The following is a 115343-nucleotide window of genomic DNA, read 5'->3' on the forward strand; positions in this document are numbered from 1 at the left end:
CCTATCGATTGATTTCACTTTCCACGATCTGAAAGCAAAAGGCATTTCATATCTTGAGGGCACCCTTAAGAGAAATAAGCAATTTCCGGCCATAAAAACTCGCGACAAACGGCTATTTATGGCAGGAAAGTAAAAGTGGTACCAGTTGTTAGCGGTCAGAAAAACTGATTAGATATGCGTTCGACGGAAATTCATCTTCGGTCGCATCTTCGGAAAAGCAAATTTCAGACACAAAAAAACCACCTTTCGGTGGTTTCACGACACTGCTTATTGCTTTGATTATTCTTTGTTTCCCATGGTACCCGGAGTGGGACTTGAACCCACACAGCGCGAACGCCGAGGGATTTTAAATCCCTTGTGTCTACCGATTCCACCATCCGGGCTCGGGAAGAAAGTGGAGGCGCGTTCCGGAGTCGAACCGGACTAGACGGATTTGCAATCCGCTACATAACCGCTTTGCTAACGCGCCGTAAAACTTTTTCAAACTGACACCCGCTATCGCGCATGTCTTTAATCTGGAGCGGGAAACGAGACTCGAACTCGCGACCCCGACCTTGGCAAGGTCGTGCTCTACCAACTGAGCTATTCCCGCATGTCATCAAGTTAACTGCTAACCACTTGATTTCATTATCGTCCGGCTAACTGTGCCGCCGTTCGATGCGTTGCATTCTACTGATATGACGTGATGAGTCAACGTTATTTTTTGCATCCCCGGATCGTTTGCTGAAAATTACGGCGAAACGATCACTGTTCAAGCAAATCTCCGCGCGCCGCGTTCAAATATTGCAGCATTGACCACAGGGTCAGCACCGCGGCAACCCACAGCAGGCCGATTCCCGCCCACTCTACCCAGGCGTTCGGACGCCACAGCATCCAGACCAGCGCCGCCATTTGCGCGGTGGTTTTCACTTTACCGATCCAGGATACCGCCACGCTGCTGCGTTTACCCAGTTCAGCCATCCATTCACGCAGTGCAGAGATGATGATCTCGCGTCCAATCATGGTGGCGGCTGGCAGTGTCACCCACCAGGTATGGTAATGTTCAGCCACCAGCACCATGGCAATCGCCACCATCACTTTATCGGCCACCGGATCGAGGAAAGCACCAAAACGGGTGCTTTGGTTCCAGCGGCGCGCCAGATAACCATCAAACCAGTCGGTGACCGCGGCAACCAGGAAAATCAGCGCACAGGCAAAAGGGGCCCAGACAAACGGCAGATAAAACGCGAGTACAAAGAACGGGATAAGCACGACGCGAAAGAGAGTGAGCAACGTAGGGATGTTATATTGCATAATGACGGTAACTATTTGTTGTCAGTAAAATTTAGCTCTATGTTGCTACAGAGCCCTCAATGTTTCAACGAGTAGTAGATCTTTTCTGCCAGCCCTTGCGAAATACCCGGCACTTTTGCAATTTCCTCCATGCTGGCGTTGAGTAATCCTTGCAATCCGCCCATATACTTCAGCAGCATCTGGCGACGTTTTGGCCCAACGCCTTCAATGGTCTCCAGCGTGCTGGTGTTTTTCACCTTCGCCCGTTTTTTACGGTGACCGCTAATGGCGTGATCGTGTGACTCATCGCGAATATGCTGAATAACATGCAGCGCCGGGGAATCCGGCGGCAGGCTAAAGCCCTCACCTTCCGGCTCGAAGAACAACGTCTCCAGCCCGGCTTTACGATCGGCCCCTTTTGCCACCCCCAACAGCAGGGGATGGTTTTTATCCCAGCTGACGTCAAGGGATTCAAAGACCGCCTTCGCCTGGCCGAGTTGCCCTTTCCCGCCGTCAATCAGGATCACATCCGGGATCTTGCTCTCTTCAATAGCTTTACCATAGCGACGACGCAGCACCTGATTCATTGCCGCATAGTCATCCCCCGGGGTGATGCCGGTGATGTTGTAGCGACGATACTCAGCACGCAGCGGACCGTTCGCATCGAACACCACGCAGGAAGCAACGGTCTGCTCCCCCATGGTATGGCTGATGTCGAAACACTCCATGCGTTTCACTTCCGGCAATTTCAGAAGCGTCGCCAGAGCCGTTAAACGCTGGCTCACCGTCGACTGCTGGGAAAGTTTGGTGCTGAGCGCTGTCGCGGCATTGGTACGCGCCAGCTTCAGATAACGCGCACGGTCGCCGCGCGGTTTGGTCTGGACATTCACCCGACGTCCCGCCAGCTCGGATAAAGAATCGGCCAGCAGGGTTTTATCGGCAAGGTTAAAATCAAGCAGGATCTCCGACGGCAGCGTGCGCATCTGGCTCCCCTGCAGATAAAACTGGCCGACAAAAGTTTCAACCACTTCACCCAGCTCCGTACCGCCTGGCACTTTCGGGAAATAGCTGCGGCTGCCGAGCACTTTGCCCTGACGAATAAACAGCACATGCACACAGGCCAGACCGGCATCAAAGGCAACGCCGATCACGTCGAGATCGTCACCGGTGTTCGAAACAAACTGTTTCTCCGTCACCCGGCGCACCGCCTGAATCTGGTCACGTATGCGCGCGGCCTCTTCAAACTCCAGCGCGGCGCTGGCTTTCTCCATACGGGCAATCAGTTGGGTCAGGACCTGATCGTCTTTACCGGCTAAAAACAGGCGCACGTACTCAACCTGCTGCGCGTACTCTTCTTCACTCACCAGCCCGGCGACGCAGGGCCCCAGGCAGCGGCCAATCTGATACTGCAAGCACGGACGCGAGCGGTTACGGTAGACACTGTTTTCGCACTGACGAACAGGAAAGATTTTTTGCAGCAGCGCCAGCGTCTCACGCACGGCATAGCCGTTAGGAAACGGCCCAAAGTATTCACCCTTCGCATGTTTCGCACCACGGTGCATCGCGAGCCGGGGATGGGTATCGCCGCTCAGAAAAATAAACGGGTAGGATTTATCATCCCGCAGCAGAACGTTATAGCGCGGCTGATAGAGCTTAATATAGTTGTGCTCAAGCAGGAGTGCTTCTGTCTCCGTATGGGTGACGGTGACATCAATATTCTGGATAAGCGCGACCAGCGCTTCAGTCTTACGGGAGGCAAGGTTGCTGCGAAAATAGCTGGAGAGGCGTTTCTTGAGATCTTTCGCCTTCCCCACGTAGATAACCGTACCGCCAGCGTCATACATGCGATAAACGCCAGGCTGGCTGGTCACGGTTTTCAGAAATGCTTTTGAATCAAATACATCACTCACTGACTTAATAACGTCTCCGCATTACACAGACCATGACGGATGGCAAGATGAGTCAGTTCAACATCACCGTGGATGTTCAGTTTACTGAACATCCGATAACGATAGCTGTTCACCGTTTTCGGGCTGAGATTCAGTTGCTCCGAGATCTCATTTACCTTCTGGCCTTTGGTGATCATCAGCATAATCTGCAATTCACGCTCAGACAAACTGGCAAACGGAGATTCGGTTTTCTCCGGCTCAATCTGGCTCAGCGCCATTTGTTGCGCAATGTCGGAAGCAATGTAACGCTGGCCGGCAAAGACGGAACGAATCGCGTTCACCACTTCTTGCGGCGCGGCGCCTTTACTGAGGTAACCTGCCGCCCCTGCCTGCATCACCTTCGCAGGAAGCGGGTTTTCGGTATGTACGGTCAGCATGATGACTTTTGTGTCAACAAAGGTACGCGCGATTTTGCGTGTTGCTTCAAGCCCACCGATACCGGGCATGTTCATATCCATCAGCACCACATCGGCTGAATTGGTGCGGCACCATTTAACGGCATCTTCGCCACAGCACGCCTCACCGGCAACTTTAATACCTTTTATATCTTCAAGAATGCGTCGTATCCCTGCGCGCACCAGTTCGTGGTCATCAACAAGAAGGACGTTGATCAAAGGGAATGTCTCCAGAATAGGGATAACGCTACTGAGTGATAATTGGCTTTATATTAACGTTTTTCCTCACAAGATTAAAACGTTAAAAAACCGGCTATTCGATTTCGCTCGCGTTTTTGGAAATTAGCCTGTACAGATGCTGGAAAGAAAGCCCGCGCGTTGAGCGCTTGTACGGCTTTTTTTAAGCATCTGTATTCAAAAAGTTACAAAAATCGCTGCCCCGTCACGGTCAAAAAAACAGTTCTCAAATTTTTGTAACAATAATTAACGGCAAGCGAACCGGCCATAAACAATTAATAATCTTCGACCCTGTACAGTTTACTGGCACGCGGTGTTTATGCAAATAAACACCCTGCGGAAAAGTATGAAAAACAACCGCTGCATTTTTTGGAACAGCTTGTGGTATACTCCGCCGCCTTGACTTGCATCATCGCGCGCGAGCGCTGTTTTATAACGAGGAAAATAAATGAGCACACCTGAATTTGCAACTGCGGAGAATAGCCAGGAACTGGCCCAGGAAGTCAACTGCCTGAAAGCCCTGCTGACGCTGATGTTACAGGCAATGGGTCAGGCTGACGCCGGACGTGTGATCATTAAAATGGAAAAGCAAATCGCGCAGATGGAAAACCAGGCTGAGTCAGCGGTATTTGCCAATACCGTTAAGCAAATTAAACAAGCCTACCGTCAGTAAAAAAAAACGGCTGAATGTGTTGCATTCAGCCGTTATCTCGTCTGGCACGCAGAACGTTCTCTCTGCTCAGATTAACCCTGTCGCCGCCGCGTAACACGCAATCTGCGTCTTGTTTGGCGCGTTGAATTTCTTCTGCATATTCTTCTGATGGAAGTTAACGGTATTCTCCGAGATAGAGAGAATGATCGCTATTTCCGCTGATGTCTTCCCTTCCGCAGTCCATTTCAGAATTTCCCGCTCACGTTTGCTGAATTTCATTTCGGGTGGCATCACCATCTCATCTTCAAAACGCAGCAGGCTGGTTAACGCCATTTGCAGCAGCATCTGCAACCGCAGCTCTAATTCTTCGCTGGTGATCGCGCCCGCCTGAACGCTGGTACACGAAACGGACAGGAAACCGAGCGCGTGATTTGGCAGCATCAGGCACTGTGTTATTCCCTTACGCAAGCCATGGTCGCGTGCGCCATTCCATAATGCCTCAGCGTCCGCGAATAATTCATCCGTCCAGGGTAAATGGCCCTGAATGAAATTCTCCGGTTTGAGCACCGGATCAATGGCGAAATAATTCTCTGACTGATATTGCGCCATCCACCGTTGTGGATACGTGGCGTGTACAGATATCCTGGGGCGCGTAAATGGCACAGGATGGCGTACACAGAGTGCGTAATAATCAAATTCGAGCGCCTGAGTTTGTCGCTGTAGTTCCTGATATACCTCACTGGCACTGGTCAGTGCCTGAAACCGGAGGAAGCAATCCCGTCGCCAGGTGAAAAAGTCTGAATCCTTCATACTTACTAAATGAAGCCTCTGAAATGATATTCATTATTAAGGTGAATATAACCTAACACATAAAACTTATTTCTAACCACAAAATATCGGCAATAGCACAATTAACTTTAGTTTTGATAAGGTTTATCTGTACTGAGCGGAATAAAAAAACATGGCAGACGAAACCGCGAGAGAATAATTTGCTCCAGAAGAAAAATCTGGAGCAAATGCGTGCAAAAATGCTACTGCATAAGGAATTTTTCAAGGAATTGACGGGTTCGCGGCTGCTGCGGGTTGGCAAATAAACTTTTTGCCGGCCCCTGCTCCACAATCCGTCCTTGATCCATGAAAATAGCCCGGTCGGCGACGTCACGGGCAAAGCTCATTTCGTGAGTCACAATGACCATGGTGCGTTTTTCCTGTGCCAGCTGACGAATAGTGTTAAGCACCTCGCCCACCAGCTCAGGATCAAGCGCAGAAGTGGGTTCGTCAAAGAGGATCACATCCGGGCGCATTGCCAGCGCGCGGGCTATCGCCACACGCTGCTGTTGCCCGCCCGAAAGACGACGCGGATAGCTGGTCTCTTTCCCTGCCAGCCCCACTTTGGCAAGCAGTTCACGCGCGCGTGCCGTGGCTTCCTCTTTTGGTTCACCTTTCACAATCACCGGACCTTCAATAATGTTCTCCAGCACCGTCCGGTGCGGGAACAGATTGAAGCTCTGGAAAACAAACCCCACGTGCTGGCGCAGCTGGCGGATCAGGCCTTTTTGCTGGCTGATGGATTTACCGGTATCAATGGTGATCTCCCCAACCCGAATGGTGCCTCCCTCCGGCTGTTCAAGCAGGTTAATGCTGCGCAGCAGCGTGGTTTTTCCTGAGCCGCTCGGGCCGATAATCGCCACCACTTCACCCTGCTCCACCTCCAGATCGATCCCGTGGAGCACCGTTTGCCCGTGGAATTTCTTCACCAGGTTTTTAACGTCGATAGCACTCATTTTGGATCACGCTCCTGCCGGTTAAGCTGGTTTTCAAAATAGTTTTGCAGGGCAGACAGCACCGTTGCCATCACCCAGTAGATCAGCGAGGCAGCGAGATACATGGTAAACACTTCAAGCGTGCGCGAGGTGATAAGCTGCGCCTGACGGAACAACTCCGGCACCTGAATCGTCGCCGCCAGCGAGGTGTCTTTCACCAGGCTGATAAAGCTGTTGCTAAGCGGCGGCAACGCCACCCGCGCCGCCTGCGGCAGAATGGCCCGGCGCAAGGTTTGCCACGGTGTCATACCGATACTGGCTGCGGCTTCCCACTGCCCTTTATCAATCGACGAAATTGCCGCACGCAGGGTTTCCGAGGTATACGCCGCCGTATTAAGCGACAGACCAATCATCGCTGCCGGGATCGGGTCCAGTTCAATCCCGAACTGCGGTAAACCGTAGTAGATCATAAAGAGCTGCGCGATAAGCGGCGTGCCGCGAAACACAGAGATATAAAAACGAGCCAGCCAGCGCACCGGCCAGACGGGCGACATACGCATTAAGGCCAGCACAAACCCGAGGACCAGGCCGAAGAACATGCCACCAATACTGAGCTGTAAGGTGAACACCGCGCCTTTCAGCAGGAACGGCAGCGAATCGATAACCAGTTGAATACTTTCTTGCATTATTATTTTTCGACCTGATTTTTAGACATGAGGATGATAGGCAAACAGCGCGGGCGCGCCGCCGGTGTGCACAAATAAAATCGGCCCTTCATCCTTAAAGCGTTTCTGCGCAATGCCATCAATAAGCCCGGCCATCGCTTTGCCCGTATAGACCGGATCCAGCAGTATGCCTTCAAGGCGCGCCAGCAGTTTAACCGCTTCCATTCCCTCTTCGTTCGGTGTGCCGTAACCCGGCGCAAAATAGTCGTCCCACAGCAGAATATCGGCCTTTGCCTTCAGCTCCAGCTGGTCTGCCACCGCCTGCTGCAAGCTCACCACTTTGGGTTTCTGATCCGCAACGCTGCGCGATACCGTCACACCAATCAGCTCAACGTCCGGCAGCAGGTGCTCCAGCCCGACGGCCAGCCCCGCGTGCGTGCCCGCACTGCCAGAGGCAACCACCACTGACGAGAGGCTCACCGCCCCTTCGCACTGCTGAGCAATCTCCAGCGCGCTTTCCACATACCCCAGCGCACCCAGCGCATTCGAGCCGCCCACCGGAATGACATACGGACGAAAGCCCTGTGCTTCAAGGCGTGTGGCCAGCTCATCGAGCTGTGCGGTCGGGTCGGTCAACGCATCGACCATTTCAACCTGCACGTTAAAGAGATCTAGCAGCAAACGGTTGCCGTTGGTCAGGTAGTTCTCTGCCCGTGTACCGATTGGGTTTTCCAGCAACGCCACGCAGTGCAGCCCAAGTTTTGCCGCCACCGCCGCCGTCTGGCGAACGTGGTTGGACTGAATCGCCCCTGCGGTGACGAGCGTATCCGCCCCTTCACGCAGCGCATCAGCCGCCAGAAACTCCAGTTTGCGCAGCTTATTGCCCCCCATCGCCATTGGCGTCACGTCATCACGCTTAATAAAAATATCGCGTCCTAAATAGTCAGAAAATCGCGGCAGATACTCCAGCGGCGTCGGCGCGCCGATAAACTCCAGGCGGGGAAAGCGCGTTAAATTCTGTAGTGACATGGGTTCTCCGGTAACTCAGACAAAATGTGATATTTTTCATTATGCACGCAGACGCGTAAGAAATAAAAAAGGCGCTTTTAAAAGCGCCTTTTTTTAACGTCAAAGACTTATTTGGTGACGTCTGCCCCAAACCACTTCTCAGAAAGCGCTTTCAGGCTGCCGTCTTTTTGCATATCCGCAATGGCGGAGTCGATCGCCTTGACCAGGTCTTCGTTACCTTTACGGACAGCAACCCCGGATTCCTGACGAGAGAACGCATCACCGGCGACCGCCAGGGTGTTGTTGGTTTTCTTCACCAGATCCAGCGCCGCCAGACGGTCAACCAGGATGGCATCGATACGGCCAACGCGGAGATCCTGGTATTTTGTCGGGTCATCATCATAGGTGCGGATATCCACACCCTGAACGTTCTGGCGCAGCCACTCTTCGTAGTTGGTTCCGAGACCGACACCGACTTTCTTACCTTTCAGATCCGCGGCCGTTTTGATTGAGCCTTCGTTGCCTTTCTTCACCAGCGCCTGGATACCGGACACGGTGTACGGCGTGGAGAAGTCATACTTCTTCTTACGCTCGTCAGAAATGGTCACCTGGTTAATCACCACATCAATACGTTTGGAATCCAGCGACGCCAGCATACCGTCCCATTTGGTCGGTTTCAGGGACGCTTTCACCCCAAGGTGTTTCGCCAGTTCTTCTGCAAATTCCACTTCGAAACCGGTCAGTTTACCGTCATCACCCTGGAAGCTGAACGGAGGATAGGTTCCTTCCAGCCCGACCAACAGCGTACCGCGCTCTTTCACTTTGTTAAGCAGGTTCTCTGCGGCGAAGGTTTTCACGCTCATTCCCGCGACCAGCGCAACGACCATAACGCCCATCAGCGCCTGACGACCCAGAAGTGCTAATTTCATAAGTACCCCGATATAGTGGAATTTTTGTGTAGTGTAGAGAAATCGCCTGCAAGGTCAAAGGCGACTGCGCTACATCTTATTCTTTTTTAATATATATCAGAAGTTGTCCCGGCGTGGGCTTTCTGCTTTACCGCCGCCGGCATTTGGACCTTATATTGTACGTACTTGCGCAGCGCAATACGGTAGTTATTAGTACTGGTCGCAGGCAGCCACGGCTCCAGGTTTTCATCCAGATAGCCGGTCTTGAACAGATCGCGGGAAATGTTATTCACGGTCAGATGTTGCCCGAGGCGACGCAGGCGAACTACGTATTCGCGAACGGTCCCGTGGCTCATCTCGGTCTGTTCAAACAGGAACTGTTTGAAACCGATAATATCGAAGAAGTCGCTTTGCTCTTTGCAGTGGAGATCGCCACAGAAACGGCAAAGCGCCACCCACTCTTTCTGCTCTTCGAGCCACGCGGCTTCGTCCATCAACGTGTCGAGACGAGAAATCGCAATTTTATTGACGATTTCGCCACGACGAACCAGCGTGATACGATCGAGTAACTTGTTACAGTGGGCGCAATGCGTCTGGCTGTGTTTAAAGTCTTTCAGGTAGCGGCTTAAAGGCCGTCTTTTAGATTGCTGCACCGTCATGATAACTCCTGGTTGTCAATACGTTGTGCGGCATTTTTCAGGTGAATCAATCACCTATAACTTACCCAGCTTGGTTCGTAAGCGTTTGATGGCCTGGCTGTGCAGCTGGCTTACCCGCGACTCTCCCACTTCCAGAACAGCGCCAATCTCTTTGAGATTAAGCTCTTCCTGATAATAGAGGGTTAACACCAGCTGTTCGCGCTCTGGCAAAGCTTCAATGGCTTCCATCACGCGCTGGCGTAAATTACCTTCCATTAAATGGTGTAACGGGTTTTCTTGCTGATGCTCATCCGTCACCAGCTCGATGCTATCGCCATGCTCTTCGCGCCACTCGTCATAAGAGAAGAGTTGGCTATTATTGGTATCGAGCAACATCTGACGATACTCTTCAACAGGAATACCAAGCCGTTCCGCCACTTCCGTTTCCGTCGCGTTGCGTCCCAGTTCCTGTTCCAGCTGCCCCATCGCATGCGCCACTTCGCGCGCGTTGCGGCGAACACTGCGCGGCACCCAGTCCCGGCTGCGCAGCTCGTCCAGCATCGCACCACGAATACGCTGAACTGCGTAAGTGGTAAATGCCGTTCCTTGCAGAGCGTCGTATCGGTCAACTGCATTCAATAACCCGATACCGCCCGCCTGTAGCAGATCGTCCAGTTCCACGCTCGCCGGCAAACGCACCTGGAGGCGCAATGCTTCGTGACGCACCAGCGGGACATAACGCTGCCACAGCGAGTGTTTATCCATTACACCTTCAGCGGTATAGAGTGAATTCACGATAAACAGCCCTGCGTTAGTTGAGTTATCGGCATGATTATCCGATTCTGCAGGGCGTTCAATTGGATGAATAGTGGGTAAAATAAGGGGTTATTTGGGGGTTACCGATGCATGTCGGGATAACATGCATCCTGCAGCAGGAATAACGTCAGCCTTTTTTACACAGCAAGAATATGCTTGAACATAAATCAGGGTATTGATGGCCTAACTCGTAGCAGCCCTCAAGATATTGCGTCGAGATGATATCCGTCTGTAAAAGTTTATCCCACTGGAAATTAGCCAGCGCTTTGAAAAAAATACCTGTGCGATAAACCACATTCAGTCCGGCAAGACGGGCATCTCTCTCAAGCGTATCCAGAGAATAAGTGCAACGATGGCCATGGAGAAACTCGGCCTCCGTCACCGCACTATTATGCGAGATTAATCCCATTTTGACCGCAATCTGTCGGGAAGCGGCATGCGCATTGGGACACACCAGAAAAAGGTGTCCGTCATCCGTTAGCCATTCATCATTAATGCGTTTTAAGAGGTTAACGGGATCGTCAATATGCTCCAGTACATGAGTGAGAACAATATTGTCATAACGCTCAGAAAGTTGAACATCCTCAAAGCGGGAATGGACAAACGAGACATTTTTTCCCAGGCGCTCACGGGCGATGGCCATCGCCTCTTCGGAAGCTTCCACGCAGGTGATGGCGTTAAATTTTTCAGCCAGGCGTGCGGTGAAATCACCTTTAAAACTACCCAGTTCAAGTAAATTACCCGGCTTAAAGAACGGTGTGAACGCACGAATCATAAAAGGGTGCATCACATCAAAATCAAAGTTATAGGCGTACTGATGTTCGGCAGTATCCTTGATTTCCAGATTGTAATCACGAAGGGTCATGTTGTTTTCTCTCTCTGTAAAGTCATGGTTATCTTTGAACCGTTTGCTATTCCAAAGGTAAAACCATGCTTTAGATATAAACGTTGTGCCGACACGTTATTCTTATCGACTTCAAGATTAATTTCAGTCACACCCTGGGAGTGTAAATGTGCAATGCTTTGAATTAACAGCTGGCTACCCATGCCGCAATGCTGAGCGTCCGGCAAAACGGAAACATTGGTAATAAATCCCTGCTGACGCTGCGCGTTATAATAGGCAGCCACCAGTCCGCTGAGGGTGTTGTTTTGCCAGGCTTCGCTTCGCCATGCCCGCGCCACTATTTTTTGGGCATAGTCCTGTAACGCTATTCTTTCGCTGATTGACGCAATAAATAGCGGGTCACACCGGTTAAAATGTTCGACTATCTCCGCCCGAGAGGCGCGGTTTTGACAAAACACCCAGCGATTCATAACACCAGTTCCGCAAGGCCGAAGCCCGCTTTGCCAAACGCATTACCGTTATAAAGCAAATAGACTTTTTCATCGCAGCGGAAAAGATGGGGATAGCACTGCATTTCGCTGTCCCAGTCATCCACGGACGCGAGCGACGCCATCTGGCTATCATCACGATGCCAGTGGTGTAAATCATCAGACCAGGCATAGCCCAGACGATAACCGCGCCCCTGCCCAGTACGGAAATCGAAACACTCCCGGAAGCAAAAGACCATATGATACCGGCCATTGATTTCAATCACCGTCGGCAGCGCCTGACATTCGTCTTCCCCCAGCACCGAAGGAATGATTTGCTGGCTGTCACGCTGCCAGTTGATGCCATCGTCTGATTCCGCATGGGCAATTTTATAAATGCGGTCCGGCACCGATTCCGGCGTCCGCTTTTTCCAGCCCGTGCCAAAGATGTACCACATGTGGAAACGTTCACGGGTATGGATGACAAAGCCATCACCCACTAAGTGTGGCTCGTGCAATGAGGGGCCCATCACCGGCCCGGTACCGACACGGGTGAAGTGTTCGCCATTGTCTGTGCTTACTGCCAGACCAATGGCCGTATCAACCGAGACCGAAACGCGACGGTTCCACCCGGTTGTCCAGGCCATGATTTTGCCGTCGTGACGCAAAACGTTGCAGGGGAAAATACCGTGCTCGTCGAATGTGCCCAGTTCAGCAGGAGCAAGCACCGGCTCGGGACTGATGCGAAGCACCTCCCGCAGAGATTTATCCATATCCACATAGCAGACGCGGCTGATAAACTTTGCTGAGTGCTTTTCTTGCTCACGCGTGGAGAAGTAGATACGGACAAAGTCATCAAACACCAGCGCTTGCGGAGACTGGGCAAACCCTACCCCATTTGCCAGAGGAGGAAACTGCGACGGCGAATAGATTAGTCCGTGCTTACGCCAGTTCAGGGTTAGCATAATTTGCCCTCAAGTTGTGCCAGGCCAAAGCCATAGCGGCCCACCTGATCCCCCAGATAAGCCATGTAAATAGTGCCATCCAGTTCAAATACGTGGGGGTAGCTGATCATCTCGGCATCCCACCCGGAGGCAGACACATCAATGCCAGCTTTACTGTCATCCCGATGCCACGTGATCATATCCAGACTCCACGCGTAGCCGATGCGGTAACCGTTCTGCTTTCCGCGATAATGGGCGCTGTAGCGGTAGCAAAAGAACATATGGTATTTGCCGTTGGCGTAAAAGACATCCGGGCTGGCCTGCGCCTCGTCCTCTTCGATACGGCTGGGGATCAGATCTTTATTCAGCTTCGTCCAGTTGATGCCATCGTCTGAGGTCGCCATGCGGATCTTGTAGACCGGCTCTGCGCGGCCATCCACCCACTTCCATTTGCGCCCGGCGATATAAAAAAGCTGCCACTGGTTATTGAATCTGCGAATTTTTGGCCCACTCATCACAAACGGCTCATCCGGTGAGTAACCAATTGCCGGTCCCGGGCCCGCTTTAACAAAGGTTTCCCCCTGGTCATGGCTCACCGCCATGCCAATTGCCACGTTAAACGGCACCGATTCGCAGCGGGTCCAGCCTGCATACCAGGCTTTTACCACATCGTTATCGCGCATAACGGAGACGGGATAGGTTCCAAATTCGTCGAACTCTCCGTATCCGCCCAACGGGAGAATCGGTTCGCGGGCGACGCGCAACACGTGGAAGAGATCGTCACGTGCCAAATCGACCCAGGCGGAGTAGCTGACATATTTTCCCTGTTCATCGGCGGGTGGACGGCAGGAGAAATAGACGCGTACGAAATCATCAAAGATCAGCGTCGCAGGGGCCTGCGCAAACTCTTTAAGCCAGGGGAGATGGGTCACTTCCTGCGGGGTAAAGACCTTACCCAATTTTTTCCATGTAAACATATTAAATTAACTCATAACCATGCTGGAGGCGACGAACCACCTCATTGCGAGGGTTAAACATCATGACGTCAATAATCGACAGCCACGGAATAAACGCCGCGTCAGAATGCGGGTAGTGCCACGGCTGCGGCTGGATAAATTTCAGCTCAAGTCCGCGGTCGACAAAATCCTCCCGGGAATAGAGCGCCATGCCCCCCGGGGGATTAATATACGTACGGGCGTTCATCACCTGACAAATATCGATGACGCGATCCTGAGACTTTAACGCGTGATTCGCCGGTAATGAGGACGAGACAATCAGCTCGCAGGAGAAGCCAAAATAGTCCCGCAGCCGGTTCAAGCCCTGCCACAGATAATTAAACAGGTTTTCGTCCGGGTTCTGAATAATCTCCTCAACCACAGGCATTACCGCAGAAAATGAGGGGGCATGGCGATACGCCCCGATTATCTGATTGCACAGCTTATTGCGGTCAAACGCGGCTGAGAGCTGCCGCTCCCTGATATCCAGAAAGTCCGAGTCTTTTTTTAGCGGCAGCGAGATTAACGACTCCGCACCGCGAACCTGAATACGGTTACGGTTAATCCACCCTTTTTTCGTGTATTTGATGTTGTCATACACCACGAAAGCATCAACGGCCGCCATGAGCTGAAAATAGCCGCAATACGGGAAAAAATAGGGTTGCATGATCGCCAGCTTCATCGGTTTCCTTTCCTATCCATTGACCACCAGCGCAGGCTCTGCCGCATGAGTAGCATCGATAAACAAGCCCTGAATAATCTCAATAATACGACGCTGATCGGCCACCGGCAGTCCGGGATAGATAGGCAGGCAAAGCACCGCATGAGAAATTTCATCGGCAACCGGGAGATGTTGTACATTCGCCGTCGGGAAGTGGCGATACATCGGGAAGGCGCTGATAAGCGGGTAGAAATAACGGCGGGCATAGATATTATGCTTACGTAATTCCGCATAAATCGCATCCCGGCTGACCGCCGAATCTGCGCGAATAAGTACCGGGAAGTAAGAGTAATTCCATTCAATATTACTGGCCGGTTTAATGTATTCCAGCGCAGGAAGCGCGGCATCGAGCAGTTCAACGTAACGCTGATAAATCACCGCACGTTCCTGCAGCGCACCGTCAATATACTTTAATTGCAGCAGTCCCATGGCCGCCTGCACTTCATTCATCTTGGCGTTAATACCCGGCGCCATCACGATGGTTTCATCGGCAAAGCCAAAGTTTTTAAGATAATCGATGCGCTGTTTGGTTTTGGCGTCGTGGCAAATAATGGCGCCCCCTTCGAAGGTATTAAATACCTTCGTGGCGTGGAAGCTCAGCACGGAGAGATCGCCATAATTGAGAATGCTGGCGTTATCCTGTTTGACGCCGAAACAGTGGGCCGCATCGTAAATCACCTTCAGCCCATAGGTATCGGCAATCTTCTGGATGCGTTCCATATCGCACGGAATACCGTAGCAGTGGACCGGCATGATGGCCGTTGTTTTAGGCGTAATCAGTTCTTCAATGCGATCCGGATCGATATTAAACGTGACAGGGTCAATATCGGCAAACACCGGCGTTAAATCATTCCACAGCAGGCTGTGAGAGGTGGCGACAAAGGAGTATGGCGTGGTGATCACTTCGCCCGTAATACGCAATGTCTGCAGCGCCGTCAGCAGCGCGAGCGTGCCGTTAGAGAACAGGCAGACATGCTTTACGCCCAGATAGGCCGCCAGCGCCTCTTCCAGTTGCTGATGGAATTGCCCGCTGTTGGTCAAAATTTTACTTTCCCACAAGGTCTCCAGGTAAGGGATGAACTCCTCAAGTGGTGGAAGAAGTGGACTGGTAACGTAGACATTTTTCATAAGTTAATCCTCAGTACCTGTTACCCGGAAACTGTGAGGTGCTTCGTCAGCACACCATTTACGCCAGGCCTGACGTAGGGCCTGCTGGAAAGGAATCGCCACATTGCTCTGCCCCTGCGTCGGGATCGTGCTCCGCATGTTCTGGCGCAAGGCGTTAAGGGTTTCCAGTTGGGTTTGCCAGCGCACGGCTTTATCGAAATAGTCCTGCTGACTTTCCGCAACAAATTCATCCAGCCCGTAGATATGCATAATCTCGAGCCCCTGACGGGCAGGATAGGTCGCCCCTGCCAGGGTGAGCGTCGGGACGCCCATCCAGATGCCATGGCTGGTGGTGGTGCCTCCGTTGTACGGGAAGGAGTCAAGGAGCATGTCCACCTCGTGATGCATCTGCAGGTAGGCCTCCATTCCCGTAGTTTTACGGAAGATGAGCTGTTCATCCGCCACGCCCAGCGCATTGAGCTTTTTGCGGTAGCGGGCGATCATCGCGTCATCATCCATAAAACCAATCAGCAGCCGTGACGTGGCGTTATGCTGGAGAATGCGCGCCCACAGCGCGAAGACACGATCGTTCAATTTTTTAGGACGGTTAAAGCTACCGTAGGTAAACCAGCCGTTCGTCAGGGCTGGCAGCGTATTGACGTCAGGACTGGACGCATCCGGCTCGAAGAAGTTATCAAGCGGGATTGCAATCAGCTTCTCCGTGAACTGCGCGTCTATCGCCGCATTTCTGACAAACCCGGTACTGATAATGCGGTAATCCATCTGCGTCATCCCGGTTGTGCCCGGGTAGCCCAGCCAGGTGATTTGCACTGGCGCAGGCTTAAAGGCAAACGCAGGTAACCGCGTTCCGGTGGTATGGCCCGAGAGGTCAAAAAGAATATCGATCCCGTCACTGTGGATCTGTTTTGCCAGCTCAACGTTATTGAGATCGGTAACGGATAACCACTTCGTCGAGGTGTTACGGAAGTGCTCCGTGACGGCATCATCTTTATCGAGCGTGCTATAGCCGTAGAGGGAGAACTGTTCCCGGTCCATACCATCCCAGAACGGCCGCAGGAAACGGCTTACCGGGTGGTTGCGGAAATCGCCGGAGACAAAGCCGACGCGCAGCGGCCGCTCTGGATCCTTGCTACCCTGCCACGGCAGCGCCAGGTCGAATTTTTTCGCCCATGCGCTCACCAGCTCGCCATAAGCAAGATGGCGCTCGAAGAGCACCTCCGGCGAGACGGAAAAATCGTGGGTCAGAACAAACAGCAAGCTGGTGAAACAGTCAAAATCACCCGGCGCAAACTCGAGCGATTTCTCAAGGAAATAGCGTGCTTCCGTCAGTTTCTGGTTATCACTCAGAATGATGCCCATCATTGCGAGATGCAGCGGGTTCGTGGCGTTATAGCGCAAAGACTCTCTGGCACAGCGTTCAGCCATGGCCATGTTGCGGCGCGAGTGATACACCACCGCCAGCGTATTCCAGAATGACGCGTTGTTTTTATTCAACCGCAGCAGCGCCTGGAGGATGCGGGCTGAATAATGCAACTCACCCTTTTTCTGCAGCACGGTGGCCAGGTCGAACCAGATATCCTGCCCGGCAGAGTAGCGGCTCATCAGTTGACCGAGTGCCGATAAGGCCTCATCCCAGTCCCCCATCAGCAGGCTGGCGCGGGAATAGCAGCGAAGCATATGCAGGTTATGGGGGTCGTTTTCAATCTGTCCCCGGATATAATCACGCGCGTCTTTAGCCAGCCCCGCAGCAATCAGGGCATTGACGTTTTTGTAGATGAGATCGATAGCAGGATCCTGTTCATCCTTCTCCCCTGCCATTATCTGCCCGTCAGCCAGTAAACCGCCCTGCTGCGACCCGACGTTAAGCAGCAACAGCGTATCGATGCTACGTTTGAGATAGTCGACATCCCCCGGGCGTAAATAATGCTGCTGTGCTCTGCGCCACGCTTCAGGGGAGCCTTTCAACAGACCTTTCGCTTTCAGTGCCGAAAAAAGTTCGCTGCTTTTGGCCTGATTGACATCCATGCCTGCAAGTGCAAATTCACGCTCTTCCTGACTAAGCGTGACGCGCGCGCCCCACAGATTAAACGTGACATCGGCGTCATCGCCTGCCTGAAGAGGTGAAATGAAGGCAAGTTCACGTTCCGGTTGAACATTGTATGGCCCCGGTGAACCGGCCCAGTAGAGTCCCGGAATTTGATTGAGAAACAGATCTTTCAGTGACTCAAGTACCTGCTGGGCGACATCCTCCTCCTTTTCAGGAAGACGGGTGTTGAACACCAGCTGTTCAAACGACAGGCTCAGCGGCCATGCGCCGCCAAGCAGATCGAGAATGTGCAGGGTCGTAGTATTAAGCGTTGAGAAAAACTTCCCTTCCGCGTTGGTGTGAGCATTAACAATCTCACCCCGTTCGTTGCGGTAACGCCTGAAATCACCGGCCCAGTGCAGCGTGTTCAGGCGGGTAAAATCCAGCGCCGCCGCGTTGACGGCATCATCACGGGAAAGCAGGCTGACGCGCTCGCGACGGTTGACGGCAAAATCGAGATATTGCTGCGCGGCAATCGACGTCTGTCCGGATGAGACCAGAGCGTGCAGCTGATGAATTTGCTCGCTAACGCTTTCACCCGTTTCGTACTGCGGCAGCGCATCTCCCACGTAGCGTAACCCGCAGGCGGAAAGGCTATCGTTGAAGTGAATAAACTGCCCGGAGGTATGGGTGGCGCTTGCCAGCATCTCACTAAGGGTGGCGTCGTCAACGTGCTCCATCGCGAGCACATGGTGTTTGATCTCGCCTTCCGGCTGAGTCATGGCCAGATAGCTGAGCATGCCGCGAGCAAACGCCACCTGCTCTTCTGGGCGGCCCGCAAGACGTGCATGGAAAGCCAGCGCATCCTGGACATATTGCGCCGCGGATTCAGGCGGGGTAAAGGTTTGATGAATGGCAATCATGCCGCGCGCCGCCAAATGACGATGACACCACTGCAACAGCGCGTCACGCTCTGGCATGCCAGCAGGAATAAAGTCCCCGCGGATCAGAATGTAATCGAACTCACCCGGCGACACGCTCAACACATCGTTAAGACCCGCCGCAACCAGTTCGATATTGGCGATACCCAGACGCTGCGCCTGCCTCTGCCCCGCTGAAACAGCCTCTTCGTTACTATCAATCCCTATCCCGACACAATCCGGCCAGGCCAGCGCAGCGGATAACAACACATCTCCCTGTCCGCAGCCTAAATCCAGGACGCGCGCATTTTCAGGCGCCCCGGCAGGAAACTGATACAGAGCAGCGGCAGCCTGCAGACTGGATAGCGTGAATCGATTATCTGGATACAACATACAGAGAAAGTTCCATGAGTTCAGTGGTTAGCCAAAATAGGTTTGTTGCATCGCAGCTTTATAGTTCTGGTACGCTTCGCCGCCTGATTTTTGCGTGGTCACGGTCCAGCTGAACGTGTCGTCGGTGTAGCGAATGTCGATCAGTTTCTCCAGCGGCTCGCGATGAATGGCCATCTGTTCTATCGCCGGAAGGGCATCCAGTGAGACCGACAGCGCGACCTGATCAAGGAACCACTCCGCATTACCGCGGCGTAAGTTCCAGTCAATAAAGGTGGCGACAAGCGAAAGGTATTTACGCGAAAGCTTGCCAGGGACCGTATAGACAAAGCCCGCAGGCACCTGCTCCCACGGCGGCGCGCCGTTGCTGTAAGAGAGGACAATCTCACTCTTCGGGAGATGTGGCTCAATATCCGACCAGTTCTGACGCACCAGACAATCCGCATCAAGCACCATGATCGGTGACATGAATACGCTCAGCGCATAGCTAAGGAAGACAAAGCGTCTTGAGGCATACCAGACATTGATACCAAAAACAGGCGTAATGGTTTCGGCCGTCGCGGATATCACCATGCCCGGAAAACGCTGGTGCAGGGCATTAACGTGCGCCTTTGTCTCATCATCCGGGTTATAAAGATGCAGGTGAACGTTAAGTCCATCGCCGTTGGTGTGGTAGACAGACCCTAACAGCGTCAGGGCATGATCGAAGTAATAACGTTTGTCGCACGCCACCAGAACCGTGGTTTTTCCGTTTTCTTCCGCCGGAAGAAGCCACTCGTAGTGCGAAAAATCAGGCTCATAATCAGGCATTTTCAGGGCGGAAAAATCGATGAACGATTCGGGACAGCCACCCAGCTTATGAATGCCCGTGACGATCATCAGCATCGTTAACGCGTCTTCACCAATATGTTCAGGATTGGCGGTCAGCTGCTGGATAAGCGTCTGCATCTGATTAAAATCATCTTCCATCAGACAAACCAACAACAATATTTTCATCACGGTTGGGGATGGACTCACCACCGCGTAGTAGTTAGAAATCAGGAATAAGGCGGCGTCAATTTCGTTAATGCGGAAGAAGACCTGAATACCCGCCACCAGTAGATTAATGCTGTTGTCGTGTTGAAGCGCCTCTACCACCCAGCCGGTAATGGTGTCGCTCATCTCTTTTGAAAATGGCGTGGGCTTCCCTTCATTTTTAAAATCAAACGCGGCGTTTGCAGCAGCAATCGCGCACAGCATGCGCTTCACGGCGAGTTCTTTGTCTGCATCCAGATCGGTCATGGCTTCCATGATCTGGGGTTCGAGCGTGGCAATATCGGAATTTTTATAATGCAGGATTTCGGTAACGATATGCGCAGGCAATGCATCCGTTTCCGGCAGGAAAATTAACCGTGAAAATTCGTCACGGTAAAACTGATGCAGCGATCGTGTACGCTCGAACTTGTTCATCCCGATTCTCTTAGTAAGATTGCGATTCTTACCCATCGTACAAGGGAATATCCGGGATAATGGAAGGAACACCCCCGGGAATAATGGCTTATTTCGGAGATTGTCTGACGGGCAAAAAAAAAGGTTGCTGTTTCCAGCAACCTTTTGTGAAACAGGCGCGGCGATTAACGCAGCAGAGACAGCATTGCCTGTGGAACCTGGTTTGCCTGAGACAGTACAGAAGTACCAGCCTGCTGCAGGATCTGCGCGCGAGACATGTTGGAAACTTCGGTAGCGTAGTCAGCGTCCTGGATACGGGACTGAGCAGCAGACAGGTTGTTGATAGAGTTGTTCAGGTTGTTGATGGTAGATTCGAAACGGTTCTGAATCGCACCCATGTTAGAACGCGCGGTATCGATTTTCGCGATTGCAGCGTCAGCAGCAGAGATAACAGCCTGTGCAGAGGCGTTATCGGAGATTGCAGTGCTCAGGCCAGCGCTCAGGGTACCAGAGGTGGCGTTGATCAGCGCGTTGCTGTCGATGGAGATGGTGTCGTTAGAAGAAGTACCTGCACCAACCTGAATTTTCAGCGCGGTAGATACGGAACCGTCCAGCAGTTTCTTACCGTTGAAGTTAGCTGCGCCCGCGATACGGTCGATTTCAGCCAGACGCTGTTTGATTTCAGTGTTGATAGAAGTCAGGTCAGAAGAACCGTTAGTGTCGGTAGCAGCCTGAACAGACAGCTCACGAATACGCTGTAAGTTGGTGTTGATTTCGTTCAGGTTACCTTCAGCAGTCTGAACCAGGGAGATACCGTCGTTGGCGTTACGCGCCGCCTGGGTCATACCTTTAACCTGGGAGGTCATGCGGTTAGCAATCGCCTGGCCAGCAGCGTCATCTTTCGCGCTGTTGATACGCAGACCAGAGGACAGACGCTCGATAGCAGTGCCCAGAGAAGACTGAGATTTGTTCAGGTTGTTCTGAGTGGTCAGGGACAACAGGTTAGTATTGATAACTGCCATAATTTAATTCCTTCAAAAATGGTTTCTAGGGTCGGTGCCTTAACACTCACGGCGTCTCTCACCGTCATGAAAGTTATCGACGGGTCTGAATAAGACTTTAGAAATTTCGTCAAAAAATTATTAACACATTGATTTTAATGAATTTATAGTTATTAAAGTCTACTCAAAGCACCATCAGAAACGCTATTTTTCAGGAAACGTTTTCACATTTTATTCTTCCCGCGTTTTTCTTTTATACACAATATCATTCAAGTTGCATCAAGGCGGCAAGAGAGTGAATCCCCAGGAGCATAGATAACTATGTGACTGGGGTGAGCGAGCGCAGCCAACGCCGAGACAGCTTGAAGGATGACGTGTATATATGTCTCTCACGCGCCAATAGTGCTATATGGCCGTAAGGTTGAGCGCTATTCAGCCGATAATTTTTTTACCTGAAACGTAAACTATCTGCATAAGTCGCCGATAACTACCTGAAACTACCATTGGCTAAAGGAAATAAAAAAATGGCGAGTAGCTCAATCACTCTCTCTTCAGGCGCGACTATTACGAGTCTGGGCGTAGGTTCAGGTCTGGATCTGGCAACACTGTATAACAACCTCGAAACGGCTGAAAAAACCAAGCTGAACACCATCACCAATCAGCAGACGTCCTATAATGCCCAGCTGAGCGCGTTCAGTAAGCTGCAAAGTGCAATGACGTCGCTGAATACCGCCACTGCAGCCCTGGGAAAAACGGACACCTGGAACGCGGCGTCTATTGGCTCAACCAACACCGCCTTCAGCGCCACGACCACGGCCGGTGCAGCGGTTGGTTCCTATAGCGTACAGGTTAAATCGCTGGCGAAAGCTCAGGTATTAACCTCTGCCGTCCAGACCAGTGCCACCGCGCAGCTGGGAGCGACTACCGGTACCACGCGCACCATCACCATCAGTCAGCCAGGCACTACTAAACCGCTGACCGTCGATCTTGCTGACGGTGACACCAGCCTGAACGGTATTGCCAGCGCGATTAACAAGGCCAACGGCAACGTCACGGCAACGGTAGTGAAGTCGAAGGACAACGAGTACACCCTGATGCTGTCCTCGAAAACCACCGGCACGGCCAATGACATGACGGTGACAGTGACCGGTGACGACACCTTAAAAGGCATTATCAGCTACGACTCATCCACGAATACCGGCGCGATGAATCAGCAAACCGCGTCACAAAATGCGTTGGTTACCATCAACGACATCGACATTGAGCGTTCGACCAACACAATTAATGACGCGCTGCCGGGCGTAACCCTCACCCTGAAGGCAGAAAGCACCAAGAGCGAAAATTTAGATGTCACCCGCTCTACCGATGCCACCAAAAAAGCCGTCACGGATTGGGTTACCGCCTACAACTCCCTGCAGTCGACCATCGCCAGCATCACCAAGTATGTGAAGGTGGAAGCCGGTGCCGATCAGTCCGCCAGCAACGGTGCGCTGCTGGGTGACAACACCGTTCGTTCTGTACAGTCACAGCTGCGCGATATGTTGACCGTGGTCCAGTCTGGCTCCTACGCGATCATGGCCCAGCTCGGTATCACCCAGGATCCTACCGTGGGCGCTGACGGCTCAATGGGTAACCTGAAAATCGACGATGCCAAACTGACAAAAGCACTCACCGACAGCCCGGAAGCGGTGCAGGCCTACTTTATTGGCGATGGCAAAACAACCGGTCTGGCCACGCAGATGGGCAATACCCTGACCGCCATGCTGAGCACGACCACCGGTAAAGAAGGGATCATCAAAAGCGCGACTGACGGTATCAACAGCACGTTGAAAACCCTGGATAAGCGCTACGACGCAATGGAAGCGAGCATCGAAGCCACGATGGCCCGTTATAAAGCACAGTTCAACAGTCTTGATACCATGATGAGTAAACTGAATAACACGGCCACCTACCTGAAACAGCAGTTCAGTTCTTAGTCGTAAGGAACGTATATGTATGCACAAAATGGCGCCCGAGCTTATCAGCAGGTCGGGCTGGAAAGCGCGGTGCTGAGTGCCAGTCCGCATCAACTTGTCGTAATGCTGTTTGACGGGGCATTGAGTGCCCTTGTCCGCGCCCGTCTTTTCCTGGACGAAGGTAAAATCACCGAAAAAGGCGAAGCCTTATCGAAGGCGATCAATATTATCGATAACGGGTTAAAAGCCGGTCTGAATATGGAGATCGACAGTGAACTGCCGGGCAATCTTGCCGCGCTGTACGAGTACATGGTCAGACGTTTGTTGCATGCAAATCTGCGTAACGACGTGGAGGCGATTGTAGAGGTCGAAGCGCTGCTCAATAACATTGCGGATGCGTGGAAACAAATTGGTCCCAATGGTCCTTCTTCTCAGGATATCTATTGATGAATAATCCAGCGTCCGCTCTTGATAACTGGCAGGCCCTCTATAACCTCAGCCTTACCATGTTAAAACATGCTCGTTCCGGTCTCTGGGACGATCTCATTACCCTTGAGATATCTTATGTTCAACTGGTAGAGAATATCTCCAAAAACCCTATTTCGGAGGCACATCCGTCCCAGATTGAGCAGGCACGTTTTCTACTCGAGAAGGTTCTGCAAAACGAGACCGAGCTCAAAATGCTGCTTGCCACACGCATGGACGAACTGCGCAGCCTCATTGATCAAACCGGTAAACAGCAATCCATCACATCAACCTATGGAAAGCTGTCAGGGAATATTCTTTATCCAGAAAGTTTGACCCGCGACACACAATTATGATTTCTTCATCCATACTCCAGAAGTCAGCCAAACGGCTTCTGGAGCACGGACGATGAAAAACCCCACCCTGTTACAATGCTTTCACTGGTATTACCCTGCAGGCGGTGAATTGTGGCGAGAGGTCACGGCATTAGCCCCCAATCTTAACGAAATCGGCATCAATATGATCTGGCTGCCGCCAGCCTATAAAGGCGCATCGGGCGGTTACTCGGTCGGGTATGACTCTTACGATCTGTTTGATCTCGGCGAGTTTGACCAGAAAGGCAGTGTTGCCACCAAATACGGTGATAAAGCCCAGCTTCTGGAAGCCATTGATGCGCTCAAAAGCAATAACATCGCGGTGCTGCTGGATGTGGTGGTTAACCACAAAATGGGCGCCGATGAGAAAGAGCACGTTCGCGTTCAGCGTGTGAACGAACAGGACCGCACGCAAATCGATGATGAGATCATCGAGTGCGAAGCCTGGACCCGCTACACCTTCCCTGCCCGCGCCGGACAGTATTCGCAGTTCGTCTGGGATTACAAATGCTTTAGCGGCATCGACCACATCGAAAACCCCGATGAGGATGGCATCTTCAAAATCGTCAATGACTACACCGGCGAAGGCTGGAACGATCAAGTCGATGACGAAATGGGTAATTTCGACTATCTGATGGGCGAAAATATCGATTTCCGTAACCATGCCGTGACGGAGGAGATCAAGTACTGGGCGCGCTGGGTCATGGAACAAACCGGCTGCGACGGATTCCGCCTGGATGCGGTCAAACACATCCCCGCCTGGTTCTATAAGGAGTGGATTGAACACGTCCAGGAAGTGGCAACGCAACCGCTGTTTATCGTCGCGGAATACTGGTCGCACGAGGTGGATAAACTGCAGGCCTATATTAATCAGGTCGAGGGTAAAACAATGCTGTTTGATGCCCCCCTGCAGATGAAATTCCACGAGGCCTCGCGTCAGGGGCGGGACTACGACATGAGCCAGATTTTCACCGGCACGCTGGTGGAGGCCGATCCGTTCCATGCGGTGACGCTGGTTGCCAACCATGACACCCAGCCGTTGCAGGCGCTTGAAGCCCCGGTGGAAGCCTGGTTTAAACCGCTGGCTTACGCTCTGATCCTGCTGCGGGAAAATGGCGTGCCGAGCGTGTTTTATCCCGATCTCTTTGGCGCCAGCTATGACGATACCGGGGGAGACGGTGAAACTTACCACATTGATATGCCGGTGATTGAGCAACTGCACGAGCTGATCCTCGCCCGTCAGCGCTTTGCCCACGGCGTGCAGACGCTGTTTTTTGACCACCCTAACTGCATCGCATTCAGCCGCAGTGGCACGGAAGAGGATCCCGGTTGCGTGGTGGTGATGTCCAATGGGGATGATGGCGAGAAGGTGATCTGCCTTGGGGAAAACTACGGGAACAAAACCTGGCGTGATTTTCTCGGCAATCGTGAAGAAACGGTCACCACCGCAGCGGATGGCGAAGGGACATTTACCTGCAAAGGCGGAAGCGTGAGCGTGTGGGTGATTGAGGATGCATTGTAGTACTGGGAAAGTGCGGGCTGATGCCCTCACCCCGTCCCTCTCCCACAGGGAGAGGGCGCAAACACCAAAAACGGCAACGAGGTTGCCGTTTTGCGTTTACCTTCAGGGTAGCTTACTCTCCAGCGGATTTTTGCTTAGGTAATCGGCACACTCAACCGTTGGGCGATCGACCTTCTGCAGCTCCATGCCATCATACTCCAGCACCGCGCCATCGCGCTCCAGCGGGTAGATATCCAGCTTGCTGGTCACGTTGTAATAGCTGTCTGAACGCAGCATGATTTTACCCGGCACGGCAATCACGCGCTGCCATTGACGGCAGTCCAGCGTATCGCCCTCCTCCGTCACCACCAGCGTGGCAATCGCCTCCGGGCTAACCATTTTGCTCTGCGGCCCTTTTGACTGCCAGTATCCCGCCAGATGTGCCGGAACAGGATGTTTGATCACATCCTTGTAGCTATCAACCTGTACGCACCCGGTGAGTGCCAGCAGCGCGCCAGCAATTGCTATTTTTTTCATCATTTTTCCTGCATTCGAAGAAAAAAATATTGTGGCATTAAAGCGCTAAGGCTGCCAGCGAAGATCGTCCAGGTCTTAGACCTGCATCCCCATCACTTCCTGATACGCAGACACCAGCTTATTACGCACCTGGATCCCCATCTGCAGAGAGACCGAGGCTTTTTGCAAATCGGTCATCACATCGTTCAGCGCCACGCCAGGTTCACCGAGGGTGAACTTCTCGGCCTGGGTACGCGCGGCGGTCTGGGTATCGCTGATACGGTCGAGCGCAGCATGCAGTTGCCCGGCAAAGCTGATGGTCGGCTGCTGTTCTGCCACATTCTGATTACGGGCCGTCATCGCGGTTGCCTGCAGCTGACTGATAACCCCTTCAATACCCTGTATAGCCATGACTCTCCCCTGGATGGTTTTTTACGCGGTCAAGACTAACAGCTTGTCAATAAGATAATGGCGGTAAATAGCGATAAAAAACCAGGTTATTTGACCCATAGAAAATCACGAATCATCAAATAATGGCTGGGCCATCAATATGGAACTTTTGTCGTGTTTGCCGACCCGGGAGTCAGTTTTGTTTCTCTACACGAATAACGTAAACCACCAGGATTTAAGAGGTGCGCAATGAGTGCAGCAGCATCGACAGCGCCGCAGAATAAATCACTCGAGTGGATGAACCGCCTTCGCGCGAATCCTAAAATCCCGTTGATCGTGGCAGGCGCTGCCGCAATTGCGATCCTTGTAGCGATGGTGTTGTGGGCGAAAAGTCCTGATTACCGCACGCTTTACAGCAACCTTTCCGATCAGGATGGCGGCGCCATCGTCACCCAACTGACTCAAATGAACATCCCTTATCGCTTCGCCGATAACGGGGGTGCGCTTGAGGTACCGGCAGATAAAGTCCATGAACTCCGTCTGCGCCTGGCGCAGCAGGGCCTGCCGAAGGGCGGCGCGGTGGGTTTTGAACTGCTGGATCAGGAAAAGTTCGGTATCAGCCAGTTTAGCGAGCAGGTGAACTACCAGCGTGCGCTGGAAGGTGAGCTGGCCCGCACGATTGAAACATTAGGCCCGGTGAAGAGCGCCCGCGTGCATCTTGCCATGCCTAAACCGTCCCTGTTTGTCCGCGAACAGAAATCCCCGTCGGCTTCCGTCACCGTCAACCTTGAACCCGGCCGGGCGCTGGATGAAGGGCAAATCAGCGCGGTTACACATTTAGTTTCCAGCGCCGTCGCCGGTTTACCGCCGGGTAACGTCACGCTGGTTGACCAGAGTGGTCATCTGCTGACCCAAAGCAATACCGCCGGGCGCGATCTGAATGACGCGCAGCTGAAATATGCCGCCGATGTGGAAGCGCGCCTCCAGCGCCGCATCGAAGCGATCCTCGGCCCGGTTGTGGGTAACAGCAACGTCCATGCCCAGGTTACCGCGCAGATCGACTTCTCTAATAAAGAACAGACCGAAGAGCAGTACCGCCCGAACGGTGATCCGGCTCAGGCAGTGATGCGCTCTCGCCAGGTTAACGAAAACGAACAGGTTGGCGGTGCATACCCAGGCGGCGTGCCGGGCGCACTCTCTAACCAGCCTGCCCCGGCTAACGCGGCCCCTATTTCCACGCCGCCGGCTAATCAGCAGAACGGTCAGCAAAATCAGCAGACCACAACCTCGACGGCCAGCAATGCCGGTCCACGTACCAGCAGCCGTAACGAAACCACCAACTACGAAGTGGATCGGACTATCCGCCACACGAAACTGAACGTGGGTGATATTCAGCGTCTGTCGGTGGCCGTCGTGGTGAACTACAAAACGCTGCCGAATGGCAAACCGCTGCCTCTGACGGCAGAGCAGATGAAGCAGATCGAAGACCTGACCCGTGAAGCGATGGGTTACTCCGAGAAGCGTGGCGATAGCCTCAACGTGGTGAATTCACCGTTTAACCCGGTAGATGAGACCGGCGGTGAGCTGCCGTTCTGGCAACAGCAGGCGTTTATCGATCAGCTGATGTCTGCAGGACGCTGGCTGCTGGTGCTGATTGTCGCCTGGCTGCTGTGGCGTAAGGGCGTTCGTCCTCAGTTGCAGCGTCGTGCAGAAGCCGAGAAAGCGGCTCGCGAACAGATGAACGCGCGTCAGGAAGTGGAAGAAGCGGTTGAAGTCCGCCTCAGCAAAGACGAACAGATGCAGCAGCGTCGTGCTAATCAGCGCATGGGTGCTGAGGTCATGAGCCAGCGCATTCGCGAAATGTCAGATAACGATCCGCGCGTCGTGGCGCTGGTCATCCGCCAATGGATGGGTAACGAACATGAGTAATACGCTTACGGGCACCGATAAAAGCGTCATCCTGCTGATGACCATTGGCGAAGATCGTGCGGCAGAGGTGTTTAAACACCTCTCCCAGCGAGAAGTACAAATTCTGAGTGCGGCCATGGCCAACGTGCGTCAGATCTCCAACAAACAGCTGACCGAAGTGTTGTCGGAGTTTGAGCAGGAAGCCGAACAGTTTGCAGCGCTCAACGTCAACGCCAACGACTATCTGCGCTCCGTGCTTGTCAAGGCGCTGGGTGAAGAGCGTGCCGCCAGCCTGCTGGAAGACATTCTCGAAACGCGCGATACCGCCAGCGGGATCGAAACGCTCAACTTTATGGAGCCGCAGAGTGCCGCCGACCTTATTCGCGACGAGCACCCGCAGATTATCGCCACCATTCTGGTTCACCTCAAACGTGGTCAGGCGGCCGATATTCTGGCGCTGTTCGAAGAGCGCCTGCGTCACGATGTGATGCTGCGTATCGCCACCTTCGGCGGTGTCCAGCCAGCCGCGCTGGCGGAGCTGACCGAAGTGCTGAACAACCTGCTCGACGGCCAAAACCTCAAGCGCAGCAAAATGGGCGGCGTGAGAACGGCAGCGGAAATTATCAACCTGATGAAAACGCAGCAGGAAGAAGCCGTTATTACGGCGGTTCGCGAGTTCGACGGCGAGCTGGCGCAGAAAATTATCGACGAGATGTTCCTGTTCGAAAACCTGGTCGAAGTGGACGACCGCAGCATCCAGCGCCTGCTCCAGGAAGTGGACTCCGAGTCGCTGCTCATCGCCCTCAAAGGTGCCGAACAGCCGCTGCGCGAGAAGTTCCTGCGCAACATGTCCCAGCGTGCGGCAGATATCCTGCGCGACGACCTTGCCAACCGTGGCCCGGTGCGTCTGTCTCAGGTGGAAAACGAACAGAAAGCGATCCTGCTCATCGTTCGTCGTCTGGCAGAAACCGGCGAGATGGTAATTGGCAGCGGAGACGACACCTATGTCTAATGAGCTGCCGTGGAAGCGCTGGACGCCTGACGATCTGGCCCCTGCCCTCTCTGAGTTCACCCCGGCTGTCGTAGCGTCGCCCGAGGAGGGCGACACCGACGTCGAGGCGCCTGAACTGAGCGAAGAAGAACAGCGCACGCAGATGCTGGCGCAGTTACAAATGCAGGCGCATGAGCAAGGTTTTAATGCAGGTCTGAATGAAGGCCGACAGAAAGGCCATGACCAGGGTTATCAGGAAGGTCTGGCGAAAGGGTTAGAACAGGGTATTGAGCAGGCGCGCCAGCAGCAGGCGCCTCTCCATGCCCGTATGCAGCAGCTGGTCAGCGAGTTCCAGCACACCCTGGATGCGCTGGACAGCGTGATTGCTTCCCGGTTGATGCAGATGGCGCTGGAAGCGGCCCGTCAGGTAATTGGCCAGACACCGGCGGTCGATAATTCAGCGCTGATCAAACAAATTCAGGGCCTGCTGCAGCAAGAGCCGTTGTTCAGCGGAAAACCGCAACTGCGCGTTCATCCGGACGATCTCCAGCGTGTGGAAGAGAGTCTCGGTGCCACGCTGAGCCTGCACGGCTGGCGTCTGCGCGGTGACCCGTCGCTACATCACGGCGGATGCAAAGTCTCCGCCGATGAAGGCGATCTGGATGCCAGCGTCGCCACCCGCTGGCAGGAACTGTGCCGCCTGGCGGCTCCGGGAGTCGTCTGATGACCGCACGCCTCACTCGCTGGCTCAACACGCTCGATAACTTTGAAACGAAGATGGCGCAACTGCCATCTGTTCGTCGTTATGGGCGCCTGACCCGCGCCACCGGTCTGGTGCTGGAAGCCACCGGCCTGCAGCTGCCTTTGGGGGCCACCTGCGTGATCGAGCGTCAGGATGGGCAGGAAACGCGAGAAGTGGAAAGCGAAGTGGTGGGCTTTAACGGCCAGCGTCTTTTCCTGATGCCGCTTGAAGAGGTGGAAGGCATTCTGCCCGGCGCGCGCGTCTATGCGAAAAACATCATCGGCGATGGTCTGCAAAGCGGTAAGCAGCTCCCGCTCGGCCCTGCCCTGCTGGGCCGCGTGCTGGACGGCAGCGGTAAACCGCTCGACGGCCTTCCCGCCCCGGATACCACCGAAACCGGCGCGCTGATCACCCAACCGTTTAACCCCCTGCAGCGTACCCCGATCGAACATGTTCTTGATACCGGCGTGCGCCCGATCAACGCCCTGCTGACCGTCGGTCGCGGCCAGCGTATGGGTCTGTTCGCCGGTTCAGGGGTGGGTAAATCGGTCCTGCTCGGCATGATGGCCCGTTACACCCAGGCCGATGTGATCGTCGTGGGGCTAATCGGTGAACGTGGCCGCGAAGTTAAAGACTTCATTGAAAACATTCTGGGTGCGGAAGGCCGCGCCCGTTCGGTGGTCATCGCCGCCCCGGCGGATGTCTCCCCGCTGCTGCGTATGCAGGGTGCCGCGTATGCCACCCGCATCGCGGAAGATTTCCGTGACCGCGGCCAGCACGTGCTGCTGATCATGGACTCTCTGACCCGTTACGCGATGGCGCAGCGTGAAATCGCGCTGGCCATCGGTGAGCCACCGGCCACCAAAGGCTATCCGCCGTCGGTCTTTGCCAAACTCCCGGCGCTGGTTGAACGCGCAGGGAACGGCATTAGCGGCGGTGGCTCCATTACCGCGTTTTATACGGTGCTGACCGAAGGCGACGACCAGCAGGACCCGATTGCCGACTCTGCGCGTGCGATCCTCGACGGTCATATTGTGTTATCGCGTCGCCTGGCCGAAGCCGGACACTATCCGGCCATTGATATTGAAGCTTCCATCAGCCGCGCAATGACGGCACTGATTACCGAGAAGCACTACGCCCGCGTGCGTAACTTCAAACAACTGCTCTCCAGCTTCCAGCGCAACCGCGACCTGGTGAGCGTGGGAGCGTATGCCAAAGGTAGCGATCCCATGCTCGACAAAGCGATTAGCCTGTGGCCGCAGCTGGAGGCATTTTTGCAACAAGGCATATTTGAACGTGCCGACTGGGAAGATTCGATTCAGGCTCTGGAGCTGATTTTCCCGCAGGTGTAACACAGGTGGAGGGCGACGATCATGGCGCAAAACAGCGCGTTATCAACGCTGAAAGATCTGGCTGAAAAAGAAGTTGATGATGCCGCATTGCAGCTTGGCGCAATGCGACGCGGGTGCCAGCAGGCTGAAGAGCAATTGAAGATGTTAATCGACTATCAGCATGAGTATCGCACCAACCTCAATACCGATATGACACAGGGCATTGGAAGCCAGCGCTGGATTAACTATCAGCAGTTTATTCAGACGCTGGAGAAGGCGATAGAACAGCATCGCCAGCAGCTTCAGCAATGGACCCAAAAAGTCGACACCGCGCTGAATTTCTGGCGCGAGAAGAAGCAGCGACTGCAGGCCTGGCAGACCTTACAGGACCGGCAGATTGCCGCGGCGACGCTGGCGGAAAACCGCCAGGATCAGAAAAAAATGGATGAGTTTGCCCAGCGCGCATCAATGAGGAAACCGGAATGATCACACTGCAACAACTGCTGATGACCGACAGCGACCTGTCAGGGGGCATGCAAACGGGGAAAGGCACCGACGGTGCGCAAGACTTTCTTTCTCTGCTGGCGGGCGCGTTAACGGACGCCAGCGGTCAGGGCAAAGATGCGCCGCTGACGCTGGCCGACCTGAAGGCGGCTGGCAGCAAGCTGTCAAAGGTCGCGAAGGACGCCGGGGGAGAGTCCACCCTGCAGGCGAAAATTGCCGATCTGCTCGCGCGTCAATCCACGCAGGCTGGCGATGAAACGGCGCAGACGACGCCGCTACAAACGCTGGTCTCCGGGCTGATGCCTGCCGCTAAGGGCGATGCCCTGAAGACGTTGACCACGGCGAATAGTGCCGATAACAGCAAAACCGAACTGAGCGAAGAAGAGCTGGCGGGCTTAAGCGCGCTGATGGCCATGCTGCCGCACCAGCAGACCTCCACGCCGGTCACGGCGAAAGGCGCGGGCAGTGAGGGACTCAAAGCAACGTCAGCCCTGACCGCCACGACGCTTACGCAAAACGGCACGTCTGCACACGCACTGGGCAGCGCCCTGACGGGCAAGGATAACGCGCAGCCGTCTTTCGCCGGGCAGGCGCAAAACGTTGATCCGTCCCTGCCGGCCAACGCACCGGCGACGCCAGCGCTCGCCGTCGCGGCCGAGAAACAGGATCTTGCCAGCGCGTCTTCGTCTTCAACACCAACCGCCACCCTGGCGCCGATTGTCTCCAGCCACGCCACCGCGCAGCCTGCCGCAACCGTTGCCACCGCACCGGTGTTGAGTCAGCCGCTCGGTACCCACGAATGGCAACAGAACCTGAGCCAGCACATCACGCTGTTTGCGAAGCAAGGACAGCAAACCGCAGAGTTGCGCCTGAACCCGGAAGATCTGGGCCAGGTGCACATTTCGCTGAAGCTGGATAATGACCAGGCGCAGCTGCAGATGGTCTCTGCGCACGGCCACGTGCGTGCTGCACTGGAAGCCGCCCTGCCGGTACTGCGTACCTCACTGGCGGAAAACGGCATTCAGCTTACACAGAGTAGCGTCAGCAGCGAGAGCTTTGCCGGGCAGCAGCAGTCTTCGTCCCAGCAGCAACAGCAGGCGTCGCGTTCCGGCCAACACGGCGGATTTACTGAAGAGAGCGATGAGTTGCTGCCGACCCCGGCAGCCCTGCAATCCGCTGCGAGCGGCAACCGCGCCGTAGACATCTTCGCCTAAACGCCAGAGGTAGCGTGATTATCCCCGTCTTTTCCACGCTTTGACGTCAGCCGGACACGGGATAATCACCATATTAAGCTGTACCGAAACAGGAAGCTCGTATCAGATGACTGACTCCGCGATCACCAAAAAAAGTAAGCGTTCCATCTGGATCCCGCTGCTGGTGTTAATCACGCTCGCCGCCTGCGCTACCGCGGGCTATAGTTACTGGCGCATGCAGCAGAAACCTTCTACTGCTGCGGCCAAAGCCGAACTGCCACCTCCGCCGGCACCGGTGTTCTTCCCGCTGGATACCTTCACCGTCAACCTCGGTGATGCGGATCGTGTGCTGTATGTCGGCATCACGCTGCGCCTGAAAGATGAAGCCACCCGTTCCCGACTGAACGATTACCTTCCGGAAGTGCGCAGCCGTCTGCTGCTGCTGTTCTCTCGTCAGGACGCTTCAACGCTTGCCACCGATGAAGGCAAGCAAAAGCTGGTCGACGCTATTAAGCAAACGCTGGCGACCCCGCTGGTGAACGGCCAACCTAAGCAGGAAGTCACTGACGTTCTGTATACAGCCTTTATTCTGCGGTAACGACATGGGCGACAGTATTCTTTCTCAGGCAGAAATCGATGCGCTGCTCAACGGCGACAGCGATAAGAGTGATGATCCGCAACCGGGCATTGGCGGCGATAGCGATATTCGTCCCTATGACCCGAATACCCAGCGTCGCGTGGTACGTGAACGTCTGCAGGCGCTGGAGATCATTAACGAACGTTTTGCACGTCAGTTCCGTATGGGGCTGTTTAACCTGCTGCGTCGTAGCCCGGATATCACGGTCGGTGCGATCCGCATTCAGCCGTATCATGAGTTTGCCCGCAACCTGCCGGTGCCAACCAACCTTAACCTGATCCATCTGAAACCGCTGCGCGGCACAGGTCTGGTGGTGTTTTCCCCAAGCCTGGTGTTCATTGCGGTGGATAACCTGTTCGGCGGCGACGGGCGCTTCCCGACCAAAGTAGAAGGTCGTGAATTCACCCACACCGAACAGCGCGTCATTAACCGCATGCTGAAGCTGGCGCTGGAGTCATACAGCGACGCGTGGAAGGCCATTAACCCGCTGGAAGTGGAGTATGTGCGTTCTGAGATGCAGGTGAAATTTACCAACATCACCACCTCTCCGAACGACATCGTCGTCAACACGCCATTCCACGTGGAGATCGGTAACCTGACCGGCGAGTTCAACATCTGCCTGCCGTTCAGCATGATCGAACCGCTGCGCGAGCTGCTGGTCAACCCACCGCTGGAGAACTCACGTCATGAAGATCAGAACTGGCGTGAAAACCTGGTGCGCCAGGTCCAGCACTCACAGCTTGAGCTGGTGGCGAGCTTTGCCGATATTCCGCTGCGGTTATCCCAGATCCTGAAATTACAACCCGGTGACGTTTTGCCGATAGAAAAACCCGACCGCATTATTGCCCATGTGGATGGTGTCCCCGTGCTGACAAGTCAGTACGGCACAATTAACGGCCAGTATGCGTTACGCGTTGAGCACTTGATCAACCCGATTTTGAATTCGCTGAATGAGGAACAGCCCAAATGAGTGACATGAACAATCCGTCCGATGAAAACAGCGGAGCACTGGACGATCTGTGGGCTGACGCGTTAAACGAGCAAAAAGCGACCCCGGCCAAAAGTGCAGCGGATGCCGTCTTCCAACAGTTAGGCGGCGGTGATGTCAGCGGTACACTGCAGGACATCGACCTGATTATGGATATCCCGGTTAAGCTGACCGTTGAGCTGGGCCGCACCCGCATGACTATTAAAGAGCTGCTGCGTCTGACGCAGGGTTCCGTCGTGGCCCTCGACGGTCTGGCCGGTGAGCCGCTGGATATCCTGATCAACGGGTATCTGATTGCTCAGGGTGAAGTGGTGGTCGTGGCCGATAAATACGGCGTGCGTATCACCGACATCATTACCCCGTCTGAGCGCATGCGTCGTCTGAGCCGTTAAGAATGAAAACCCAGGCAACAGTATCACAACCTTCCGCCGTTCCCGGCTCACCGCTGCTCCAGGTGAGCGGCGCGTTGCTCGGTATTATTGCCTTTATTCTTATCGCCGCCTGGCTGGCGAAGCGTTTTGGCCTGGCGGGTAAAACCGCCGGGACGCGCGGTCTGAAGGTCAGCGCCAGTACAACACTGGGGCCACGCGAGCGCGTGGTCATCGTAGACGTTGAGGACGCACGGCTGGTGCTGGGCGTCACCGCGTCAAACGTCAACGTTTTACATAAACTGCCGCCCGCCCCTGCTATCAGTGATGAGCGTGCAGAAGCCCCTGCGGATTTCCAGTCCGTCATGAAGAGTATGCTTAAGCGTTCCGGGAGATCCTGATGCGCCGTTTGTTATCCCTGACGCTCGCGGGCGTTGGCCTGTTTGCTCCTGCGGTTTATGCGCAACTGCCCGGTCTGGTTTCAACCCCTCTGGCGGGCGGCGGACAAAGCTGGTCGCTCCCGGTTCAGACGCTGGTGTTCATCACCTCGCTGACCTTTATTCCGGCGATCCTGCTGATGATGACCAGCTTTACCCGCATCATCATTGTCTTTGGCCTGCTGCGAAACGCGCTGGGTACCCCTTCCGCGCCGCCAAACCAGGTGCTGCTGGGCCTGGCCCTGTTTTTGACCTTTTTTATTATGTCGCCGGTGATCGATAAGATTTATACCGACGCCTACCAGCCGTTCAGTGAAGATAAAATCTCCATGCAGGAGGCGCTGGAGAAAGGCGCGCAGCCGCTGCGTGAATTCATGCTGCGCCAGACGCGCGAAGCGGATCTGGCCCTCTTTGCCCGCCTTTCCAACACCGGTGAGCTGCAGGGCCCGGAAGCTGTGCCGATGCGCATACTGCTGCCTGCGTACGTCACCAGCGAGCTGAAAACCGCCTTCCAGATTGGCTTTACCATCTTTATCCCGTTCCTGATTATCGACCTGGTGATCGCCAGCGTACTGATGGCGCTCGGTATGATGATGGTACCGCCAGCCACCATTGCCCTGCCCTTTAAGATCATGCTCTTTGTGCTGGTCGACGGCTGGCAGCTGCTGGTCAGTTCGCTGGCGCAGAGTTTCTACAGTTGAGGAGCGCGCAATGACGCCAGAATCGGTCATGATGATGGGCACGGAAGCGATGAAAATCGCGATTGCCGTTGCCGCGCCTCTGCTGCTTGTCGCCCTGGTGACCGGTCTGATCATCAGTATTCTGCAGGCCGCCACGCAGATTAACGAAATGACGCTCTCGTTCATTCCGAAAATCATCGCCGTGTTCGTGGCAATCATTGTTGCCGGGCCGTGGATGCTCAATCTGCTGCTGGACTACATGCGTAACCTGTTTACCAATCTGCCGTACATCATCGGCTGACGCGACGATGCTCCATTTTACCAGCGACCAGTGGATTCAGTGGCTTGGGGTCTATTTCTGGCCCATGCTGCGCATCCTGGCGCTGATCACCACCGCCCCGATTCTGAGCGAGAAAGCGATCCCGAAGCGGGTCAAAGTGGGACTGGGCATCATCATCACCATCATCGTTGCCCCTTCCCTGCCGCCGGTGAATATTCCGATCTTCTCGGCCAATGCGGTATGGGTGGCGTTGCAGCAAATTCTGATTGGCGTCGCGGTTGGTTTTACCATGCAGCTGGCCTTTGCGGCCGTGCGCACCGCCGGGGAACTGATCGGCCTGCAGATGGGGCTATCGTTCGCCACGTTTGTCGACCCCGGCAGCCACCTCAACATGCCGGTGCTGGCGCGCATTATCGATATGCTGGCGATGCTGCTTTTCCTGTCGTTTAACGGCCATCTGTGGCTCATCTCCATGCTGGTGGACACCTTCCACACGTTGCCGATTGGGGAAAACCCGGTTAACAGCAATGCGTTCCTGGCACTCACCAGCGCCGCAGGGCTGGTGTTCCTCAACGGATTGATGCTGGCGCTGCCGATCATCACCCTGCTCCTGACCGTGAACCTGGCGTTGGGTTTACTCAACCGCATGGCCCCGCAGCTGTCGGTGTTCGTCATTGGTTTTCCGCTGACGCTGACGGTGGGAATTTTATTAATGTCATTGCTAATGCCACTTATCGCCCCCTTCTGTGAGCATTTATTCGGCGAGATATTCAACCTCTTAGCGGATATTGTCAGCGAGCTGCCACGTAAATAATAGTCCTCACAGTTGATATTGTCTTTCTGAGGATATTCCTAAAATAAAACACGAAAAACATCTTCCAGGATATATCTGACGCGGTTTAATTGTTTCTAACCACCTCACAATACTTAATATTTACTTTACTTTAAGATGATTCCTGGCAAATTATACGTAACTTTACGGGATAGTGAGTCCGCCTGAAAGTCTTTGTCATGCTCACAGGTTTATTAATTTTTTCCATCCCGTATGGCTGTTTATGAGCTCTCAGGCAGATGGTGAATTATCGTTACGCATTGAGTGAGGGTATGCCATGTCAACGATCATTATGGATTTATGCAGCTACACCCGGCTAGGGTTAACCGGGTATCTGGCAAGCAGAGGGGTAAGAAAGAGAGACATCAACGACGCACACACCGTTGAGGAGCTCGCAGCCGCTTGTGATGAACTCAAACCAGGCGTGGTGTTTATTAATGAGGACTGTTTCATTCACGATCCAGCCAACAGTCAGCACATTAAGCAAATCATTAATCAGCATCCTAAAACCCTGTTTATTGTTTTTATGGCGATCGCAAATATCCATTTCGATGAGTATTTGTTGGTCCGTAAAAATTTATTGATCAGTTCTAAATCGATAAAACCAGAGTCGCTGGATGACATTCTGGGGGATTATTTGAATAAGGAAGTTAAGAATGTAGGAGCGGTTAACTTACCCACCCTATCATTAAGCAGAACTGAATCAAGCATGCTGCGAATGTGGATGGCCGGGCAAGGAACGATTCAAATTTCAGACCAGATGAATATTAAAGCCAAAACCGTTTCGTCACATAAAGGAAATATTAAAAGGAAGATTAAAACCCATAATAAGCAAGTGATCTACCACGTTGTCCGCCTGACCGATAATGTGACGAACGGGATTTTCGTCAACATGCGTTAGTTGCATAAGACCTTGAGTACCCTACACGATCTCTGGCCTGGCCAGAGATTTTTGCTTTTACGGGCGCTGTCGGGCACCCGATGCCGTGTTACTCCGCTTTTTCCACAAAGATGCCATCCGGATGCCCCAGTTCGTTAAAGAACCAGATGCCGAGCGGGTAGTCTTCCAGTGATACCAGATACATTGTACCTTCACTAAACTCTTCAATTGCCAGTACCACCCCCGGGCGGCGCGGTCCACCGTCCGTTTTGACAGTAACCCGATCGTTAACCTTCATACGTTCCTCCTGTGGTTTTGAGCCAGTGTAGAACAAAACGCAAAATCGCACATCGCCACGGCGCGCGAATGGCGTTTTTGTGTTCAGTCTATAATCAATGTTGGACACGGTTGAATGAGGACCCCGAAATGAAGACCGATAAAGAGTACAGCGACACCATCAAACGCGAGGTCGAAGTGGATGTCGATGCCCTGTTGGCCGCCATCAATGAGATCAGTGAGTCAGAAGTTCGTCGTACGGATGACAACTCTGACCGGGTCATCGTCAACGGAAGGGATTATCACACCTACCGTGAACTGGCCGAGGCCTTCGAGCTTGATATCCATGACTTTAGCGTGTCTGAAGCGAATCGTTAGGGCGAAAAAAATCCCGGTCATGGGGATGGCCGGGATCAAACTTGCTTATGCAAGAAGCACTTGAAAATTCGTTACACCAGGAAATCTGATGTAGTCGAAACACTATCCTCAACGATTTTGCCTGACAAGCATATATTCTCGTGGCGAATATTATATTTTTTAAACGTGAATTTTTGTTATGAGCAGCAAGGTACGTCGAATGCGGGTTTGGCGGGATCGGTTCCGCACGTTTCCCTTCCGACAGTCCTATTTTTTTAGGAATATTCTTAGATGAAGCGCTATTCGCAATCGGGAGCTGCACGGCCTTCCCTGCAGGACACCCTGCTGGTTTTTTCCGACCTGGATGGTTCGTTGCTGGATATTCATACCTACGCCTGGCAGCCGGCAATGCCCTGGCTGGATAAGCTGCAGGATTTTCAGGTACCGCTCATTCTGTGCAGCAGCAAAACCGCAGCGGAGATGCAGGATATTCAGCAGGATCTGGGCCTCGAGGGGTTACCCTTTATTGCCGAAAACGGCGCGGTCATCCAGCCCGATGTCCGTTGGGAAAAGGCGCAGCGCCATACTATGGGAATGCTTCACCGCGACATTCGCCCGTTCATTGAGCAAATCCGCCTGCAGGCAGGGTATAAATTCACCACCTTTGACGATGTCGATGACCGGGTGATCGGCGAATGGACGGGGCTGAGCCGCTATCGTTCGACGCTTGCGCGTAAACATGAAGCCTCTGTCACGCTCATCTGGCGCGACACCGATGAGAAAATGGTGCAGTTTGAAGAGGAGCTGGCGCAGCGCGGTCTGAAATGCCTGCAGGGTGCCCGCTTCTGGCACATTCTGGACGCCCGCTGCGGAAAGGACGTGGCGGTGAACTGGCTCATTGCGCAGTATCGCGAACAGGAAGGCATCATGCCCACGACGCTCGGGCTGGGCGATGGTCCGAATGATGCGCCCCTGCTCGACAGCGTCGACTTCGCGGTGGTGATCAAGGGCATTAACCGCCAGGGCATCACGCTGCGCGACGATAACCCTGCCCGGGTGTATCACACGCAGCAAGCAGGACCGGCGGGCTGGCATGAAGGGCTGGATCACTTCTTGTCGTGATCGTCCCAGACCACCTGGTTGCGGCCGCGCTGTTTTGCCAGATACAGCCGGGCATCCGCTATCGACTGCAGTTGTTCGAAGTCGTAATTCCCCTTCTCCTGCGCGCAGCTGACCCCCATCGACGCGCTGATACGCAACGTCGTGCTCTTTTTCACCAGGATCTCTTTGCTGTCGATGCGTGAGCGAATACGTTCCGCCACCGCTCTCGCCTCCTCCAGCCCGATCCCCGGCAGGACCACGCAAAACTCTTCCCCGCCCACGCGCCCGGCAACGTCGTTCTTACGCAGGGCGCTGGCAATCAGCCCCGCCGCATGAGACAGCACCTTATCTCCGGCCTGATGGCCGAAGCGGTCATTGATGCTTTTAAAATTATCGAGATCGATCTGCACCACCGAGAACGGCAGCGACTGCGCCTGACATTGCCCGGCCAGCGCTTTTGCCTGCTCAAACAGCGCCCCACGGTTATGGAGGCGGGTGAGCGGATCGTGCCAGGCCTGCCACTGCAACGAGTGCTGGAGCGTGTACATGTTGCTGACCATCCGGCGGATCACCAGCCAGGAGATCAGCAGCATGGCGGTGAAGAGCGCCCACAGGAGCGCCAGCACGATACTGATGCTGCCGAAGTCGCCTTTTACGCCTTCATGCAGGGTATGGACCCGCAGGATAACCCCGTCAAAATGATCGAGCCGCTCCCAGCTGACAAAACGGCTGCCAAGCCGGATCCCGCCGCCGGTATCGCTCTCAATGGCATGGGCAATCTGCGCCGTTTCACGCTCATCAAAATGGTTGGCCTCGCTTGTGGATGCTTCAGAAGAGGCAATCATATTGAGTCGGGTATCATACAGCTGATATTCGCCCTCGGCGTGGTCATCCGTCGCGTCGGCCAGCAGACGTTTCATGGTATTGAGAGAAAAATCCATCGCCACCACGCCGTACCAGTAATGGTCAAAATAGATGGGTACGCTGGCGGTGATCATGCGCTCGTTGCCCGTCCAGGTTGACGGTGTGGAGATAAACCACAGTACCGCGCGCGCACGGTTATTACGTTCCGTTTGCTGCGTAAACCAGGGCTGGGTCACCAAATGGTAATAACGCGGGATGATATCGGCGCTCTGTGCCGGTGTATCCGTGGAGAGGTAAAACCCGGCGCGGGAGACATAGACCACCCGTTCTTCGCTGCGCATGACCGGTGAGGCCAGCCTGAGCAAATACCCCACTTCAAGCGCAGCAGACACTTCATTATCGAGAAGTTCATCGTCGCGATTAAGCAGCGTGGTCTTTTCAACAAAGGCATCCGATACGCCGTTGATGGGCAGCGTACGTTTTTTATCCACAGCCAGCTGCCAGAAAGGACGAGACCGGTCTGCATTGAAGCGTGTCACCGCTGCACGCAGGACATCAAACGCCAGCGGCGTCTGGAGCGCATCGCCCATGCTCTGGCGAAAAAAAAGCAGTTTGTCCACGCTGAACTGAAGCTGTCTGTCCAGCGACGTGGCCACCGTTTCCAGATGGTTGCGCTGGCTTGAGATATAGGCATCTTCCAGCACCACCACTTCACGCCAGGTGAGGAGGGTCGAAAAAACCAGTACCACCAGAAAACAGAGATTAACAATCGCACCTGGATTGCTACGCTTATGCAGCCATTGCAGAAAAGTTCGTCTTACAACAAAGGTATCACGCTGCACACATACTCCCTGATCGCTTCCTTACACCCGATACTTGATATAAAAACGCCCGGCAAGGCCGGGCGTTAAGTGATTAAGCCTTGTCACGCTTTTGCCGCCCGTCACCCGGCTGAAGCTCATCTTCACGAAACGCTTCCCGCTTGATGCTGTAACCGTCATGCCACCGACATTCCACCATTCCGCTGGAATAGCCGGTGACAATCATACGTGGGCCGCCCTTCTTAGGCTTAACTTCATCACTGACCAAAAAGACCATACCTGCCTCCTGTATCAGGGTGAAACTGTTTCAATTTAGACGAGGAATGGCCTTTTTGCATCCTGGCGCGGGTAACAATTAGTGCGCCGTACCGCGCAGCATTTCAACCAGCTTCACTGCGGCGACCACGATACTGCCCATAATAAAGCCCAGCACCAGATTAAGCAGCGTAGGCAAAATGGCCGCCACCACGGCGCCCTGCTGTGCAGCAAAATGTTCTATCGCATGGTGCAGCGGCGCAATACCGTGTACCACAATCCCACCGCCGACAAGGAACATCGCCAGCGTCCCCACCACGGAAAGACTCTTCATCAACCACGGGGCGAGCACCAGCAGGCTTTTACCGATCCCTTTCGCTACCGCGCTCGATTTCGCTTCCAGCCAGAAGCCAATATCATCGAGTTTAACGATAAGCCCCACCAGGCCGTAAACCCCCACCGTCACCAGAATGGCGATCCCGGAGAGGATCAGCACCTGATTCAGCAGCGGCGATTCAGACACAATACCCAGGGTAATGGCCACAATCTCCGCCGACAGAATAAAGTCGGTACGAACGGCGCCCTTGATTTTATCGCGTTCGAAGGTTTTTGGATCCTGCGCCGCCAGCGCTTCCAGACGCTGCTGGCGCATTTCTGGCGTGTCGTGCTTCTTCCTCGCGGCGAAGGAGTGCAGCACCTTCTCTACCCCTTCAAAGCATAAAAATGCGCCGCCAATCATCAGCAGCGGCGTAATCGCCCAGGGGATAAAGGCGCTGATCAGCAGCGCCAGCGGCACCAGAATCACCTTGTTGAGGAATGAGCCTTTCGCCACGCCCCATACTACCGGCAACTCGCGGTTAGCCCGCACCCCGCTTACCTGTTGCGCATTTAACGATAAATCATCCCCCAGAACCCCTGCTGTTTTCTTCGCCGCCAGTTTTCCCATAACGGAAATATCGTCCAGCAAGGTGGCAATATCGTCCAGCAATGTTAATAAGCTACTTCCCGCCAAAATGACTATCCTTCTTTTTTTGCTAATTAAGTGAATAGTATGGAACAAAACCGCACACCCGGAAACAGGCACATTGCGTCAACAAAAATTTCACAGCAACTACACAATTAAAGGGCTCGCCAGCCCGGTAGTTTTGGCGTTTACTATGAGCGAACTTTTTATTTCGTCGTGAGGGACTATGCGTTTTCGGCACTTACTACCGCTCATCGGGGCGCTCTTTTCGCTGTATATCATCTGGGGGTCAACCTACTTCGTCATTCGCATTGGGGTGGAAAGCTGGCCTCCGCTGATGATGGCGGGTATCCGTTTTCTCTCGGCTGGCGTCCTGCTGATGGCCTTCCTGCTGCTGCGCGGACATAAACTCCCTCCGCTACGCCCGATGCTGAATGCGGCGCTGATTGGCCTGCTGCTGCTGGCCGTGGGCAACGGCTTTGTCACGGTTGCTGAACATCAGAACGTGCCCTCCGGTATCGCGGCGGTGGTGGTCGCCACTGTCCCGCTGTTCACGCTCTGCTTTAGCCGTCTTTTCGGCATTCGCACCCGCAAGCTGGAATGGCTGGGGATTGGAATTGGGCTCGCCGGGATCATTCTGCTCAACAGCGGCGGCAACCTGAGCGGTAACCCGTGGGGGGCCGTGATTATCCTTATCGGATCCATGAGCTGGGCGTTTGGCTCCGTCTACGGTTCGCGTATTGAGCTGCCGTCCGGCATGATGGCGGGCGCTATTGAGATGCTTGCCGCAGGCATTGTGCTGCTGATTGCCTCCACGCTGACGGGCGAAACGCTGACAACCATGCCGGATCTGTCTGGCTTCCTCGCCGTGGGTTATCTGGCGCTGTTTGGCTCCATCATTGCCATTAATGCGTACATGTTCCTCATCCGCAACGTCTCTCCGGCGGTCGCCACCAGCTACGCCTACGTTAACCCGGTGGTTGCCGTGCTGCTGGGTACGGGACTCGGCGGTGAAACGCTGTCGCCGGTTGAATGGCTGGCGCTGGGCGTAATTGTGTTTGCCGTGGTGCTGGTCACGCTGGGGAAATACCTGCTGCCCGCTAAGCCTGAGGTGGTGCCGTGTCAGGTGGAGAAACCGTAAACGGATGAATGCCCTGAGTGTCGATCTGCGCGGTCTGACTGCCGCCGCAGATCCACTCTTCCAGCCGTTCGGTCAGATCCCGATCGTTCAGCTTCAGTCTGCCGCGTAGCGCACACTCCCACACCACCAGCACCCGCCATCCCTGTTCGACAAGCGTGGCGATATCCCGCCGATCGCGCTGGACGTTTTTGCCAATCTTCTCCAGCCAGAAATCGGTGCGCGTCGCCGGGACTTTAAACAGATAGCAGTCGTGACGGTGCCAGAAGCAGCCGTGGGTAAAGATAATGCACTCATAAGCATCAATGACGAAATCAGGACGCCCGGCAAGTGCGGCATCCTGCACCCGAAAGTCAAAGCCTGCCTCAGTCAGTAGCCCGGCGAAGCGTTTCTCAATCGCCGTATCACGCGTGCCGATGGCACGCATGTTTTTACTGCGCGTCGCCTTATTGTGCACATCCGTCATTGACGGCCTCACTCTGGCGCAGGGCAACCGCCTGTTTAATGCGTGAGGACAGCAGTTTCGCCACCGCCGCAAAGGCGGGCACCACCACCGAGTTGCCAAACTGTCGGTAGGCCTGCGTATCAGAGACCGGAATGCGGAAGCTGTACCCCTGCGGCGTCTCAAACCCCATCAGCCGCGCGCACTCGCGTGGGGTTAAGCGACGAGGACGATGACGCTGGTTCTCAGGGTTATCAAAGTCTTTCTCGCCCAGCGCTTTGTCCCAGCCACGATCGATCAGGATCTCCGCACCGTCTTTGTAATAGCGCGCGGACAGGGTGCGGGTGACACAGTGCGGATCGTTCGGGTTGACCAGGCCAAAACCAAAACCGTTGCCTTTTGCCTGATGCTTTTTGGCATAGCGATAGAGGTACTTCCACAGCACCGGGGTGAGGATAAATTTCGCGTCGACGGCGGGCTCCAGAAGATCGGCGACGGACGGACGGCGCGCCGGATAGAGCGACGGGATATCCCGCAGGGTAAAATCACCTTTCAGGTTGAGATCGCGGCGGAACCCGACCAGCACAATACGTTCCCGGTGCTGGGGCAGGAAGTGTTTCCCGTCAATGATTTTCGGATCATCGGCACCCATATCCTGGGAGTCCGCCACGTCGTAGCCCAGCTCATCCAGCGTCTGCATAATAATGCGGAAGGTTTTACCGCCGTCATGACTCTTTAAATTCTTGACGTTTTCCAGCACAAAAATGGCCGGACGGCGGGCATCGATAATACGGGCGACATCAAAAAACAGGGTTCCCTGCGTATCGCAGGCAAAACCGTGGGCACGTCCGAGGGCATTTTTCTTCGATACCCCGGCAAGCGAGAATGGCTGACACGGGAAGCCCGCCAGCAGTACGTCATGCGCCGGGATGTTCTGGCGAATATGCTCTGCCGCCTCTTCATCGCTCACGCCGCTTTTATGGCTCAGCGTGACATCGCGGATATCCGCGTTGAACTGATGCGCGTCCGGGTCACAATACCAGTTGGCTTTATAGGTGCGGACCGCGTGTTTGTTCCACTCGCTGGTGAAGACGCACTGTCCGCCGATGGCTTCAAATCCGTGTCGAATGCCCCCGATACCGGCAAACAGATCGATAAAGCGGAAGGCATAATGGGGATGGGCGGCGGAAGGACGCGGAAGCAATGTTTGCAGATAACGAAACTCGCCGTCGCTCAGGCGATGCCCTGCCCGCTCGCTGGTGATAAGTCTCTTAATGATTGCCGGGCTCCAGTGACCCTCGCCGTGTGCCATGAGCTGGCTGGCGAGGGTTTTGGCATCATAGATATCCAGCAGCTGGCGCAGCAGCGCCTGCACCGTTGCCGTTGATTTCTCAGCCTGCTCAGGTGCGGGCTCACTCACTGATCGATTTTCCTGCATTCTTTTAACCGGACAATAAAGACTGGAAACAGATTACCACAGTTCAACGGTGCAAACTGCGGCGGAAGCGGCTCAGTACCTGGCTATCCAGCCCCAGGCAGTCACCCTGTAATTCGGCACTCAGTTTTGCCATAAACTGGATGAGAAAATCGGCGTTGTGGCGTGCCAGCTCGCGCCCCATTTCTGTTTGCATTGTATCAGGCAGGCGCAGCAGCTTGGTCTGAAAATGGTCGAGGGCAAACGCCCGGTCATCAAGGGTTCGCGCGTCAGCAAAGGGATCGCGTGCGTCAAAAAGCGGCACGCCCAGCGCCCCAGAAACGGCAAACACGCGCGCCAGGCCAATCGCCCCTAACGCTTCCAGCCGGTCAGCATCCTGCACAATTTTCGCTTCCAGACTCTGCGGCGCGATCCCGGCGCTGAAGCTGTGCGCCTCAATAGCATGCGCCACGGCGTCATAATGCGCGGGGGGAAAGTCCGGGAAGTCGCGATGCAGGATCTCACGCGTTTTACGCGCTGCCAGCTGGGATGACTGGCCGCGTTCAGGATGGTTTTTCGGCAGGCTGACAATATCATGGAAATAGCATGCGGTCAGGATCACCAGCGGCTCGACCGCCTGGTTAGCCAGGATTTTTTGCGCCGTCATCCAGACGCGACGAAAATGGGAAATATCATGCGCGGTGTCGTCGGTGGTGTGGTTTTCCCCGAGCCAGCGCTCAAAACGTTGCTGCCACTGCGTAAGTTCCATCATCACGTCCTGTTGTTAAAATGGTTACAATAGCAACTTTCCCGGACGCTATCACGAGTTGTCCTGACGGGGACGGGTGTACCACGCAATCCCACCCAGGATCAGGCCGACCGTGCCCAGCACCAGAAACCCCAGCAATGCCCCAAGCCATTTGCCGCTGGTCGACCCCAAATCCCCTTCCACTGCCGCATTCGGCAGCGACGGTATTTTACTGATCACCCAGATATACCGGGCCATTGCCCAGACAAAGTAACCGCAAAAAGCATAAAACACCCACAGGGCCAGTTTGCCTCCCAGGCTGCGTTCGATTTTTCGTTCCATCTTTCACTCCACGGTCACCGCCGTACCGTTTGCACATGCTTACTCTGGTTTTGTGATAACCGTCACATTTTGGCATTAAACCCTGTGCTGTGTGAAGGTTTCTGACGCTCAGTTTGCCTTAAGTTGATCCTGGGCAAGGTTGCAGAAGAGGACGACTGGTGAGTGTTTAATTCGGAGAAATATAATTTAGGTTAATAATAGAATTAATAAAATAACCACGAAAAATACTTAACAATAATTAACCAATATATATTTCAAATTATAATTCACGAGAAAAATAAAGCGACACTTAGAAATATTTAGTAATATTTTTACCCATTTAATTACATTTATTATTGAACTTAAACCCCCTTTCCTGGAATAGTATCGACGCTGTAGTTGCGGAGCGTGATTACATATATTCATATAAATTATCTCTAAAGGGAATATATAATGAAAAGAAAAGTATTGGCCATTCTTGTACCCGCGTTATTAATGGCTGGCGCAGCAAATGCCGCTGAGATGTACAATAAAGACGGTAATAAAGTTGACCTGTACGGTAAAGTCGATGCACGTCATACCTTCTCTGACAACCCTGGCGACGATGGCGATGAAACCTATGTGCAGGTTGGCTTCAAAGGTGAAACCCAGATCACCAACGATCTGATCGGTTACGGCCAGTGGGAATATAAAACCTACGCAAATAATACTGAGTCCGCCGGTGATAAATCCTTTAACCGTCTGGCCTATGCAGGTCTGAAGTATGGCGAATACGGTTCATTTGATTATGGCCGTAATTATGGTGTCGTCTATGACGTAGAAGCCTGGACCGATATGCTGCCGGTATTTGGTGGTGATTCCTACACCTGGACTGATAACTTTATGAATGGCCGTGCTAACGGTCTGGCGACCTACCGTAATACGGATTTCTTTGGTTTGGTTGAAGGTCTGAATTTTGCGCTGCAATATCAGGGCGCGAATGAAGGCCAGTTTGCTCAGGAAGATCAGGAAGGAACCAAAAACGGTCACGAAGATGTACGGTTCCAGAATGGTGACGGCTTCGGTATGTCTACCACCTATGATTTCGATTTCGGCCTGAGCCTGGGTGCGGCCTACTCTTCTTCTGACCGTACGAATAAACAAGTTGCTTATGGTGCAGGTAACTACAACCGCTATAGCCCATATGCAGGTGGTGAACGTGCAGAAGCCTGGACCGTTGGCGCGAAATACGATGCTGAAGGTGTTTACCTGGCGATGATGTATGCGGAAACCCGTAACATGACACCATATGGTGATTTTGGTATCGCTAATAAAACTCAGAACTTTGAAGCCGTAGCCCAGTACCAGTTCGATTTTGGCCTGCGTCCGTCTCTGGCATGGGTTTACTCCAAAGGCAAAGACATTGGCGGTAACGATTACAATACTGGTAATGGTTACGACTATGTGGATCAGGACCTGGTCAATTACATCGACCTTGGCATGACCTACACTTTCAATAAAAACTTCTCCACCTATGTTGATTACAAAATCAACCTGCTGGACAACGATGATCGCTTCTATAAAGACAATGGCATCTCCACTGATGACATCGTTGGCGTAGGCATGACCTACCAGTTCTAATCCCCCAAAACACCAAAGGCCGCAATCGCGGCCTTTTTTTATTCCTGCGCGCTCTATTACGGCGCTTCCTGCAACGCCACCCGAATGAACCCGTTGTTCTGCGCAAGCAACTCATGCGCTTTCCAGGCATCCAGCCCGGTCAGCACCATCAGCACCGCCGTTTTGCAGTTATGGTTACAGCTCTCCAGCGCGGCTTTTGCTACCGCTCGGGTGCATCCCCCCGCTTCCATCACGATCGCGATTTGCCGTTCAGCCCACTGGGTGCTGCTCGCCTCCAGATCCACGCGCAGGTTGCTGTAAACCCGCCCGGTGCGGACGGCCAGCCCGGTGGTCACCATAGAGAGGATCATTTTCTGCGCGATGGCCGCTTTGGTGTTGAGATACCCGGCAACCACATCCGGGCCCAGCTCTGGCGCAATCACCATACTTGCCAGCTGCGCCGCTTCGCTTTGCGCATTATCGGTAATCACCGCCACCGGTGAACCGAGCGACCACGCATGCCGCATGGCACCCCAGACCCACGGCGTTTTTCCGCTTACGGTGACCGCCAGCATCATATCGTGCTCGCCAAAGTTAATCGCCTGCAGGTCGGCAACGCCGCGCTCGTAGCTTGTCGCATCGTCGTCCGCCGTGATGGCCATCACCGGGGTTTTACCCGGGGCATACTCATCCGCCGCCTGTTTCGCCACACAGCCGGACGGCCCCGCGCCAACCATAACCAGACGCCCCCCGTGGCTCAGGGTCGCGGCGGCGTTATCCACCACACGGGCAATAATGGGTAAAAAAGGGGTGATTGCAGCGGAGATAAGTGCATCATCCTGGTGAATGACTTTCAGCATGTCCAGCGTGGACAATCTATCGATATTCATCGTGCTGGCGTGCCGTCTTTCCTTGACCGAACCGGTAAGCATAATGCTCATAAACAGCCTCCTTATTATGAGTACCCACACACTATAAAGTGTTTTATATGGATGACATGCGAGGAGGGTCACGAAAAGCGGAGCAAATGCATGCTTTTACACAGCTTTAAGAAAAGCGCGTCATCGGCGATAATTACCCCTTTCTTCTTCATCGCGGAGTGTTGATGAGCGATTTGCAGCCCTTTCCCCAGACGCGCAAGCGCCCCATGAAACTGAACACGCTGGTCACGTTGATGGTGTGCGCGATCATCGCCTCTGTGCTGCTGCTGGTCTTTGCGCTCTATTCAGTGCAGATCACCCGGGCAACCCGCGATGACGTCAAGGATACGGCGCTGGGTATTGCCCGTACGCTGGCGAACAGCCCGGAGATCCAGCGCGGCCTGATGCAACCGCCGCAGGCCGATATCATCCAGCCCATCGCCCAGGGCGTTACAAAACGCAACGACCTGCTGCTGACCGTGGTCACCGACATGCGCGGTATTCGCTATTCGCACCCGAATGAAGCGCTGATTGGCCTTCATTTCATCGGCGACGATCTGAACCCGGCGCTGGAAGGGAAAGAGAACGTCTCCGTTAACCGGGGCGCGCTCGCGGAAGCCCTTCGCGTATTTACGCCCGTGTATGACAGCCAGCACGAGCAGATCGGCGTGGTGGTGGTCGGCATCTCGCTTAAAAAAGTAGAAGACCAGATCGCCCGCGGGCGACTCAACGCCGTCTGGACCATTTTGTTCAGTATCTTTATGAGCTCCATGGCGATCTGGGGACTGGTTCGCGTTCTGAAACGCATCCTGTTCGGGCTGGAGCCGTATGAAATCTCCGCGCTGTTTGAACAACGTCAGGCGATGCTGCAGTCGCTGCGCGAAGGAGTGTTAGCGGTCGATATTCATGGCCGCGTGACGATGATAAACCACACCGCCAGAGAGATATTGCTCCTGCCCTCCGGCAAGCAGACCGAAAACGCCAGCGCGCCCCTGCTGGCCAGCCTGCGTGAGGTGTCAAAGACGGGCATCGCGCGTCAGGATCAGGAGATCAGCTGCAACGGACGGCTGCTGCTGTGCAACATGGTGCCGGTGAAAAGCCAGGAGCGGGTGATAGGCGCCATCACCACCTTCCGCGATAAAACCGAAATCAGCCAGCTGATGCAGCGCATCGACGGCATGGTGAATTACGTCGATGCCCTGCGCGCCCACACGCACGAGTTTATGAACAAACTGCACGTGATCCTGGGCCTGCTGCATATCAAGCGCTACGACAAACTGGAAGAGTACATCCTGCAGACAGCGCACAATTATCAGACTGACATTGGCACCATCCAGAGCAAGGTGAAATCCCCGGTGATTGCCGGGTTCCTGCTGGGTAAAATCAACCGGGCGAAAGAAGCGGGGATCACCCTCACCCTGGCGGATGAGTGCCAGATACCGGATACCGCCAACGAAGAGCAGGTCGCGGTGCTGGTCACCGTGCTCGGTAATTTGATTGAAAACGCACTGGACGCGATGGAGGGCCAGCCGGAAGGCGAAATCACCCTGCTGCTGCACTATCAGAATGGCTGGCTCAGCTGTGAAGTCAGCGATGACGGCCCGGGAATTGATCCCGCCCAGCTGGAGACTATTTTTACTAAAGGCTTCTCAACAAAAGGTGAAAACCGGGGCGTTGGGCTGTTCCTTGCCCGCCAGCAAATTCAGAACCTGGGCGGTGATATCACCGTCGAATCTGAACCTGGCGTATTTACCCAATTTTTTGTTCACATCCCCTGGGATAGCGAGAGGAATATCGCGTGATAAATGTATTAATTGTCGATGATGACGCCATGGTAGCCGACCTCAACCGTCTGTATGTTAACCGTGTTGAAGGCTTTAGCTGCTGCGGCGTCGCCTCCACGCTGAACCAGGCCGAGGCCATTATTAACAACCCTGCCCAGCCGGTTGATCTGGTGCTGCTGGATGTCTACATGCAGCAGGATAACGGGCTGGATCTGCTGCCGGTGATCCGCGCCTCCGGTCGCCCAATCGATGTCATTATGATCTCTTCGGCTGCGGACGCCGCGACAATCCAGACCTCTATCCATTACGGCGTGGTGGATTATCTGATTAAACCGTTCCAGTTCCCGCGCTTTGAAGAGGCGCTGAACGGCTGGAAGGCAAAGCACAGCCTGATGGGCTCGCACCAGTATTATGAGCAGGCGGACGTCGACAGGCTGATCCACGGCGGCGCGCCGGAGCTGGCAGACAGCAAAAAGCTGCCAAAAGGGTTAACGCCGCAAACGCTGCGCACCATCTGCCAGTGGATTGACGCTCACCCGGAGACCGAGTTTTCCACCGATGACCTGGCCAGTGCAGTGAATATCTCGCGCGTCTCCTGCCGCAAATATCTGATCTGGCTGGCGCAAATCAATATCCTGTTCACCAGCATTCACTACGGCGCTACCGGGCGCCCGGTATATCGTTACCGTCTCCAGCCCGAGCAGACAGGCCTGCTCAAACAGTACTGTCAGTAATGCGGTAACTATTATCCAGTAAAGTAAAGCGGAAGTGGTGCGCTGAAGAGAGCACCACTTCTTTTGTTTTGGTCACAAAGATCGCTTCTATATCAGGACGCGCGCGCAGCACCGCACAGCCTTTCTCCACACCCATGCCGTACATCAGCGTGGTCCAGATATCCCCGTCGATAGAATCGTTTGAAATGATGGTCACGCTGTCCAGTTCGTTATCCAGCGGATACCCGGTACGCGGGTCCAGGATGTGGTGGTAGCGCCTGCCGTTTTGTTCAAAGTAGCGTTCATAGGTTCCCGACGTCACCACGGAGCGGTTCTCTACCGTCATCGCGCCGATCAGCTCATCACCCGCAAACGGTTTTTTAAGCCCCACGCTCCAGCCCCCCTCCGGCGAGCCCAGCGTCTGGATATTGCCCCCGAGGTTGATCAGCCCAAGTTCAGCACCCTCTTTGCGCAGATAATCCCGCACCCTGTCGGCGATATAGCCTTTGGCGATGGCGCCCAGGTCGATCTCCATCCCTTTTTGGGTCAAAAAGACGCTACTGCTGGCCTCGTCCAGCACCACATCCTCAGGACGGGTAATCGCCAGCAAGGCGGCGATGTCTTCGGCGGGCGGCACGCTGTCGCCGCGAAAGCCGATTTTCCACCGTTTCACCAGCGGGCCAATCGCCAGGTTAAACGCGCTGTCCTTGAGCAGGCTCGCCGCTTTTGCGCAGCGGATCAGCTCGAACACCGGACGGCTGACGCTGACGGGCCGCTGCCCCGCCGCATGGTTGATATCCATAACTTCAGAGTGCGCGCGGTTAACGGTAAGCAGATCTTCGTACTGTTTGATCAGGCGAAACACGCGGGAGGCGAGGGCTTCGTCATGGGAAAAGAGTTTGAGGAGAATGGGCGATCCCATCAGGACGGCGGAATAACTGTAAACGCGATGGTCATCAGGCATAGCATGAGTCCTCAGATGTAGCCCCGGCAAGCACCGCGCCGCCGGGGAAAATGCCGGATAACGCTGCGCGTATCCGGCATACAACACAGGGGTCTTACTGCTTTTTCGAACGCATAGCCGCCTGATGTCCTGCAAGCGTACCAAAAATAATGATATCTGCCACCGCGTTACCGCCGATACGGTTACCGCCGTGGATCCCGCCGACCACTTCACCGGCCGCAAACGCCCCTGGCAGCACGTTGTGGTTGCTGTCCAGCACGCAGGTTTCGGTGTTGATGGTCACGCCGCCCATGGTGTGGTGCACGCCCGGCGCAATCTGAATGGCGTAGAACGGCCCTTCGTTGATGGGCGCACGCAGCGCGGTGGTACGGCCAAAATCATCGTCATACTGTTTTTCAACAAAGCCGTTGTAGCGCTCAAGGGTCGCCAGGAAAGCGTGGTAATCCATTCCCAGCGCCTCGGCCAGGGCTTTTGGCGAGCTGGCGCTGGTCACAAAGCCTTTGGCGATGTACTCATCCGCCGCTTTGTTTTTGGCACGAACGTGCTCGTCAAAGACGATATACGCGTATTTCTCCGGCAGTGCGATGATTGAAGCCGAGACTTTATCGCGAGTTTCCATCTCATTGAAGAAACGGTTCCCCTGCTGGTTCACCAGAATCGCTCCGCCGCCGCGAATGGATTCGGAAATCAGGTACGAGGTTTTCTGCTCAACGGTTGGGTGGATCTGAATTTCACCCATATCTACCGTACCGGCACCGATGCGTTCCAGCAGCGCGATACCGCCGCCGGTTGCCCCTTTGTGGTTGGTGGTGACAAAACCTTCCAGGTCAGGGCGGTATTTCACCACCATCTGGCTGTTGGCGCTGAAGCCACCGGTGGCGACAATGACGCTTTTAGTGGTCACGGTAAGGGTTTCGTTCTCTTCTGTGATCAGACGCACGCCGGTGACTTCGCCGTTTTCGAACAGGATGTCGCTGACGGACGTATCAAGCATTACGTCGATGTTGCGCTTATTGACGTTACGCACCAGGCCGCTGATCAGATAGCCGCCTACCGCAGAGCCGTCTTTTGGACGGTGCGTACGGTCAATGCTCATCCCGCCGGTGGTGGTGATGTCATTCAGCATAATGCCGCGGGTTGCCAGCCATTCAATCGCCTGCGGCGCATTCTCCACGAAGCGGCGCAGCAGTTCCGGGTTGTTCTTGTTACCGCCCCCTTTCAGGCTCTCCTGGTAGAACAGCTCTTTGCTGTCCTGGATCCCTTTCACCCGCTGGAAGCGCGTCTCGGCGGCATTCATCCCGGCAGAAGCTTTGATGGTGTTCCCGCCGATGGTTGGCATCTTCTCAACGATCAGCACGCTCGCGCCTTCATCGTGGGCCTGAATGGCTGCGGCCAGACCGGCACCGCCGCTACCCACTACCACCACATCCACGCTGCGGGTCGCGTTCGGGTCAGCGCCCTCTTCTGCCGCCAGCGCTTTGCTGGATTTCAGCATCGCTTTAGAGACCGCTTTTTTCACCGCTTCACTCTGGCTGGTTGCACCCGTGATGGCATCCACGTGCGGGGTGTTGGCGTCCAGAATGCGGGTGCGGATCTCTTCAAAGCTGGTGACAAACTCAACGTCTTCGCTCGGGCCAGACGCCAGCGCAATATCGGCGATGCGATCGGTTTCCAGGCTAACGTTGATTACCAGTTCGTTAACATCGTCCTGCACCTTCTCAGTGAACATGCCTGGTTTGAATTTTGATTCGCCCATGCTCAAATCGCGGATCATCGCTTCCACCAGCGAGAAACGCCACAGCGGTTCAGGAATGCTCAGATCTTCGCGTTTGGTGCTGTCCATAAACAGCTCCAGGCTTTCACCGGCCGCGATCCGGTCAGTCCAGTCCGGGTAAGCGATGGTGGCGCGGCCCACGGCAATCAGGTCGTAACCGCTATCCAGCGCCTCGTTAACGTCAGCGGCATTTACCACGCCGCCGACACCCATCACCGGAACCTGAGCCAGGGTTTCAGAGCGCATGGCGCAATATTTTTTGATGAGCGGGGTTGGGTCCTGGGTGTCGACAATGGAAGGACGCAGGGTCGCCCCCACGGAGAAGTGCAGATAATCCACACCGCGTGCCGCCAGTTTTTCCAGCAGGTACATGGTGTCTTCAAAGCGGATGCCCGGGACTTCCAGCTCTTCAGGGGAGAAACGGTAGCCAATAATGAACGCGTCGTCCGCGTACTGGCGCACCATTTTGTGCGTGATATCCAGCACCGCCAGCGGGAATTTAGCGCGGTTATCGCGGCTGCCGCCCCACTCGTCGTCGCGCTGGTTAGAGTTCGGGGAGTAGAACTGCTGAATCAGGTAGGTATTTGCGCCGTGAATTTCAACCCCGTCGAAACCGGCCTGGATAGCGCGGCGTACGGCTTCACCAAACTTGCCGATCATGCCTTCCACTTCTTCACCGGTCAGGGCAACCGGCGTGGCGGCCCCATCACGCGGCGCGGCAACGGCGCTTGGGCCAACCGGCGTGCGGCCCCCGATCAGTTTTGGATCGACCATACGGCCGCCGTGGTAGATCTGCAGCAGGGCTTTCGAGCCTTTGGATTTAATGGCGTCCGCGATTTTCGCCAGCCCGGCGATTTTCTCGTCATTATCGATACCAATCGCGCCGGGGAACGCAAGGCCGAGATCATCGATAAAGCAGCATTCAACAATAATGGTACCAATGCTGCCGGAACGGGCCCGATAGTACTCCACCAGCTCGCTGGTGACCGTGCCGTCGTAATAGCCGGTACAGGTGGTCATGGGTGCCATTAACAAACGGTTTTTCAGTTCGGTGCCATTCGGTAATGTGAAGGGGCTCAGAATACGTTCGTTAGTGCTCATAATTGAAACTCCAAACTTTAAAAATTAAGAATTCGTTATCGGATTGATTTTTTATTTCGTCGTTATTTGCCGATGTCATGATATTAATATAATGATTTTTTTAGTTTCTAAAGTTATTACGTTAGTTAAAAAACTATTTAATCCCTGCGATAACACAAATAATACATTGGTGTTAGCGATTGTAATTTAGCCATTCACAATAATTTAAAATTCGTTAAATGACCAATGGTAAAACCATTTCTCCAAAAACCAATAAAACCCATACAAATCAATCATATAAAAATTATCAAAATTCGACATTGTTACAGAAATGATAAATTGAACTCATAATATACGTAATACCCACATACGCCAGAGTGGTTATTAATAAAAGCATAAAAATACCGCTGCAATTCTCTTTTTTTGATCGTGATCAATAGTTATGGCATCCAAAAGCGCAATATAAAAACATCATCAATTTTTAATTTAGCGCAAACCAAAATGCGTTAAACCGCTATTACTGAAAATACAAATCAGCACCTTTAATAACTAAAAAAAGCAAAGAAACTTAAGAAAGCAATTTTGTTTTTCAGTGCGACCGAATTTTTGACAACTTAAGACGTGAAACTATGAATACAAAAACTGCTGTAACGCCCCCTGTGGCGAACCAGGCATCAAATGGGAAAGCAAAACGACTGCTGATGATGGCATTGCCCGTCATCGTCGCCGTCCTGCTGCTGTTTGTTCCGGTACCAGAAGGACTGCCGCCTTATGCGTGGCACTACTTCGCGATCTTTGTCGGCGTGATCGTCGGCTTAATCTTCGAACCGCTGCCGGGCGCGGTGATCGGTCTGACTGGCGTGGTGGCGATTGCGCTGTGCAGCCAGTGGGTGCTGTTCAGCCCTGAACAGCTGGCCGACCCGAAATTCAAGCTGGCGGGTGCCTCCTTTAAGTGGGCGGTCAGCGGGTTTGGTAACTCGACTGTGTGGCTGATCTTCGGTGCCTTCATGTTCGCCGCGGGCTATGATAAAACCCGCTTCGGCCGCCGTCTGGCGCTGATTCTGGTGAAATATCTCGGCCGTCGCAGCCTGACGCTCGGTTATGCCATCACCTTCGCGGACCTGCTGCTGGCACCGTTTACGCCGTCCAACACCGCACGTAGCGGCGGGACCATCTACCCGATCATCGCTAACCTGCCGCCGCTGTATGGCTCAAAACCAAACGACCCAAGCGCGCGTAAAATTGGTTCGTACCTGATGTGGGTGGCGATCACCGCGGCCTGTATCACCAGCTCGATGTTCCTCTCCGCCCTTGCGCCGAACCTGCTGGCACTGGCGCTGGTGAAAAGAACGGTAGGGATTGATATCTCCTGGGGTACCTGGTTCCTCGCCTTCCTGCCGCTGGGCATCCTGCTGATTCTGACCATGCCGCTGCTGGCCTACTGGTTCTACCCACCAGAAGTCAAAGTGAATAATGAAGTACCGCTGTGGGCAACCCGTGAACTTGAAAAACTGGGCAAACTGTCCCGCAATGAAATTCTGCTGCTGGTGTTCGTGTGCTGTGCGCTGCTGATGTGGATCTTCGCCGCCGCGTGGATTGAACCGGCGATGGCAGCCCTGCTGATTGTGGGTCTGATGCTGTGGACCGGCGTGCTGGAGTGGAACGATATCACCGGCAATAAAGCCGCGTGGAATACCTTCGTCTGGTTCGCCACCCTGGTCGCGCTGGCGGATGGCCTCTCCTCTACCGGCTTTATCAGCTGGCTGGGTAAAGAGGGCGGTCTGTTAATGAGCGGTATCTCGCCGGGCGTTGCCACCATCGTACTGCTGCTGGCGTTCTACCTGCTGCACTACCTGTTTGCCAGCACCACCGCGCACACCACCGCGCTGCTGCCGGCGATGCTGACCATCGCCTCCACCATTCCGGGCATGAATATGGAAGTCTTCGTCCTGCTGATGGTGACCTCGCTGGGTGTGATGGGGATCATCACCCCGTACGGTACCGGCCCAAGCCCGATTTACTACGGTAGTGGCTACCTGCCAACCAAAGACTACTGGCGCCTGGGCACTATCTTCGGTGCCATCTTCCTGGCGGCCCTGCTGCTGATTGGTTATCCGTGGATGTCCATGATGTTCTGATTCCTGACCGCCGGACTTCTCCTCCGGCGGTTTTATTTTTCTGGAGCAAGCTATGTCAAACAAACCGTTTTTTTATCAAAACCCCTTCCCACTCGCGCACGACGACACCGAATATTATCTGCTGACCAAAGAGCACGTCTCCGTTGCCGAGTTCGACGGTCAGGAAGTCCTGAAAGTCGAGCCAGAGGCGCTGACGCTGCTGGCGCAGCAGGCGTTCCACGATGCTGCGTTTATGCTGCGTCCTTCCCATCAGAAGCAGGTCGCCGCCATTCTTAACGACCCGGAAGCGAGCCAGAACGATAAGTACGTTGCCCTGCAGTTCCTGCGTAATTCTGAAATCGCCGCTAAAGGCGTGCTGCCAACCTGCCAGGATACCGGCACGGCGATCATCATGGGTAAAAAAGGCCAGCGCGTCTGGACCGGAGGTGGCGATGAAGCCGCGCTGAGTCAGGGGGTGTACAACACCTACATCGAAGACAACCTGCGCTACTCCCAGAACGCGGCGCTGGATATGTATAAAGAGGTGAACACCGGCACCAACCTGCCTGCGCAGATCGATCTCTACAGCGTCGACGGCGACGAGTACAAATTCCTCTGCATGGCGAAAGGCGGCGGTTCAGCCAACAAAACCTACCTCTATCAGGAAACCAAAGCGCTGATCACTCCGGCGAAACTGAAAAACTATCTGGTGGAGAAAATGCGCACCCTGGGTACCGCGGCCTGTCCGCCTTACCATATTGCCTTCGTGATTGGCGGAACCTCCGCGGAAGCGACGCTGAAAACGGTGAAGCTGGCCTCCACCCGCTACTACGACGCCCTGCCCACCGAGGGGAACGAGCACGGCCAGGCGTTCCGCGATGTTCAGCTCGAACAGGAACTGCTCCAGGAAGCGCAGAACCTGGGTCTGGGTGCGCAGTTTGGTGGTAAATACTTCGCTCACGATATCCGCGTGATCCGCCTGCCGCGCCACGGTGCCTCCTGCCCAATCGGCATGGGTGTCTCCTGCTCCGCAGACCGTAACATTAAAGCGAAAATCAACCGCGACGGGATCTGGATTGAAAAACTGGAGCACAACCCGGGTCAGTACATTCCTGAATCGCTGCGCCAGCAGGGCGAAGGCGACGTGGTCAGCATCAACCTCAACAAGCCGATGAACGAGATCCTGGCGCAGCTTTCCGCGTACCCGGTCTCTACCCGCCTGTCGCTGAACGGCACCATCATCGTGGCGCGTGATATCGCCCACGCGAAGCTGAAAGAGCTGCTCGACAACGGCGAGGAACTGCCGCAGTACGTTAAAGACCATCCGATTTACTACGCGGGCCCGGCCAAAACACCGGAAGGTTATGCCTCCGGCTCCCTCGGCCCAACCACTGCGGGCCGCATGGACTCGTATGTGGATTTACTGCAGTCCCACGGCGCGAGCATGATCATGCTGGCCAAAGGCAACCGCAGCCAGCAGGTGACGGATGCCTGCCACAAACACGGCGGCTTCTACCTGGGCAGCATCGGCGGCCCGGCGGCGGTACTGGCGCAAAACAGCATCAAGAGCCTGGAGTGCGTGGCGTATCCGGAACTGGGAATGGAAGCCATCTGGAAAATTGAAGTGGAGAACTTCCCGGCGTTTATCCTGGTGGATGACAAAGGTAACGACTTCTTCCAGCAGATCCAGAACAAACAGTGCCTGGGATGTTCACAGCGCTGAGCGTTTCCATAGTGCCGGCAGCCGCGACAACGTTTGATTGATCCGCTCACGCTTGTCGCTGCCCGGCTTCCAGATAGTGACCATCGTCTGACTTATCCCCTGGCTGCCCACTTCGGTGGGCAGCCTTTTTACGTTTTTCCACTGCGTCGCATGAAGATGGGTCGGCAAAAAGCCCCAGCCACAGCCCTGCTCCAGCAGGCCGCGCAGCATCTCAATTTCATTAGTAAAAAGGGTATGCCCGGCAATTTGCAGACGACGGGCAACCGGTTCATCTGACGCGGCATGCATAACCACCTGCGGAACCAGAGAGAGATCGAGCAGCGAAACCGGCGTGGCAACCTTCGCAAAAAGCACGTCTGCTGCGTAAAAATCCATGTCGATGGCTCCCAGAGCCCGCCACTCCATCTCATTACCCACGCTGCGGTTGCGCGCCTGGCAGATACCTAAATCCGCCTCTCCGCTCGCCAGCAGAGCTTCCGCCTCGTCACGCGACGCGCTGGTCAGGCTCAGGCGTATTTTTTGTGCCGCCATTTCTGCAATCAGCGCCTGCAGAAAAGCCCGGGGAGTGAACGGATCGTAAACAAGGGCAATGTCCTGCATCGCGCTGTCCGGCACCGCTCTGGCAAAGGCCTCAAAGGCTTTCACCTGACGCATCAGCAGGTGCGCCTGTCGCTGAAGCTGTTCCCCTTCAGGCGTTAGCCGCACGCTGCGTCCCTCGCGCAGGAACAGGGCATAACCCAGCCCGTCCTCAAGAAAATCGATCAGATCGCGCAGGGTCGTACGGTCTTTACCGAGCTTAATGGCCGCCTTCATCAGGCTGCCGTGCTCTGCCACCGCAGTAAACGCCTCCAGTTGGGCAAATGAATAGACCATCGCCTCCTCTCCCTTTATTCCGTTTTTCGGGGGAATTTCCCCCATAACCCGTTTTTTATTATAGGGCGCGGCTTCTTAAACTGAAGCCCTTCCTGAACCAAACGAGATAAACATGAAAAACAAAACGTTAAACCGCAGCCTGCTCGCCGTACTGGTGGTCAGCAGCCTCTTATCCCCTGCCGTTATGGCTGCCTGTCACGGCACCGACCTCAACCAGTGCCCCGCACCGTTTGACGCAACCCTTCCCGACACGCACAGCATGCTCACCTGGAGTCAGGCGGATCGCGTGGTGGGCTTTCGTAACGACTACCGCAACTACGCGGGCGATGTTTTCCGCCACGGAAAGGCCACACCGCTGCTGGCAGCAGAGAAACCGCTTACCGACGCCCGGTATCAGGTTAATGGTAAGACCTATACCCTCGAGGATTACGTGAAGCGCCAGAACGTCAGCGGCATGCTGGTGCTGAAGGACGGCAAAATTGCGTGGAAATATCTGGGTGAAGGCAATACCGACTCCACGCTCTGGACATCACGTTCGGTGGGGAAATCCGTGGTCTCTGCGCTGGTCGGGGTCGCCCTTAAAGAGGGCAAAATCCACTCCCTTGACGATCTTATCACCCGCTACGAACCCGATTTAAAAGGCACGGCGTGGGATGGCGTGACGCTGAGACAGCTGATCACTCACACCTCTGGCGTGGCGTGGAACGAAGACTACACCAACCCACAGTCTGATTTCGCGCAGCTCACCGAATGCGAAGCTAAGCCGGGCACCTACGACTGCGTGCGTAAGCTGGTGAAGGGTTTACATCGGGAACACCTGGCCGGAGAGAACTGGTCCTATTCATCGGGTGGCGCGTGGCTGCTGGGTGACGTGCTGGAGCGCGCCACCGGTATGACGCTGGCGGCGTACCTCGAGAAAAGCATCTGGCAGCCGTACGGGATGGCGAACGACGGCGTGTGGCATGCCTATCGTAAAGGTGAGCACGATGTCGGCGCGCACGGCTTTAACGCCACGCTGGAAGACTGGGGCCGCTTCGGCGAATTTATCCTGCATAACGGTACGCTCCCTTCGGGCAAACAGATCCTGCCTGACGGCTGGGTAAAAGAGTCGTCAGAGTGGACGCAGGCGAAAGGTTCCGTCTCAGACGCGCATCCGAAAGGGTTGTACGGCTATCAGTGGTGGAATAACGAGGTGCCCGCCACGGCAAAAGACGTTAAGCCCGCGCCAGAGGATTCCCTGAAAGATTCACTCTGGGCGCTGGGGATTTTTGGCCAGATGATTTTGGTGAATCAAAAGGAAAACCTGGTGATCGTCCAGTGGTCCACCTGGCCGCAGGCGGAGCCGTCTTTCAGCGCCCAGCCGCTGGAAGCGTCGCTGATGTTTAGCGCGATTGCACAGGCGCTGCGCTGAATAGAGCGCTCTGCCAGTTTTGCCCGGTGGCGCTACGCTTGCACGGGCCTACAAAATTCACAGGTCGGGTAAGCGAAGCGCCACCCGACAAGAGCAGCGGCTACTCTGCCCTTCTGCGCGATATCACAAAATAGCGATATCAGCCACTTAGCGAATTATGGTGAATGAAAAATCAATGAATTGTTAAGTTATTGTTAGGTATGTAAATCCCGGTCAACGTCCTGTCATTGATGTGCAGTACGCATCAGTCCATGCGTGATTTGCGCTTATTAATTTCCGTTTAATGCGCCAGTTTTCAGAAACAGACGGACAACACGTCAATAAAAAACTGGAGACGACCATGATTTCCTCAACCCCACCTGCAACCGTTCGCGCAAGAGCGGGCGCGATACTTCGCGTCACCTCGGGCAATTTCCTTGAGCAATTCGACTTCTTCCTGTTCGGGTTCTATGCCACCTACATCGCGCATACCTTCTTCCCGGCGAGCAGTGAGTTTGCCTCGCTGATGATGACCTTCGCCGTCTTTGGCGCAGGCTTCTTAATGCGCCCCATTGGCGCGATTGTCCTCGGGGCTTACATCGACAAGGTGGGTCGCCGCAAAGGGTTGATCACCACCCTGTCGATTATGGCGGCCGGCACCTTCCTGATTGTGCTGATCCCCTCTTATGAGAGCATCGGCCTGTGGGCGCCACTGCTGGTGCTGGCTGGACGCTTGCTGCAGGGCTTTTCCGCCGGGGCGGAGCTTGGCGGCGTGTCGGTCTACCTGGCTGAAATTGCCACGCCGGGTCGCAAAGGCTTCTTTACCAGCTGGCAGTCCGGCAGTCAGCAGGTGGCGATTATGGTGGCCGCCGCAATGGGCTTTGCGCTGAACGCGATGCTGGAAGAGAGCGCCATTCGTGAATGGGGCTGGCGGATCCCGTTCCTGTTCGGCTGCCTGATTGTGCCGTTTATCTTCTTCCTGCGCCGCAAGCTGGAAGAGACCGAAGAGTTTCGCACCCGCCGTCACACGCTGGCGATGCGTCAGGTCTTTACCACCCTGCTGGCGAACTGGCCGGTTGTGGTCGCGGGCATGCTGATGGTCGCCATGACCACCACCGCGTTCTACCTGATCACCGTCTATGCGCCTACCTTCGGCAAAAAAGTGTTAATGCTCAGCGCCTCCGACAGCCTGCTGGTGACGCTGCTGGTGGCCATCTCCAACTTTATCTGGCTGCCGGTGGGCGGTGCCCTGTCAGACCGCTTCGGCCGTAAACCGGTGCTGGTTGCCATGACGCTGCTGGCGCTGGCAACCAGCTATCCGGCCCTGACGCTGCTGGCGCAGGCACCGAGCTTCTCCATGATGCTGAGCGTATTGCTGTGGCTCTCCTTCCTCTATGGCCTCTATAACGGCGCGATGATCCCGGCGCTGACGGAGATCATGCCGGTTGAAGTGCGTGTTGCCGGTTTCTCACTGGCGTATAGCCTTGCTACCGCGATCTTCGGCGGGTTTACACCGGTCATTTCAACGGCCCTGATTGAGTACACCGGCGATAAAGCCTCCCCGGGCTACTGGATGAGCTTCGCGGCGATCTGCGCGTTGCTGGCAACGCTTTATCTCTACCGTCGCAGCGCGATGAGTATGCAAGTACAGAGAGGATAATATGCGCACATTTGTACGTTCAGGCCTGACCGGGCTGGTAATACTGGCGACCAGCGCAGGCGCGCTGGCCCAGGAGGTGACGGTCATGATTTCAGGCGGTTTTAAGGCCGCGCTGGAAAAACTCGCCCCCCAGTATGAAGCCCGGACGGGCGACCATATCGTGCTGATCCCGGGGCCATCGATGGGACAGACGCCGCAGGCGATCCCCAACCGACTGGCGCGCGGTGAAAAAGCAGACGTGGTGATTATGGTGGGTAATGCACTGGCGCACCTGGCGAAGGACCGGATGGTCAAAGAAGGCTCGCGCGTTGAACTGGCGGATTCGCCCATCGGCGTGGTGGTGAAAGCCGGCTCGCCGGTACCGGATATCGCGACCGATAGCGCGCTAAAACAGACCCTGCTTAAGGCCAGTGCCATCGCCTATTCCGACAGCGCCAGCGGCCGGTATGTGCAAACAGAGCTCTTTAAAAAGCTGGGGATTGAAGCACAGGTAGAGGGCAAAGCGCATAAGGTGGAGCGCATCCCGGTCGCCTCTGAGGTGGCAAAAGGGAAATACGCCGTGGGTTTCCAGCAGGTCAGCGAGCTGTTACCCGTGCCCGGCGTAACCTTTGTTGGCAAACTGCCGGATAACCTGCAGTACATCACCCGTTTTGCCGGCGCGGTCACCGCTCACGCGGAGCATCCTTCCGAAGGTAAAGCGCTGCTGGATTACCTCGCATCAGCAAACGCGCAGGAGACCATCACCGCCACCGGGATGATCCCCGTCACTCCGCCGCGCGATAACGCGCAGTAATGAGTGTTTCCAGCTCAGCGGCAATCCACGACTGAATACGCCCGCTGCGCCGGATCAGCCCGACAGTGCGTTTGACCTCGGGCTCGGTCAGCGGAATGTGCGTCAGGAAGGAGTGCTCAGAGTGCGGCATTGACATGGCGGGGACGGCAGCAATGCCAATCCCCGCCTCTACCATTCCCAGCATCGTGGTGACGTGGCGCGTCTCGCAGATCCCCGGGCGCTCCGGCTTAATATGGCCGAGCATCTGATCGAGCAGATTCCGGTTGCCCGATGTAATGTCCAGGCTGATGTAATCCTGCTGATAAAACGCCTGCCAGGTCAGACTTTTGCGTCCCGCCAGCGGATGATCGCGACGACACGCGGCGACGTATACATCCTCCACCAGCGGAATAAAGGTGAGATCTGGCTGCAGGCTCCTCGCAAAACAGATGCCAAAATCCGCCTGCCCGCTGGCCACCGCGTCAATGACATTGCCCGCGCTGCTGTCGATAAGCTTGATGCGCACGCGCGGATAGCGGCGATGAAACTGGCGGATCACCTCCGGCATAAAATGGCAGGCCGCCGAAGGCACGGTGGCGACAGTGATAAGCCCGGTGCGCTCCTCGCTCACCTTGTCGATATCCGCCAGCATCGTTTCCACGTTTTCCAGAAGCTGCCCGCAGCGGTCGGCAAAGGTCTGCCCGAAGAGCGTCAGCGTCACGCGCCGGGTGGTTCTGTCGAACAGTTTCGCGCCGACGGCGGTCTCCAGCTTTTCAATGCGGCGGCTTAAGGCGGACTGGGAAAGACAGATAGATTCCGCGGCAATACGGAAGTTACCGTACTCCACCAGCGCTCTGAAGGCATAAAGATCGTTGAGGTCGAAATTGACGGGCATAGATTCTGGCAATCCTTAGCGCTTTCTGGAAACTCGAACATTCATAATAGCGACTTATGAATCAGAGAGGTACTAGCACCGCTTCAGGACAATAAGCCAATATCCGTGGAGAAGGCGCAGCTGATCGACGCGCTCGGGGAAATCAAACGTCGATAAACGCCCTGTGCCACCAGTTGTGCCATGTTTTCCGCTGGGGATCGTCTCAATGGGATTTTTGTCACTGAAAGGAAACGGGATAAGTGTTTGAATAATGGCAGAGGGCTGGCCTCTCCTGCCATTCCCACATCTCTACGTTTTATAGTTGCCTTCATGCCGGGTTCTTTGGCATGTTAACGGAACCTGACCTTTCAATTTTGTTCACGTGACGAGTTTGCGAGCACAGCGATGATTAAGTGGCCCTGGAAATCAAATGACGCTGGTCAACATGTGGCGCTGCCGTGGGATGACGCGCTGGCGATCCCCGTGCTGGCCAACCTCCAGCCGGATGAACAGTCAAAGCTCATTCAACTGGCGGATCGCTTTTTGCAGCAAAAGCGGCTGGTTCCGCTGCAGGGGTTTGAGCTGGATGCACTTAAAAGCGCGCGTATCGCCCTGCTTTTCTGCCTGCCGGTGCTCGAACTGGGTATCGAGTGGCTGGATGGCTTCCACGAAGTGCTGATCTACCCCGCGCCGTTTATCGTTGATGACGAGTGGGAAGATGATATTGGCCTGGTGCATAACCAGCGCGTGGTGCAGTCCGGGCAAAGCTGGCAGCAAGGCCCCATCATCCTCAACTGGCTGGATATTCAGGACTCTTTCGACGCGTCCGGGTTTAACCTGATTGTTCACGAAGTGGCACATAAGCTTGATACCCGCAACGGCGATCGCGCCAGCGGTGTTCCGCTGATCCCGCTGCGTGAAGTCGCCGGTTGGGAGCACGACCTGCATGCGGCGATGGAAAATATCCAGGATGAGATTGACCTTGTCGGGGAAAGCGCGGCCAGCATTGATGCCTATGCGGCAACCGATCCGGCCGAGTGTTTTGCGGTGCTGTCAGAGTATTTCTTTAGCGCCCCCGAGCTGTTCGCCCCGCGTTTCCCGGCCCTGTGGCAACGTTTTTGTCATTTTTATCAGCAGGATCCCCTGCAGCGTCTGCGCCAGAGTGAGGGTTCCGGCAGCACCGCCTCCCGTCACGTCCACTAGGCCCCTGTTTCTGGGGTACGCTCAACCGACCGTACCCCTAAGCTCAAGGCTAAAAACAGCAGCGCCATCGCCCAGGCGGCCACGATTAAAAACGTTTCACCGACCACGTGCGTCACCAGCGGCACCAGCAACGCGCTGACGCCGTAGCCCAGCGTATGGCTGGTGGCGATCACCCCCGCCCCTTTGCCTGTCGTTAACCTGTCGTTCAGCAGCAGCTGATAGCCGGGCGTTGCCATCGCCGCTCCCAGCGAGGTAATGACGATCCCCACATAGAACAGCGCCACATCCGCGAGACACATCACCCCAAGCCCGACCACCATCAACACCGCTGCCAGGCAAAGTAACGTCATCGGGCGAAAGTGCTGCGGACGCACCACCAGAAACTGGGCAGCGAGCGTTGCCAGCGCGGCCAGGCTCAGCAGCAGCGCAACGTGATGACTGGTTTGCGCCGCATTGCCGTCCAGCAACGGACTGAGATGGGGTGACAGACCCAGCTGCATCAGGCTCACCAGTGCGGCAAGCAACAGCGCCAGCATAAGATAAGGCAGCATTGATGCCTGCAGCCGCGTCGCCTGTTGCGCCACTGGCGGTAAAGGCGGATCGGCCACTTCACGCAGCACCATCAGCAGGGCGATAAACGGAGCCATAGCCATCAGCCACAGCGGTGCCACCGGGTTAACGTTGAGCATCAGCGCTGCCAGCGGCGGCCCCAGCAGACGCCCGCAGCTGAGGCCCGAGCTTATCGTCGCCAGCGCGGCCATTCTTTTCTCCAGACCCGCACGTTGAATGGCCCATGTCTGAGCCGCCGGCACCAGACCAGAGACCGTCAGGCCGTACAGGGTGCGCGAGAGGATAAGCCCTGCCAGCCCCCAGGCGGCATTGAGCATCCCGTTCGCCATTGCCCAGACCACCAGCGCCATGACGAAGAAACTTGCCAGATAGCCGCTCAGCGAGGCCAGCATCACGCTTTTGCAGCCGTGCCGCTCGCTCTGGCGTCCCCACCAGGGCGAGGCCGGTAAAAAGAGCATCGAACCGAACATCAACAGACCCGCCCAAACGGAGAGCGATAGCCCGGTCATCGTGACCAGCTGCGGCAGCATGACCAGCAAACCGTTTTGCCCAATCCCCAGTAAACCGGCACACAACGCCAGGGGCCAGTTCGCTTTCGGGGTGAGATTGTCGGTCAGAGTGTCGGAAAGTGAGCGCATAGAATTGTGAACATAGTGTCAATAAATGTGTGGAAATCATGAAGTTTATGAAAACAAATATTGCAAAAATAGTTGCGACTGTAAACAGAATGAATATCATAACGAGAATTATTATCAGTCATGGAATGAGGTACATTTATGCGTACTCTGCCCCGCTCTGCCGGTACAGACGTTGCGGCCCAGTGTTTTTTAAACGCCCTGTTGCGCGAAACGAAGGACTGGCGCTATCTCCCCGCTACCGCTGCGGATGAGCTATCGCAGATCCATATCCCGCTCTCGCAAACCCAGGCCATCCGGGTTTCAGTACACTATTTCTCCCCAACCCAGCATCATCAGTATCGCTTCCCGGCAACGCTCATCCAGACCGACAGCGACCGTAGTGACGCCGTCACTTTCCCTCAACTGGTTGATTTAATTCTTGAAAAACCTGCTGTAAAAGGCTCACTGGATGCCGATACGCTGGCGCGTTTTAAGCAGCGCGCCCTTGAAAGCCATGCCCATACCTGGCAGGCGATCGACTTGCGTCACCGCTGGGCAAACCTGCGCAACACGCCGCTGACGTTCGCCGAGGCGGAACAGGCGCTACTGGTCGGCCACGCATTCCATCCGGCCCCGAAGTCACACGAGCCGTTTAACGAAACCGAAGCCCGCCGCTATTTGCCCGATTTCGCCTCCCGCTTTCCACTGCGCTGGTTTGCCGCTGAGAGTGAACTGATCGCTGGCGAGAGCCTGAACGTCTCCCTGCGCGAACGTCTGCTGCGCTTCGCAGCCCAGAGCGCCCCTGAACTGCTCGGTCATTTCACCGACACCCGCTGGCTGCTGCCGATGCATCCGTGGCAGGCGGAGTACCTGCTCGGTCAGGACTGGTGCCAGCGACTGGTGGCGAAGGGAGCCTTGCAGGATCTGGGCGAAGCGGGCGCGCAGTGGCTGCCCACCAGCTCCTCCCGCTCGCTGTACTGCGAAACCAACAGCGACATGATTAAGTTTTCCCTGAGCGTGCGCCTGACCAACTCGGTACGCACGCTGTCGGTGAAAGAGGTTAAGCGCGGGATGCGTCTGGCGCGTCTGGCGAAAACGGCGCGCTGGCAGGAGCTCCAGGCGCGCTACCCCACCATGCGCGTAATGCAGGAAGACTGCTGGGCGGGTCTGCGTGACGAAAGCGGCGTCATTCAGGAAGAGAGCCTGATGGCGCTGCGCGTGAACCTGCTGTTTGATACGCCGGATACGCAAACCAACGTGCTGGTGAGCCTGACGCAGGCCGCGCCGGACGGCGGTGACAGCCTGCTGGCGGCTGCGGTCCGCCGTCTGAGCCAGCGTCTGGATCTCCCCCTTGCCCAGGCCGCGCGTTGCTGGCTGGACGCCTATTGCGACCGCGTTCTCCTTCCGCTGTTCAGCGCCGAAGCCGATTACGGTCTGGTCCTGCTGGCACATCAGCAAAACATTCTCGTTGAGATGCAGCAGGACTTCCCGGTCGGGCTTATCTACCGTGACTGCCAGGGCAGCGCCTGGACCGAAGGGGCCGACGCGTGGCTGAAAGAGGCAGGTGAAAGCGAGGTGGAAAACCGCTTCGGCGAGAGCCAGCTGCTGCGCTACTTCCCCTATTACCTGCTGCTGAACTCCACACTCGCCGTCACCGCCGCCCTCGCTGCCGCAGGTTTCGACAGCGAAGAGAGCCTGATGTCACGGGTGCGTGACGCGCTGGCCAGCCTGCGCCAGACCGCGAAGCAAACCCGCTGCCTCGACTACGTGCTCGACAGCCCGACCTGGAACTGTAAAGGCAACTTTTTCTGCTACCTGCACGATCGCAACGAAAACACGATTGCCGATCCGGCAGTGATCTATTTCGACTTTAGCAACCCGTTTTACAAGGAGAAGGCGTGATGGCTAACGCGAATATCGTCCATTCCGGCTACGGCTTTCGTTGCACCGCAACGGACACGTCCCTGCCGCTGACATTAGGCCTCGACGGCAGCGCGGTGCTGGAGCGCCTGCGCGATATCCCGGACGGCTGGCTGGTCGAGGCGCTGGATCAGCTGTTTGTCGCCGCACCGGCACTGACCGGCATCACGTTGCCGTGGGCGGCCTGGCAGGATGAACCGCAGGCGCAGGCGTTATTCGCGCTTGCCAGCGGCGATTATCTGGCCCGTGAGACCTTCTGGCAGCTGCCGCTGTGGCTGCAGGGGGAGCGTCCGCAGGCCAGCGGTGGCATGCAATTCGATGAGAGCCGTCAGCTTTACTTCCCGCTGCGCCCTCACCGTCCGCAAGGGGAAGTCTATCGCCGTTACGATGCGCAAATTAAACGCACCCTGAGCTTCCGCGTGGCCGACGTGGCGCTGGACGGTGAGCGTTTTACCCAGTGGATGAACAACCCGCGCGTTAATGCGTTCTGGGAGATGGCCGGTCCTCAGGAAGAGCAGGAAAACTACCTGCGCCGTCAGCTCGACTCGACGTACTGCTATCCGGTTATCGGCTGCTTTGACGATCAGCCGTTCGGCTATTTTGAACTCTACTGGGCCGCAGAAGACCGTATCGGACGCCACTATCGCTGGCAGCCGTTTGACCGTGGGCTGCATATGCTGGTCGGCGAAGAGAACTGGCGCGGCGCGCAGTATATCCGTAGCTGGCTGCGCGGTCTGAGCCACTATCTGTGGCTGGATGAACCGCGAACGACGCGCATTGTCGCTGAGCCACGTTTCGACAATCAGCGCCTGTTCCGTCATCTGGCTTCCGCAGGTTTCGACACCGTTAAAGAGTTCGATTTCCCGCATAAACGTTCGCGCCTCATCATGAGCGAGCGTCACCGCTTCTTCAGCGAGGTGGGACTGTGAACGCACTCTGGCAAAAAGTGAACCGCGAGATGGTGGCGAAGATCCTCGCCGAGCTGGAATACGAACGTACCCTGAACGCCGAACCGCTGGCCGCTGACCGCTGGCAAATCACCATGGGCAGCGAAACATGGCAGTTTCGCGCCACGCGCGGCATCTGGGGCTGGTTACATATCGATCCCGCCAGTCTGACCACCACCAGCGGAGCCGCCGTGGAAGCGGAAAGCGCGTTTCTGCAGCTGGCGACGGTGCTGGAGATGAGCGACGCACAAACGGCAGAGCATCTGGAAGATCTTTACGCCACGCTGCGGGGCGACATGCAGCTGCTGCAGGCGCGAGAGACGCTCGATGCCGACGCGCTCATTCATCTCGACCCGGACGAACTCCAGTGTCTGATGAGCGGCCATCCCAAGTTCATTTTTAACAAAGGACGCCGCGGCTGGGGGCTGGAGGCGCTGCGCCAGTACGCGCCGGAATACCGTGGCCGTTTTCGCCTGCACTGGGTTGCCGTGCAGCGCGAGCATCTGGTCTGGAGCAGCGATGTCGATTGCGATATCAACACCCTGCTGGCCAGCACCATGGACGGTGCCGAGCGCGCGCACTTTGACGCCCGCTGGCAGGCGCTTAAGCTTGACGACAGCTGGCTGCCGGTGCCGCTGCACCCATGGCAGTGGCAGCAAAAAATTGCCGTCCATTTCCTGGCCCAGCTCGCGCGCGGTGAGATGGTAGAGCTGGGGGAATTTGGCGATGAGTATCTGGCCCAACAGTCCCTGCGCACGCTGACCAACGCCAGCCGCCACGCGCCGTATGACATCAAGCTGCCGCTGACCATCTACAACACCTCCTGCTATCGCGGCATTCCGGGCAAGTACATTGCCGCCGGGCCGCTGGCTTCGCGCTGGCTTCAGCAGCAGTTCGCCAGCGACGCCACTCTCACCCGCTCTGGCGCGCAGGTGCTTGGCGAACCCGCCGCCGGATATCTGGCGCATACCGGTTACGCCGCATTACCGAAAGCGCCCTATCGCTATCAGGAGATGATGGGTGTGATCTGGCGCGAAAACCCGTCCTGCTATCTGCAGGACGGCGAGCAGGCGGTACTGATGGCGGCGCTGATGGAGACCGACAACGCCGGACGCCCGCTGATTGACGCGTGGATTGCTCATTCCGGATTAACTGCCGAAGCCTGGCTGGAAAAACTGTTCGATGCCACGGTGATCCCGTTCTATCACCTGCTCTGCCGCTACGGCGTGGCGCTCATCGCCCACGGCCAGAACGTGACGCTGGTGATGAAAGACTACGTGCCGCAGCGCATCCTGCTGAAGGATTTCCAGGGTGATATGCGGCTGGTTGATGAAGATTTCCCGCAGGCGGAAAGCCTGCCGCAACAGGTGAAAGCCGTCACGGCGCGCCTGAGCGCGGAGTACATCATCCATGACCTGCAAACCGGCAACTTCGTGACGGTGCTGCGTTTTATCTCGCGTCTCACGCAGCAAAGCGGCGTCAGCGAAACCCGCTTCTACCAGATCCTGGCGCAGGTGTTACGCCGTTATATGGCCGCACATCCGGATCTTGCCGGGCGCTTCGCGAAGTTCGACCTGTTTAAGCCGCAGATCATTCGCGTGATCCTCAACCCGGTCAAACTCACCTTCTCCGAACACGACGGTGGCAGCCGCATGCTGCCGAACTACGTCTGCGATCTCGATAACCCCCTTTTTCTGGTCTCCCAGGAGTCAGCGCAATGAAAACGTATGATTTCATCGGCATTGGTATTGGCCCGTTTAACCTCAGCATCGCTGCCCTTGCAGAGGGGCTGGACGGATTCAGTTCACTGTTTCTTGAACGTAAGCCGCATTTCTCCTGGCACCCCGGGATGATGGTGCCGGACTGCCACATGCAAACCAGCTTCCTGAAGGATCTGGTCAGCGCCGTGGAGCCGACCAACCGCCATAGCTTTCTGAACTACCTGGTACAGCGTAAAAAGTTCTACCGTTTTCTGACCACCGAGCAGCGTACCGTCTCCCGCGAGGAGTTTGCTGATTACCTGAGCTGGGCGGCGGAAAACCTCACCAACCTCGCCTTCAGCCAGCAGGTACAGCAGGTGAGTTTTGATGAGAAAAAGGGCCTGTTTGAGGTAGTAACCCAGCGCGATCGCTTCCTGGCGCGCCACGTCTGCGTGGGGATTGGTAAACAGATCAACCTCCCCGACTGTGTGACCGCGCAGGATGACAGCTGCTTCCATGCCAGCGAGATGATGCTGCGCACGCCAGATTTGGCGGGCAAACGGGTGACCGTCGTTGGCGGCGGCCAGAGCGGTGCCGATCTGTTTTTGAATATCTTCCGCGGGGAGTGGGGTCAGCCGCTGAGCCTGAACTGGGTGTCGCGCCGCAACAACTACAACGCCCTGGATGAGGCCGCATTTGCCAACGAGTATTTCACGCCGGAGTATGTGGACAGCTTCTCCACACTTGGTGAAGAGGCCCGTCGTCAGATGCTGCACGAGCAGAAGATGACCTCTGACGGTATCACCACCGAGTCTCTGCTGGCCATTTACCGCGCCATGTATCACCGCTTTGAAGTGCTGCGTGAAAAACCCTGGGCGCACCTGATGCCGTCCCGCTCGGTAACCGCACTCACGCGGCTGCAAAACGGGCAACGCCTGACGCTACAGCATCACCTCGACGGTGGCCGTGAACAGCTGGAGAGCGACGTGGTGATCTTTGCCACGGGCTACCGCGCCGCGCAGCCTGCGTTTCTGGCGCCACTCTCCCATCGTCTGCACCTGGATGCCGACGAAGCTTTTCACATCAACAACGATTTCACCCTTGAATGGGACGGCCCGCAGAGCAACCGCCTGTTTGCCGTGAATGCCGGGATGCACCGTCTCGGTATTGCCGAACCCCAGCTCAGCCTGATGGCCTGGCGCGCTGCGCGAATTCTCAATCGCGCGCACGACGACGAGCCGTTTGAGCTGGCTACTACCCCCGGCGTGATCCACTGGCGTAGCACCACCAGCACGGATAACAGCCAGGTTTTTAAATCATTAGCACAGACCACCGAGTACTGACACACACAATCAGGATCAACATAACAATGAAACGTTCTCATCTTTGGGTTTTAAATCCGTGCTTGCTTGCCATGCTTTCGACCTCTGCGTGGGCAGAAGAACAAAAGGAAGAAAATATCGTTGTCTCCGCCAGCCGCGCACACCGCAGCGTGGCGGAGATGGCGCAGACCACCTGGGTTATCGAGCGTGCGGAAATTGAGCAGCAGGTTCAGGGCGGGAAAGAGATTAAAGACGTGCTGGCGCAGCTGATCCCGGGCATGGACATCAGCAGCCAGGGGCGCACCAACTACGGTATGAACCTGCGCGGCCGTTCAATGATGGTGATGGTGGACGGCGTGCGTCTGAACTCCTCCCGCAGCGACAGCCGTCAGCTTGACTCTATCGATCCGTTCAACATCGACCGTATCGAAGTGATTTCCGGCGCTACTTCACTGTACGGCGGCGGCAGTACCGGCGGCCTGGTGAACATCGTCACCAAAAAAGGTCAGCCGGAGACGGAAGTCGAATTCCAGACCGGGGCAAAAAGCGGATTTAACAGCCACAACGACCACGATGAGAACGTGTCGGCGGCGGTCAGCGGCGGTAATGATAATGCGTCTGGTCGCCTGTCCGTTTCTTATCAGCGTTACGGCGGCTGGTATGACGGCAACGGCGACGAGGTGATTATCGATAACACCCAGACCGGCTTACAGTATTCTGACCGCATTGATGTGATGGGCACTGGCACCATCAATATTGACGATCATCAGCAGTTGCAGTTAACCACCCAGTACTACAAGAGCGAATCTGATGGCAAACACGGCCTGTACCTCGGGAAGAACTTCTCGGCGGTTACGGGTGATGCCACCGCGTATAACAAAAACAACCTGGATTCTGACCGTATTCCCGGTACCGAGCGCCATCTGATTAACCTGCAGTACTCTAATACCGATTTCTGGGGTCAGGACCTGGTCGCGCAGATCTACTATCGTGACGAGAGCCTGACCTACTACCCGTTCCCGACCCTGAGCAAAGGGACGGTGACCAGCATCGGTGCCTCCCAGCAGAAAACCGATTTTTACGGCGGCAAGCTAACGCTGAACAGCAAGCCGGTGGATGATTTGACGCTCACCTGGGGTGTGGACGCCGACCATGAAACCTTTGACGCCAACCAGCAGTTCTTCGACCTGAGTAAAGCGGCAGCGAGCGGCGGCATGAAGCTGGACAATGCGTACAACGTGGGGCGTTATCCGGGTTACAGCATTACCAACCTCGCCCCGTTCCTGCAGGCGAGCTACGACATTGACGCCATCACCCTGAGCGGCGGCGTGCGTTACCAGTACACTGAAAACAAGGTGGATGATTTTGTTGGCTACGCCCAGCAGCAGGCCATCGCCACCGGGAAAGCCACCTCTGCAGACGCGGTGCCGGGCGGGAAAACCGATTACAACAACTTCCTGTTTAACGCCGGGATCCTTGGCCGCCTGACCGAACAGCAGCAGCTGTGGTTTAACTTCTCTCAGGGCTTTGAAATTCCGGACCTGGCGAAGTACTACGGCTCCGGCACCTATCAGCTTGTCGACGGGCACTATCGCCTGCTGAACAGCGTGAACGTTAACGACTCGACGCTGGACGGCATTAAGGTTAACGCTTACGAGCTGGGCTGGCGCTACACCGGTGATAACCTGCGCACGCAGGTTGCGGCGTACTACTCGCTCTCGGATAAAACCATCACCATCAACAAAACCGATATGACCATCAACCTGGAAGACGACAAGCGTCGTATCTACGGGGTGGAAGGTCAGGTGGACTATTTCTTCACCGATAGCGACTGGAGCACCGGCGCGAACTTTAACGCCATTAAGTCTGAAACCCGTGAAAACGGTAAATGGGAGAAGCTGACAGTAGACAGCGCCAGCCCGTCGAAAGCCAGCGCCTGGGTCAACTGGGCGCCGGGCGACTGGACCCTGCGCGTGCAGAGTACCCAGACCTTTGACGTCTCTGATGCCGACGGTAAGAAGATCGATGGCTATAACACGGTAGATTTCCTGGGCAGCTACGCCCTGCCGGTGGGTAAAGTGAGTTTCAGCGTGGAAAACGTGCTGGACAAAGACTACACCACTGCCTGGGGACAGCGCGCACCGGGGCTGTATAGCCCAACGTATGGCGCACCGGGTCTGTATACCTATAAAGGCCGTGGCCGCACGTTTGGTCTGAACTACTCCGTTCTGTTCTAAACAACTGCGCCGCCTGCCCGCGGGCGGCGCATCCTGCTGTGTAATTTCAGCGCAAATTTGCTATAAAATCAGCGATTTGCTGAAATTGTCGGCAAACGATCAAAAAGGGTGTTTTCACCCTTTGACAAGGCGAACCGAGGTCGCTACTATGCGCCTCGTTCACACGATTCCTCTGTAGTTCAGTCGGTAGAACGGCGGACTGTTAATCCGTATGTCACTGGTTCGAGTCCAGTCAGAGGAGCCAAATTTGAAAAGCCTGCTTTTGAAGCAGGCTTTTTGCTTTTGTGCGTTTCTTGCGATTAACTCAAAATCGCATCCAGCCTGGCAAGCACCTCATTTACGACGGCGTCAGGTACGCGTTCCAGCCGTTTCCCGTTCCGGGCCACTATATCGATGGTTCTGGGCTGGTCGCAGCGAATAACGCCCATTGTTTTTGTCCCTGCCCCATCCAGTGAAACGGTGAAACCTGCTATACGAGCAAAGTTACCGCCGCTGGTGACGGGAACCACTACCGGTAGCCGGATCACCTTGTTAAACGATGCCTTCGATACGATGAGTACCGGACGTTTTCCACTTTGCTCGTGGCTAGCAATCGGATCCAGTGAAACAAGCCAGATTTCCCCTCTGTCCATTTACAGGATCTCCTTTCCTGTTGCAGGCGCATCAATCCATTCCCGATCCTCTTCGCTCATTTCAGCATGCGGATCGCACTGCGCCAGCAGCTCCTCCAGCGAATAATGTGGCCGTTTCTGGGGTTCAATTATCAGGCAGCCATTATCAATCGTCATGCCCACTTCGCTGTCTATCGACAGCTCCAGCGTCTTCAGCACGGCGGGAGGAACCGCCAGCATGATGGAACCGCCAACCTTTTTCAGGCGAGTTGTATACATAGAGCACCTCCGGATATTATATTTTAATATAACATCTACAGCAGAATATGCACAATTATTCATCAGGTTCATGGTGATTTCCTTTGCGTAAAAAATGTGAAGAAAGCAGGCGGGAACGTTGCTCGTGGCAGGAAGGCCGATAATAGAAAATTGTTAATGTGCTTCAAAGGAATATGGTGGATCGGATAAACGAAATGCGAGGCGGTTTCAGAATTGAAGCCGTGACAGCGATCGAGCGATTGAAGGGAACCAAATTTGAAAAGCCTGCTTTTGAAGCAGGCTTTTTGCTTTTGTGCGTTCGGAAAATTTGCCGGGTGGTGGAAAGCCCCTAACGCTCAGGGCAGCCTGGCAATCACCTTAATCTCAAACTGGAATCCGTACAGCCACGTAACGCCGATCCCGGTCAACGTTGGGTAAGGCGCTTCCCCCCAATATTCTGGCAGGATACTCCAGATAGCGTCGAGGTTTGACTCGGGATCGACGACAAAAAGGGTAACGTCAACCACGTCATCGAACGTGCAGCCCGCAGCCGCGAGGGCAGCATTAAGATTATTGAATGCCAGCCTGACCTGCGCTTTTAGATCGGGCTCAGGCGAACCATCCTCACGGCTACCAACCTGCCCCGAAACAAACAGGAAACCGTTAGATTTGATGGCCGGTGAATAGCGATTGCGCTCATAGAGCGCCTGGCATCCTGAGGGAAAAACTGCTTCGCGTGCTGTCATATTTACACCTTTGCAATGGGGCGAAATCTGCCCAATGAACTTAAAGACACTTTACAGTTGCAGGATCGGGCGGATAAACAAGCGATTTTGTCCATCATTGTTTGTAATATCCAAACAATCGGTGAAAAGAGAGGATAAGGAATGGATCGTTTCGATGCGATGCGCGCCTTTGCTCGCGTGGTAGAGGCAGGTAGCTTCACAAAGGCTGCCCAAACACTTCATATGAGCAAAACCACGGTGACGCAGCTTATTCAGCAGCTGGAAGCGCGCCTGCGCGTCAGATTGCTCCATCGCACCACCCGCAAGCTCAGCGTCACTCCCGATGGCGCGGTCTACTACGAACGCGTCATCCGCCTGCTGGCGGACATGGAAGATGCTGAAAACAGCCTGTCCAGTGCAGCAATTACACCCAGGGGACGGCTACGGGTGGATGTGCCCAGCCCGCTGGCCCGCCTCATCCTGGTGCCGGCGCTACCGGCTTTCCATGCACGCTACCCTGACATTCAGTTCAACATGGGTGTGAGCGACCGGGTGGTGGACCTGATTGGCGACAACGTGGATTGCGTGCTACGCGGCGGCGAGATCACCGATCAGTCCCTGATTGCACGCCATATTGGAGATTTGCAAATCGGCGTCTACGCCGCCCCCAGTTATCTGGAACGCCTTGGCCCCCCTTCGCACCCGCGAGAACTGGAAAACACCGACCATCGCAGAGTAGGGTTCTTGTCCTCACGCACCGGTAAGATTGATCCTCTGGTACTGCGCAGTGAGAGTGAACGTATTGAAATCACGGGCAGCTATGTACTGGCCGTGGATGATGGCAATGCTTACCTCGAAGCCGGGTTAGCGGGATTAGGCGTGATCGCGCTGCCAGTCTATATGGCGGCAGCGCATCAGGCTCGTGGTGCCTTGATTCCGCTATTTGAACACTGGCGTATTGCTCCAATGCCCCTGTACCTGGCATTTCCGCCGAACCGCCATGTCAACGCCAGACTGCGCGTTTTTATTGACTGGATCGTTGAATTGATGCAGCGGCATGTCCCCAACGCCAACCGAAAGGGAATTCTGATTTAGCTTGTTTATTCGCTAGTTACTGGCTAAGGCGATCCCAGCCAGAGGAACTAAATCTGATAATCAATCGCCACTTCTTCCGGCTCCATCACCTGGCGTTTGATTTCGTCAACGGACAGCCCGGCGTTGCAGAGTTCGATAAAGCGCCACACGTAGTTGCGCTGGAGCTGTCCGCGCTTGAGGCCGAGCCATACGGTATTGGCATCGAACAGATGACGTGTATCCAGACGCACGAGGTTTCCGGTATCACCCTCGCCACCAGACTGTTCCGCCACCAGGCCAATGCCCAGCCCCAGCTCAACGTAGGTTTTGATCACATCGGAATCCTGCGCGCTCAGCACCACATCCGGCGTTAACCCTTTGCGGTTGAATGCTTCATCGATGCGCGAACGCCCGGTAATACCCTGGCGATACGTAATCAGCGGCCATTTCGCGATCGCTTCCAGCGTTAGTGGTGAAACCTGATTCAACGGATGATCGAGCGGGAGCAACAGGCTGTGGTACCAGCGGAACCAGGGAAAGGCCACCAGCAGCGGGTCGTTGCTCAGGCGTTCACTGGCGATACCAATATCCGCCCCACCGTTTTGCAGCAGCATTTCAATTTCCTGTGGCGTGCCCTGAATAAGCTCCAGGCGAACGTCAGGGAAAATTTCACGAAACGCTTTTATCACCGGCGGCAGGCTGTAACGTGCCTGAGTATGGGTAGTGGCGATGGTGAGCACGCCGGAGGCGTCATTGGTAAAGAGATCCGCCAGGCGACGGACATTGCTGGCCTCGTTGAGGATCCGCTCAGCGATGGTCAGCAACGCTTTACCTGGCTCCGTCATGCCAAGCAGGCGCTTGCCGCGACGGATAAAAATCTCAATGCCAAGCTCCTCTTCCAGCTCGCGAATATGGCGGCTGACACCCGACTGGGAGGTGTAAAGCATATTGGCGACTTCGGTCAGGTTATAGTCCCGCCTGGCCGCCTCACGGATAATTTTAAGTTGCTGGAAATTCACGATTCACTCCGGCGCATCTGACATAGCTCTATTGTTAGAGTCAGCTGAGCTGCAGAACAAATAATAAAAACCAGCATCTTATGCTTTTCTGGAATATTAACTCACGAGCTGCAGTTCTCGATTCTCCAGCGATGGCTTACTCACCAGCGACATTAAAATTTCTTTCACCGCCTGCGCCTGTGGCGACAGCGAGCCGCGGGCGGACATGTTCAGCGACAGCGGTAAACTCATTGATGGCGTGGTGATGCGCGCCATCCAGCCGTTTGCTGCGCTGCACAGCGAGCGGGCGGCGGATTCCGGCAGCACCGTGACGCCCATTCCACTGGCAATCGCCGCAGTCAGCGTTGAGATGGAGTCAATTTCACCGATGATTTTCGCCGTCAGGCGGCGCAGGGAGAACGCTTCGTCCACGCGTACGCGCACCGCGCTGTAATCACGCGGCAGGAAAAGATTCATTTCTGCAACCGCAGTGAGGTCAACGCTCTGCCCCGGACAGTCGCGGGTGCCCACGAGATACAGATCTTCTTTCAGCAGCGGCTGGCTGGTGATCCCCGCAACCGGAGAGCGATCGTAAAGCACCGCCATATCCAGCTGGCCATTAAGCAGCTTGTCATTCAGGACAGAGCCGCTGTTCTCGTGCAGATAGACCAGCACTTCCGGCAACTCAGCGCGCACCGCCTGCAGCAGTGGCATTGTGATTGAGGACGCAGCGGTCCCCGGTGCCAGCCCGATGGAAACGTGTCCGCTCAGCGTCTGGCCAACATTATTTACCGCCAGCTGCGCCTGTTCGCACTGACGAAGAATGGTGCGCGCGTGGGTATACAGGATCTTGCCTGCTTCCGTTGGGGTCACGCCGCGTTTGGTGCGGATCAACAGCTGCTGATCCATTTCGCCTTCCAGAGTAGCCACCTGCTGGCTCAGCGCAGGCTGCGCGATATGCAGCACTTCCGCCGCTTGAGTCAGGCTGCCGATATCGACGATTTTTACGAAGTATTTCAGTCGTCTTAAGTTCATTTTGCCCCCTGTTCGAAATGCTGTGCCGGTACTGGCTGTTGTTGTTGAACAGGTTTTGCAATATGAATGCCAGTTTTACCAGCAGGTCTGATTTGTTCGCTAAGCGCCTGAAAATAAGGAAACCTAATCATAGGTGTCGGATTTATTACTGAAACAGCGGTTTATGATCTGCCCCATAAGAGGTATATCCGCACCACAACGGTGCATTACGTTGGCAAAATCGCCACTTTGCTGAAATTGTCAGCAAACAGACGCAAAGCGTGGTTTCACCCTTTGACAAGGCGTACGCAGGTCGTTACTATGCGCCCCGTTCACACGATTCCTCTGTAGTTCAGTCGGTAGAACGGCGGACTGTTAATCCGTATGTCACTGGTTCGAGTCCAGTCAGAGGAGCCAAATTTGAAAAGCCTGCTTTTAAAGCAGGCTTTTTGCTTTTGTGCGTTCTGGAAAACTGCCGGGTGGCGGCTTCGCCTTACCCGGCCTACGGGACTGTAGGCCCGGTAAGCGCAGCGCCACCGGGCAAAGCGAGCTTAACCGGCATCCCGGATCGACGTTCCAGCTCAGCGCCCGCCCCCTCGTTTATTAGCTGTGCCCGCAACGCGGGGGTAATCGGCAACGGCACTTTATTGGTTGATTCAAATTCTGCCCGGTTACGCGACAGCGGTTCGTGCACTTCCACCCAGCGGCTGCCGTCCGGCTCCGTCGTCACTTTTACAGGCTGATCGATAAGCTGCACGCGCGTGCCTGGCGACACATTGTCGAAAAGGTATTTGATATCGTTATTACGCAGACGAATGCAGCCCTGACTGACGCGCAGGCCGATGCCGAAATTTGAGTTGGTACCGTGAATGGCATAAAGCCTGCCAATATAGAGCGCATACAACCCCATCGGGTTATCCGGCCCGGCGGGCACGAATGCGGGCAACGTTTTCCCCTCTTTTGCATATTCACGCCGGGTATTTGGCGTGGGCGACCAGGTTGGCCCTTCCTGCTTGCGCTCGACGGCTGTCACCCAGTTGCGTGGCGTTTCGCGCCCGGCCTGGCCAATACCAATGGGAAACACCTCAACGGTATTGCTACCTGGCGGATAATAGTAAAGGCGCATTTCCGCCACGTTCACCACAATGCCTTTGCGAACCGTATCGGGAAGAATGAGCTGCTGAGGTACCACCAGTCGGGTACCGGATTGCGGTAAAAACGGATCAACACCGGGGTTTGCCTCCAGCATGTTGCTCAGCCCCTGCCCGTGCTGCGCGGCAAACGCTTCAAGCGGCAAGGTGTTGTGGTCCGGTACGGTAATAACCTGCGTGCTGCCCACCAGCCGACTCCCGGCGGGCGGTAAAGGATAACTCACCGCCTGGACACTCTGGCTTATGAGCAAGGCAGCCAGACAGCCCAGCACATTTCTACGACGCATATTCCCTTCCTTAGTCGCTTCACTATTTGCTAAGCATAGCGTAGCCGCTTTGCATTACCCATCAGGAAATAAAATCAGTTTCCTCGTGCCGCCCGTCGCGGTAGTCTCATAGATCGCGTCGCTATGACGATGGCTTTGTGAGTAACCTTTTCTTATACCAATAAATAAAAAATCAGTGCAGACAGGACAACTATGGACTCCACCCTCATCTCCACACGTCCCGGCGAGGGGACGCCTTGCCTTAACCGTGCCCGCCGCGCCGCCTTTGGCAGCTTCGCGGGGGCCGTCGTGGACTGGTATGATTTTTTGCTCTACGGCATCACCGCCGCTCTGGTCTTTAATCGCGAATTCTTTCCGCAAATTAGCCCCGCCATGGGCACGCTCGCCGCGTTTGCCACCTTTGGCGTCGGCTTCCTGTTCCGCCCGCTGGGCGGGGTGATCTTCGGCCACTTTGGCGACCGCCTTGGCCGCAAACGCATGCTGATGCTCACCGTCTGGATGATGGGGATCGCCACTGCGCTCATCGGTATTTTGCCGTCGTTTGCCACGATTGGCTGGTGGGCTCCGGTACTGCTGGTCACCCTGCGCGCCATTCAGGGCTTTGCCGTGGGCGGCGAATGGGGCGGCGCGGCGCTGTTATCGGTCGAAAGCGCACCGAAAAATAAAAAGGCGTTCTACAGCAGCGGCGTGCAGGTTGGGTACGGCGTGGGTCTGTTGCTCTCCACCGGGCTGGTGTCGCTTATCAGTCACTTCACGACCGATGAGCAGTTTCTGAGTTGGGGCTGGCGCATTCCCTTCATCTTCAGCATCGTGCTGGTTATCGCCGCGCTGTGGATCCGTAACGGAATGGAAGAGTCCGCCGAGTTTGAACAGCAGCGGGAAAAACCCGTTGCCAGAAAACGGCTACCGGTGATGGAGGCGCTCATTCGTCATCCTGGCGCTTTTCTGAAAATTATCGCCCTGCGCCTGTGCGAGCTGCTGACGATGTATATCGTCACCGCGTTTGCCCTGAACTATTCCACGCAGAACCTCGGCCTCCCCCGTGAGCTGTTCCTGAATATCGGTCTGCTGGTGGGCGGGATCAGCTGTCTGACAATCCCCTGCTTCGCCTGGCTTGCGGACCGGTTTGGCCGTCGTCGCGTCTATATTACCGGTGCGCTGATTGGCTCCCTCAGCGCCTGGCCGTTCTTTATGGCGCTGGAGGCACAGTCGGTCTTCTGGATAGTCTGCTTTGCCATTATGCTCGCCAACATTGCCCATGACATGGTGGTCTGCGTGCAGCAACCGATGTTTACCGAACTGTTCGGCGCAAGCTACCGCTACAGCGGGGCGGGCGTGGGGTACCAGGTGGCGAGCGTCGTCGGCGGCGGATTTACGCCGTTTATTGCCGCCGCGCTGGTGACGTTCTCCGGCGGAAACTGGCACAGCGTGGCAGGCTACCTGCTGGCAGGCTGCCTGCTGTCGGCCGCCACGGCGCTGGTGATGAAAGAGACACACCATCCCTGATCTCCCTTTTGTTTCACAGGCGTGTGACATACTATCGGGTATAGCAGCACACCTGTGGAACAAGGAGACAGACATGAATAATAAGGGCTCCAGCCTGACCCCGGCTCAGGCACTGGAAAAACTCGACGCGCTGTACGAACAGTCCGTCAATGCGCTGCGCAGCGCCATCAGTGAGTACATCGAAACAGGGAAACTTCCCGACGAAAAGGCCAGAACCCAGGGCCTTTTTGTTTATCCATCGCTCTCTGTCACCTGGGACGGCAGCGCCAGTACCACGCCAAAGACCCGTGCCTACGCGCGTTTTACCCACTCCGGCTGCTACAGCACCACCGTGACCCGCCCAGCGTTGTTCCGTCCTTATCTTGAGGAGCAACTCACTCTGCTCTATCAGGATTACGGCGCACACATTGCCGTTGAGCCATCACAGCATGAAATTCCGTATCCGTACGTGATTGACGGTTCGGCGTTAACGCTCGATCGCTCCATGAGCGCAGGGCTGACGCGCCATTTCCCGACGACCGAGCTGTCGCAGATTGGCGATGAGACCGCCGACGGCATTTATCACCCGGCAGAGTTTTCCCCCTTGTCGCATTTTGACGCCCGCCGGGTGGATTTCTCCCTGGCGCGCCTGCGTCACTACACCGGGACGCCAGCCGAGCATTTCCAGCCGTTCGTGCTGTTTACCAACTACACCCGCTATGTCGACGAATTTGTCCGCTGGGGCTGTAGCCAGATCCTTGACCCGGAGAGCCCTTATATCGCCCTCTCCTGCGCCGGCGGGATCTGGATCACCGCTGAAACCGAAGCGCCTGAGCAGGCTATCTCCGATCTGGCGTGGAAGAAGCACCAGATGCCAGCCTGGCACCTGATCACCGCCGACGGCCAGGGCATTACGCTTATCAACATCGGTGTGGGTCCGTCAAACGCCAAGACCATCTGCGACCATCTGGCGGTGCTGCGCCCGGACGTCTGGCTGATGATTGGTCATTGCGGTGGGTTGCGTGAAAGCCAGCTGATTGGCGACTACGTGCTGGCCCACGCCTACCTGCGTGATGACCACGTGCTTGACGCCGTGCTCCCGCCGGACATCCCGATCCCAAGCATTGCCGAAGTGCAGCGCGCGCTGTATGACGCCACCAAAGAGGTGAGCGGCATGCCGGGTGAAGAGGTCAAACAGCGTCTGCGTACCGGCACGGTAGTCACGACAGATGACCGTAACTGGGAGCTGCGTTACTCCGCCTCTGCCCTGCGCTTCAACCTGAGCCGCGCGGTGGCGATTGATATGGAAAGCGCCACCATTGCCGCTCAGGGTTATCGCTTCCGTGTGCCTTACGGCACGCTGCTGTGCGTTTCCGATAAACCGCTGCACGGTGAAATCAAGCTTCCGGGACAGGCAAACCGGTTCTACGAAGGGGCTATCTCCGAACACCTGCAAATCGGCATTCGCGCCATTGATTTGCTGCGGGCAGAAGGTGACCGGCTGCACTCACGCAAGCTGCGTACCTTTAACGAACCGCCATTCCGCTGATATCAATAAGGAAAAATAATGCACACCCCATCACCGTTATCGGCCCTGCGTCAGTGGTTACAGGAAAATAAGCTCGACGGGATGATCGTCCCACGCGCGGATGCCTGGCAGAGCGAATACTGCGCGCCGTATGATGAAAAACTGGCCTGGCTGACCGGCTTTGATGGCTCGGCGGGGCTGGCTCTGGTGCTAAAAGACAAAGCCCTGCTTTTTGTCGATGGCCGCTATCAGGTTCAGGCCCGCGTGCAGGTCAATATGGATGAAGTAGAGATCCATCATCTGCACAACGAGCCGCTGGCACAATGGCTGACGGCCAACGTTGAAGCTGGCACCCGTATTGGTTTTGAAGCACTGCTGATGACCAATGCCGATTATGAGACGCTATCTGCGACACCGTGTGAAATGGTGCCGCTTAACCAGTCACCGTTTGATACGTTATGGACCGATCGTCCTGCCGCTCCGGCGGGGCTTATCCGCGAGATGCCCGTTGAAATCAGTGGTGAAAGCAGCGCCGATAAACGTCAGCGCGTCGCCGCCGTGCTGGCCGCGAACAATGCCGATTATCTGGCCGTGACCCTGCCGGATAACATCGCCTGGCTGCTTAACGTGCGCGGTTCAGATATTCCCACCAGCCCGGTTCCGCTCTCTTTTGCCCTGCTCAGTCGGGACGGTAGCGTTGAGTGGTTCGTTAACGACAATAAGCTAAGCAACCTGCCTGATAGCGTGCGAAACGCTTTTACCATTGCGCCGCAGGATGCCTTTATTGAACGCTGCCAGCGCCTTTCTCACGGTAAACGGGTGATGGTAGATGCCGATTCAGCGCCGGTGGCTCTGCGTTTTGCCATTGAGCCACACGGTGACATTCTCTGGCGCACCGACCCCATCACGCTGATGAAGGCCAATAAAAATCCGGTAGAACTGGCGGGTTACCGGGAGTGTCATCATCAGGACGGTGCCGCGTGGGTCAATTTCCTGGCCTGGCTGAGCCGTGAAGTGCCCGCACGTGCGGCGGCAGGTCAGCCGCTGACCGAGCTGGAGGCCCAGGCACAGCAACTCGCGTTTCGCGAGCAGCAGCCTGGCTTTATTGAGCAGAGTTTTGCGACCATTTCGGCCTCGTCCAGCAATGCGGCGATGTGCCACTACCACTCAAGCGAAGCCAGCAACAAACCCATCGGCCATGACCACTTTTATCTGAATGATTCTGGTGGTCAGTACCATAATGGTACCACTGACGCCACGCGTACCCTGGCGTGGGGCAAGGTCAGCCCACAGCAGCGATTACACTATACCGCCGTGCTGAAAGGCTTTCTGTCGCTGATTACCCTGCAGTTCCCGTCCGGCACCCAGGGGCATCAGTTGGATGCCTTCGCGCGTCGGCCGCTGTGGGAGATGGGGCTGGATTTCGATCACGGAACGGGCCATGGCGTGGGTCATCAGTTGCTTATCCATGAGAACCCGCATCGCATCGCTAAAAAGGTCAACCCATGGCCGCTGGTGGCGGGCAATATTATGACTATCGAGCCGGGATACTATCTGGCGGATAGCCATGGGATCCGCATTGAAAACCAAGTGGAGATTGTGGAGAGCTCTCCAGGATTCTGCAAATTTGCTTCGCTGACGCTGATCCCAATCGACCTCAGCCAGGTCGAACTCAATCTGTTAAACGAGCAGGAAAAGCAGTGGCTGGATGAGTATCACCAGCAGGTGCGCGAAGCGCTGTCCCCGCTGGTGGAGAGCGACGCGCGTCCGTGGCTGGTGGAGGCGACGGCACCGATTCGTGTTAACCGGTAGTGCGGTTTATTGCCCGGTGGCGCTGCGCTTACCGGGCCTACAGTCTCGTAGGCCGGGTAAGGCGAAGCCGCCACCCGGCAGTTTTCCAGAACGCACAAAAGCAAAAAGCCTGCTTCAAAAGCAGGCTTTTCAAATTTGGCTCCTCTGACTGGACTCGAACCAGTGACATACGGATTAACAGTCCGCCGTTCTACCGACTGAACTACAGAGGAATCGTGTGAACGGGGCGCATATTATCGATGCTACCCGGTGTTGTCAAAGGCAGAATGCAGATTTCCGATCGTTTGCCGATTTATTCAACATTTCGCACATTTGTCAGGCATTGTGCCGCGGATATTTCCAGAGCCAGCGCCCACTTACCATACGCCAGTAGAACAATGCCCCACGCACGGCCCAGTCAAGGAACATCCCCAGCCAGACCCCGACGACCCCCATACCGAGCATGACACCCAGCGTATAACCCGCTACCACGCGGCAACCCCACATGCCGAGCATAGAGACCCACATCGCAAAGCGGGCATCGCGTGCCCCTTTTAACCCGGCAGGCAGTACCCAGGACGCCGCCCAGATCGGCATAAATGCCGCGTTGAGCCAAATTAAGATCTTAACGACCTCTTTAACATCATCTTCGTGGGTATAGAACGAGGCCATCAGCCCGGCAAAGGGCGCGCTCCCCCACGCAATTATCGTCAGACCAATGGTCGACAGCCAGAAGACATGGCGCAGTTGGCGCTCCGCCTGCCCTATCTGCCCTTTGCCGAGCCGTTTACCGGTGATGATGGTGGAGGCCGACCCGAGGGCGTTACCCGGCAGGTTAATCAGCGAGGCGATGGAGAAGGCAATAAAGTTACCGGCAATCACATCTGTCCCCATACCGGCAACAAACATCTGGGTAAGCAGTTTACCGCCGTTGAACAGTACCGACTCGATACTGGCAGGAATACCAATCCCCATCACTTCCCAGATAATGGCGAAGTTAAAGGGTCGGAAGTAGCTTTTTAACGTGAGGCGCAGCGATGGCGTGATCCCCGCCATCAACACCCCGAGGATGGCTGCCGCACCAATGTAGCGGGAGATAGTCAGCCCCAGGCCTGCGCCAACAAACCCCATCCCCTCCCAGGAGAAAACACCGTAGATCAGAACGCTACTGATCATGATATTCAGGATGTTCATTCCGCCGTTGATCAGCAGCGGAATTTTTGTATTGCCCGCCCCGCGCAGCGCGCCGCTACCGATCAGCGCGATTGCTGCGGCAGGATAGCTTAAGACCGTCATTTCCAGATAGGTCAGCGCCAGATCCTTAACTTCATTCGTCGCTTCACCCGCGACAAAGTCGATAATCTCTTTGCCGAAATAGTGGATCACCGCCGCCAGGATGATCGAAAAAAGGGTCATGATCATCAGCGACTGCCGGGCGGCTTCGCGTGCACGCTTCGGATCCAGCTTGCCCAGGCTAAAGGCCACCACCACCGTGGTCCCAAGATCGATAGCGGCAAAGAAAGACATCACCACCATGTTAAAACTGTCCGCCAGCCCGACCCCGGCCATCGCCTCTTTACCCAGCCAGCTCACCAGGAAGGTGCTCAACACCCCCATCAGCAGAACGCAGGTATTCTCCAGAAAAATAGGTACGGCAAGCGGGGTGATTTCACGCCAGAACAGAACACGATAGCTTTTACGTTTTGCATACCATGGCGTGCGCATAATCGCCTGGCGGAGAGTGGCAGTAACGTTCAAAATGGACCTTAGCGAGAAAAGTTGAAACTCCATTTCAAATGATGGGGGAGAAAAGCTCATCCTGCAAAGTATTTTCCATAAAAAGATGTCTGGATTTGCAACAAACTGATGACAGAATCGGCAATCGATCGCTAATCACTAAGATCAGGTTTGACAAAAGTTTTTTCGCCGCTAAGATAAGCCTCCACAACGATTCCTCTGTAGTTCAGTCGGTAGAACGGCGGACTGTTAATCCGTATGTCACTGGTTCGAGTCCAGTCAGAGGAGCCACATTCTGAAAAGCCCGCTTTTAAAGCGGGCTTTTTGCTTTTCTGGTGAGGAAAAATGGACTCTTTGTTTGTCTACGGTACGTTACGCCCGGGCCATTCAAATGCACATATTCTCGAAAGCATCGGCGGTGAATGGCAGGCCGGTTTTGTCACCGGGACATTTTATGCGCGTGGCTGGGGCGCTGCGGCAGATTTTCCGGGTATCGTGCTGCACGCCGATGGCCCGCGCGTTGAGGGTTATCTGTTTATCTCCAGTAACCTTGAGGCACACTGGCCGATGCTGGACGAATTTGAAGACGGCTACGATCGGGTCGAGGTCATGGTGACCACCGCCGAAGGTGACCAGGTTAAGGCCTGGATCTATCAGCTTCAGCCGCGCTCTGCGTAATAAAAAAGGCTCTCTGTCACCAGAGAGCCTTTTTTTGCAATCAGCAGCGATTATTCGCTTTTGGCTTCAGCGTTTTTGATTTCGCCCATCACTTTCAGCTTTTTGGAGATGTCACGACGCTCTTTAGACAGCTCAGCGTTTTTGATGATGTAGTCATCAACGCGGTCTTCGTAGTCGCTCTTCATGCTGGCGATGATGCCCTGAATGGCTTCAACGCTCATACCTGGCTTAATGTAGTCGCTCAGGTTATCCAGCAGCAGAACACGTTTCTGGTTGTCACGGATCTTCTTCTCAACGTCCTGGATTTCACGCTGCAGTTTGTTTTTGCGGCGGAACAGGCGGACGAATTCCAGAACATCCTGGAACGAAGGCTTGGTAGTTTCCATTTTTACACCCCTGATAATGTGAGATTCGGATTCGTTAAAGCAACCGTTGTACCAATAACCTTACTGACAGCGGCTGCGAATGACAATGAGTATATCGTTTAAAACTATCATAACCCCAATTGATGCTGAATCGAAGCAGCAGCCGTCACATATGGCGATAGCTGCTCTTTATTTGCGCAGTGCGCGGCAAATGAGATGCGACAGCAACTCAAGCTGACGCGCCAGTTCCATGCTCAGCCAGACGTAACCATGGATTGGGGTTTCCGCTACGTTATCGCCCTGTCGCTCGTTGATCAGCTGTTTCAGTTCGGCAACGATCTCATTCAGACGCTCGCTGTTTGCGAGGATGGGCTGCGGGTTACCTTCATAAAGGGCATGAGCGATGGTCAGAAGGGTTTGCTGCGTCATCTGCTGCGTCTCCTTCAGCGTCTGCGCGTTCAGCATTAACAGATGGCTGGGGCGCGAGGCCCAGTGCGCGTTGATTTGCAATTCAAGCATGCAGACCAGATTACGGCTCACGGTCTGGATAGCTTCGAAAATCGATTTCTGAATATGGGTCTCTTTACTGGCAGGGGTAATCAGACCGCGCATTTTGACCACGTCATTAAGGATCTGCTGAAGGTGCTTCTCCAGCCGGGGACGTTCGACAAGATTAGGTGAAAAACCGGCCTGGTAGACGCGGTTAAAAGCGGTGACGTAATTTGCCATCTGAATGCGCCAGTGCAGGAAAGCGCGCTGCGGCCAGATACCAGTGAAAAGCATCGCCAGCAGTGAACCAAGGATAACATCCCCGCTTCGCCACAGTGCCGTGGTCATATCACCCGCTGGCGCGCCGACCACCACCGCGAGGGTGATACCAATCAGCAGTGCCTGATAGGGCTTTTTACCCAGCGCCAGCCAGCCGCAGAGGAACATGGCGACACCACACCAGGCCAGCATCACCGGAAATGAAATAAGCTCCAGCTTCAGGGCAATCAACCCAAGGGCTGAACCAAAAACCGTACCGCCAATGCGCTCGAAGGCACGCGGGACAACGTTCCCCCAGAACGAGATAGGCCCCATGACAACCACCAGCGTGATCAGCGGCCACGTACCTTCAGGAACATCCAGCAAACGGACCAGCACAAACGTCAGAACGAATGCCAGCGTGATACGGCACCCATGAACCACGCGGTAGTGTTTATACAACCGAATTTCAAAAGACGTTAATGATTTGTCGGGACGCACACCCGCTCTCCAGCTACACGGCAAATCACAATTGTACTGTGTTTTCAGCCGGGCGGATCACACCCGGCTGAAAAACCCTGCATTTAACAGGACTACCCCGCTTTATGCTCTACAGCGATAAACATTTCGATGTCCCAGTACCCGTCGGCGTTGCCATCATTGAGATAGCGCTCGAAGCACGGTTTCAGAGCCATCTGGAATGTGTTGTCCTGCAAAAGGGAGTTAAAGAACTGGTACCACGGCGTGGCGAAGTCGTAGTTTTCAACACGTGCTTTCGCAACAGCGTAATCTCCGGCCGCAATTTCCGTCATCATCACCCCTTCGCTGTTTTCCGGGATAACGAAATCATCCGGTACCGTAACGGCCGTATCGCAGCGCAATTTTTCTGCCGGAACTTCGTCCGGGTTATCGTAATAAACCGCAACCCACTCCAGCGGCTGAATGTGTCGGCCATCGACCCACATGACCAGCTGTTCAAAGCCCTGTTTTACCGTGTGTTCCCATGGCCCGACCAGGTGAAAACCGGCAATCTTACGTTTCTTTTCCTGCCTGATGCTGTAGTCCATACTGCCTCCGTTTATCACTGTATATTTATACACTATAAAGCAGAATTTCTATAATCGGCAATCAAGGAGTGTTTATTATGTGAGCAGACTCGCAACCCTGCCAGTCTGCCCAGAAAGGTTAGATTTTGTGGTGCAGATAATCACTCAGACGGGAGAAAAGGCCACCTTTATCAACACGCTCCAGCGTCACCAGCGGCCAGTGAGCGACCACTTTATCGCGGTCGTATAACTGGATCTCACCTACCCGCTGATGGGCGGCTATCGGCGCTTCCAGCTCTTTTGTATCCAGCACGTATTTTGCCTTGATGTTCGGTACTTCTGCTTTCGGTAATGCCAGCCAGAAATCCTGGTCGGTGCCCAGGTTCACCTGTTCTTTATCGCCGTACCAGATCCGCTCGGTACCCACTTTTTTACCGTTATGCAGGATCTGCACGGTATCGAAATTCTGTTGTCCCCAGTGCAGCAGTTTACGGGCCTGATCCTCACGCCCTTTCGGACTGTCTGCCCCCATCACTACAGCGATCAAGCGACGCTGGCCGTCAACGGCGGAAGCAATCAGGTTAAATCCGGCCCCTGACGTGTGCCCCGTTTTCAGACCATCCACGTTCATGGTCTTATCCCAGAGAAGACCGTTACGGTTTTGCTGCGTGATCCCGTTCCAGGTCAGGCTCTTTTCACTGTACATATGATAAAACTCAGGCTCGCCGTGGATGATGGCCCTGGACAGCACGGCCAGATCATACGCAGAGCTGTGCTGGCCTGGGGCATCCAGACCATGAACGGTTTCGAAGTGCGTATCACGCAGATTCAGCTTTTGCACATAGTCATTCATCATCTTCACGAACTGCGGCTGACCACCAGCCACGTGATCCGCCAACGCCACACAGGCGTCGTTACCGGAATCAACAATCAGACCGCGGCTGAGGTCGCGCACAGAAACGCGGTCCCCCTCTTTCAGAAACATCAGTGACGAACCGTCAAAGACAGGGTTACCTTTTGCCCACGCGTCGCGCCCGACGGTGACAATGTCATCCGGGGAAATGCGGTGGCTATCAATAGCGCGGTCAACAACGTAGCCGGTCATCAGCTTGGTGAGACTCGCCGGGTTGCGTTGTTGATGTTCGTTGCCCGCCGTTAAGATTTGACCCGTAGTGTAATCCATCAGTACCCAGGAGCCGGCCTGAATGGCCGGAGGCTGCGGCGAAAAATCCAGCGGATCGGCCGCAAAAGCAGATGAGACACTCGAAGCGAGTAAAGAAACAGCAATAAACAGACGGCGTTTCAACGGTATATCCTCAGGTCATTAAAAATCGATGACCTTTTTACGGGAGTTCTGGTGTCGTTACCTGGCTTAATTGCAAAAAAATGTGACAGGAAGCATGTTTTTCCCGGAACCACGCTCGCAAATTTGCGGTATGACGGCGCTTTTTATTCGGTCTGTCCCTCACGATCGTTTACCATAGTGACGTCACTTTTTAACAGGATGGTATTACTGGTGTCTGACTCTGCCGCACGCCCGACTTTTTTATTCCACGACTACGAAACCTTTGGCACCCACCCGGCGCTGGACCGACCGGCGCAGTTTGCCGCCATCCGTACTGACGACGAATTCAATATTATTGGTGAGCCAGAGGTCTTTTACTGCAAACCTGCCGATGACTACCTGCCGCAGCCCGGCGCGGTCATGGTCACGGGGATAACGCCCCAGGAAGCGCGGGAAAAAGGCGTTAACGAGGCAGAGTTCGCCCGCCGTATCCACGATCTGTTCACCGTTCCCCATACCTGCGTGGTCGGGTATAACAATATCCGTTTCGATGATGAAGTGACGCGCAACATCTTCTACCGCAACTTCTACGATCCCTACGCCTGGAGCTGGCAGAACCGCAATTCGCGCTGGGATTTGCTGGATATCATGCGCGCCTGTTATGCGCTGCGCCCGGAGGGGATTAACTGGCCAGAGAACGAAGACGGATTGCCAAGCTTCCGGCTGGAGCACCTGACGCGCGCCAACGGCATTGAGCACAGTAATGCCCACGACGCGATGGCCGACGTCTACGCCACCATTGCCATGGCGAAGCTCGTTAAAACCGCACAACCACGCCTGTTTGAGTATCTGTTGAGTCATCGCAGTAAGCAGAAACTGATGACGCTGATTGATGTGCCGCAGATGAAACCGCTGGTGCATATCTCCGGCATGTTTGGTGCCTGGCGCGGCAACACCAGCTGGGTGGCACCACTGGCCTGGCACCCGGATAACCGTAACGCGGTCATCATGGCGGATTTAGCCGGGGATATCTCCCCGCTGCTGGAGCTCGACAGCGATACCTTGCGTGAGCGCCTCTATACCCCGAAAGATGCGCTGGGAGACCTGCCCGCGGTGCCGGTCAAACTGGTACATATCAATAAATGTCCGGTACTGGCGCAGGCCAATACGCTGCGCCCGGAAGATGCTGACAGGCTCGGAATCAACCGCCAGCACTGCCTGGATAACCTTAAAATACTGCGTGAAAATCCGCAGGTGCGCGAGAAAGTCGTCGCCATATTTGCCGAAGCCGAGCCATTCGTGCCGTCCGAAAACGTGGATGCGCAGCTGTATAACGGCTTCTTCAGCGATGCCGACCGTGCTGCGATGAACATCGTCCTGCAAACTGAACCGCGTAACCTGCCCGCGCTGGATATCACCTTTGCTGATAAACGCATTGAGAAGCTGATGTTTAACTACCGCGCGCGTAACTATCCCGGCACGCTGGATGAAGCTGAGCTGGAACGCTGGCTGCAGCATCGTCGTAATGTGTTTACGCCTGAATATCTGCACGGCTATGCGCAGGAGCTGGAGATGCTTTACGGCCAATATGAAGGGAAAGAAGAGAAGCAGGCGCTGCTGAAAGCCCTGTTCAGGTACGTACAAGAGATAGTCTGAAATTCAGCGATAAAAAAACCGGAGGCGATGGTCTCCGGTTTTTTTTGCCCGATGGTGCTGCACTTACGCGGGCCTACGGGTTTTGTCGGTCGGGTAAGCGTAGCCGCCACCCGACACGGTATTACGCAACGTCTTCGTACTGAGGAACCGGGTTACGGAAGCTCTTCGTCACGCAGGCCAGGTAAACCAGACCAATACCACCCCAGATCAGCCCCAGAATCATAGAGCTCTCTTCCAGGTTAATCCACAATGCACCGACCGTCAGCGCACCGCACATTGGCAGAACCAGGTAATTGAAGTGGTCTTTCAGCGTTTTGTTGCGCTTCTCACGGATCCAGAACTGCGAGATCACGGAGAGGTTAACAAAGGTAAAGGCCACCAGCGCACCAAAGTTAATCAGTGCCGTTGCCGTCACCAGGTCAAATTTAATGGCCATCAGGGCGATTGCGCCAACCAACAGCACGTTCCACGCCGGAGTACGCCATTTCGGATGAACGTAGCCGAAGAAACGGGTTGGGAACACACCGTCACGACCCATTACATACATCAGGCGAGAAACCCCAGCATGCGCAGCCATACCAGAAGCCAGAACGGTAACGCTGGAGAAGATCAGTACGCCCCACTGGAAGGTTTTCCCTGCTACATACAGCATGATTTCAGGCTGTGAAGCATCTGGCTCTTTGAAACGAGAGATATCCGGGAAGTAGAGCTGCAGGAAGTAGGAGGCACCAATGAAGATCATGCCACCAATCAACGCAGTCAGGAAAATGGCTCGTGGGATCACGCGTTCTGCATCTTTGGTCTCTTCAGACAGAGAAGAGATACCGTCGAAGCCCAGGAACGAGAAGCACAGAATAGTCGCACCGGTGATCATCGGCACCACATGTGCCCCTTCAGACCAGAACGGACGAGAGCTGACCAGCGTGCCCGCGCCTTCACCGTGAGAAACACCGTAAATGATCAAACCCACAATAACCGCAACAATACCCATTTGCAGAATAACAATCAGGGTGTTGAAGTTCGCCACGGTCTTAATGCTGCGCAGGTTAGAGATGGTCATAAAGGCCACTAACGCAACAACAAAGAGCCACGACGGTACGGAAGGTACCAGCGCTTCGAAGTAAATTTTTGCCAGCAGAATGTTGATCATCGGCATGAACAGATAGTCCAGCAGGGATGACCAGCCCACCATAAAGCCAACCGCCGGGCTAATGGATTTCTGGGCATAGGTGTAGGCAGAGCCTGCAGACGGGAAACGGCGAACCAGTTTACCGTAGCTCAGCGCTGTAAAGAGAATAGCGACCAGTGCAAAGGCATACGCCGTTGCCACGTGACCGTCAGTAAGGCCTGATACGATACCGAATGTATCGAACAGCGTCATTGGTTGCATATAGGCAAGGCCCATCATAACAACCGGAATCAACGTAAGTGTTTTACGTAATTCCACGCGAGAGGTGTTTGGAGTTGCGTTATGCGACATAGTTATTCTCCTTTACGGTGATAACCGCCACGTAAGCGAAAAATTGCCCCATTTCTTTCTTCCTCAGCGACAACAACTGTCGGATTTTAGTAAATATCTATCCGGTACGAAGCCCGGCCTCTTGGTTTTTAGTTTCGTTTCATACATGCAAAAAAAAATAACCGACGCCTTTTATATCGTCGATTATTCCTTTGGTTGCTGCGGCGCATTTTGCCCCACATCAGATACAAAACGCAATACTTTACAAAGGCATTGTAAATATTCCTGCGCTAACTGGCTGATTTGTGGACGCTGCTCTGCGTATAGACAGCGGCGATAGCACTATTTGCTAAAATTTCGTCCCGCCACCAGGCGCTGGCTAACCCCGCCGTTTGTTCATTCCAGCCAACCCAGACCGATTCATTACTGCTTTGAGCCAGAACCTGTTTTTCAATCAGCGCGCCGCTATCAAGAAATCGCTGCGCCAGATAGCGAGGTAAATAGCCGCAACCCAGCCCACTGATTTGCAATTCCAGCTTGGTTTTAAAATCAAAAACAGTAATGGCCTCCTGCTCATCAAGCAGCTGCGACGATACGGCACATTCCGGCCGTGAGCTGTCGCCCACCACAATGGCACGGTAACCTTTAATAACGCGCCGGTTAATGGGCTCGGGCTCCCGGGCCAGCGGATGATGCGGAGCAACCGCAAAAACTTGCTCAAGTATCCCGAGGCGGGCAAACCCAAAATCGCTCAGTTGAGGAGGTTCATGTAATGCGCCGACGATGATATCCGCCCTCCCCTGAACCAAGGCCTCCCAGGAGCCGCCCAGTACACCATTAATGAAAATCAGCCGGGTCACGCTGTGGCGCTGATAAAACGCTTCAATTAGCGGCGTCAGCAGGGAAAACGGAAAAGTATCGTCAACGCCAATCACCAGTTCATTTTCCCAGCCCTGATGAAGTTTGATGGCCTGTTTTTCCAGTTCGCGGACGGTGTGCAGCACTTCACGCCCTTTTTCCAGAAGCATTTGTCCGGTGCGGGTAAAGCGGGCCCGGTGGCCAGAGCGATCGAGGATCTGGATATTCAGATCGCTTTCCAGTTTATGAACCGTGTAGCTCAGCGCTGAAGGGGTTTTGTAGAGCTTCGCTGAGGCAGCCGCAAAGCTGCCTTCTTTTTCCAGTGCATCCAGAATAATGAGAACATCCAGCAGCGGTTTCATGTTCGCCCCCTTCCGGTGTGCGAGGGATTCCGCCGGAGGACTTATGCCATGGGCATCACCAGCGGATCGGGATACTGATACTCAAAACCCAGCTCATGACAAATGCGGTTGCCATCAACAATTTTGCCTTTGCTTTCGTCCCTTGTCTCACCAAAAACGGGTGGCGCCAGACCCAACTGACGCGCCATCAGCGGGTAAAATGTGCTTCGCGCAGGATGAGAGGGTGCACATATATTATAGATGTGCCCGCCCTTTGGAGCCTGTAAGAGGAGCTCAATTGCCCCGACAACATCGTCTAAATGCACAAGATTCACAACGTGTTGCCCATCGGGGGCGGACTTGCCGGCAAAAAAGCGTCCCGGGTGTCGCCCAGGGCCAACCAGCCCCGCCAGACGCAGGATATCTACCTGCGTTCCCGGCAGGTTGTGCAGCCAGTCTTCCAGCTCTTTCAACACTTTTCCGCTCGCGGTAACAGGGCGGCGCTCGGTAGTCTCCTTCACCACACCTTCAACATCACCGTAGACCGAGGTTGAGCTGGTAAAAATAATACGCGGCACATCGTGTGCCAGTGCGCTGTCGACAATCTCCTGCATCGCCTGCAGATAGAACGATTCGCCCGGGCCGCTGCGACGCGCGGGAAGCGTAATGACCAGCGCATCCACATTCATCAGCGTGTCCAGATCGTCAGTATCACATACCAGCTCTGGTTCAAGACGCAGCTCGACGCCATCAATACCGCACATGCGCGCCGCCTCCACGCCATCCGCCGTGGTTTTGCTCCCGGTCACATGCCAGCCTTTCGCGGCTAATGACATCGCCAGCGGCATTCCCAGCCATCCTAAACCGACAATCGCGACCTTTTTCATGTGAATTCTCCTGACTCTCACTCGTCTCTCATAAGGCTACGCCAGCGCAGCAGAACACACAATTCATAGCATCAATATGAAATGAATTAATGATCAAAAAAAGCCCTTGCAATGTGTCATACAACTGGTTTAGGTTAAAAGACATCAAATGAATAAGCATTCATCGAGAATTTATATGACACGCGTTCAATTTAAACACCACCATCATCACCATCATCCTGACTAGTCTTTCAGGCGATGTGTGCTGGAAGACGTTTGGATCTTCCAGTGGTGCATGAACGCATGAAAAAGCCCCCGGAAGATCTTCTTCCGGGGGCTTTTTTTTGGACCAAATTCAGACAGATTAAAACAGGTTAACGAGGAACACAGAATGTTAGATAACTCACGTTTACGCATAGCTATTCAAAAATCAGGCCGTTTAAGTGATGATTCACGCGAACTGCTGGCCCGCTGCGGGATTAAAATCAACCTGCACACCCAGCGCCTGATTGCCCTGGCTGAAAACATGCCCATCGACATTCTGCGCGTGCGTGATGACGATATCCCGGGCCTGGTGATGGACGGTGTCGTTGACCTTGGCATCATCGGTGAAAACGTACTGGAAGAAGAGCTTCTGACCCGTCGCGCTCAGGGTGAAGATCCGCGTTACTTCACCCTGCGTCGCCTGGACTTCGGCGGCTGCCGCCTGTCGCTGGCAACACCGGTTGATGAAGCCTGGGATGGCCCGGCCGCGCTGAACGGCAAACGCATCGCTACCTCCTACCCTCACCTGTTAAAACGCTATCTGGATCAGAAAGGCGTACAGTTTAAATCCTGTCTGCTGAACGGCTCTGTTGAAGTCGCGCCGCGTGCGGGCCTGGCGGATGCCATTTGCGACCTCGTCTCGACCGGTGCCACCCTGGAAGCGAACGGCCTGCGCGAAGTAGAAGTGATCTACCGCTCCAAAGCGTGCCTGATCCAGCGTGACGGCGAAATGGCTGACGCCAAGCAGCAGCTGATCGACAAACTGCTGACCCGTATCCAGGGCGTGATTCAGGCCCGTGAATCCAAATACATCATGATGCATGCACCTACCGAACGTCTGGACGAAGTGATCGCCCTGCTGCCAGGTGCTGAGCGCCCTACCATTCTGCCACTGGCGGGCGATCAGCAGCGTGTGGCGATGCACATGGTCAGTAGCGAAACGCTGTTCTGGGAAACCATGGAAAAACTGAAGGCACTGGGCGCAAGCTCCATTCTGGTGCTGCCAATTGAGAAGATGATGGAGTAATTGCCATGAGCTTTAACACGATCATCACCTGGAATGAGTGTACTGACGAACAGCAGCGCGAGCTGTTGATGCGCCCAGCCATCAGCGCCTCCGAAAGCATCACCCGTACCGTGACGGAGATCCTGAATAACGTCAAAACCCGTGGCGATGACGCGCTGCGGGAATACAGCGCGAAGTTTGATAAAACGGAAGTCGGTGCGTTAAAGGTAACCGGGCAGGAGATCGCCGAGGCGGAAAGCCGTCTTGGGGACGAGATCAAACAGGCGATGGCCGTCGCGGTGAAAAACATCGAGACCTTCCACGTCGCGCAGAAACTGCAGACCGTTGATGTGGAAACGCTGCCGGGTGTGCGTTGCCAGCAGGTGACCCGTCCGGTCGCCTCGGTGGGCCTCTACATCCCTGGCGGCTCCGCCCCGCTGTTCTCAACCGTATTAATGTTGGCCACCCCGGCGCGTATTGCAGGTTGCCAGAAAGTGGTGCTCTGCTCCCCACCACCGATTGCCGATGAAATTCTCTATGCTGCAAAACTCTGCGGCGTGCAGGAAGTGTTTAAAGTCGGCGGCGCACAGGCGATTTCTGCCCTCGCGTTTGGCACAGAATCTATCCCGAAGGTCGACAAAATATTTGGCCCGGGTAACGCCTTTGTCACCGAAGCCAAGCGCCAGGTCAGCCAGCGTCTTGATGGCGCGGCCATTGATATGCCGGCGGGTCCGTCGGAAGTGCTGGTGATTGCCGACAGCGGCGCCACGCCGGATTTTGTGGCGTCTGACCTGTTATCCCAGGCGGAACACGGCCCGGATTCGCAGGTGATTTTACTGACGCCAGATGCCGATATGGCCAAACGCGTGGGTGAAGCCGTAGAGCGTCAGCTTGCCGACTTACCCCGCGCCGATACGGCACGCCAGGCGTTATCCGCCAGCCGCCTGATTGTGGCGCGCGACCTTGACCAGTGTATCGCTATCTCCAACCAGTACGGCCCGGAGCACCTGATTATTCAGACCCGCAACGCGCGCGACCTGGTCGACAGCATCACCAGTGCAGGTTCGGTTTTCCTCGGCGACTGGTCCCCGGAGTCCGCGGGCGATTACGCCTCCGGCACCAACCACGTTCTGCCGACGTATGGTTACACCTCGACCTGTTCCAGCCTGGGTCTGGCCGATTTCCAGAAACGCATGACCGTGCAGGAACTCTCCCGTGAAGGGTTTGCCTCGCTGGCGTCCACCATTGAGACGCTGGCCGCCGCCGAGCGCCTTACCGCCCACAAAAACGCCGTTACGCTGCGCGTTGCAGCCCTGAAGGAGCAAGCATGAACATTGAAGAATTAGCGCGGGAAAATGTCCGTCGACTGACGCCTTATCAGTCTGCTCGTCGCCTGGGCGGCAACGGTGATGTCTGGCTGAACGCCAACGAATTCCCGACAGCGGTACAGTTTGAGCTGTCGCAGCAGACGCTGAACCGTTATCCGGAGTGCCAGCCAAAAGCAGTGATTGAAAACTATGCGCAATATGCGGGCGTGAAGCCGGAGCAGGTGCTGGTCAGCCGCGGGGCGGATGAAGGCATTGAGCTGTTGATCCGCGCGTTCTGCGAGCCGGGTAAAGATGCGGTGATGTATTGCCAGCCTACCTACGGCATGTACAGCGTCAGCGCGGAAACCTTTGGCGTGGCGTGCCGTAACGTGCTCTCCCTGGAGAACTGGCAGCTGGACCTGCAGGGAATTGCCGACAATCTGGACGGCGTGAAGGTGATCTTTGTCTGTAGCCCCAACAACCCAACCGGGCAGATTATCAACCCTCAGGATATCCGTACCCTGCTTGAGATGACCCGCGGCAAAGCACTGGTGGTCGCCGACGAAGCCTATATTGAGTTCTGCCCTCAGGCCACGCTGGCCGGCTGGCTGGAAGAGTACCCACACCTGGTGGTGCTGCGTACGCTGTCGAAAGCCTTTGCGCTTGCAGGTCTGCGCTGCGGGTTTATGCTGGCCAATAAAGCGGTGATCGACCTGCTGCTGAAAGTGATCGCCCCGTATCCGCTTTCTACTCCCGTGGCTGACATTGCCGCTCAGGCCCTGACCCCGCAAGGGATCAATGCGATGCGTGAGCGTGTGGCGCAAATCCTGGAAGAGCGACAGTACCTGGTGACCGCCCTGAAAGCGATCCCTTGCGTAGAGCAGGTGTTCGACTCTGAAACCAACTACCTCCTGGTTCGCTTTACCGCCTCCAGTGCCGTATTTAAATCTTTATGGGATCAGGGCATTATCTTACGTGATCAAAATAAACAACCTTCTCTGAGCGGCTGCCTGCGTATTACCGTAGGTACCCGTGCAGAGAGCCAGCGCCTGATTGACGCTCTGAAAGCGGAGAAAGTATGAGCCAGAAGATCCTCTTTATCGACCGAGACGGCACCCTGATTTCGGAGCCACCAACCGATTTTCAGGTCGATCGTTTCGACAAACTGGCTTTTGAACCAGACGTGATCCCGGTGCTGCTGAAACTGCAGAAAGCCGGATATAAGCTGGTGATGATCACCAACCAGGACGGTCTGGGTACCGACAGCTTCCCGCAGGCCGACTTTGACGGCCCGCATAACCTGATGATGCAGGTACTCACCTCTCAGGGGGTGGTATTTGATGAGGTGCTGATTTGCCCACACCTGCCTGCCGATGCGTGCGACTGCCGCAAGCCGAAGGTGAAACTGGTAGAACGCTATCTGCTGGAAGATGTCCTGGATAAAGCCAACAGCTATGTCATTGGCGATCGCGCCACCGACATTACGCTTGCCGAAAATATGGGCATCGCCGGGCTGCGCTACAACCGCGACGATCTCAACTGGGCGAAGATTGGTGAGCAGCTCACCAAACGTGACCGCTACTCGCACGTAGAACGCAACACCAAAGAGACACAGATTGACGTGAAGGTGTGGCTGGATCGCGAAGGCGGCAGCAAGATCCACACCGGGGTGGGTTTCTTCGACCACATGCTGGATCAGATTGCCACCCACGGCGGCTTCCGCATGGAGATTACGGTTAAAGGCGATCTCTACATTGACGATCACCACACCGTTGAAGACACCGGTCTGGCGCTGGGCGAAGCGCTGAAGCTGGCCCTGGGCGACAAACGTGGCATCAACCGTTTTGGGTTTGTTCTGCCAATGGATGAGTGCCTGGCGCGCTGTGCGATGGATATCTCCGGTCGTCCTCACCTGGAATATAAAGCCGATTTCACCTACCAGCGCGTGGGCGATCTCAGCACCGAAATGGTGGAGCACTTCTTCCGTTCATTGTCCTACACCATGGGCCTGACGCTACACCTGAAGACCAAAGGCAAGAACGACCACCACCGAGTGGAGAGCCTGTTCAAGGCCTTTGGCCGTACCCTGCGCCAGGCAATTCGTGTGGAAGGTGACGCCCTGCCCTCATCAAAAGGAGTGCTGTAATGAATGTGGTGATTCTGGATACCGGATGCGCCAACCTGAACTCCGTGAAATCGGCCATTGCCCGCCACGGCTACGAGCCGGTGGTGAGCCGTGACCCGGACGTCGTGCTGCGCGCAGACAAACTCTTCCTGCCTGGTGTAGGCACCGCGCAGGCGGCGATGGATCAGATCCACGAGCGTGAACTGGTCGATCTCATCAAAGCCTGTACCCAGCCAGTGCTCGGGATTTGCCTGGGTATGCAACTGCTCGGCCGTCGTAGTGAAGAGAGCAACGGCGTCGAACTGCTGGGTATTATTGAAGAAGACGTGCCAAAAATGGCCGATCACGGTTTACCACTGCCACATATGGGCTGGAACCGCGTTTATGCGAAAGCGGGTGACAGACTGTTTCGCGGCATTGAGGATGGCGCTTACTTCTACTTCGTGCACAGCTACGCCATGCCGGTGAATCCTTACACCATCGCCCAGTGCAATTATGGCGAGGCGTTTACCGCGGCAGTGCAGAAAGATAACTTCTTCGGCGTGCAGTTTCACCCGGAACGTTCGGGTGCCGCAGGCGCTCAGCTGCTGAAAAACTTCCTGGAGATGTGATGATTATTCCCGCTTTAGACTTAATTGACGGCACGGTTGTTCGTCTTCATCAGGGTGATTACGGCCAGCAGCGCGACTACGGTAACGATCCGCTGCCCCGCCTGCAGGATTATGCCGCTCAGGGTGCGCAGGTGTTGCACCTGGTGGATTTAACGGGCGCGAAAGAGCCGGCAAAACGCCAGATCCCACTGTTAAAAAAACTGGTGGCGGGCGTGGATGTCCCCGTACAGGTTGGTGGCGGTGTGCGCACGGAAGATGACGTTGCGGCACTGCTGGACGCGGGCGTGGCGCGCGTGGTGGTTGGCTCGACGGCGGTCAAAGACCCCGACACGGTGAAAGGCTGGTTCCGCCGCTTTGGTGCCGACGCGCTGGTGCTGGCCCTGGATGTCCGTATCGATGAACAGGGTAACAAGCAGGTAGCGGTAAGCGGCTGGCAGGAGAATTCTGGCGTTACCCTGGAGGAGCTGGTGGATATTTATCTGCCCGTTGGCCTGAAGCACGTGCTGTGCACCGATATCTCTCGCGACGGTACGCTGGCAGGCTCTAACGTTTCTTTATATCAAGAAGTTTGCGCCCGCTATCCGCAGGTGGCGTTTCAGTCCTCTGGTGGCATAGGTGATATTAACGACATCGCCGCGCTGCGCGGGACCGGTGTGAAGGGTGTGATTGTGGGCCGGGCCCTGCTTGAAGGAAAATTTACTGTGACGGAGGCGATTCAATGCTGGCAAAACGGATAATCCCTTGCCTGGACGTACGTGACGGCCAGGTCGTAAAAGGCGTGCAGTTCCGCAACCACGAGATCATCGGCGACATCGTCCCACTGGCAAAACGCTATGCCGATGAAGGTGCAGACGAACTGGTATTTTATGATATCACCGCCTCCAGCGATGGCCGCGTGGTGGACAAAAGCTGGGTCGCGCGCGTCGCAGAAGTCATTGATATTCCGTTCTGCGTGGCGGGCGGGATTAAGTCTGCAGAAGATGCGGCGAAAATCCTCTCCTTTGGTGCCGACAAAATTTCAATCAACTCCCCTGCGCTGGCCGACCCGGAGTTGATTACCCGTCTGGCCGATCGCTTTGGCGTGCAGTGTATTGTTGTCGGGATCGACACCTGGTATGACGCGGCCACCGGCAAGTATCACGTCAACCAGTATACCGGCGACGAAAGCCGTACCCGCGTGACCCAATGGGAGACGCTGGACTGGGTTCAGGAAGTGCAGAAACGTGGCGCAGGCGAAATCGTGTTGAACATGATGAACCAGGACGGCGTGCGTAACGGTTACGATCTGGAACAGCTGAAAAAAGTGCGTGCGGTTTGTCACGTACCGCTGATCGCTTCCGGCGGCGCGGGCACTATGGAACACTTCCTGGAAGCCTTCCGCGATGCGAACGTTGACGGCGCGCTGGCGGCTTCCGTGTTCCACAAACAGATTATCAATATTGGTGAGTTAAAAACGTACCTGGCCGACCAGGGCGTGGAGATCAGGGTATGTTAACAGAGCAACAACAGGCGCAGCTGGACTGGGAAAAAACTGACGGATTACTGCCCGTGGTTGTCCAGCATGCCGTTTCCGGTGAAGTGCTGATGCTGGGATACATGAACCAGGAGGCGCTGGCGAAAACGGTCGACAGCGGCAAAGTGACCTTCTTCTCGCGCACGAAACAGCGCCTGTGGACCAAAGGGGAAACCTCTGGCCACTTCCTGAATGTGGTTAGCATTACGCCGGATTGCGACAACGATACTCTGCTGGTTCTGGCTAACCCCATCGGTCCGACCTGCCATAAAGGTACCAGCAGCTGCTTCGGAGAGGCAAGCCACCGGTGGCTGTTCCTGTATCAACTGGAACAATTACTGGCTGAGCGTAAAACGGCAGATCCTTCCAGCTCGTATACGGCGAAGCTGTATGCAAGCGGCACCAAGCGTATTGCGCAGAAAGTGGGTGAAGAAGGCGTTGAGACCGCGCTGGCCGCGACGGTGCATGACCGCGAAGAGCTGACCAACGAAGCGTCTGATTTGATGTATCACCTGCTGGTGCTGCTGCAGGATCAAGAGCTGGATTTGACGGCTGTGATTGAGAATCTTCGTAAGCGGCATAAATAAAAAAACCGGGGAATTTCCCCGGTTTTTTTATCTGCAAGTCAGGCTTTTGGTTTGTAGTTACGCAACGCGTTGCGGCCGAGAACCACACCTGAACCGATAATCCCACCGAGCAAGACCGCCAGAATTAACGTGATGGCCTTTTTCGGGCTGTCACGATAAACGGGAAGATCCGGCTTCATAACGTAACGATAGACATGGATGGTATCCGGGTTCACGTTCAACTTCTCGATATCCAGTAAGTTTTGCTTAGTCTGGTAGTAAGCGCCAGAGAAGACCAGCGGACGAGACGCTTCGTTATCAATCATTGATTTCAGCGCTTCGCTCCCCAGCAGGAACATGGTTTCCTGAGTCACGTCCTGGGTTTGCTGGATCTGCGGAGTGGTAATTTTCGCCGCTTCCGCATTCTTAAGCGCCTCAGAAATCTGTTTAATGCGTAGATCTTTTTGCTCCTGAGCGACTTTCTCCTGGTTTTCAAGGGAGTCATTGAGGCTGGTGATCTGCTGCTTAATGTTGTCTTTGAGGTCGAGAGCAAGTTCCTTCGCCGTTTGCTCATCCACCTGTTGGATGTATTGCGCCAGCTGTTTTTGTGCCGCTTCTGCTGACTCACCTTGATACGTGACGCTTAACGGCAGCGGTTGTCCTTTAACGGTAGTATCAATGGTCAGCTTTTCTGGCATTTCCTGGTTTTCGAGCGCCTGGGCTAAAGCAGAAAACGACGAATTGAAACGGCTAATCGCGCGGTTTTGAATATCCAGCATAGAAGGAGCAGCGCCGCCGTAAAGAATATTCAATGCATTCGCGTAAGTGGCAATTTGCGCCGCATCCGGCTGGGCAATAATGGCGGACGAGGTCCATTTTTCTTTTGCGATGGTGATATAAATACCCGCAATGATGATAAAAACAGCAACAAAAGCGCCAATTACCCACTTTCCACGCCACAGCTGTAGCACTAAATCAAGTAAATCAATTTGCTCCGGACCATTACTGCTATTAACCGGAGTATTGTTGTTCTGCGTCATACAATCCCTAACAGATGAAAAAGGGCAAAAACAGTGATGTTTACATAGTGTATCTGTTGCCAGCGATTTTTCTATCAGAATCCGATGAGTTATATCGGAAAGATGGGTTATGTAACTCGCGGTCAACGCGTTATCATATAGCAATTCTGATGCCTCAGGCATCGACAAGATAGAAATATAATGAGGGAAGATATGAAATTTTTGGTCACGGGCGCGGCAGGTTTTATCGGGTCGCATGTCAGCCAACGCTTGCTGGATGCCGGGCATCACGTCGTCGGAATTGATAATTTGAATGACTATTATGACGTCAATCTTAAGCTGGCACGTCTGGATTTACTGAAATCCGGGAATTTCACCTTCCACAAAATGGAGTTAGCCGATCGTGAAGCTATGGCAGCGCTGTTTGCCGCCGAAAAATTTGATCGCGTGATACATCTGGCCGCACAAGCAGGTGTGCGTTACTCGCTGGAAAATCCGCACGCGTATGCGGATGCTAACCTGGTCGGCCACCTTAACGTGCTGGAAGGGTGTCGTCATAACAAGGTACAGCACCTGCTGTATGCCTCATCAAGCTCCGTTTATGGTCTGAACCGCAAGATGCCGTTCTCCACTGACGACTCCGTAGATCACCCGGTGTCACTGTACGCGGCGACCAAAAAAGCCAACGAGCTGATGTCGCATACTTATTCCCATCTGTATAACCTGCCGACCACCGGCCTGCGTTTCTTTACCGTGTATGGCCCGTGGGGACGTCCGGACATGGCGCTGTTCAAGTTTACAAAGGCAATGATAGAAGGCAAAAGCATCGATGTTTACAACTACGGCAAGATGAAGCGTGACTTCACTTACATTGATGACATCGCTGAAGCCATTATTCGTTTGCAGGATGTCATTCCTCAGGCCGATGCAGACTGGACCGTCGAGACCGGTTCCCCGGCGACCAGCTCCGCGCCTTATCGCGTTTACAACATAGGTAACAGCTCTCCGGTTGAGCTTATGGATTACATTACGGCGCTGGAAGAAGCGCTCGGCAAAGAAGCAGAGAAAAACATGATGCCGATTCAACCGGGTGACGTGCTGGAAACCAGCGCGGACACGAAAGCGTTGTATGACGTTATTGGTTTTAAACCGCAGACTTCAGTCAAAGACGGGGTGAAAAACTTTGTCGACTGGTATCGCGCTTTCTACAAGGTCTGAAACAAAAAACCCGGCACACTGGCCGGGTTTTTTACGTGCTTAACGCAGAATATCAGTCGCTACCAAACAGATCGCGGGTATACACTTTATCCGCCACGTCTGCCAGTTCTGCTGCCATGCGGTTAGAGATAATCACGTCCGCTTCCTGCTTGAATGCATTCAAATCGCGAATCACACGTGAATGGAAGAACTCATCTTCCTGCATTGCAGGTTCATAAATAATGACCTGAACACCCTTGGCTTTAATACGCTTCATGATCCCCTGAATGGACGAGGCGCGGAAGTTATCGGAACCGCTCTTCATGATCAGACGATACACGCCCACCACTTTCGGCTGACGCGCCAGGATGGAATCAGAAATGAAATCCTTACGCGTACGGTTGGCATCAACAATCGCTGAAATCAAGTTGTTTGGCACAGCCTGATAGTTGGCCAGCAGCTGCTTGGTATCTTTTGGCAGGCAGTAACCACCGTAGCCAAATGACGGGTTGTTATAGTGGTTACCAATGCGCGGATCGAGACAAACACCTTCGATAATCTGGCGGGTATTTAACCCCAGGCTCTCTGCGTAGCTGTCCAGTTCGTTGAAGTAAGCGACACGCATTGCCAGGTAGGTATTGGCGAAAAGCTTAATCGCCTCCGCTTCAGTGGAGTCGGTAAACAGTACCGGAATATCTTTCTTAATTGCGCCTTCCTGCAGTAGGGCAGCAAAGCGCTCAGCACGTTCAGAACGCTCACCAATCACGATACGAGAAGGATGTAGGTTATCGTATAACGCCCTGCCCTCGCGCAGGAACTCTGGCGAGAAGAAGATATTATCGATGCCCAACTCTTCTTTGATAGATTTAGTGAAACCTACCGGAATGGTTGACTTGATAATCATCACCGCATTTGGGTTTATTGCGATAACGTCCTTGATTACTGCTTCTACCGTTGAGGTATTGAAGTAGTTAGTCTTGGGGTCGTAATCGGTAGGGGTCGCGATGATGACAAAATCCGCATTACGATAGGCATCTTCTTTATCAGTCGTTGCACGGAAGTTCAGCGGTTTATTAGCAAGATATTCCTGAATTTCTTTGTCGACAATTGGGGACTTCTTCTGGTTAAGCATGTCCACTTTGGCCTGCACGATATCCAGTGCAACCACTTCATGGTTTTGTGCAATCAGGATGCCGTTTGAAAGCCCGACATAGCCCGTTCCGGAGATAGTTATTTTCATTCGATCAACTTCTTCAAGTTTTGAGTTTCAGGAGGCGTAAACACCCCACCGCAATAAACAACTGTTGAGGTTTTTACCTCTTATGTTGAGCGGCTGTCAAGGCGAATGCCTGGCTACAGGATTCAGTAAATGCAGTGGTTTATGTGGCGTTGAAAGACGCTCGTTGTGCAAAGCAAGTCCACATGGGCGTAAGCGCGATAAAAAAAGCCCGATGAGGTTCATCGGGCTTTACTATCCAACTGCATTAAATCAGATTAATCCAGCCATTCGGTGTGGAACACACCTTCTTTATCCGTACGTTTATACGTATGCGCACCGAAGTAGTCACGCTGCGCCTGGATCAGGTTGGCAGGGAGTACGGCAGCGCGATAGCTGTCGTAGTACGCCACTGCAGCGGAGAAGGTCGGCACCGGAATACCGTTCTGTACAGCGTATGCAACCACATCACGCAGCGCCTGCTGATATTCGTCAGCAATCTTCTTAAAGTAAGGTGCCAGAAGCAGGTTCGCGATACCTGCATTTTCAGCATAGGCATCGGTGATTTTCTGCAGGAACTGGGCGCGGATGATGCAACCTGCACGGAAGATCTTCGCGATTTCACCGTAGTTCAGATCCCAGTTGTTTTCGTCAGAAGCCGCGCGCAGCTGAGAGAAACCTTGCGCGTAAGAGACGATTTTACCCAGGTACAGAGCACGACGAACCTTCTCAACGAATTCCGCTTTGTCACCTGCTGATTTAGGCTGCGGACCAGACAGCACTTTGGAAGCCGCAACGCGCTGCTCTTTCAGAGAAGAGATGTAGCGAGCGAATACGGACTCGGTGATCAGAGACAGCGGCTCGCCCAAGTCCAGAGAGCTCTGGCTGGTCCATTTGCCGGTACCTTTGTTCGCCGCTTCGTCCAGAATCACATCGACCAGGTATTTACCTTCTTCATCTTTCTTCGTGAAGATATCTTTGGTGATGTCGATCAGATAGCTGTTCAGCTCGCCTTTGTTCCATTCGGTGAAAGTCTCTGCGAGTTCTTCGTTGGAGAGGTTCAGGCCCCCCTTCAGCAGAGAGTAGGCTTCAGCAATCAGCTGCATATCGCCGTATTCGATGCCGTTGTGAACCATCTTAACATAGTGGCCTGCACCGTCCGGACCGATATAGGTCACACACGGCTCACCATCTTCCGCAACCGCAGCGATTTTGGTCAGGATTGGCGCAACCAGTTCATACGCTTCTTTCTGGCCTCCAGGCATGATAGATGGGCCTTTCAGCGCGCCCTCTTCACCACCGGAGACACCGGTACCGATGAAGTTGAAGCCTTCAGCAGAGAGTTCACGGTTACGACGAATGGTGTCCTGGAAGAAGGTGTTACCACCATCAATGATGATGTCGCCTTTATCCAGATAAGGTTTCAGGGAATCGATGGCTGCATCGGTACCTGCGCCCGCTTTCACCATTAACAGGATACGACGAGGCGTTTCCAGAGATTCAACAAACTCTTTAACCGTATAGAAAGGAACCAGTTTCTTACCCGGATTCTCAGCGATGACTTCTTCGGTCTTATCACGGGAGCGGTTGAAAACGGAGACGGTATAACCACGGCTTTCGATGTTGAGCGCCAGGTTGCGCCCCATCACTGCCATACCGACAACGCCGATCTGTTGCTTGGACATTACATACTCCTGTCAGGTTTTACTGCCGCTCCGATGAACGGCTTTAAGTGTTACTGATGTTAACTTAGGTAGCATCAACATGGATAGCGGAAGATGTGCTAGCATTACTACTGCATTACATATATTTATTTACAATTCTTGTATAGAAGTAGTGTATTCATGCAATGTCATACCTCGTAAATCTTTATGAGATAGTATTTTACTTCCATCAGGCCAGTTTATGGCTAGAGAAGGATCATTCCAGATAATTGTTTGCTCAAATTCAGGATGGTAATAATCCGTGCATTTGTATTCAAAATCTGCCAATTCTGAAAGAACATAAAAACCATGTGCAAAACCAGGAGGAATCCAAAACTGACATTTATTTTCCTCAGACAACTCCACTCCAAACCATTCTCCAAATGTTGGGGAGTCGATTCGTAAATCTACCGCAACATCGTAAACGCAACCTCTTACAACACGAACTAATTTACCTTGGGGATACTTTAATTGCAGATGTAGACCTCTTAAAACACCTTTAGCTGATCTGGAGTGATTATCCTGCACAAACCTAAGATCTATACCAAGCTCTTTGCAATATTTCCCCTCAGAATATGTTTCCAGAAAAAATCCCCTATCATCTCCAAATACCTTTGGCTCTATAATCTTAAGTCCAGAAATAGGTGTATTAATAACTTTCATTTTCAGTCCCCGCATTACAATTGAGCATTGGCAGTTTTAATTTACTTCCATATTTATAATCATAATAGCTTGGAGAAAATCGTCCAAAGCCAGAGGTAGGATGAAAGGTTAATTCACCAAAAAAAATTTTAGGGCCAATTAAATAAAAGTCAACTCTTACGAAAGGAAATGGTTTTGCTAAAAGCTCAGCCAGATCACGTGCAACAAAGAAACTTTCAGGCATTGAAAGAATGTCATTTCTGGAATACTCTTCAGGCCAATTAATTAAAAGAGGACTGAAGTCACGCGTATAATTATTTCGAAGATGCTTGATTTCTTTATTAGAGTCAACATGAACGATTTCAACTCTTCCATTGATGCACGTGAATTTTATATCATTAGGGATTCTACCATCTTTATCTAACAAAAGTTTTTCGACAACTATTTGTGGTTTTATATTTTTGTATTGCCACTCTTTACTCTTTGAATAATGATTGCTTTTTAACCATTTTTTAGCGTCTGAAACTATTTTTTTTATTTCCATTTCTTCCTTATTGCGTACTATATGATATCCCCCGCTATCATGATTAGCTTTTATGATGAAAGGATAACTTGGAAAATCAAAATGTATCAACTCCTCAGGATTTTCAGTCGAATGTACTAGCGGAATTAAGTACTGTTCACCAATTATTTTCTTTATATAATCCCTAACAGCAATTTTATCAGCACAAGTCGTCAATAAAGGCTTCCGGTAATAAAGCTTTAGCCATTGTAACTTCTCATTTAAACTTTTAGGGTCACGTAGATTCAAACTATACCCTAAGTGTTTTTTAAAAATCATTTTAAGATAAAGGGATTCCGGGAGTATGTACGCTTTAAAAAGCCTTAGTTTTTCTTTGATTTCAGACATGCCGTCACCCTTTCAAATATTCTTACAGAATAATACTTAATTAACCGAATCATCTCTTTCCGCCAAAACAAATAGGGATAGAGTGAGTATCTATACGACGGAATAATTAATTGAGTGCTGTCTATCTCTTTAATATTCTGTGAATCATTTAAATTCTTGACTAATAATATTGTTTTTAGCTCAACTCCATTATTAAAATCAAAAACAGGAATAATTCCTTCCGTCTGATGTTTAAGTGGAAATTTAATAATTTCCTTATCATTGAAATTATATCTTATTGTGGGGAAGTAAAAATTACCAAGGGAATAAAAAATCATTTTCCCCCGATAAATTTCCATAGGTTGTATGATGTGGGGATGATGGCCAATAATTAAATCTGCGCCAGCGTCAATTATTTCTCGGGCAAGTTTACGGATGGAAAAATCAGGGATTGCAATATCTTCATTACCCCAATGCACTGATACTACGATAGATTTTTCTCTATACTTGTTCTTAATTTCATTAACAAAACTAAGATCTAAATCACTAGGACCATCAATGTCATCCGTTGCAAAAAGGAGTGCTCCTGATTGATCAGCGCTTCTAAGCGTGAATGCTATATTTATAACATGCTCATTTGTATGATCAATGAGTTGTATCTGACCACGCTTACCAATCCCAAAATACTTTAGACCTAATTCATCTAAAACTTGTTTTGTTAATTCTGAACCACAGACCCCGTAATCATTGAAATGATTATTACTTAAATTAATTAAAAGGGGATTTAATTTTTTCAATTTTGTAACATTTTTAAAGTCTGCCCCAAGGCAAATTTTGTTTTTGATGGTTTTAAAATCATCTTTTATAAAAGGGGATTCCAGGTTGACGACCAACTCAGCCCCCATCGAATCACATTTCTCCCTTATTGTGTCGAAAATATCATTACTAACTAATTCTGTATCTTGAAGGACGAGATCACCTGTATATCCCAACATTGTACTCTTGGAGTTATTGATCATATAATATTTTTCCATCTGCAAAATGCAAAACGATAAACAACTTCGTATGTAAAAAGAAATAATGAAGTATAAACAAAGTAATATATATTATTCAGCAACCCGAATTGATGACCAAAAAACATTACTACAAGATATAAAAGAGTGGTGGATATCATACCGAATAAATGGAGCTTTGTATAATTAAACACTATTAATCCATTTTGAGCGAGAGTTAAGCTTAAAGAGAAACAAATAGCAGCAATCATTAATAAGCGTGTAATTTCGATAGAATCGTTTGTAACGACAAAAATATAGTGCATTACAAATGGCAATATAATTGCTGCAAGGATTGTATACGCCGCAGTGAATGATAACATTATAAAGAGTAATTTCTTGAGAAAAATTTTATTTTTCTCTCTATTCATCTTTGGGAATACGGCATTATTTATGATGGTAATAGGTAGCAAAAGTAGATTTAATATTTTTTGTGCAAAATCATATATTGCAACTGCTTCATTTGAGATAAATGCACCAATTAAAATTACATCTAATTTGTTTTTAATTGCAATTATCGCAGAAGTTAAAAATAAGTTAATACTGTCCCTTGTAACTTTAACCATGGACTCGTAGCCAGGCCAAATAAAACTGATGTGGTATTTAAACATATGGTAAATAGAAAAAGAACCGGCCAGAAAGAAGCAACCTCCTGTGATTAATGAAACAAGGTAATAATCGCTTTGATTATGAATAAGTGAAAAAATAAGAATAACATTTAGCAATTTTGTCGCAATAGAACTTATTGCAATAACTTTAAGTGACTCTTTCGCCTGATAGAACCACTGTGCTACTAAGAATTCGTTAAAAGTGAGTGTAAAAGCAGTAATGTATAAAACCTTACTAGTTTTGTCATCTATGAAAACCCATACACCAACTAAATAAATGAATGCAACAAAACACCAAATTATAAACTTAACGCTAAAAATAGCAGAGCAAAGTTTATTTACTTCTTCTGTTTTATCTATAAATTCTGACACTGACTTAGCTGCACTAATATTGAATCCAAAATTGACGAATATAGCGACGTAACTAACAACAGCTTGGCTTAGCATTATCTTTCCATATAATGACAATCCAAATATCTTGATTAGATAAGGGTAAGTAAGGAAAGGCAAAAGCATTGTAATAATTTGTATAACAGATAAATATGATATACTTTCAAATATTTTTTTATTGCCAGATATTATTTTATTTAATCTACTTTCCATTATTTAATTTTCCTGAAACACCAGATATCCCGTCTTTTATTCCGCTAAACATATAGTGAACGCGGAGCTTCCTTTGAGGACCTCTGAGAAAATAAACAATTGGCATAGCAATCAATTCTATAACTTTCTTTATCTTCCATTTCAGCGGAACATATCCTCGGCTTAATAAAGCAAATGTATTTCTAAATTGATAGTAATGCCTCACTGGGGAACAGAGTATATAGTTCCAAAATAGGACTCGCCCTCGCCCTAAACCTATCATATGTTCCATTATTACGTTCTCAGAGATATAGATCGCGTAGCCTTTGGCTCGAGCACGCCAGCACCATTCATGGTCAACAGCATCTATAAATAGTCCATCCTCCATAAGACCTATTTTTCCAATGGAGTTTAATTCTAAGAGAGAACCCGAAGCAATGATCTGTCGTGTTTCTGTTAAACCTTGTGGAGATTTTTTTTCATTTTTAGAAATTTCGATCTTTCCCTCTATAACATCTAATATTCTTGGTCCAATGCAAGCGACAGGAATTCCTTTATTCAAGAGAAAATCCATATCCTTGGCTAGTTGTTGGCCGATATTTGATGGGATTATTGAATCTTGATCGAACAAAAAACAACGTGTACAGCCAAGTTCTATTGATTTACGTATTCCTTCATTTTGTGCTGTCGCAATACCTAAATTATCGTTAAGCGATATAAGGTGAACATTAATTTCACTTGTTTCAAACGAGGATTTTAGTGGAGTATTATCTACAATGATAATATGCTCGACTTGTTTTTGGAGCAAATCTATCATTTGCTTTAAATGAATCACATCCGGATGAAAGAGTACAATGACCGCTGAATATCCTTTCATCTATCTCGCACTCCGATATTTTTTTGACAAAAAAATAAATGATAAGGTTCTAAAAACAAAGAAATATAGCACGAGTGCGTAAATAATTTTATCAAACATAAAAATAGAATCTAATGCTACTATTGATAATAACAGAAATGAATAATATATAGCTCTAAACTTGTCAAAATCATTAATTATCCATTTCATCTTAAATTTAAATCTTGGCTTTGACATAAATTCTAAAGTTACACAAAATGGATAAACGAGCCATAGCAAAAACGAGTCAAATAAACTTACGCTACATATGAATATGGAAAAGTATCGAGAATATACTAATAAACTGTATAAAGGGATATTGTACCTATTTCTAATAGAATTATATATTAAATAAAGGAGTAATATCGCAACACAAGAAAGGGTAACAGAAAAACCTATTTTATAATCGACACCCCAAGCCACTAACATTAGCACTATAAGACATATACTACGAGATAAATATATTATAGTTCTTTTGTTTTCGTAGTACTGAATATCCTCATTTGTTAATCTTAAAGTAGGATTGATTTCTTTTTTTATCAACTCTGCATCATTGTATATATACCCTATTTCGTAACTTGAGTAAATT

111 protein-coding genes, 7 tRNA genes, 1 pseudogene and 1 other annotated feature (1 of these 120 cut by a window edge) are annotated in these 115343 nt (G+C 54.0%); of the genes and pseudogenes, 57 read left to right on the plus strand and 62 right to left on the minus strand.

The features are described from left to right. Window positions 1-133, plus strand: partial view of a hypothetical protein gene (locus ACQG2G_RS13540; protein WP_248105119.1) — the 3' portion only. Its footprint begins 170 nt before the window's first position; 133 of the gene's 303 nt are visible here — the last part of the coding sequence; its start codon lies off the left edge, out of view; the stop codon is at window positions 131-133. A gap of 163 nt (window positions 134-296) precedes the next feature. On the opposite strand, the gene ACQG2G_RS13545 is transcribed toward ACQG2G_RS13540, so the two are convergent. The 6 genes from ACQG2G_RS13545 to uvrY form a co-directional block, all read right to left on the minus strand. Next, window positions 297-383, minus strand: a tRNA-Leu gene (locus ACQG2G_RS13545). Window positions 384-395: 12 nt separating this feature from the next. Beyond that, window positions 396-469, minus strand: a tRNA-Cys gene (locus tag ACQG2G_RS13550). A gap of 47 nt (window positions 470-516) precedes the next feature. Continuing rightward, window positions 517-592: transfer RNA gene (locus ACQG2G_RS13555), tRNA-Gly, on the minus strand. A 152-nt stretch (window positions 593-744) separates the two neighbouring features. Further along, window positions 745-1293 carry a CDP-diacylglycerol--glycerol-3-phosphate 3-phosphatidyltransferase gene (pgsA, locus tag ACQG2G_RS13560; protein WP_013096028.1) on the minus strand — a complete coding sequence of 183 codons (549 nt, stop codon included), beginning with the start codon at window positions 1291-1293 and terminating at the stop codon, window positions 745-747. 56 nt (window positions 1294-1349) lie between these two features. Then, the gene (gene uvrC, locus ACQG2G_RS13565; protein ID WP_013096027.1) at window positions 1350-3182 is read right to left on the minus strand and encodes an excinuclease ABC subunit UvrC; all 1833 of its coding nucleotides are present in this window, start codon (window positions 3180-3182) and stop codon (window positions 1350-1352) included. Beyond that, window positions 3179-3835, minus strand: a complete 657-nt coding sequence (uvrY, locus tag ACQG2G_RS13570) for a UvrY/SirA/GacA family response regulator transcription factor (RefSeq protein WP_013096026.1) — start codon at window positions 3833-3835, stop codon at window positions 3179-3181. The genes uvrC and uvrY overlap by 4 nt, the downstream gene beginning before the upstream one ends. 399 nt (window positions 3836-4234) lie before the next feature. On the opposite strand from uvrY, the gene ACQG2G_RS13575 reads away from it, so the two are divergent. After that, window positions 4235-4315: a hypothetical protein gene (locus ACQG2G_RS13575; RefSeq protein ID WP_418250438.1), complete on the plus strand. Its 81-nt coding sequence runs from the start codon at window positions 4235-4237 to the stop codon at window positions 4313-4315. After that, window positions 4302-4526 (plus strand): DUF2594 family protein, encoded by a 225-nt coding sequence (locus ACQG2G_RS13580; RefSeq protein WP_013096025.1) that lies wholly within the window; start codon window positions 4302-4304, stop codon window positions 4524-4526. The genes ACQG2G_RS13575 and ACQG2G_RS13580 overlap by 14 nt, the downstream gene beginning before the upstream one ends. Window positions 4527-4592: 66 nt before the next feature. Here ACQG2G_RS13580 and sdiA read toward each other — a convergent pair whose 3' ends face one another. The 16 genes from sdiA to ACQG2G_RS13660 form a co-directional block, all read right to left on the minus strand. Beyond that, entirely contained in the window at window positions 4593-5315 is a 723-nt protein-coding gene (gene sdiA, locus ACQG2G_RS13585) for a transcriptional regulator SdiA (RefSeq protein WP_023622078.1), read from the minus strand. A 221-nt stretch (window positions 5316-5536) separates the two neighbouring features. Beyond that, a complete protein-coding gene (tcyN, locus tag ACQG2G_RS13590; RefSeq protein WP_013096023.1) occupies window positions 5537-6289 on the minus strand; it encodes an L-cystine ABC transporter ATP-binding protein TcyN in 753 nt (250 codons plus the stop codon). Further along, window positions 6286-6954, minus strand: a complete 669-nt coding sequence (gene tcyL, locus ACQG2G_RS13595; RefSeq protein WP_013096022.1) for a cystine ABC transporter permease — start codon at window positions 6952-6954, stop codon at window positions 6286-6288. The genes tcyN and tcyL overlap by 4 nt, the downstream gene beginning before the upstream one ends. Window positions 6955-6975: 21 nt before the next feature. Continuing rightward, window positions 6976-7962 (minus strand): D-cysteine desulfhydrase, encoded by a 987-nt coding sequence (gene dcyD, locus ACQG2G_RS13600; protein WP_061771549.1) that lies wholly within the window; start codon window positions 7960-7962, stop codon window positions 6976-6978. Window positions 7963-8069: 107 nt separating this feature from the next. Continuing rightward, window positions 8070-8870 (minus strand): cystine ABC transporter substrate-binding protein, encoded by an 801-nt coding sequence (tcyJ, locus tag ACQG2G_RS13605; RefSeq protein WP_061771548.1) that lies wholly within the window; start codon window positions 8868-8870, stop codon window positions 8070-8072. Between the two features lie 86 nt (window positions 8871-8956). Next, entirely contained in the window at window positions 8957-9508 is a 552-nt protein-coding gene (fliZ, locus tag ACQG2G_RS13610) for a flagella biosynthesis regulatory protein FliZ (protein WP_061771547.1), read from the minus strand. Window positions 9509-9562: 54 nt separating this feature from the next. Continuing rightward, window positions 9563-10282, minus strand: coding sequence for an RNA polymerase sigma factor FliA (locus ACQG2G_RS13615; protein WP_013096018.1), 720 nt, complete (start codon window positions 10280-10282; stop codon window positions 9563-9565). A gap of 148 nt (window positions 10283-10430) precedes the next feature. After that, the gene (locus ACQG2G_RS13620; protein ID WP_061771546.1) at window positions 10431-11168 is read right to left on the minus strand and encodes a class I SAM-dependent methyltransferase; all 738 of its coding nucleotides are present in this window, start codon (window positions 11166-11168) and stop codon (window positions 10431-10433) included. Beyond that, window positions 11165-11617: a GNAT family N-acetyltransferase gene (locus ACQG2G_RS13625; protein WP_061771545.1), complete on the minus strand. Its 453-nt coding sequence runs from the start codon at window positions 11615-11617 to the stop codon at window positions 11165-11167. Before ACQG2G_RS13625 ends, ACQG2G_RS13620 begins: the two co-directional genes overlap by 4 nt. Beyond that, entirely contained in the window at window positions 11614-12579 is a 966-nt protein-coding gene (locus ACQG2G_RS13630) for a hypothetical protein (RefSeq protein WP_260251543.1), read from the minus strand. Before ACQG2G_RS13630 ends, ACQG2G_RS13625 begins: the two co-directional genes overlap by 4 nt. Next, complete coding sequence (locus ACQG2G_RS13635; RefSeq protein ID WP_028028148.1) at window positions 12573-13535, minus strand: glycosylase; 963 nt, start codon at window positions 13533-13535, stop codon at window positions 12573-12575. The genes ACQG2G_RS13630 and ACQG2G_RS13635 overlap by 7 nt, the downstream gene beginning before the upstream one ends. 1 nt (window position 13536) lies before the next feature. Beyond that, window positions 13537-14235, minus strand: a complete 699-nt coding sequence (locus ACQG2G_RS13640) for a WbqC family protein (protein ID WP_061772578.1) — start codon at window positions 14233-14235, stop codon at window positions 13537-13539. A gap of 12 nt (window positions 14236-14247) precedes the next feature. After that, window positions 14248-15402 carry a DegT/DnrJ/EryC1/StrS family aminotransferase gene (locus tag ACQG2G_RS13645; protein WP_061772577.1) on the minus strand — a complete coding sequence of 385 codons (1155 nt, stop codon included), beginning with the start codon at window positions 15400-15402 and terminating at the stop codon, window positions 14248-14250. A gap of 3 nt (window positions 15403-15405) precedes the next feature. Further along, a complete protein-coding gene (locus ACQG2G_RS13650; protein WP_061772576.1) occupies window positions 15406-18741 on the minus strand; it encodes a methyltransferase domain-containing protein in 3336 nt (1111 codons plus the stop codon). A 27-nt stretch (window positions 18742-18768) separates the two neighbouring features. Next, entirely contained in the window at window positions 18769-20187 is a 1419-nt protein-coding gene (locus ACQG2G_RS13655; protein WP_061772575.1) for a hypothetical protein, read from the minus strand. Window positions 20188-20351: 164 nt separating this feature from the next. Then, the gene (locus ACQG2G_RS13660; RefSeq protein WP_013096009.1) at window positions 20352-21188 is read right to left on the minus strand and encodes a flagellin FliC; all 837 of its coding nucleotides are present in this window, start codon (window positions 21186-21188) and stop codon (window positions 20352-20354) included. Between the two features lie 503 nt (window positions 21189-21691). Between ACQG2G_RS13660 and fliD the strand changes: the two genes are divergently transcribed. Genes fliD through amyA form a run of 4 tightly spaced genes read left to right on the plus strand, consistent with a single transcriptional unit; the run spans window position 21692 to window position 25483 of the window. Then, window positions 21692-23143 (plus strand): flagellar filament capping protein FliD, encoded by a 1452-nt coding sequence (gene fliD, locus ACQG2G_RS13665; protein WP_013096008.1) that lies wholly within the window; start codon window positions 21692-21694, stop codon window positions 23141-23143. Window positions 23144-23158: 15 nt separating this feature from the next. After that, on the plus strand, window positions 23159-23569 hold the full coding sequence (gene fliS, locus ACQG2G_RS13670) for a flagellar export chaperone FliS (protein ID WP_023622487.1): 411 nt from the start codon (window positions 23159-23161) through the stop codon (window positions 23567-23569). Then, window positions 23569-23943, plus strand: a complete 375-nt coding sequence (fliT, locus tag ACQG2G_RS13675) for a flagella biosynthesis regulatory protein FliT (RefSeq protein WP_061772574.1) — start codon at window positions 23569-23571, stop codon at window positions 23941-23943. The genes fliS and fliT overlap by 1 nt, the downstream gene beginning before the upstream one ends. A gap of 52 nt (window positions 23944-23995) precedes the next feature. Next, a complete protein-coding gene (amyA, locus tag ACQG2G_RS13680) occupies window positions 23996-25483 on the plus strand; it encodes an alpha-amylase (RefSeq protein ID WP_020687606.1) in 1488 nt (495 codons plus the stop codon). Between the two features lie 102 nt (window positions 25484-25585). Here the strand turns inward: amyA and yedD are convergent, their stop codons facing one another. Continuing rightward, entirely contained in the window at window positions 25586-25999 is a 414-nt protein-coding gene (yedD, locus tag ACQG2G_RS13685; protein ID WP_048972049.1) for a lipoprotein YedD, read from the minus strand. 75 nt (window positions 26000-26074) lie between these two features. Then, window positions 26075-26389 carry a flagellar hook-basal body complex protein FliE gene (gene fliE / locus ACQG2G_RS13690; protein WP_013097729.1) on the minus strand — a complete coding sequence of 105 codons (315 nt, stop codon included), beginning with the start codon at window positions 26387-26389 and terminating at the stop codon, window positions 26075-26077. A gap of 228 nt (window positions 26390-26617) precedes the next feature. Between fliE and fliF the strand changes: the two genes are divergently transcribed. From fliF to rcsA, 14 genes and pseudogenes are all read left to right on the plus strand, one after another. Continuing rightward, the gene (gene fliF / locus ACQG2G_RS13695) at window positions 26618-28297 is read left to right on the plus strand and encodes a flagellar basal-body MS-ring/collar protein FliF (protein ID WP_023619799.1); all 1680 of its coding nucleotides are present in this window, start codon (window positions 26618-26620) and stop codon (window positions 28295-28297) included. After that, on the plus strand, window positions 28290-29288 hold the full coding sequence (fliG, locus tag ACQG2G_RS13700; RefSeq protein ID WP_008500327.1) for a flagellar motor switch protein FliG: 999 nt from the start codon (window positions 28290-28292) through the stop codon (window positions 29286-29288). The genes fliF and fliG overlap by 8 nt, the downstream gene beginning before the upstream one ends. After that, on the plus strand, window positions 29281-29991 hold the full coding sequence (fliH, locus tag ACQG2G_RS13705; protein ID WP_013097731.1) for a flagellar assembly protein FliH: 711 nt from the start codon (window positions 29281-29283) through the stop codon (window positions 29989-29991). Before fliG ends, fliH begins: the two co-directional genes overlap by 8 nt. After that, window positions 29991-31361, plus strand: a complete 1371-nt coding sequence (gene fliI, locus ACQG2G_RS13710; RefSeq protein ID WP_013097732.1) for a flagellar protein export ATPase FliI — start codon at window positions 29991-29993, stop codon at window positions 31359-31361. The genes fliH and fliI overlap by 1 nt, the downstream gene beginning before the upstream one ends. Window positions 31362-31382: 21 nt before the next feature. Then, on the plus strand, window positions 31383-31826 hold the full coding sequence (gene fliJ, locus ACQG2G_RS13715) for a flagellar export protein FliJ (protein ID WP_013097733.1): 444 nt from the start codon (window positions 31383-31385) through the stop codon (window positions 31824-31826). Then, window positions 31823-33058: a flagellar hook length control protein FliK gene (gene fliK / locus ACQG2G_RS13720; protein WP_045903213.1), complete on the plus strand. Its 1236-nt coding sequence runs from the start codon at window positions 31823-31825 to the stop codon at window positions 33056-33058. Before fliJ ends, fliK begins: the two co-directional genes overlap by 4 nt. A gap of 106 nt (window positions 33059-33164) precedes the next feature. Further along, complete coding sequence (fliL, locus tag ACQG2G_RS13725) at window positions 33165-33635, plus strand: flagellar basal body-associated protein FliL (RefSeq protein WP_014832480.1); 471 nt, start codon at window positions 33165-33167, stop codon at window positions 33633-33635. 4 nt (window positions 33636-33639) lie between these two features. Next, window positions 33640-34644 carry a flagellar motor switch protein FliM gene (gene fliM / locus ACQG2G_RS13730; RefSeq protein ID WP_013097736.1) on the plus strand — a complete coding sequence of 335 codons (1005 nt, stop codon included), beginning with the start codon at window positions 33640-33642 and terminating at the stop codon, window positions 34642-34644. Then, on the plus strand, window positions 34641-35054 hold the full coding sequence (gene fliN, locus ACQG2G_RS13735; RefSeq protein ID WP_008500318.1) for a flagellar motor switch protein FliN: 414 nt from the start codon (window positions 34641-34643) through the stop codon (window positions 35052-35054). Before fliM ends, fliN begins: the two co-directional genes overlap by 4 nt. A 2-nt stretch (window positions 35055-35056) precedes the next feature. Next, window positions 35057-35431 (plus strand): flagellar biosynthetic protein FliO, encoded by a 375-nt coding sequence (gene fliO, locus ACQG2G_RS13740; RefSeq protein WP_061772573.1) that lies wholly within the window; start codon window positions 35057-35059, stop codon window positions 35429-35431. Then, a complete protein-coding gene (fliP, locus tag ACQG2G_RS13745) occupies window positions 35431-36168 on the plus strand; it encodes a flagellar type III secretion system pore protein FliP (RefSeq protein WP_013097738.1) in 738 nt (245 codons plus the stop codon). The genes fliO and fliP overlap by 1 nt, the downstream gene beginning before the upstream one ends. Before the next feature lie 10 nt (window positions 36169-36178). Beyond that, window positions 36179-36448 (plus strand): flagellar biosynthesis protein FliQ, encoded by a 270-nt coding sequence (fliQ, locus tag ACQG2G_RS13750; protein WP_008500315.1) that lies wholly within the window; start codon window positions 36179-36181, stop codon window positions 36446-36448. Between the two features lie 7 nt (window positions 36449-36455). Next, window positions 36456-37257: pseudogene (gene fliR, locus ACQG2G_RS13755) on the plus strand (flagellar biosynthetic protein FliR). 279 nt (window positions 37258-37536) lie between these two features. Beyond that, a complete protein-coding gene (gene rcsA, locus ACQG2G_RS13760) occupies window positions 37537-38160 on the plus strand; it encodes a transcriptional regulator RcsA (protein WP_013097740.1) in 624 nt (207 codons plus the stop codon). A gap of 88 nt (window positions 38161-38248) precedes the next feature. Here rcsA and dsrB read toward each other — a convergent pair whose 3' ends face one another. Then, window positions 38249-38437, minus strand: coding sequence for a protein DsrB (gene dsrB, locus ACQG2G_RS13765; RefSeq protein WP_013097741.1), 189 nt, complete (start codon window positions 38435-38437; stop codon window positions 38249-38251). A gap of 128 nt (window positions 38438-38565) precedes the next feature. On the opposite strand from dsrB, the gene yodD reads away from it, so the two are divergent. Together yodD and ACQG2G_RS13775 are read left to right on the plus strand one after the other, a co-directional pair. Continuing rightward, window positions 38566-38793 (plus strand): YodD family peroxide/acid resistance protein, encoded by a 228-nt coding sequence (yodD, locus tag ACQG2G_RS13770; RefSeq protein ID WP_013097742.1) that lies wholly within the window; start codon window positions 38566-38568, stop codon window positions 38791-38793. A 270-nt stretch (window positions 38794-39063) separates the two neighbouring features. Continuing rightward, window positions 39064-39894 carry a mannosyl-3-phosphoglycerate phosphatase-related protein gene (locus ACQG2G_RS13775; RefSeq protein WP_061772570.1) on the plus strand — a complete coding sequence of 277 codons (831 nt, stop codon included), beginning with the start codon at window positions 39064-39066 and terminating at the stop codon, window positions 39892-39894. On the opposite strand, the gene dgcQ is transcribed toward ACQG2G_RS13775, so the two are convergent. The 3 genes from dgcQ to ACQG2G_RS13790 all read right to left on the minus strand — a co-directional run bounded on the left by dgcQ (window position 39879) and on the right by ACQG2G_RS13790 (window position 42834). Further along, window positions 39879-41579 carry a cellulose biosynthesis regulator diguanylate cyclase DgcQ gene (gene dgcQ, locus ACQG2G_RS13780; protein WP_061772569.1) on the minus strand — a complete coding sequence of 567 codons (1701 nt, stop codon included), beginning with the start codon at window positions 41577-41579 and terminating at the stop codon, window positions 39879-39881. The two genes, ACQG2G_RS13775 and dgcQ, sit on opposite strands and share 16 nt — an antisense overlap. 73 nt (window positions 41580-41652) lie before the next feature. Further along, window positions 41653-41835 (minus strand): YodC family protein, encoded by a 183-nt coding sequence (locus ACQG2G_RS13785; RefSeq protein WP_013097745.1) that lies wholly within the window; start codon window positions 41833-41835, stop codon window positions 41653-41655. A gap of 78 nt (window positions 41836-41913) precedes the next feature. Beyond that, window positions 41914-42834, minus strand: coding sequence for a DUF808 domain-containing protein (locus tag ACQG2G_RS13790; RefSeq protein WP_248078938.1), 921 nt, complete (start codon window positions 42832-42834; stop codon window positions 41914-41916). A gap of 169 nt (window positions 42835-43003) precedes the next feature. Here ACQG2G_RS13790 and yedA point away from each other — a divergent pair, with 169 nt between their 5' ends. Beyond that, a complete protein-coding gene (gene yedA / locus ACQG2G_RS13795) occupies window positions 43004-43918 on the plus strand; it encodes a drug/metabolite exporter YedA (RefSeq protein ID WP_038419986.1) in 915 nt (304 codons plus the stop codon). Here the strand turns inward: yedA and ACQG2G_RS13800 are convergent. From ACQG2G_RS13800 to drpB, 4 genes are all read right to left on the minus strand, one after another. Then, window positions 43878-44381, minus strand: coding sequence for a very short patch repair endonuclease (locus ACQG2G_RS13800; RefSeq protein ID WP_248078930.1), 504 nt, complete (start codon window positions 44379-44381; stop codon window positions 43878-43880). The genes yedA and ACQG2G_RS13800 overlap by 41 nt on opposite strands. After that, window positions 44362-45777: a DNA cytosine methyltransferase gene (locus ACQG2G_RS13805; protein ID WP_023619810.1), complete on the minus strand. Its 1416-nt coding sequence runs from the start codon at window positions 45775-45777 to the stop codon at window positions 44362-44364. The genes ACQG2G_RS13800 and ACQG2G_RS13805 overlap by 20 nt, the downstream gene beginning before the upstream one ends. A 61-nt stretch (window positions 45778-45838) precedes the next feature. After that, window positions 45839-46540: a phosphohydrolase gene (locus tag ACQG2G_RS13810; protein WP_013097750.1), complete on the minus strand. Its 702-nt coding sequence runs from the start codon at window positions 46538-46540 to the stop codon at window positions 45839-45841. Between the two features lie 51 nt (window positions 46541-46591). Next, window positions 46592-46861, minus strand: a complete 270-nt coding sequence (drpB, locus tag ACQG2G_RS13815; RefSeq protein ID WP_029882559.1) for a cell division protein DrpB — start codon at window positions 46859-46861, stop codon at window positions 46592-46594. A 432-nt stretch (window positions 46862-47293) separates the two neighbouring features. Here drpB and ompC point away from each other — a divergent pair, with 432 nt between their 5' ends. Continuing rightward, on the plus strand, window positions 47294-48460 hold the full coding sequence (ompC, locus tag ACQG2G_RS13820) for a porin OmpC (protein ID WP_029882558.1): 1167 nt from the start codon (window positions 47294-47296) through the stop codon (window positions 48458-48460). Between the two features lie 56 nt (window positions 48461-48516). Here the strand turns inward: ompC and ACQG2G_RS13825 are convergent, their stop codons facing one another. Next, window positions 48517-49380: an N-acetylmuramic acid 6-phosphate etherase gene (locus ACQG2G_RS13825; protein WP_061771403.1), complete on the minus strand. Its 864-nt coding sequence runs from the start codon at window positions 49378-49380 to the stop codon at window positions 48517-48519. A gap of 164 nt (window positions 49381-49544) precedes the next feature. On the opposite strand from ACQG2G_RS13825, the gene ACQG2G_RS13830 reads away from it, so the two are divergent. Together ACQG2G_RS13830 and dcuR are read left to right on the plus strand one after the other, a co-directional pair. Next, window positions 49545-51161: a sensor histidine kinase gene (locus ACQG2G_RS13830; RefSeq protein WP_013097754.1), complete on the plus strand. Its 1617-nt coding sequence runs from the start codon at window positions 49545-49547 to the stop codon at window positions 51159-51161. Beyond that, a complete protein-coding gene (dcuR, locus tag ACQG2G_RS13835; protein WP_013097755.1) occupies window positions 51158-51877 on the plus strand; it encodes a two-component system response regulator DcuR in 720 nt (239 codons plus the stop codon). The genes ACQG2G_RS13830 and dcuR overlap by 4 nt, the downstream gene beginning before the upstream one ends. Here the strand turns inward: dcuR and ACQG2G_RS13840 are convergent. Both ACQG2G_RS13840 and ACQG2G_RS13845 read right to left on the minus strand, forming a co-directional pair. After that, on the minus strand, window positions 51858-52820 hold the full coding sequence (locus ACQG2G_RS13840; protein WP_045292550.1) for an FAD:protein FMN transferase: 963 nt from the start codon (window positions 52818-52820) through the stop codon (window positions 51858-51860). The two genes, dcuR and ACQG2G_RS13840, sit on opposite strands and share 20 nt — an antisense overlap. A 94-nt stretch (window positions 52821-52914) precedes the next feature. Next, the gene (locus tag ACQG2G_RS13845; RefSeq protein ID WP_248078926.1) at window positions 52915-55695 is read right to left on the minus strand and encodes a flavocytochrome c; all 2781 of its coding nucleotides are present in this window, start codon (window positions 55693-55695) and stop codon (window positions 52915-52917) included. 608 nt (window positions 55696-56303) lie between these two features. Here ACQG2G_RS13845 and ACQG2G_RS13850 point away from each other — a divergent pair. Together ACQG2G_RS13850 and fumA are read left to right on the plus strand one after the other, a co-directional pair. Then, window positions 56304-57812: an anion permease gene (locus ACQG2G_RS13850; RefSeq protein WP_348595893.1), complete on the plus strand. Its 1509-nt coding sequence runs from the start codon at window positions 56304-56306 to the stop codon at window positions 57810-57812. 52 nt (window positions 57813-57864) lie between these two features. Further along, window positions 57865-59514 carry a class I fumarate hydratase FumA gene (fumA, locus tag ACQG2G_RS13855; RefSeq protein ID WP_248766560.1) on the plus strand — a complete coding sequence of 550 codons (1650 nt, stop codon included), beginning with the start codon at window positions 57865-57867 and terminating at the stop codon, window positions 59512-59514. Here fumA and ACQG2G_RS13860 read toward each other — a convergent pair. Beyond that, complete coding sequence (locus tag ACQG2G_RS13860; protein WP_348595892.1) at window positions 59503-60387, minus strand: LysR family transcriptional regulator; 885 nt, start codon at window positions 60385-60387, stop codon at window positions 59503-59505. The two genes, fumA and ACQG2G_RS13860, sit on opposite strands and share 12 nt — an antisense overlap. 112 nt (window positions 60388-60499) lie before the next feature. On the opposite strand from ACQG2G_RS13860, the gene ACQG2G_RS13865 reads away from it, so the two are divergent. From ACQG2G_RS13865 to ACQG2G_RS13875, 3 genes are all read left to right on the plus strand, one after another. Continuing rightward, entirely contained in the window at window positions 60500-61798 is a 1299-nt protein-coding gene (locus tag ACQG2G_RS13865; RefSeq protein ID WP_061772231.1) for a serine hydrolase domain-containing protein, read from the plus strand. A gap of 340 nt (window positions 61799-62138) precedes the next feature. Then, window positions 62139-63437: an MFS transporter gene (locus ACQG2G_RS13870; protein WP_148790617.1), complete on the plus strand. Its 1299-nt coding sequence runs from the start codon at window positions 62139-62141 to the stop codon at window positions 63435-63437. A 1-nt stretch (window position 63438) separates the two neighbouring features. Next, entirely contained in the window at window positions 63439-64230 is a 792-nt protein-coding gene (locus ACQG2G_RS13875; RefSeq protein ID WP_248766563.1) for a substrate-binding domain-containing protein, read from the plus strand. Here the strand turns inward: ACQG2G_RS13875 and ACQG2G_RS13880 are convergent. Next, complete coding sequence (locus ACQG2G_RS13880; RefSeq protein WP_029882549.1) at window positions 64202-65104, minus strand: LysR family transcriptional regulator; 903 nt, start codon at window positions 65102-65104, stop codon at window positions 64202-64204. The genes ACQG2G_RS13875 and ACQG2G_RS13880 overlap by 29 nt on opposite strands. Before the next feature lie 384 nt (window positions 65105-65488). On the opposite strand from ACQG2G_RS13880, the gene mtfA reads away from it, so the two are divergent. Next, window positions 65489-66286, plus strand: a complete 798-nt coding sequence (gene mtfA / locus ACQG2G_RS13885) for a DgsA anti-repressor MtfA (protein ID WP_029881844.1) — start codon at window positions 65489-65491, stop codon at window positions 66284-66286. On the opposite strand, the gene ACQG2G_RS13890 is transcribed toward mtfA, so the two are convergent. Next, a complete protein-coding gene (locus tag ACQG2G_RS13890; RefSeq protein WP_248766564.1) occupies window positions 66283-67494 on the minus strand; it encodes an MFS transporter in 1212 nt (403 codons plus the stop codon). The two genes, mtfA and ACQG2G_RS13890, sit on opposite strands and share 4 nt — an antisense overlap. 138 nt (window positions 67495-67632) lie before the next feature. Between ACQG2G_RS13890 and ACQG2G_RS13895 the strand changes: the two genes are divergently transcribed. The 6 genes from ACQG2G_RS13895 (at window position 67633) to ACQG2G_RS13920 (ending at window position 75843) form a co-directional block, all read left to right on the plus strand. After that, entirely contained in the window at window positions 67633-69375 is a 1743-nt protein-coding gene (locus tag ACQG2G_RS13895) for an IucA/IucC family protein (protein ID WP_248766565.1), read from the plus strand. Next, window positions 69375-70322 carry a GNAT family N-acetyltransferase gene (locus ACQG2G_RS13900; protein WP_029881841.1) on the plus strand — a complete coding sequence of 316 codons (948 nt, stop codon included), beginning with the start codon at window positions 69375-69377 and terminating at the stop codon, window positions 70320-70322. The genes ACQG2G_RS13895 and ACQG2G_RS13900 overlap by 1 nt, the downstream gene beginning before the upstream one ends. Beyond that, entirely contained in the window at window positions 70319-72061 is a 1743-nt protein-coding gene (iucC, locus tag ACQG2G_RS13905; protein WP_283099173.1) for an aerobactin synthase IucC, read from the plus strand. Before ACQG2G_RS13900 ends, iucC begins: the two co-directional genes overlap by 4 nt. After that, window positions 72058-73383, plus strand: coding sequence for a lysine N(6)-hydroxylase/L-ornithine N(5)-oxygenase family protein (locus tag ACQG2G_RS13910; RefSeq protein WP_023620164.1), 1326 nt, complete (start codon window positions 72058-72060; stop codon window positions 73381-73383). Before iucC ends, ACQG2G_RS13910 begins: the two co-directional genes overlap by 4 nt. A 26-nt stretch (window positions 73384-73409) precedes the next feature. Beyond that, entirely contained in the window at window positions 73410-75599 is a 2190-nt protein-coding gene (locus tag ACQG2G_RS13915) for a TonB-dependent siderophore receptor (protein WP_045903258.1), read from the plus strand. A gap of 168 nt (window positions 75600-75767) precedes the next feature. Continuing rightward, window positions 75768-75843, plus strand: a tRNA-Asn gene (locus tag ACQG2G_RS13920). Window positions 75844-75898: 55 nt separating this feature from the next. Here the strand turns inward: ACQG2G_RS13920 and ACQG2G_RS13925 are convergent. The 3 genes from ACQG2G_RS13925 to ACQG2G_RS13935 all read right to left on the minus strand — a co-directional run bounded on the left by ACQG2G_RS13925 (window position 75899) and on the right by ACQG2G_RS13935 (window position 77214). Beyond that, window positions 75899-76231 (minus strand): type II toxin-antitoxin system PemK/MazF family toxin, encoded by a 333-nt coding sequence (locus ACQG2G_RS13925; protein WP_061771414.1) that lies wholly within the window; start codon window positions 76229-76231, stop codon window positions 75899-75901. Beyond that, on the minus strand, window positions 76232-76489 hold the full coding sequence (locus tag ACQG2G_RS13930; protein WP_020687575.1) for an AbrB/MazE/SpoVT family DNA-binding domain-containing protein: 258 nt from the start codon (window positions 76487-76489) through the stop codon (window positions 76232-76234). It abuts the gene before it with no gap. 335 nt (window positions 76490-76824) lie between these two features. After that, entirely contained in the window at window positions 76825-77214 is a 390-nt protein-coding gene (locus ACQG2G_RS13935; protein WP_061771413.1) for a Rid family hydrolase, read from the minus strand. A 141-nt stretch (window positions 77215-77355) separates the two neighbouring features. On the opposite strand from ACQG2G_RS13935, the gene ACQG2G_RS13940 reads away from it, so the two are divergent. Further along, window positions 77356-78288, plus strand: coding sequence for a LysR family transcriptional regulator (locus ACQG2G_RS13940; protein ID WP_061771412.1), 933 nt, complete (start codon window positions 77356-77358; stop codon window positions 78286-78288). 47 nt (window positions 78289-78335) lie between these two features. Here the strand turns inward: ACQG2G_RS13940 and cbl are convergent, their stop codons facing one another. Beyond that, window positions 78336-79286 (minus strand): HTH-type transcriptional regulator Cbl, encoded by a 951-nt coding sequence (gene cbl, locus ACQG2G_RS13945; protein ID WP_013097829.1) that lies wholly within the window; start codon window positions 79284-79286, stop codon window positions 78336-78338. Window positions 79287-79382: 96 nt separating this feature from the next. Further along, complete coding sequence (nac, locus tag ACQG2G_RS13950) at window positions 79383-80300, minus strand: nitrogen assimilation transcriptional regulator NAC (RefSeq protein WP_010432103.1); 918 nt, start codon at window positions 80298-80300, stop codon at window positions 79383-79385. A 320-nt stretch (window positions 80301-80620) separates the two neighbouring features. Between nac and ACQG2G_RS13955 the strand changes: the two genes are divergently transcribed. After that, a tRNA-Asn gene (locus ACQG2G_RS13955) sits at window positions 80621-80696 on the plus strand. Between the two features lie 85 nt (window positions 80697-80781). Here the strand turns inward: ACQG2G_RS13955 and ldtA are convergent. Further along, complete coding sequence (ldtA, locus tag ACQG2G_RS13960) at window positions 80782-81717, minus strand: L,D-transpeptidase (RefSeq protein WP_029881837.1); 936 nt, start codon at window positions 81715-81717, stop codon at window positions 80782-80784. 192 nt (window positions 81718-81909) lie between these two features. Here ldtA and shiA point away from each other — a divergent pair, with 192 nt between their 5' ends. The 3 genes from shiA (at window position 81910) to ACQG2G_RS13975 (ending at window position 86542) form a co-directional block, all read left to right on the plus strand. Further along, complete coding sequence (gene shiA / locus ACQG2G_RS13965; RefSeq protein WP_248766566.1) at window positions 81910-83223, plus strand: shikimate transporter; 1314 nt, start codon at window positions 81910-81912, stop codon at window positions 83221-83223. 73 nt (window positions 83224-83296) lie between these two features. After that, window positions 83297-84751, plus strand: a complete 1455-nt coding sequence (locus ACQG2G_RS13970) for an AMP nucleosidase (RefSeq protein WP_013097832.1) — start codon at window positions 83297-83299, stop codon at window positions 84749-84751. An 18-nt stretch (window positions 84752-84769) separates the two neighbouring features. Then, complete coding sequence (locus ACQG2G_RS13975; protein WP_013097833.1) at window positions 84770-86542, plus strand: aminopeptidase P family protein; 1773 nt, start codon at window positions 84770-84772, stop codon at window positions 86540-86542. A 136-nt stretch (window positions 86543-86678) separates the two neighbouring features. Here ACQG2G_RS13975 and ACQG2G_RS13980 read toward each other — a convergent pair. Then, window positions 86679-86754 (minus strand) — tRNA-Asn (locus tag ACQG2G_RS13980). Window positions 86755-86857: 103 nt separating this feature from the next. After that, window positions 86858-88312, minus strand: a complete 1455-nt coding sequence (gene emmdR, locus ACQG2G_RS13985) for a multidrug efflux MATE transporter EmmdR (protein ID WP_120727113.1) — start codon at window positions 88310-88312, stop codon at window positions 86858-86860. A gap of 161 nt (window positions 88313-88473) precedes the next feature. Between emmdR and ACQG2G_RS13990 the strand changes: the two genes are divergently transcribed. After that, window positions 88474-88549 (plus strand) — tRNA-Asn (locus ACQG2G_RS13990). A gap of 54 nt (window positions 88550-88603) precedes the next feature. Further along, on the plus strand, window positions 88604-88936 hold the full coding sequence (locus tag ACQG2G_RS13995; RefSeq protein ID WP_029881834.1) for a gamma-glutamylcyclotransferase family protein: 333 nt from the start codon (window positions 88604-88606) through the stop codon (window positions 88934-88936). Window positions 88937-88986: 50 nt separating this feature from the next. Here the strand turns inward: ACQG2G_RS13995 and ACQG2G_RS14000 are convergent, their stop codons facing one another. The 4 genes from ACQG2G_RS14000 to dacD all read right to left on the minus strand — a co-directional run bounded on the left by ACQG2G_RS14000 (window position 88987) and on the right by dacD (window position 92400). Continuing rightward, complete coding sequence (locus tag ACQG2G_RS14000) at window positions 88987-89322, minus strand: DUF496 family protein (protein WP_010432067.1); 336 nt, start codon at window positions 89320-89322, stop codon at window positions 88987-88989. A gap of 168 nt (window positions 89323-89490) precedes the next feature. After that, complete coding sequence (locus ACQG2G_RS14005) at window positions 89491-90549, minus strand: FUSC family protein (protein ID WP_248766567.1); 1059 nt, start codon at window positions 90547-90549, stop codon at window positions 89491-89493. Between the two features lie 92 nt (window positions 90550-90641). After that, a complete protein-coding gene (gene sbmC, locus ACQG2G_RS14010) occupies window positions 90642-91115 on the minus strand; it encodes a DNA gyrase inhibitor SbmC (protein WP_029881832.1) in 474 nt (157 codons plus the stop codon). Window positions 91116-91233: 118 nt separating this feature from the next. Further along, on the minus strand, window positions 91234-92400 hold the full coding sequence (gene dacD, locus ACQG2G_RS14015; protein WP_029881831.1) for a serine-type D-Ala-D-Ala carboxypeptidase DacD: 1167 nt from the start codon (window positions 92398-92400) through the stop codon (window positions 91234-91236). 198 nt (window positions 92401-92598) lie between these two features. On the opposite strand from dacD, the gene sbcB reads away from it, so the two are divergent. After that, window positions 92599-94035, plus strand: coding sequence for an exodeoxyribonuclease I (gene sbcB / locus ACQG2G_RS14020; protein ID WP_426769442.1), 1437 nt, complete (start codon window positions 92599-92601; stop codon window positions 94033-94035). Window positions 94036-94156: 121 nt separating this feature from the next. Here the strand turns inward: sbcB and ACQG2G_RS14025 are convergent, their stop codons facing one another. The 4 genes from ACQG2G_RS14025 to ACQG2G_RS14040 form a co-directional block, all read right to left on the minus strand. Continuing rightward, window positions 94157-95515 (minus strand): APC family permease, encoded by a 1359-nt coding sequence (locus tag ACQG2G_RS14025; RefSeq protein WP_013097840.1) that lies wholly within the window; start codon window positions 95513-95515, stop codon window positions 94157-94159. Next, window positions 95505-95567 carry a membrane protein YoeI gene (gene yoeI, locus ACQG2G_RS14030; protein WP_099458931.1) on the minus strand — a complete coding sequence of 21 codons (63 nt, stop codon included), beginning with the start codon at window positions 95565-95567 and terminating at the stop codon, window positions 95505-95507. Before yoeI ends, ACQG2G_RS14025 begins: the two co-directional genes overlap by 11 nt. A gap of 217 nt (window positions 95568-95784) precedes the next feature. Next, window positions 95785-96714: a LysR substrate-binding domain-containing protein gene (locus tag ACQG2G_RS14035; protein WP_013097841.1), complete on the minus strand. Its 930-nt coding sequence runs from the start codon at window positions 96712-96714 to the stop codon at window positions 95785-95787. A gap of 41 nt (window positions 96715-96755) precedes the next feature. Beyond that, window positions 96756-97580 carry an SDR family oxidoreductase gene (locus tag ACQG2G_RS14040; protein WP_047024633.1) on the minus strand — a complete coding sequence of 275 codons (825 nt, stop codon included), beginning with the start codon at window positions 97578-97580 and terminating at the stop codon, window positions 96756-96758. A gap of 175 nt (window positions 97581-97755) precedes the next feature. On the opposite strand from ACQG2G_RS14040, the gene hisL reads away from it, so the two are divergent. From hisL to hisIE, 9 genes are all read left to right on the plus strand, one after another. After that, window positions 97756-97806, plus strand: a complete 51-nt coding sequence (gene hisL / locus ACQG2G_RS14045; protein WP_001364200.1) for a his operon leader peptide — start codon at window positions 97756-97758, stop codon at window positions 97804-97806. Next, window positions 97782-97905: a sequence feature (His leader region), on the plus strand. (Overlaps the previous gene by 25 nt.) 45 nt (window positions 97906-97950) lie before the next feature. Further along, window positions 97951-98850 carry an ATP phosphoribosyltransferase gene (hisG, locus tag ACQG2G_RS14050; RefSeq protein WP_000886595.1) on the plus strand — a complete coding sequence of 300 codons (900 nt, stop codon included), beginning with the start codon at window positions 97951-97953 and terminating at the stop codon, window positions 98848-98850. Window positions 98851-98855: 5 nt separating this feature from the next. Beyond that, a complete protein-coding gene (hisD, locus tag ACQG2G_RS14055; protein WP_000009605.1) occupies window positions 98856-100160 on the plus strand; it encodes a histidinol dehydrogenase in 1305 nt (434 codons plus the stop codon). Continuing rightward, on the plus strand, window positions 100157-101218 hold the full coding sequence (gene hisC, locus ACQG2G_RS14060) for a histidinol-phosphate transaminase (RefSeq protein ID WP_348595890.1): 1062 nt from the start codon (window positions 100157-100159) through the stop codon (window positions 101216-101218). Before hisD ends, hisC begins: the two co-directional genes overlap by 4 nt. After that, a complete protein-coding gene (hisB, locus tag ACQG2G_RS14065) occupies window positions 101215-102282 on the plus strand; it encodes a bifunctional histidinol-phosphatase/imidazoleglycerol-phosphate dehydratase HisB (protein WP_040022544.1) in 1068 nt (355 codons plus the stop codon). Before hisC ends, hisB begins: the two co-directional genes overlap by 4 nt. Beyond that, window positions 102282-102872, plus strand: a complete 591-nt coding sequence (gene hisH / locus ACQG2G_RS14070) for an imidazole glycerol phosphate synthase subunit HisH (RefSeq protein ID WP_001103580.1) — start codon at window positions 102282-102284, stop codon at window positions 102870-102872. The genes hisB and hisH overlap by 1 nt, the downstream gene beginning before the upstream one ends. Beyond that, complete coding sequence (hisA, locus tag ACQG2G_RS14075; RefSeq protein ID WP_040022541.1) at window positions 102872-103609, plus strand: 1-(5-phosphoribosyl)-5-[(5-phosphoribosylamino)methylideneamino]imidazole-4-carboxamide isomerase; 738 nt, start codon at window positions 102872-102874, stop codon at window positions 103607-103609. Before hisH ends, hisA begins: the two co-directional genes overlap by 1 nt. Next, window positions 103591-104367: an imidazole glycerol phosphate synthase subunit HisF gene (gene hisF / locus ACQG2G_RS14080; protein WP_013097847.1), complete on the plus strand. Its 777-nt coding sequence runs from the start codon at window positions 103591-103593 to the stop codon at window positions 104365-104367. The genes hisA and hisF overlap by 19 nt, the downstream gene beginning before the upstream one ends. Beyond that, the gene (hisIE, locus tag ACQG2G_RS14085) at window positions 104361-104972 is read left to right on the plus strand and encodes a bifunctional phosphoribosyl-AMP cyclohydrolase/phosphoribosyl-ATP diphosphatase HisIE (RefSeq protein WP_369118592.1); all 612 of its coding nucleotides are present in this window, start codon (window positions 104361-104363) and stop codon (window positions 104970-104972) included. The genes hisF and hisIE overlap by 7 nt, the downstream gene beginning before the upstream one ends. A 38-nt stretch (window positions 104973-105010) precedes the next feature. Here hisIE and wzzB read toward each other — a convergent pair whose 3' ends face one another. Then, complete coding sequence (wzzB, locus tag ACQG2G_RS14090) at window positions 105011-105991, minus strand: LPS O-antigen chain length determinant protein WzzB (protein ID WP_369118593.1); 981 nt, start codon at window positions 105989-105991, stop codon at window positions 105011-105013. Window positions 105992-106183: 192 nt separating this feature from the next. Here wzzB and ACQG2G_RS14095 point away from each other — a divergent pair, with 192 nt between their 5' ends. After that, window positions 106184-107188: an NAD-dependent epimerase gene (locus ACQG2G_RS14095; protein ID WP_369118594.1), complete on the plus strand. Its 1005-nt coding sequence runs from the start codon at window positions 106184-106186 to the stop codon at window positions 107186-107188. A 52-nt stretch (window positions 107189-107240) separates the two neighbouring features. Here the strand turns inward: ACQG2G_RS14095 and ugd are convergent, their stop codons facing one another. The 7 genes from ugd to ACQG2G_RS14130 form a co-directional block, all read right to left on the minus strand. Then, on the minus strand, window positions 107241-108407 hold the full coding sequence (gene ugd, locus ACQG2G_RS14100; RefSeq protein WP_369118595.1) for a UDP-glucose 6-dehydrogenase: 1167 nt from the start codon (window positions 108405-108407) through the stop codon (window positions 107241-107243). A 254-nt stretch (window positions 108408-108661) separates the two neighbouring features. Then, window positions 108662-110068, minus strand: coding sequence for an NADP-dependent phosphogluconate dehydrogenase (gene gndA / locus ACQG2G_RS14105; protein WP_129328141.1), 1407 nt, complete (start codon window positions 110066-110068; stop codon window positions 108662-108664). A 129-nt stretch (window positions 110069-110197) separates the two neighbouring features. Continuing rightward, window positions 110198-110749: a dTDP-4-dehydrorhamnose 3,5-epimerase gene (gene rfbC, locus ACQG2G_RS14110; protein WP_369118597.1), complete on the minus strand. Its 552-nt coding sequence runs from the start codon at window positions 110747-110749 to the stop codon at window positions 110198-110200. Then, entirely contained in the window at window positions 110736-111638 is a 903-nt protein-coding gene (locus ACQG2G_RS14115; RefSeq protein WP_369118598.1) for an ATP-grasp fold amidoligase family protein, read from the minus strand. The genes rfbC and ACQG2G_RS14115 overlap by 14 nt, the downstream gene beginning before the upstream one ends. After that, a complete protein-coding gene (locus ACQG2G_RS14120; RefSeq protein WP_426769273.1) occupies window positions 111614-112636 on the minus strand; it encodes a CapA family protein in 1023 nt (340 codons plus the stop codon). Before ACQG2G_RS14120 ends, ACQG2G_RS14115 begins: the two co-directional genes overlap by 25 nt. After that, the gene (locus ACQG2G_RS14125) at window positions 112633-113880 is read right to left on the minus strand and encodes an oligosaccharide flippase family protein (protein ID WP_369118599.1); all 1248 of its coding nucleotides are present in this window, start codon (window positions 113878-113880) and stop codon (window positions 112633-112635) included. The genes ACQG2G_RS14120 and ACQG2G_RS14125 overlap by 4 nt, the downstream gene beginning before the upstream one ends. Further along, window positions 113870-114736, minus strand: coding sequence for a glycosyltransferase family 2 protein (locus tag ACQG2G_RS14130; protein ID WP_369118694.1), 867 nt, complete (start codon window positions 114734-114736; stop codon window positions 113870-113872). Before ACQG2G_RS14130 ends, ACQG2G_RS14125 begins: the two co-directional genes overlap by 11 nt. Between the last annotated feature and the right edge of the window lie 607 nt (window positions 114737-115343).

The organism is Enterobacter cloacae complex sp. 382A5, from assembly GCF_050031095.1.
In the GTDB taxonomy this organism is placed as follows: domain Bacteria; phylum Pseudomonadota; class Gammaproteobacteria; order Enterobacterales; family Enterobacteriaceae; genus Enterobacter; species Enterobacter cloacae.

Bases quoted from the DNA above. Each gene is read 5' to 3' on its own strand.
- pgsA (WP_013096028.1), bottom strand. From the start codon at position 1,293: ATGCAATATAACATCCCTACGTTGCTCACTCTCTTTCGCGTCGTGCTT.
- ACQG2G_RS13580 (WP_013096025.1), top strand. From the start codon at position 4,302: ATGAGCACACCTGAATTTGCAACTGCGGAGAATAGCCAGGAACTGGCC.
- sdiA (WP_023622078.1), bottom strand. From the start codon at position 5,315: ATGAAGGATTCAGACTTTTTCACCTGGCGACGGGATTGCTTCCTCCGG.
- tcyN (WP_013096023.1), bottom strand. From the start codon at position 6,289: ATGAGTGCTATCGACGTTAAAAACCTGGTGAAGAAATTCCACGGGCAA.
- tcyL (WP_013096022.1), bottom strand. From the start codon at position 6,954: ATGCAAGAAAGTATTCAACTGGTTATCGATTCGCTGCCGTTCCTGCTG.
- dcyD (WP_061771549.1), bottom strand. From the start codon at position 7,962: ATGTCACTACAGAATTTAACGCGCTTTCCCCGCCTGGAGTTTATCGGC.
- tcyJ (WP_061771548.1), bottom strand. From the start codon at position 8,870: ATGAAATTAGCACTTCTGGGTCGTCAGGCGCTGATGGGCGTTATGGTC.
- fliZ (WP_061771547.1), bottom strand. From the start codon at position 9,508: ATGACGGTGCAGCAATCTAAAAGACGGCCTTTAAGCCGCTACCTGAAA.
- ACQG2G_RS13620 (WP_061771546.1), bottom strand. From the start codon at position 11,168: ATGACCCTTCGTGATTACAATCTGGAAATCAAGGATACTGCCGAACAT.
- ACQG2G_RS13625 (WP_061771545.1), bottom strand. From the start codon at position 11,617: ATGAATCGCTGGGTGTTTTGTCAAAACCGCGCCTCTCGGGCGGAGATA.
- ACQG2G_RS13630 (WP_260251543.1), bottom strand. From the start codon at position 12,579: ATGCTAACCCTGAACTGGCGTAAGCACGGACTAATCTATTCGCCGTCG.
- ACQG2G_RS13635 (WP_028028148.1), bottom strand. From the start codon at position 13,535: ATGTTTACATGGAAAAAATTGGGTAAGGTCTTTACCCCGCAGGAAGTG.
- ACQG2G_RS13640 (WP_061772578.1), bottom strand. From the start codon at position 14,235: ATGAAGCTGGCGATCATGCAACCCTATTTTTTCCCGTATTGCGGCTAT.
- ACQG2G_RS13645 (WP_061772577.1), bottom strand. From the start codon at position 15,402: ATGAAAAATGTCTACGTTACCAGTCCACTTCTTCCACCACTTGAGGAG.
- ACQG2G_RS13650 (WP_061772576.1), bottom strand. From the start codon at position 18,741: ATGTTGTATCCAGATAATCGATTCACGCTATCCAGTCTGCAGGCTGCC.
- ACQG2G_RS13655 (WP_061772575.1), bottom strand. From the start codon at position 20,187: ATGAACAAGTTCGAGCGTACACGATCGCTGCATCAGTTTTACCGTGAC.
- ACQG2G_RS13660 (WP_013096009.1), bottom strand. From the start codon at position 21,188: ATGGCAGTTATCAATACTAACCTGTTGTCCCTGACCACTCAGAACAAC.
- fliD (WP_013096008.1), top strand. From the start codon at position 21,692: ATGGCGAGTAGCTCAATCACTCTCTCTTCAGGCGCGACTATTACGAGT.
- fliS (WP_023622487.1), top strand. From the start codon at position 23,159: ATGTATGCACAAAATGGCGCCCGAGCTTATCAGCAGGTCGGGCTGGAA.
- fliT (WP_061772574.1), top strand. From the start codon at position 23,569: ATGAATAATCCAGCGTCCGCTCTTGATAACTGGCAGGCCCTCTATAAC.
- amyA (WP_020687606.1), top strand. From the start codon at position 23,996: ATGAAAAACCCCACCCTGTTACAATGCTTTCACTGGTATTACCCTGCA.
- yedD (WP_048972049.1), bottom strand. From the start codon at position 25,999: ATGAAAAAAATAGCAATTGCTGGCGCGCTGCTGGCACTCACCGGGTGC.
- fliE (WP_013097729.1), bottom strand. From the start codon at position 26,389: ATGGCTATACAGGGTATTGAAGGGGTTATCAGTCAGCTGCAGGCAACC.
- fliF (WP_023619799.1), top strand. From the start codon at position 26,618: ATGAGTGCAGCAGCATCGACAGCGCCGCAGAATAAATCACTCGAGTGG.
- fliG (WP_008500327.1), top strand. From the start codon at position 28,290: ATGAGTAATACGCTTACGGGCACCGATAAAAGCGTCATCCTGCTGATG.
- fliH (WP_013097731.1), top strand. From the start codon at position 29,281: ATGTCTAATGAGCTGCCGTGGAAGCGCTGGACGCCTGACGATCTGGCC.
- fliI (WP_013097732.1), top strand. From the start codon at position 29,991: ATGACCGCACGCCTCACTCGCTGGCTCAACACGCTCGATAACTTTGAA.
- fliJ (WP_013097733.1), top strand. From the start codon at position 31,383: ATGGCGCAAAACAGCGCGTTATCAACGCTGAAAGATCTGGCTGAAAAA.
- fliK (WP_045903213.1), top strand. From the start codon at position 31,823: ATGATCACACTGCAACAACTGCTGATGACCGACAGCGACCTGTCAGGG.
- fliL (WP_014832480.1), top strand. From the start codon at position 33,165: ATGACTGACTCCGCGATCACCAAAAAAAGTAAGCGTTCCATCTGGATC.
- fliM (WP_013097736.1), top strand. From the start codon at position 33,640: ATGGGCGACAGTATTCTTTCTCAGGCAGAAATCGATGCGCTGCTCAAC.
- fliN (WP_008500318.1), top strand. From the start codon at position 34,641: ATGAGTGACATGAACAATCCGTCCGATGAAAACAGCGGAGCACTGGAC.
- fliO (WP_061772573.1), top strand. From the start codon at position 35,057: ATGAAAACCCAGGCAACAGTATCACAACCTTCCGCCGTTCCCGGCTCA.
- fliP (WP_013097738.1), top strand. From the start codon at position 35,431: ATGCGCCGTTTGTTATCCCTGACGCTCGCGGGCGTTGGCCTGTTTGCT.
- fliQ (WP_008500315.1), top strand. From the start codon at position 36,179: ATGACGCCAGAATCGGTCATGATGATGGGCACGGAAGCGATGAAAATC.
- rcsA (WP_013097740.1), top strand. From the start codon at position 37,537: ATGTCAACGATCATTATGGATTTATGCAGCTACACCCGGCTAGGGTTA.
- dsrB (WP_013097741.1), bottom strand. From the start codon at position 38,437: ATGAAGGTTAACGATCGGGTTACTGTCAAAACGGACGGTGGACCGCGC.
- yodD (WP_013097742.1), top strand. From the start codon at position 38,566: ATGAAGACCGATAAAGAGTACAGCGACACCATCAAACGCGAGGTCGAA.
- ACQG2G_RS13775 (WP_061772570.1), top strand. From the start codon at position 39,064: ATGAAGCGCTATTCGCAATCGGGAGCTGCACGGCCTTCCCTGCAGGAC.
- ACQG2G_RS13785 (WP_013097745.1), bottom strand. From the start codon at position 41,835: ATGGTCTTTTTGGTCAGTGATGAAGTTAAGCCTAAGAAGGGCGGCCCA.
- yedA (WP_038419986.1), top strand. From the start codon at position 43,004: ATGCGTTTTCGGCACTTACTACCGCTCATCGGGGCGCTCTTTTCGCTG.
- ACQG2G_RS13800 (WP_248078930.1), bottom strand. From the start codon at position 44,381: ATGACGGATGTGCACAATAAGGCGACGCGCAGTAAAAACATGCGTGCC.
- ACQG2G_RS13810 (WP_013097750.1), bottom strand. From the start codon at position 46,540: ATGGAACTTACGCAGTGGCAGCAACGTTTTGAGCGCTGGCTCGGGGAA.
- drpB (WP_029882559.1), bottom strand. From the start codon at position 46,861: ATGGAACGAAAAATCGAACGCAGCCTGGGAGGCAAACTGGCCCTGTGG.
- ompC (WP_029882558.1), top strand. From the start codon at position 47,294: ATGAAAAGAAAAGTATTGGCCATTCTTGTACCCGCGTTATTAATGGCT.
- ACQG2G_RS13825 (WP_061771403.1), bottom strand. From the start codon at position 49,380: ATGAGCATTATGCTTACCGGTTCGGTCAAGGAAAGACGGCACGCCAGC.
- ACQG2G_RS13830 (WP_013097754.1), top strand. From the start codon at position 49,545: ATGAGCGATTTGCAGCCCTTTCCCCAGACGCGCAAGCGCCCCATGAAA.
- ACQG2G_RS13840 (WP_045292550.1), bottom strand. From the start codon at position 52,820: ATGCCTGATGACCATCGCGTTTACAGTTATTCCGCCGTCCTGATGGGA.
- ACQG2G_RS13845 (WP_248078926.1), bottom strand. From the start codon at position 55,695: ATGAGCACTAACGAACGTATTCTGAGCCCCTTCACATTACCGAATGGC.
- ACQG2G_RS13850 (WP_348595893.1), top strand. From the start codon at position 56,304: ATGAATACAAAAACTGCTGTAACGCCCCCTGTGGCGAACCAGGCATCA.
- fumA (WP_248766560.1), top strand. From the start codon at position 57,865: ATGTCAAACAAACCGTTTTTTTATCAAAACCCCTTCCCACTCGCGCAC.
- ACQG2G_RS13860 (WP_348595892.1), bottom strand. From the start codon at position 60,387: ATGGTCTATTCATTTGCCCAACTGGAGGCGTTTACTGCGGTGGCAGAG.
- ACQG2G_RS13865 (WP_061772231.1), top strand. From the start codon at position 60,500: ATGAAAAACAAAACGTTAAACCGCAGCCTGCTCGCCGTACTGGTGGTC.
- ACQG2G_RS13870 (WP_148790617.1), top strand. From the start codon at position 62,139: ATGATTTCCTCAACCCCACCTGCAACCGTTCGCGCAAGAGCGGGCGCG.
- ACQG2G_RS13875 (WP_248766563.1), top strand. From the start codon at position 63,439: ATGCGCACATTTGTACGTTCAGGCCTGACCGGGCTGGTAATACTGGCG.
- ACQG2G_RS13880 (WP_029882549.1), bottom strand. From the start codon at position 65,104: ATGCCCGTCAATTTCGACCTCAACGATCTTTATGCCTTCAGAGCGCTG.
- mtfA (WP_029881844.1), top strand. From the start codon at position 65,489: ATGATTAAGTGGCCCTGGAAATCAAATGACGCTGGTCAACATGTGGCG.
- ACQG2G_RS13890 (WP_248766564.1), bottom strand. From the start codon at position 67,494: ATGCGCTCACTTTCCGACACTCTGACCGACAATCTCACCCCGAAAGCG.
- ACQG2G_RS13895 (WP_248766565.1), top strand. From the start codon at position 67,633: ATGCGTACTCTGCCCCGCTCTGCCGGTACAGACGTTGCGGCCCAGTGT.
- ACQG2G_RS13900 (WP_029881841.1), top strand. From the start codon at position 69,375: ATGGCTAACGCGAATATCGTCCATTCCGGCTACGGCTTTCGTTGCACC.
- ACQG2G_RS13910 (WP_023620164.1), top strand. From the start codon at position 72,058: ATGAAAACGTATGATTTCATCGGCATTGGTATTGGCCCGTTTAACCTC.
- ACQG2G_RS13915 (WP_045903258.1), top strand. From the start codon at position 73,410: ATGAAACGTTCTCATCTTTGGGTTTTAAATCCGTGCTTGCTTGCCATG.
- ACQG2G_RS13925 (WP_061771414.1), bottom strand. From the start codon at position 76,231: ATGGACAGAGGGGAAATCTGGCTTGTTTCACTGGATCCGATTGCTAGC.
- ACQG2G_RS13930 (WP_020687575.1), bottom strand. From the start codon at position 76,489: ATGTATACAACTCGCCTGAAAAAGGTTGGCGGTTCCATCATGCTGGCG.
- ACQG2G_RS13935 (WP_061771413.1), bottom strand. From the start codon at position 77,214: ATGACAGCACGCGAAGCAGTTTTTCCCTCAGGATGCCAGGCGCTCTAT.
- ACQG2G_RS13940 (WP_061771412.1), top strand. From the start codon at position 77,356: ATGGATCGTTTCGATGCGATGCGCGCCTTTGCTCGCGTGGTAGAGGCA.
- nac (WP_010432103.1), bottom strand. From the start codon at position 80,300: ATGAACTTAAGACGACTGAAATACTTCGTAAAAATCGTCGATATCGGC.
- ldtA (WP_029881837.1), bottom strand. From the start codon at position 81,717: ATGCGTCGTAGAAATGTGCTGGGCTGTCTGGCTGCCTTGCTCATAAGC.
- shiA (WP_248766566.1), top strand. From the start codon at position 81,910: ATGGACTCCACCCTCATCTCCACACGTCCCGGCGAGGGGACGCCTTGC.
- ACQG2G_RS13970 (WP_013097832.1), top strand. From the start codon at position 83,297: ATGAATAATAAGGGCTCCAGCCTGACCCCGGCTCAGGCACTGGAAAAA.
- ACQG2G_RS13975 (WP_013097833.1), top strand. From the start codon at position 84,770: ATGCACACCCCATCACCGTTATCGGCCCTGCGTCAGTGGTTACAGGAA.
- emmdR (WP_120727113.1), bottom strand. From the start codon at position 88,312: ATGGAGTTTCAACTTTTCTCGCTAAGGTCCATTTTGAACGTTACTGCC.
- ACQG2G_RS13995 (WP_029881834.1), top strand. From the start codon at position 88,604: ATGGACTCTTTGTTTGTCTACGGTACGTTACGCCCGGGCCATTCAAAT.
- ACQG2G_RS14000 (WP_010432067.1), bottom strand. From the start codon at position 89,322: ATGGAAACTACCAAGCCTTCGTTCCAGGATGTTCTGGAATTCGTCCGC.
- sbmC (WP_029881832.1), bottom strand. From the start codon at position 91,115: ATGGACTACAGCATCAGGCAGGAAAAGAAACGTAAGATTGCCGGTTTT.
- sbcB (WP_426769442.1), top strand. From the start codon at position 92,599: ATGGTATTACTGGTGTCTGACTCTGCCGCACGCCCGACTTTTTTATTC.
- ACQG2G_RS14025 (WP_013097840.1), bottom strand. From the start codon at position 95,515: ATGTCGCATAACGCAACTCCAAACACCTCTCGCGTGGAATTACGTAAA.
- ACQG2G_RS14035 (WP_013097841.1), bottom strand. From the start codon at position 96,714: ATGAAACCGCTGCTGGATGTTCTCATTATTCTGGATGCACTGGAAAAA.
- ACQG2G_RS14040 (WP_047024633.1), bottom strand. From the start codon at position 97,580: ATGAAAAAGGTCGCGATTGTCGGTTTAGGATGGCTGGGAATGCCGCTG.
- hisG (WP_000886595.1), top strand. From the start codon at position 97,951: ATGTTAGATAACTCACGTTTACGCATAGCTATTCAAAAATCAGGCCGT.
- hisD (WP_000009605.1), top strand. From the start codon at position 98,856: ATGAGCTTTAACACGATCATCACCTGGAATGAGTGTACTGACGAACAG.
- hisC (WP_348595890.1), top strand. From the start codon at position 100,157: ATGAACATTGAAGAATTAGCGCGGGAAAATGTCCGTCGACTGACGCCT.
- hisB (WP_040022544.1), top strand. From the start codon at position 101,215: ATGAGCCAGAAGATCCTCTTTATCGACCGAGACGGCACCCTGATTTCG.
- hisH (WP_001103580.1), top strand. From the start codon at position 102,282: ATGAATGTGGTGATTCTGGATACCGGATGCGCCAACCTGAACTCCGTG.
- hisA (WP_040022541.1), top strand. From the start codon at position 102,872: ATGATTATTCCCGCTTTAGACTTAATTGACGGCACGGTTGTTCGTCTT.
- hisF (WP_013097847.1), top strand. From the start codon at position 103,591: ATGCTGGCAAAACGGATAATCCCTTGCCTGGACGTACGTGACGGCCAG.
- hisIE (WP_369118592.1), top strand. From the start codon at position 104,361: ATGTTAACAGAGCAACAACAGGCGCAGCTGGACTGGGAAAAAACTGAC.
- wzzB (WP_369118593.1), bottom strand. From the start codon at position 105,991: ATGACGCAGAACAACAATACTCCGGTTAATAGCAGTAATGGTCCGGAG.
- ACQG2G_RS14095 (WP_369118594.1), top strand. From the start codon at position 106,184: ATGAAATTTTTGGTCACGGGCGCGGCAGGTTTTATCGGGTCGCATGTC.
- ugd (WP_369118595.1), bottom strand. From the start codon at position 108,407: ATGAAAATAACTATCTCCGGAACGGGCTATGTCGGGCTTTCAAACGGC.
- gndA (WP_129328141.1), bottom strand. From the start codon at position 110,068: ATGTCCAAGCAACAGATCGGCGTTGTCGGTATGGCAGTGATGGGGCGC.
- rfbC (WP_369118597.1), bottom strand. From the start codon at position 110,749: ATGAAAGTTATTAATACACCTATTTCTGGACTTAAGATTATAGAGCCA.
- ACQG2G_RS14115 (WP_369118598.1), bottom strand. From the start codon at position 111,638: ATGTCTGAAATCAAAGAAAAACTAAGGCTTTTTAAAGCGTACATACTC.
- ACQG2G_RS14120 (WP_426769273.1), bottom strand. From the start codon at position 112,636: ATGATCAATAACTCCAAGAGTACAATGTTGGGATATACAGGTGATCTC.
- ACQG2G_RS14125 (WP_369118599.1), bottom strand. From the start codon at position 113,880: ATGGAAAGTAGATTAAATAAAATAATATCTGGCAATAAAAAAATATTT.
- ACQG2G_RS14130 (WP_369118694.1), bottom strand. From the start codon at position 114,736: ATGAAAGGATATTCAGCGGTCATTGTACTCTTTCATCCGGATGTGATT.